The sequence below is a fragment of the Pandoraea cepalis genome (assembly GCF_902459625.1).
GTDB classification, from domain to species: Bacteria; Pseudomonadota; Gammaproteobacteria; order Burkholderiales; family Burkholderiaceae; genus Pandoraea; species Pandoraea cepalis.
Genome location: NZ_CABPRY010000007.1, coordinates 114,393 through 226,279, shown reverse-complemented (window position 1 = coordinate 226,279; position 111,887 = coordinate 114,393). Strand labels below are relative to the sequence as shown.

Genomic DNA, 111,887 nt, shown 5'->3' with positions numbered 1-111,887 from the left:
CGACTGTACCGCGAGGAGTCGTTTGGTCCGGTGGTGACGATCCAGCGTGTAAGCGGCGATGACGAGGCGGTGAGAGTGGCCAACGATAGCGAATTTGGCTTGTCGGCCGCGATCTTCAGCCGGGATGTATCGCGTGCGCTGCAATTGGCCAAGCGCATCGAGTCGGGAATCTGCCACATCAACGGCCCGACCGTGCACGACGAAGCGCAGATGCCGTTCGGCGGCGTGAAGTCCAGCGGCTACGGCCGATTCGGCAGCAAGGCGTCGATCGGCGAATTCACGGAACTGCGCTGGATCACCGTGCAGACAACGCCGCGCCATTACCCGATCTGATCGTTCGCAGGATGAGGCTGTGCCCGCGCGCGGACGCTACCGAGAGAGCGCCGCGGCGGGACCGAAGCAGGAGACAGTGTTTTGAATCAACGCAACAACACCGCCGCCACGCAAGACGTGGCGGCTCATCGCTATCGCCAGGTCGCCATCGGCAACCCGGGGGTCGACGTGATTCGCGATGGCGAATGCTGGTATCTGCGCTCGCGTGAGCCGCTCGGCGATTTTCCGGAGCGTCTCACAGACCGGCTCATCGCCGGCGCGGCACGGCACCCGGAACGGTGGCTTGTGGCGCGTCGCGGCCCTGACGGTCAATGGATCGGCATCACGTATGCGCAGATGCTGCAGCGTGCGCGTGCGATCGGTCAGGCATTGCGCGATCGCGGAATGTCGCCGCAACGTCCCATCGCGATCCTCTCCGGCAACGATCTGGAACACTTTGAACTCGCGCTCGGCGCGATGTACGCCGGGGTGCCGTTTGCGCCGATCTCGCCGGCGTATTCGATCGTGTCGACGGACTTCGGGAAGCTGCGTCATACACTGGAATTGCTGCAGCCGGGGCTGGTGTACGCGACGGATGAGGGCGCCTATGGTCGCGCCATGGACGCCGTGCTTGACGACAATGTGGTCCGCGTCACCGCGCACGGCGACGGGGGCACGCTGGCCTTCGATGCGCTGCGCGATACCGTGCCGCGCGATGTCGACGCCATTCACGCGCGCGTCAACGGCGACACCATCGCCAAGATCCTCTTCACATCCGGCTCAACCCGTCTGCCGAAGGCCGTGCCGACCACCCAGCGCATGCTGTGCAGCAATCAACAGATGCTGCTGCAAACGTTCCCGACCTTCGGCGAGGCGCCGCCCGTGCTGGTCGACTGGTTGCCTTGGAATCATACGTATGGCGGCAGTCACAATGTCGGCATCGCGCTCTATAACGGCGGCACGCTCTACATCGACGACGGCAAGCCGGTCGCGGGCAAGTTCGAGGAAACGTTGCGCAATCTGCGCGAGATCTCGCCGACCGTGTATTTCAACGTGCCGAAGGGATGGGAGGATCTCGCCATCGCACTCGAAAACGACGCGGCCCTGCGCGAGCGCTTTTTCGCCCGTGTGAATCTCTACTTCTTCGGCGGGGCCGGGCTGTCTCAGGCGGCCTGGGACCGGCTTGAACGCGTGACCGAGGCGCATTGCGGCGAGCGTATCCGGATCATGTCGGGGTTGGGGATGACCGAGACGTCGCCGAGCTGCATGTTCACCACCGGGCCGATCATGCGTGCGGGCTATATCGGCTTGCCGGCGCCCGGCTGCGAAGTGAAGCTCGCACCGGTCGGCGGCAAGCTCGAAGTGCGCTTTCGCGGACCTAACGTCATGGCCGGCTATTGGCGTCACTCGTCAGGCGACCCGGTGTTCGACGACGAGGGCTACTACTGCACAGGGGACGCCGCCACATTTGTCGACGCGCAGCACCCGGAGGTCGGTCTGCAATTCGACGGACGCATCACCGAAGATTTCAAGCTCAGTTCGGGCACATTCGTGAGCGTGGGGCCGTTGCGGGCTCGCGTGATTTCGGAAGGGGCCCCCTATGTGCAGGACGCGGTCGTCACCGGCATCAATCGCGACGATATCGGATTGATGGTCTTCCCGCGCGTCGAGGATTGCCGGCGCTTGAGCGGCTTGCCGTCACAGGCGCCGCTGAGCGACGTGCTGGCGAGCGATCCCGTGCGTGAAGCGTTCTCGGCACTGCTCGCACGACTGAATGCGAGCGCCGGGGGAAGCGCCACGTATGTTGCGCGTCTCATGCTGCTCGACACCCCGCCCTCGCTAGATCGGGGCGAGGTTACGGACAAAGGGTCGATAAACCAGCGCGCGGTGCAGGACCAGCGTGCCGCGACCGTCGATGCGCTGCATGCCGCACGGGCGGGCGACTCGCGCGTCATCCTTGCCCCCGCAAGGCGCTGACATGGCGTACCCGCAATCGCTTGGCGCGGCCGAAGATATCGCGTTCGTGCTGAACACGCTCGGCGTAGGCGACGCGTTGACGCGCCTCGGCCCGTTTCGTGAATTCGACACGGCCACGTTCGTGCAAGTCGTCGACGAAGCCGCCCGCTTCTCGCGCGAAGTGCTTGCACCGCTCAACGCCGTGGGGGACCGTGAAGGTTGCACCTGGCGCGACGGCGAGGTGCGCACGCCCACCGGCTTCGCCGATGCCTATCGCCAGTATTGCAACGCCGGTTGGCCGTCGCTGCCGTGCGATCCGTCACTGGGCGGACAGGGGTTGCCTGTGGTGGTGCAGGTGGCCGTGCAGGAACTCACGGCTGGCGCGAATCTCGCCTGGACGATGTACCCGGGCATTCTTCACGGCGCGTATGAATGCGTGCATCGATTCGGCAGCGCCGCACTGCGCGACGCGTGGCTGAGGCCGCTGGTCAGCGGTGAATGGCTCGCCACGATGGCGTTGACGGAACCGGGCGCCGGCAGCGACCTCGGGCAGATTCGCACGCGTGCCGAATGGATCGACGGGACGCGCGAGACGGTGCGAGTGACGGGCGAGAAGATTTTCATCTCGGGCGGCGAACAGGATCTCACCCCGAACATCGTTCATCTCGTGCTTGCGCGCACGCCGGATGCCCCACCGGGCAGCGGCGGGTTGTCACTCTTTCTTGTCCCCAAGGTGCTTGCGAATGGCGAGCGCAATGCCGTGCGTTGTACGGGTATTGAGCACAAGATGGGGATTCGCGGGAGCGCGACGTGCTCGATGGCGTTCGAGGGCGCGACCGGTTACCTCATCGGTGCACCGCATCGCGGACTCGAGGCGATGTTCGCAATGATGAACTCGGCGCGGCTGCATGTGGGGGCGTCCGGCGTTGGACTGGCGCAGAGCGCCTACGACATGGCTTTGCGGCATGCCGGTGAGCGTGTGCAATCGCGCGTGCCTGGGGCCGAAGCCGGCGTGCCCATCGCCGGGCATCCGGCGGTGTGGCGCTTGCTCGAGGGTCAGCGCGTCGCGGTCGAGGGCGCGCGACTGTTGTTGTATCGCGCGGCACTCGCCATCGATGAGGCTCACCATGCCGACACGCCGCAGGCACGCGTGCAGGCCGATGCGCTGGTGGCGCTGCTCACTCCGGTGGTCAAGGCGATGCTCACCGAGCAGGCGTTCCTGGGCGCGAGCGATGCGTTGCAGGTTTTCGGGGGCTACGGTTATGTCGAAGAGACCGGCATCTCGCAGTTTCTGCGCGACGCGCGTATCCCGATGATCTATGAAGGGACCAATGAAATTCAGGCCATCGACCTGATGCTGCGCAAGGTCGTCAAGGACGACGGCGCCACGTTGTCGCAATGGCTGACGTGGGCGCGAGCGCAGGTGAGCGAGGCGCGCATCGTCGACACGCGCGATGGCTTCGACGCCGCGCTGGTGGCGCTCGACGACTGGACGATGCTCATGCCGTCGGTCATCGCGTTGGCGCGAACATCGCCCCGCGCGGCGTTGTGTGTCGCGGGCGAGGTGATGCGCGTGGTGCACGGCCTGTCGATGGCAGGCCTCTGGGCGCAGGCGGCGGTGGCGGCGCACCGCGTCCCAGGACCCATCGCCGATGGGAAACGCAGCGCGGCGCGCTATTGGTTGAAGTTCACCCTGCCGGAGACGCGTCGTGCGATGGCGATCGTCGCTGCGCAAATCCGTGATCCGGAGACCGCCGAATGAATCTCGACAAGCTCATCGCGATCGACACGCACGTGCATGCTGAAGTGTCGTGCTGCCAGCCGCCGGACCTGTTCGGCAAGGCGTTCGACGACGCGGCCGACAAATATTTCGGCACGGTGCTCAAGCAGAATCGCCGCCCCACGATTCCCGAGACCATCGAGCATTACCGCGAGCGCAATATCGGCTTCGTGATGTTTACCGTCGATTGCGAGGCGAACATCGGTCGCCGCCGTATTCCGAACGAGGAGATCGCGGGCTTCGCGCAGGAGAACGCGGACATCATGATCGCGTTTGCGAGCATCGATCCGCACAAGGGACGCATGGGCGTGCGCGAGGCGCGGCGGCTCGTCGAGGAATTCGGTGTGCGCGGCTTCAAGTTCCACCCCACCATGCAGGGATTCTTCGCCAACGACCGCATGGCCTATCCGATGTACGAGCTGATTGCCGAATACCGGCTCACCGCGGTCTTTCACAGCGGCCATTCCGGTATCGGCGCCGACATGCCCGGCGGCGGCGGGTTGCGGCTCAAGTTCTCGGAGCCGATCCACCTTGATGACGTGGCCACCGACTTCCCTGAGATGAACCTCGTGATCGCACACCCGTCGTGGCCTTGGCAATCGCAAGCCTTGTCCATCGCGCTGCACAAGCCGAACGTCTACATCGATCTGTCGGGGTGGTCGCCCAAGTATTTTTCGCCGGAGCTGATGCAATACGCGAATTCGCTGCTGCGCGAGAAGATGCTGTTCGGCTCGGATTTTCCGCTCATCGCGCCGGACCGGTGGTTGCGCGAGTTCGAGACGGTGGGGTTTCGCGACGAGGTCAAACCGCTTGTGCTCAAGGACAACGCAGCGCGCATGCTCGGGCTTGCGGACACGCAGCAGACCACGGCGTCGGCAACGTGAGCGGGGCGGGCGTGAAAGGTAACGCCATGCTGCCGTCAGCGTACGCCCGGTGTGCCGTAGCGCACGCGCGCCGCTTCGCGCATGGCGCTGATGAGCGTCTGTTCCGGCGGTGTCGGGACGGTGTCGCTGCGCCACAGAATGCCGATGGACTCCTCGGTGCCCTTCGTCGCGAACGGCAGAGCACACAGCACGCCATCGGCAAGGTCGTCCTGCACGGTGATTTCGGAGGCGATCCAGACGACATCGTCGCGCAAGGTCATCGCGCGCGCGAGCGACATCGAGAGCAGCTCGGCGTAGTCGTCGAGCATGCCCACGCCATGCGCGCGCAAGAAGCCGTCGGCGGTATGCCGCAGGATCGTGCCGTTCGGCGGCAGCACCACGTGATAGCGCGCAATGTCGGCCATCGACACGCTGCGCTGCTGAACGAGCGGATGCGACGCACGCACCACCACGCTCAGCGGGGTGGCGCACAGGTGCTCGAAGGTGAGGCCCGCCATGCCCTCGGGGTCCGACATCCGGCCGAGCGCCAGCGTGACCTGTCCAGACTTCAACTGCGTGAGCAACTGTTGATTGGCGCCCGTGTGGACTTGCACGACGATGCCCGGCCATTCGCGCCGGAACGTTTCGAGCACACTGGGCATCATGGCGGCCGCCAGGGTGGGCAATACGGCGATCTCGATCACGCCGCCCGTTTGACCGTTGGCGCGAGAGAGCACGTCGATGCCCTGACGCAGTGCGCTCACGCTCGCGCCCGCATGCCGCAGAAACAGTTCGGCCTGTGCGGTGGGGCGCGCGCCATTGCGCCCGCGCTCGAACAGACGCACGCCCAACAGGCCCTCGAGTTCGGCAATCGTCTTGCTCACGGCCGGTTGGGTAATGGACAGCGCTTCCGCGGCGCGTTGCAGGCTGCCGTGCTGGGCAACCGCCAGCAGGCATTGCAGATGGCGCAGCTTGATGCGCCCGTCGAGTCGATGTCTTTCCATTCCGGAAAGTTATGAAAAACCTAAGAAAATGTCAATAAATATATCCAATGATTATGGATATAGTGTCGAAAACCAGCTGGCGGCAAGCCAGATTCGTCAACACAAAATGGAGTGAGACCATGTCGAATTCGACGACCGTCCTGCGCCCCCGCGACTGGGATTCGCATCCCAAGCTGATCGACAGCGGGTATAAGTCCACGGCGCTGCGCGGCCCCAAGCAACTGCTCGTCCCCGTCAAGCAGAATCTCGCGAACCTGCGCTCGCCGGTCTACGGTCACGGTATCGTCGGGGCGCTCGATAGCGACCTGACGCGTAATGCGGTGCGCAACGGCGAGCCGCTTGGCGAGCGCATGATCGTGACGGGCCGCGTGCTCGACGAAGGCGGTCGTCCGGTGCCGAACACGCTTGTCGAGCTGTGGCAGGCCAATGCGTGCGGCCGCTACGTGCACAAAGTCGACCAGCACGACGCCCCGCTGGACCCGAACTTCCTCGGTGCCGGCCGCGCCCTGACCGACGCGCAGGGCCGTTACAAATTCCTGACCATCAAGCCCGGCGCCTACCCGTGGAAGAACCACCACAACGCGTGGCGTCCGCAGCATCTGCATTTCTCGGTGTTCGGTGAATATTTCGCGACCCGGCTGGTGACGCAGATGTACTTCCCGGGCGATCCGCTGCTCGGTTACGATCCGATTTTCCAGGCCACCCCGGCGCATGCCCGCGACCGTCTGATTGCGCGCTTCTCGATGGATATCACCGAGCCCGAGTACGCGCTGGGTTACGAATTCGACATCGTCCTGCGCGGTGCCGACCAAACGCCGATGGAGTCCTGAGCCATGTCCGATTACCAGCAAACGCCGTCGCAGACCGTCGGCCCGTACTTCGCTTATGGCCTTTCGCCGGAGCAGTACCGTTACGACTTCAAGAGCGCTTTCACACCCGTGGTGGCGCTCGATCGTGCTGAAGGCGAGGCGATCCGCCTGGTCGGGCAGGTGCTCGACGGCGCCGGCCAGCCGATCAACGACGCGTTGATCGAGGTCGTGCAGGCCGACGCCGCCGGCCGCTACGTACAGAGCGCCGACGATATCGAGCGCACCGGCTTTGCCGGCACGGGCCGTTGCGGCACCGGCACCCATGCCGAGCACTGTTTCGTCTTCGACACGATCAAGCCGGGCGTGGCCGCGCCCGGCGAGGCACCGCGCATCGATGTGATTCTGACGATGCGGGGCTTGCTCAATCATCTTTTTACGCGTATCTATTTCGACGACGAGGCTGCGGCCAACGCGCTCGACCCGGTGCTGCAACAAGTGCCAGCGGAGCGTCGCCACACGCTGATCGCGCGCCGCGAGGTGAACGGCGGGCGTGTGTCGTACCGGTTCGACATCCGCATGCAGGGAGACGAGGAGACGGTTTTCCTCGACCTTTGACGTCAGTCATGCAAGGCTGACACTGGCGCGGCTCCGGGCTGTCGGCATGCAAATGCCGCCGGTCCGCGGCCGTCTTCGCATTTTGCAACGTACCCGGGCGACCCGGTCCTACCCAACTCTAACCACCATCGACGCTCCGATGACGGAACTGCTTGACTCTTTGCTGCGCGGCGCTGCCGTGACGGCGCGCTTCTCGCGCGACGCCACGCTACAGGGCATGCTCGACTTCGAAGTGGCGCTGGCCGCCGCCGAGGCCGAGGCCGGTCTGATCCCGGCCGCCGCTGTCGCCCCGATTACCGCCGCCGCTCGTGCCGGCGATCTCGACTGGCTCGCGCTACGCGACGCCGCGGCGGGCGCGGGCAACCTCGCCATTCCCCTGGTCAAGCAACTGACGGCGCGCGTGAAAGCGCTCGACGCCGACGCCGCTCGCTTCGTGCATTGGGGCGCCACCAGTCAGGATGTCATCGACACCGGTCTCATCCTGCAAGTGCGTGGCGCGCTCGACGACCTCGGCGCCGACCTCGACGGCCTTATCGTCGAACTCGCGGCGCAAGTCCGGCAGCATCGTGCGACGGTCATGGTCGGCCGCACGTGGCTGCAGCACGCCTTGCCGATCACGTTCGGTCTCAAGCTCGCGGGCACGCTCGACAGTTTGTTGCGCGCGCGCGCCGATCTCGCGAACGTGCGTCAACAGGTGTTGTGCGCGCAATTCGGCGGGGCCGCCGGCACGCTGGCGTCGCTCGGCACGCAGGGCCCCGCGGTTGCCGCAGCGCTCGCGCGTCGCCTGGGTCTGTTCGAGGCGGCTACCCCGTGGCACGGCCAGCGCGATCGCGTCGTGCGCGTGGGAAGCTGGGCGGCGTCGCTGACCGGCTCGCTCGGCAAATTCGCGCGCGATACGGCGATGCTCACGCAAACCGAAGTCGGCGAAATCGCCGAGGCCTCCGGTCCGGGGCGCGGCGGATCGTCGACCATGCCGCACAAGCGCAATCCGGTTGGGTGCGCGGCAATACTTGCGGCGGCTACCCGCACGCCGCAACTGGCCGCCACGCTGTTCGTCGCGATGCAGCAGGATCACGAACGCGGTCTGGGCACGTGGCACGCCGAGTGGGAAACGCTGCCCGAGTTGCTCATGCTGTGCGGCGGAGCGCTGGCGACAGCGCGCACCCTCGTGCAAGACTGGACGGTCGACACGGCGCGCATGCGGGCGAACCTCGACATCACGCACGGCCTCATCATGGCCGAGGCCGTGACGATGGCGTTGGGCGAAACGATGGGGCGTCTCGAAGCCCATCGGCGTGTCGAAGCACATTGCCGCAGTGCGCTCGCGCAGCACCGTCCTTTGCTCGATATCCTGCGCGAAGACGATGACATCACCCGCAGCCTCGGCATTGCAACGCTCGAGCGACTGACGGACCCGCAACATTATCTGGGTGCTGCCGAGACGTTTGTGGGCCGAGTTCTCGCGCTTGCCGACGCCGCCGTGGCACCATCCCAACCCGGCAGAAAATCAACATGAACGATCAGGAACGCTACGACAACGGCATGCAGGTGCGCCGCGCCGTCCTCGGTGACGCACACGTGGACCGCACCCTCACACGCCGCAACGAATTCAACGACGACTTCCAGAACTTCATCACACGCTTCGCCTGGGGCGATGTCTGGACGCGTCCGGGTCTCACGCGCCATATGCGCAGCATGGTGACACTCTCGCTGCTCATCGCCCTGAACCGTGGCGACGAGTTCCGCATGCACGTGCGCGCCGCGTTCAACAACGGTGTGACGCGCGAGGAAATGAAGGAGCTGTTCATGCACGCTGCACTGTATTGCGGCCTGCCTGCCGCCAATCAGGCGATTCACGACGCCGAGACGGTCTTCGCGGAGATGGAAGCCGCCGAGCCCGGTTCGACGACCCGTGCGCGCGACGCCGCACAACGCTGAGGAGCCGAAACGAATGACGACGGAACGTCTTATCGAGGTGGGCGACGCTACGCTGCGCGTGGCGATCGACGGCGACGACCGCGCACCGGCGCTGGTGCTGTCCAATTCGCTGGGCACGACGCTCGAGATGTGGGCGCCGCAGGTGCCGGCACTCGCCCGCGAATTCCGGGTGATCCGTTACGACGCGCGTGGACATGGCGGCTCGTCCGTCACGCCGGGACCTTACGTCATCGACCAATTGGGACGTGACGTGATCGGACTGCTCGACGCGCTGCATATCGAGCGTGCGAGTGTGGCGGGGGTGTCGATGGGCGGCATGACGGGCATGTGGCTGGGGATTCATGCACCACAGCGTCTCGAGCGTCTCGCTATCGTTTGCTCGTCGGCGCACATCGGCGGCGAAGACGGCTGGAATGCGCGCATTCGCACGGTGCTCGCCGATGGCATGGCTGCCGTCGCCGACGCCGTGGTGTCGCGCTGGTTTACGCCCGCGTTCGCGGCGAAGGAACCGGCGTTGGTCGAGCGCATGAAGGCGATGTTCCGCTCGCTGTCGCCGCAGGGGTACGCGGCCGCGTGTGCCGCCGTGCGCGACATGAATCAGCTCGACGAGATTGCGTTGATCACCGCCCCGACACTGATCGTGACCGGCGCGGGGGACCTTGCGACGCCACCCGCGATGTCGAGCGCGATGCTCGAACGGATTCCCGGTGCACAGCAGATCATCGTGCCGGGCGCGCATATCTCCAATATCGAGTGTGCCCCGGCCGTGACTGAGGCGCTCCTGAGCTTCCTGCGCGTGCCGATGCCGGCCAATGCGTAAGCACTGAGCGCCGACGCATCGACGCATCGACGCATCGATGTATCGATGTATCGGGGAATCTGAGAATCGGTGCGTCGCCGGGGGGCGGGTCTTCAACGGGGACGGCCCGCCCCCCCCCCGGCGCGAGGTTATGAGGCGTCGCCCAAGTGGGCATGTTGCGCGTTGCGGCGGAACGCCGACGGTGTGACGCCGACATGCCGTTTGAAGACGCGGCAGAAATACGCCGGGTCCTGGAAGCCGAGTTCGTAAGCCACGTGCGAGACCGGCGCGGGAATATAGATCAGCTTGCGGCGCGCTTCGAGCATCAATCGGTCCTGCACCAGATCGAAGGCCGATTTTCCCGCGATGCGACGGCATAGCCGATTGAGCTTGCTCTCGGTGACATGCAGTCGTTCGGCGTAGGCCGGTACGGCCCACGCCTCGGTGTAATGCGCCTCGACAAGGGCGCGAAAGCGCGCGAACAAATCCAGCTCCGTGCGTCCGGCCCGTGTCGCCGAATCGTGATGCGCGTGCAGGCGCGCGAGCAGCAGCAGCACGCTGCGCGTGAGCCATCCCACCATTTCCGCATGCCCGAGTTGCGGGCGCGAAAACTCGTCCATGATGAGGCCGAGCAACGTATAGAGACGGTCGCGCGTTTGCGGTGCGTCCCCCAGCGGGAATAGCCACGGCTTGCGCAGCAGCGACGCCATGTCGGCATCGGCGCCGAGCGCTGCATCGAACGGCACGCTCTGCGCCATCGTCAACACGAAGCCGTGCGCGCCGCGCGAGAAGCGGAAGTTATGGACGGCCGACGGATGCACGGTGATGACGGCCGGGCCTTGCACCTCCCACGTGGCGTCGTCGACGTTCGCCTCCACCGCCCCTTCGAAGATCGCCAGCACCTGGAACAGTCCCAGATGTCGGTGCGTGTCGATATGCCAGTCGTAGAGGCGGCTGCGCGTTTCAATCCACTCGATATGGACGAAATCGGCGCTGTCGGTGCCCGTCAATTCACCATACAGCGAGAATTCCGGAATCGCCTCGCGCGCCGCGCGCAGCCGGGGTGACGCGCCTGACATTCTGGTTTTCCCTTGGTCGAAGTTGTCAAAAAAGTACAAGAAAGGCGTCGATTCATCCATTCAACCCGACGCGTGCGGTCCATAAGATATGACGCATTCGCCCCTCGTGACAAGGCGTGTCCATCGGTTTAGGGATGCTCGTTTACGCGTAGTCCCAATTCGGTGCAGCAGGCGCAAGGCAGTAGAGAAATGCAAGCCGCATGCATGCCGTAGACCCGTCGCGAGATGCCCCGGCACGGGTGTGCCAGGCGCGGGCAATGCCACTACAGGAGACAACGCATGCGAACCCATTACCCCGTCGTCATCGTCGGTGCCGGTCCGGCCGGACTGCTGCTTTCCCATCTGCTGCATCTGCAAGGCATCGACTCGATCGTGCTCGAATCGCGCGCGCGCGCTGCCGTAGAGTCGACCATTCGTGCCGGTGTGTTGGAGCAGGGCACGATGGACATTCTCAACGAAACCGGCGTGGGCGAGCGCATGCGTCGTGAAGGCGCGCTGCATCATGGTATCGAGCTGGCGTTCGGAGGGCAGCGTCATCGCATTGCGCTCACTGAACTGACCGGACGCGCGATTACCGTCTACGCGCAGCACGAGGTGATCAAGGATCTGATCGCGGCGCGCGAAGCGGCGCAGGGTGACATTCTGTTCGACGTGTCGGACGTCTCGGTGCATGACATCGATAGCACGACACCGAGCGTGCAATTCACGGTGGATGGCCAGGTACGACGGCTGACGTGCGACTTTATCGCGGGCTGTGACGGCTTCCACGGAGTGTGCCGCCCGGCCATGCCCGCCTCGGTACGCAAGGAATATCAGCGCGTGTATCCGTTCGGCTGGTTCGGCGTGCTGGTGGAGGCGCCGCCATCGTCCGACGAACTGATCTACGCGGCACACGAGCGCGGCTTCGCGTTGATCAGCACGCGCTCCCCGACGGTGCAGCGCATGTACTTCCAATGCGATCCGAGCGAGCGCGCCGAGACGTGGAGCGACGAACGTATCTGGCAAGAGCTGCACATGCGCACGGAAAGCGACGACGGCTGGCGCCTCAAGGAGGGGCCGATCTTCCAGAAGAACGTGATCGCGATGCGAAGCTTCGTCGCCACGCCGATGCAGTATGGCCGTATGTTCCTGGCGGGCGACTCGGCGCATATCGTGCCGCCGACGGGCGCCAAGGGCATGAACCTGGCCGTGGCCGACGTGTGGCGTTTGGCGCGCGCGCTCGACGACTTCTTCCATCGCGACAACGAAGCCGGTTTGCACGGATATTCGGAGGCGGCGCTCAAGCGGATCTGGCGCGCGGAGCACTTCTCGTACTGGATGACGCGCATGATGCACCGCCTCGACGACGCCACGCCGTTCGAGCAACAGATGCAGCGCTCGGAACTGGAGTACGTTGTCAGTTCGCGCGCGGCATCGCTCATGCTCGCGGAGAACTATGTGGGGCTGCCGCTTGCCTGAGGCGCAGGGCGAGGCATCGGCACGCGGGCGCCGGTGCTCGCCTGCTCGCACGTATAACTGGCCGTTATGGATGATCTGACGAAAGATCATTTCGACGACCGGTTGAAAGACTTACAGTAGCGGCAGAAAATCGACGCCGCAAACCCGCCGAATCGGGTTAGCCGACAAGCGCGCCACCCCCGGCAAATGGACGCGCCTGCGCGGCGGCGAATGCCAAAATTACAAAGCGATGACAGCCGGGGCGGGCACGCCCCGAGGAGACAGTTTCATGAATCAGACGCGAACGGTGGATGTGCCCACCTATATCAACGCACACCGATTTTCCGGCTACCAGTGGCTGGTGTTGATCCTGTGTTTCTTCGTCGTCGCCATCGACGGCTTCGATACCGCAGCGATCGGTTACATCGCGCCTTCGCTGGTGCAGCAGTGGCACATCGACCGAGGCTCGCTCGGCCCGGTGCTTTCGGCGGCGCTTTTTGGTCTGGCGGGCGGGGCAATTTTTGCCGGTCCGCTCGCCGACAAGCTCGGGCGCAAGACGCTGTTGGTGCTCTCGGTCGTCTTCTTCGGCATCGCCAGTCTCGCGACGGCCGTCGCTCAGGATCTGCAAACGCTCACGGCACTGCGCTTTCTGACGGGGCTGGGGCTCGGTGCGGCCATGCCCAATGCCGTGACGTTGATTTCCGAGTACGCGCCGGAATCGCGTCGCGCGGTCATCGTCAACACCATGTTCTGCGGCTTCCCGCTGGGGGCGTCGGTAGGCGGATTCGTTGCTTCGTGGGTCATTCCGCACTTTGGCTGGCATGCCGTGCTCGTGCTCGGCGGCGTATTGCCGCTGGTGCTCTCGGTGCTGTTGATCCTGTGCTTGCCGGAGTCGGTGAAGTTCCTCGTCGTGCGTCACAAGCCGGTCGAGCGCGTGCGTCGTATTCTGTCGCGGATCTCGGGCGAGCCGCTCGACGACGTCGGCACGTTCACGGTCAATGAAGCCGCGCCGAAACGGGCCGGTTCCGCCATCGGCGTGGTGCTCTCGAAGCAGTACGGCTTCGGCTCGTTGATGCTGTGGGTCACCTACTTCATGGGCCTCGTGATCTTCTATCTGCTCACGAGCTGGATGCCGCTGCTGTTCAAGGATGCGGGGTTCACGATCGAACGGGCTGCGCTGATCACGGCCCTCTTCCCGCTGGGCGGCGGCATCGGCACGATTCTGTCGGGCTGGTGCATGGACAAGTTCAACGCGCAGAAAGTGGTGGCTGTGGGCTACGCGCTGACGGCCGTGCTGGTGTATGCGGTGGGGCAGGCGATGGGCAACATCGGCGCGCTGGTCGTGCTGATTTTCCTGGCAGGCACGGCGATGAACGGTGCACAGTCGTCGATGCCGTCGTTGGCAGCGATGTTCTATCCGACGCACGGCCGCGCCACGGGCGTGGCATGGATGCTCGGTGTCGGGCGCTTCGGCGGGATTGCCGGTGCGTTGCTGGGTGCGGAGCTGATGCGCCGTCACCTGGGGTTTGCGTCGACGTTCTCGCTGCTGGCGATTCCGGCCGTGCTCGCCACGCTCGCCTTGCTCGCGAAGAATGCCTGGGAACGGGCCAGCGGCAATCCGCCGGCTGCCTCGCACGACGCGCGCAACTCGGCGCCGATGCACTGACCACCGACGTTCGTCTCGTTGCGTCCCGACGCGCCGTCAACCAGGGTTGACGGCGCGTCGTCGTATCTGGGATCAGCTACGTCGGCGTCCGAGATGAAGCATGCGCTCGCGCACTTCTTCTTCCGAGCGCCAGTGCTCAGCCGGTTTGACCAGATCGCTGCGGCTGATGATGCCGACGAGCTTGCGTGAAGCGGCATCACTCACGACCGGCAGTCGTTCCAGGTGATGCGCGGCGAAGCGTGCCGACACGATACGCCCCGTCTCCGACGCCAGCGCGACGAGCGGCGGATTCGCGCCATACAGTTGGCCCAGCGTTTGCAGCCCTTGTGCCTGCGCGCGCGTGAGTGCTTGCCGGTCGACCATGCCGAGCACGCTGTGCTCAGCGTCGACCACGGGGTAGGCGCGATGGCGCTGGCCCGCGCCGAAGGCTTGCTGTGCCGCTTCGTCGATGAGCATGCCGGCGGCCAGCGACACCGGCTCTCGGGTCATCAATTCGCCAACGTGCAGGCGCTCCAGCGGATCGACGCCGTATTCGCGATGGATGTGACGGCCACGTCGCGCGATCTTCTCCGTCATGATCGAGCGCGGCATGATCCAGATCGTGATGCCGTACGAGATGCCGCAAGTGAGCAGTAGCGGCAGCAACGCATTTACGTTGTGCGTGAGACCAAGGGCGAAGACGATGGCCGTCAACGGCGCGCCGAGCACGCCGGCGAGCGTTGCCGCCATGCACACCAGTGCCCACAGCGAGACGTCGCCACCCGGCAGCACCGGTGCGAGGAGCGTGCCGAGCCCGGCACCGATCATGAGCAGCGGCGCGAGCACCCCGCCCGAGGTGCACGATCCCAGGGCAATCGCCCAGATGATCGCCTTGACCACCAGCAGCGCCAGCGCGGCATGCAGCGTGAAGTGTCCGGCGAGCAGGTCTGCGATGACGTCATAGCCCACGCCGAGCGCACGCGGCTGGAGATAGCCGCCAATGCCGATGGCGACACCGCCGATGGCTGGCCACCACATCCAATGCACGGGAAGCTTGTGAAAGCCGTCTTCGATGGCGTAGAGGGCGCGCGACATGCTGGCGGACAGGATGCCCGCGCATACCCCGGCGATCACGCACGACAGCAGGGCGATGGGTGCGACGACGGATTCCGCCATCGGAAAGAGCGGACCTGCGTCGAGCATCAGCGGCCGTGCGAAACCGGCGACCGCGCATGCGGCGATCACCGGCAGCAGGCTGCGCGGACGCCATTCGAAGAGCAGCAGTTCCACGGCGAGCAGCACGGCGGCGACCGGCGTGCCGAATACGGCCGTCATGCCGGCGGTGGCGCCGGCCACGAGCAGTGTCTTGCGCTCGGCGGCGCTCAGATGAAAGTATTGGGCGATGAGCGAGCCGACGGCGCCGCCCGTCATGATGATTGGGCCTTCCGCGCCGAATGGTCCGCCGCTGCCGATCACAATGCCCGAGGACAACGGTTTGAGGATGGCGACGCGCGGCGACATCTTGCTCTTGCCGAACAGAATCGCCTCGATGGCTTCCGGAATGCCGTGACCGCGAATCTTGTCGCTGCCGAAGCGGGCCATCGCGCCGACGATCAGCCCGCCGATGACCGGTAGGGCGATGACCGCCGCGCCGAGCGTGTTATTGGCGGGCGAGCGTGGCGCGAACGAGAGCGTTTGATAGAAGAAGAGGTTGGTGAAGCCCTGGATGAGGTGCAGCAGCAACCACGCGGCAGGTACACCGCAAAAGCCGATGACGGCGGCCAGCGCAATGAGTCGAGGCAGGCCCGGCGCACGCGAAAAGTCCCGTGCGTTGGCGGGCGCGGCCATGGTGGAGTGAGGCGAAGGCGTATGGGGAACGGAAGCCATGACAATGCCGTGATTACAAATGAACGCCACGAATGTGGAAGATGTCCGCAAAGGTGCTCAACTCGTTGCGGTGCTGGGCGGCGAGATTCATGAGGCATGCGTCGCCTGCCGCTGAGAGGTGCACTTCCACCACTCGCCGGTCGCTTTCGTTTTGGCGGCGCGTGACGAGCCCGGCTTTCTCGCAGCGGGCGACAAGCGCCACCACGCTGTGATGCACCGCTTGCAGGCGCTCGGCCAATTCACTGATGGACGCCCAGTCGCGCCCCGGTATACCTTTGACGTGCAGCAGCAACAGGTATTGCTGCGGCGTGATGCCTTCGTCGCGTGCGGCGGACTCGCTGAAATTGAGAAAGCGGCGCAGCCGATAGCGGAATTCCGATAGGGCTTCGAAATCGCTCTTGGTCAGCGCATCGGTGGTGACCGTTGGATTGGGCGAGGGAGGCGCAGGCATGAGTCGAGCGGGCGAGAGGCGCCGCATAGTCCAAAAACGAAAAAATATATCATATCGCGATACATTCGGTGGGCTTAGGGATAGCCGGGATGACAAACCGGGCCCAGTGCGTGCAGAATCGCGAAAAAACGAGACTCAGTAGTGACGGGAACTCGATCCCCGCCGAGATGACGGAAGGCTGGTTGCCGATAGTCGGTGACAAGCGCCGTTCGAGCGGGCCGACCTCTGACAGGGAGGAGACATGGCTTCCACGGTCCGACGCCGCTGGCGTACGGGAACGTTGTTGTTGCTATCGGTGGCGCTGGGCTCCACAGTGGCCGCCTATCACTACGCCTCCGGTTTTGAACTGGGTGGCGGCGTTTTTCAGCAGATCGGATTCGGACGTCAGGGCACGTCGTCCGGGCCGGGAGCGCACGTGCGCAAAGCGGCATCGTCCTGTTCCGGGAGCGATTGTCGCGGCGACCCGGCGACTCAGTCCCATTGACTCGTCTGCACGGCATGGCTGCCGCGCCCTATGGCAGGGCGCGGTGTTCCCCTTTAGAAGACGTGACGCAGGCCGAGGGTCACGGCGCTCTGGGTCGCGTCGCGTCCCGGTGCGCCACCCGTGATGCCCGGGTTGTACATATGCGACGCGCGCAGGTTCGCGAAGTTTGAATAGAGGTCGGTGCGCTTGGACAGGAAGTAGTCCAGGCCGACATTGAATTGGAGCAGACGACCCGTGGCCGAGGCGCCGACGAAGGAATACCGCGAGTGCAGGACTGCCGCGGCAAGCTTCAAATTCGGTAGCACCCAGTAGTTCACACCGACGTCGAACACGTTGGTCGCGTCGTTGTTCGAACCTGCGGCCGCGAAGGCGCCGCTGCCGGCGGCACTAGTGAAGGCCGTTGCCAGCGGGGCCGTCGTGCCTCCGAAGCGTGCTAGCGGTTGCAGCGTGCGCGACCAAGACGCGTAGACGCGTGCCTTGTCCCACCGGTAGCTCGTGCCGACCATCCACGTGCGAATGCAGACATCGCTTGCATGTCCGTAGGCCGGATCGCAACCTCCACCAGGGGTCGCGCCGGCATCGCTCGATGCGTTCGTCGTCCCGGTTCCGGTGCCCAGTCGTGATTGCCAATACCCGAAGCCGACGCCGAAGCCGCCGTACCTGTAGTTCGCACCGAAGCCCAGCGATTGCCCCGTGGCCATCGATCCGGGGGTGCCGCCGAAGCCATAAGTAACATTGGCGCTCAGACCACGAAAGTCCGGCGAATCGTAGCGGATCGAGTTGTTGGCGCGATTGCCACCGACGCGGTCGAGATTGTTGTCGTGAACGCCGTTGATGAAGACGCCGAAGTCGTGGACGCTCGAATACCAGGTGGCGATTTCGTCGATGTAGTCCTTGCGACGGCCAATCTGCACAGTGCCGTAAGGACTCGACAGGCCGACGACGGTCGTGCGTCCTAGCGCCAGGCCACCTTGCCCAGCGGTGCCGTTGGCGACTGAGAACCCGCCTTCGAGGATGAACAGCGCCTTCATGCCGCCGCCCAGATCCTCTGTCCCCTTCATGCCCCAACGCGATTGTTGAAGATCACCGCTATCGATGCTCAACCGGTTGCCGGTCGTCGTGCCGCTCGGCCCTGCAACTTTGCTCACGTACGTGAGGCCGCTGTCGAGAAGGCCGTAGAGCCTGACGTTCGATTGTGCGTCGGCCGACGGGCTGACGGCCGCAAATCCTGCGACCCCGGTGGCCATGATGGCGACGCGTGCGATTAACCCTGCCTTCTGCTTCATATCTCCCCCCTCTGGGTGTGTGGAATGACGTCGTGTTTCAATGTTTTAATAATTAAAACAATGTTTTGAAAATTATTGAATTGAGGGGATGGCAACGTCAATCGGTGGAAAAATTTTCCGAACCCGCGCAATCAAGATACTGACAAATTTGATATTTCATTCATTGAAACGCGGAAAAAATAGTGAATTTTGGCAAATTATGCGGGTAGCTACCAAAATAGGCGCGTGCCGCTGACAGATTCCTCACTTGACCGCCTAAATTTTTTCAGGCTTAATTTTTAATACGTTGTTTTAACAAACAAAACAACGATGATTTGACGATGAAAGATTTCGCTATTCCGGCCCGTCAGGCGGTCGCAAGCATGTGGGAAAAATTTTGATGGTGACGCAAGAAAACAACACGACTGCCTTGGACGCCGATGTATCCGCCGACGTGCGCGTGTCGCGCAATGACGCATGTGTCGTCGTGCGTCCGGTCGAGTCGTCACTGCCGATCGTGTTCGACTCACCGCACAGCGGCGCCACATTGCCGGCCGACTTCGACACGGTGGTGCCGCGCGAGGCGCTGCTCTCGGGATGGGACGCATTCGTCGACGAACTCTGGGCCTGCGTGCCGCGTCATGGCGGCACGCTGATCGCCGCGAATTTCCCCCGCATGTACATCGACGCGAATCGCGCCGTGACGGATATCGACACGGACATGCTCGATGGGCCCTGGCCCGACCCCATCGCGCCGGAAAAATATTCGGCACGCGGCATGGGGCTGCTGCGCCGCTACGCGTTGCCGGGCATGCCGATGTATGACCGCAAGTTATCGGTGGCCGAAGTCCGCCGTCGCATCGACGGCTACTACCTGCCGTATCGCCACGCGCTGACGGAAGTGGCCGATGCAGCCTACGCGATGCATGGCGCGTTGTGGCACGTCGATTGCCATTCGATGAAGTCGCGCGGCAACGCCATGAATGTGGACGACGGGGTCGCGCGCCCGGACATGGTGGTGAGCGACCGCCTCGGTACCACGGCCGATCCGGCGTTTACCGAGTGGGTGGCGGGCACGCTGCGCGAGCTGGGATATCGCGTTCAGGTCAATACGCCGTACCAGGGCGGCGACCTGCTCACCGCCGTGAGCGATCCCGCGCGCCGGCGTTCGAGTCTGCAGATCGAGATCAATCGCGCGTTGTACATGGATGAGGCGCGCTTTGTGAAGCACACCGGATTTGATACGCTCGGGCGCAATCTGGAAACGTTCACGGCCACGCTCGCCCGTTGGGTGCGGGCGCAGGCAAGCTCTAAGGAAATCCCATGAACTACATCGTCGATTCGGTCGACAGCGCCCTGAAACTGCTCTCGCTGGTCGCAGAGCATCCCGGACTCGGCGTGACGGAGCTGTCCAATCGTCTGGGCATCAACAAGTCGCGCACGTATCGCATGCTGTGCACGCTGGAACACAACCGGTTCGTATTGCAGGACGAGCGCACCACAACCTATTCGCTGGGGCCGCAGGCGTTTGTGATCGGCGTGGCCGCCTCGCAGCAGAACATTCTCGTGCGCGCGGCGCAAAAGTCGATGCTCGTGCTCAATCAGGCGATCAACGAGACCATCGTGCTGCGTGTGCGCGAAGGGCTGGAGACGGTGTGCGTGGCGCGCAGCGAATCCACGCATCAGGTGCGCTCGGTGGGATCTGTCGGCAATCGTCGGCCGATCAGTTCGGGAGCGTCGGGCAAGGTGTTGCTCGCGTTTTCCCCGGACGCCATTCGCAACGAATTTTTTACGCGCATGAAGCACCTGCCGGGCGCAGCCGAGACGATGGCGTTGGCCGAAGAACTGGCCGCCGTGACGCGCAAGGGTTATGCGATCAGTGCGGGAGAAGTCACGAGCGGGGCCATCGCCATTGCGGTGCCGGTGCGCGACGTGTCCGGCGAAGTCGTGGCGGCGCTCTCGATTTCGGGACCGGAGGCGCGTATCAGCCGCATCGAAATTCCCGACTATCTGGAGCGTCTGCAGGCGTGCAGCCGCCAGATTTCGGCGGAACTGGGGTATGCGGGCGCTGCGCTCGCGCAGACCCCGAACGAGGCGCAAGCCGACAACGTGGCGTAGCGCGGCGCCAGACCCGCACCGGTTCGCCAGGGATTGGCGGCCGGTGGCGGCAAGGCGCCAGGCGACGTCATATCAACAACACGAAAGAGACAACAGGCAGGATTGACATGACAGCGCTAGCGCCGACGCCCGTCGACGGGCATTCCCATTCCGATCTCGCGAGCGCGCCAGCCGGGCATGCGCACGGCGAGCCCGACAAGGTCGAAAAACCGCACGGCAAAATGCTGCACCCCGTTGTCATGATGCTTTGGGTGCTGATCGCGGCCGTGGCGATCACGTGGTGGGTCGACGCCGGGCGCTTCTCGCGCGAGGGCAAGCTCGTGGTGCCGGGCACCTATCAAGTCGTGCCGAAGACGCACGACATTGCGACGCTCGTGGCGCCCAAGGCCGCGCACAGCACACCGGCGCAGGCGCAGCCCGCCAACGTGGTGTCGGCATTTCTCGCGGTGCCGCAGGGGCTCGTCAAGAATGCGCCGCTCATCTTCATGGTGATGTTCGTGGGCGGCATGTTCGGCGTGATGCGCAAGACGGGGGCCATCGACGCGGGCATCGACCGGTTGCTGCAACTCACTGCGGGCAACATGTACGTCCTCGCGCCGTTGCTGATGGTGCTGATCGCGCTGGGCAGCACGCTGCTCGGCTTCATTTCCGAATACCTGGTCGTGATTCCGATGGTGATGGTGCTCACGCGCCGTCTGGGCCTGTCGAACCTGTTCGCGGTGGCGTTGGTGGCGATTGCGGCGAAGATCGGGTACATCGCGTCCGTCACGAATCCGCTGGCGCTCGCCGTCGCCCAACCCCTCGTCGGCTTGCCGCTGTTCTCCGGCGTCGGGCTTCGCGTGGCGGTGTTCGTGGGGTTCCTGGCGCTGGGCATCGCCTACTTTCTCTGGCATGTGCACCGCAGCGAGTACCGCCTGGCCGAGGCGCGGGCGCAAATGGCGTCGGTGGCGCATCTACATGCGCGGCTCTCGCGACGGCACAAGGCCACGCTGCTCGTGCTGGCGCTTGCCGCGGCCATGCTGGTCTACGGCACGCGCGAACTGAAGTGGGGCAACCTCGAGCTGTCGGCGTTCTATGTGCTGACAAGCCTGGTGACGGCCGTCGTCGGGCGCCTTGATTCCCGCACAGCCGCCGACGCGTTCGTCGAAGGCCTCAAGGGCATGATGCTTGCGGGCCTTCTGATCGGACTGGCAGCATCGGTCGAGATCATCCTGCATGGGAGCTATGTGCTCGATACGCTCATCAACGACTTCACGCGTGCGGTGCGCGGTCAATCGGCGGTGGCGGTCGCCAATGGTCTGATGGGCGTGCAGATGGCACTGGATGTCTTCATTCCGTCAATCTCCGGCAAGGCCGCAGTGAGCATGCCGATCATCGGGCCGATTGCGCAGCTCTCGGGCGTGAGTCCTCAGACGTCCGTGCTGGCGTTTTTGCTGGGCGGCGGGCTGACGAACATGATTACGCCGACGTCCGGCATGTTGCTCGCCTATCTCGCGACCGCGCGGGTCGGCTTCGGACAGTGGCTGAAGTTCATCCTGCCGCTGTTCTTCGTGTTGCTGGTGCTCTCGGGAGGTGTGCTCGCGTTCGCGGTGTTGAGCGGGTATTGAGTCTCACGAGCGCGCCTCGTCTGTAACGCTTCTGCGATGCCGACATCGCGCCGTCGGCATCGCCTTGTGCGCGAGGTAATATCGCGCGATGGACTCCCTCATTGCTGCTTCCGCCCGAGCGCTCGCTGCCGGCGATTCGCTGGGTGCCTTGCGCCGGATCGCGTTGCGCGACGACGCGCCCGCGCTCGCGCTGCGCGGCATCGCGATGGCACAGCTGGGCGAGTTCGCCCGCGCGCGAGAGCTGTTCAAGCGGGCGGCGCGAAGCTTCGGCCCGCATGAGGCTCTGGCACGCGCTCGATGTGTTGTCGCCGACGCCGAAGTCGCGCTCGCCATGCGCGACCTTGGCGGGTCGACGCGATCGCTCCACGCCGCCGCCGCCGTGTTGCTTGCGCATGCGGACATCCCCAATGCCATGCTCGCGCATCTGGTCCTTGCCCGCCGCCTCGTGCTGCTCGGCAAGCTCGACGCCGCTGCGCAAGCCCTGCAGGACACCCCGTCAGATGCCGTCCCGGCGCGCCTCGTCGCCGGGCATGCGCTGATCTGCGCCGAGCTGGCGCTGCGCACACTGCGCATTCCGCAAGCGCATGCCATGCTCGCGCATGCGCAAACGGCCGCGTCGGCGGCCAACATTCCCGCGCTGATCGCCGAAGTCGAGAGCGTGCATGCAGCCTTGGCGCGACCGGCGGCTCGCCTCGCGCAGTCCGACGGCGAGCGCGCATTGAACCTCGACGAAGTGGCACGACTGCTGCATTCGGATGTGCTCGTTGTCGATGCCTGTCGGCGCGGCATCAGCACCGGCAGCAACTGGCGACCGCTGGCGCGGCGTCCGGCGCTCTTCACCCTGGCGCTGCAACTCGCGCGCGCCTGGCCCGGCGACGTCGACCGCGATACGCTCATCGCGGAAGTGTTTCGACTGCGGCGCCCCGACGACACCCACCGCGCTCGCCTGCGTGTGGAGATCGGCCGTCTGCGCGCGTTGCTCAAGGGACTCGCCGACATCGACGCGACGCCGCGCGGGTTCGTGCTGCGCACGCAAGGTGAGCGCGCAGTGTCGGTGCTGCTGCCGCCCATCGACGGCAATCGCGCGTCGCTTGTCGCTCTGCTGTCGGACGGTGCGGCGTGGTCGACTTCCGCCCTGGCCCTTGCACTCGGTGCGAGTCAACGCACCGTGCAGCGCGCCTTGTCCGCGCTGGAGCACGAGGGGCGCGTGTGCGCGTTCGGCCGCGCAAGAGCACGTCGATGGACATCGCCGCCCCTCACCGAATTCACGACGACATTGTTACTCCCTGTTGGATGGTCGTTTGGCTAGAGTGGACTTGCACGCCGACGACGGCGTCACAACCGGAGCCTGACATGACAAGCAAACTGCAACGAGTGGAACGTCCGCTTCCCCAAGCCGCCGTGATGGCGGCCGATATCGCCTGTGAGTACGGTCCGTTCGCGGGCAACGAGCGAATCCATGGCGTCACGTTCGACGGCCGACAGGTATGGGCCGCAACGGGCGATACCCTGATCGCCTTCGATCCCGCCACGGGCGAAGTTCGTCGCACGATCGCCGCCCCGAGCGACGCCGGCACGGCCTTCGACGGCACGCACCTCTATCAGATCGCCGAATCGCGTATCGACAAGATCGATCCGTCGACCGGCAAGGTCATCTCATCGATTCCCGCGCCCGACAGCGGCAGCAACTCGGGACTGACGTGGGCGGAGGGCAGCCTGTGGGTCGGGCAATATCGCGATCGCCGCATTCTCCAGATCGATCCTGCCACCGGGCAGGTGTTGCGCAGCATCGCGTCCGATCGGTTCGTGACCGGCGTGACCTGGGTGAACGATGAACTCTGGCACGGCACGTGGGAGAACGACGAGAGCGAGCTGCGTCAGGTGGACCCCGCCAGCGGTGAAGTGCTCATGCGCGTGGAGATGCCGCAGGGCATTGGCGTGAGCGGCCTGGAGCATAACGGTGCCGATCTGTTCTTCTGCGGCGGCGGTGGAAGCGGCAAGGTTCGCGCGGTGCGTTATCCGCAGCGCTGAGCCACCGCGCGTCGGACAATGGCCGGTCTGACGCGGCAAAGCCGGCATGGTGGGCCATGTCGGAAGCACTCGGGAAGGCTATCGGCGCCGATAGCCTGAACCAATGACATAGATTTTAATAATCAATTTAAGTAAATTGATAGCATTCGGCATACTGTCAACACTTTCCACCCCGTCAGAGAGACAACGACATGCCGATCATCAACAGCCAGATCAAGCCGTTCAAAGCCAACGCCTACCAAAATGGCGATTTCATCACCGTGACCGACGAGACCCTGAAGGGCAAGTGGTCGGTGGTCGTGTTCTACCCGGCCGACTTCACCTTCGTATGCCCGACCGAGCTCGGCGATCTGGCCGATCACTACGACGAGTTCAAGAAGTTGGGCGTCGAGATCTATAGCGTATCGACGGATACCCACTTCACCCACAAGGCCTGGCACGACACGTCGGACACGATCCAGAAAATCCAGTACCCGATGCTTGCCGACCCGACGTTGGCGATCTCGCGCAACTTCGACGTGCTGATCGAAGAAGAAGGCTTGGCACTGCGCGGCACATTCGTGATCAACCCGGAAGGCGAGATCAAGCTGTGTGAAATCCACGACAACGGCATTGGCCGCGACGCCAAGGAACTGCTGCGCAAGGTGCAGGCGGCGCAGTACATCGCCGCACACCCGGGCGAGGTCTGCCCCGCCAAGTGGACGCCGGGCGCGCAAACGCTGAGCCCGTCGCTCGACCTGATCGGCAAGATCTAAGCGAGATCCAGGCGAGATCCAGGCGAGATCCAGGCGAGATCCAGGCGTTACGGGGCGCTACCGGGCCCACCCCTGCGCTACGCACGATCGCCGCCGCACGCGCCTCGCCGGCGCGCCAGCCTCCTGAGTCTGGCGCGCCGGCCCCCGACCCCGAACCCCGACCCCGAACCCCGATGCCGACCTGCGCCCGCCTGCGGCCCGCGCGGTGGGCCTTGCTGACCCCATCACGCTCTATCGAGACGGAGAAACACCATGTTGGACGCGAACCTCAAAGCCCAGTTGCAAACGTACCTTCAGAAAGTCACGCGCCCGATCGAGATCGCCGTGTGGCTCGACGACAGCCCGAAGTCAGCCGAGATGAAGGCGCTGGTCGACGAGATCGCCCCGCTCTCGCCGCAGATCGCCGTCGTGGTGCACGCCGACGGCGGCGACAGCGCGGGCGAGCGTCGTCCGTCCTTCGCCATCGGCACGCCGGGGGAAGCACCGCGCATCCGCTTCGCCGGGCTGCCCATGGGGCACGAGTTCACGTCGCTGGTGCTCGCCTTGCTGCAAGTGGGCGGTCACCCGGTCAAGCTCGACGACGACACCGTCGCGCAGATTCGTGCGCTCGACGGCGATTTCCGCTTCGAGACCTACATCTCGCTGTCGTGCCAGAACTGTCCGGAAGTCGTGCAGGCGTTGAACGTCATGGCGCTGATCAATCCGCGCATCCAGCAAGTCACCATCGACGGCGCGTTGTTCCAGGGCGAAGTCGAGGCGCGTCGGGTGATGGCGGTCCCCACCGTGTTCCTCAACGGCGAATCGTTCACGCAGGGCCGCACCAGTGTGAAGGAATTGCTCGCGAAACTCGACACCGGTGCAAGCGTGCGCGCCGCGAAGGCGCTCGAGAACAAGCCGGTCTACGACATGCTGATCGTGGGCGGCGGCCCCGCAGGCGCTGCCGCCGCGATCTACGCCGCCCGCAAGGGAATTGTGACGGGCGTGGTCGCCGAGCGCTTCGGCGGCCAGGTGCTCGACACGATGGCCATCGAGAATTTCGTCTCGGTGACGCACACCGAAGGACCGAAGTTCGCCACAGCACTCGAACAGCACGTGAAGACGCATGACGTCGACGTGATCGACACGCAGCGCGCGCAAGCCTTGATTCCCGGCAAGATTCACGAAGTGCATCTGGCCAGCGGCGCGGTGCTCAAGGCGCGGTCAGTGGTGCTGGCCACCGGTGCGCGCTGGCGTGAAATTGGCGTTCCGGGCGAACGTGAGTACCGTAACCGGGGCGTAGCCTATTGCCCACACTGCGACGGCCCACTCTTCAAGGGCAAGCGTGTGGCGGTCGTCGGGGGTGGCAACTCGGGCGTGGAAGCCGCCATCGATCTGGCCGGCATCGTCAAGGAAGTCACGCTGATCGAATACGGCACGCAACTGCGCGCGGACGACGTCCTTCAGCGCAAGCTGCGCAGCCTGCCGAATGTGCGTGTGCTGATGAACGCACAGACGACCGAGATCCGTGGCGACGCGCAGAAGGTGGACGGTCTTGTGTATCGCGACCGTGCCTCGGGAGAGGTTTCCACGATCGCGCTCGAAGGCGTGTTCGTGCAGATCGGTCTCGTGCCGAACACCGAATGGCTCAAGGGGAGCGTGTCGCTCACGCGTCACGGCGAAATCGAAGTCGATGCCAAGGGCGCGACGTCGGTGCCCGGCGTGTTCGCCGCGGGCGACGTCACGACCGTGCCGTTCAAGCAGATCGTGATCGCCGTCGGGGAAGGCGCGAAGGCCTCGCTGGGCGCCTTCGAGCATCTGATGCTCAGCTCGGTGGAGTACGAGGCGGTAACGCCCGAGAAAATCGCCGCCTGACGCGAACCGACGCGGCCCCGCGCCGCCGCCGAAAGATAGCAAAGCCCTCACGAGTGACGCGCGTGAGGGCTTTGCTACGTATGGGCCGCGCATAGGGCTGATCGCCGATGCGCGCTTGTACATGATGCGGTGGTGCGCCCCTCATCGATCCCCGTGTTAATGGGAAAACGCACCAAAAATTAGCTTTGAATGCGGCCGATGCCCAAAGGCTACGCAGATTTTCGATAGTTGACGGAATCGTTGTCACCATGTGCTCCTTCAATTTGGCACACGACGCAGGCGGTCTTTGCGTCACCCCTTAGCCGAGTGACGGTGGTGGGATTGCGATCCGGCTACCCGTGATTCGGTCAAGTGAATCGACATATGGGAATCGACAACATTTTTCGTGCGCTGGGCAGCGCTGGCACGCAATCGCGAGCGCGATGGCTGAAGTGGCGCGCGCAGCCATCGGGCTTTGCCGGACACCTGCGCGGTGCGTTACCGATCGTGGTCGCCGCCGGTGCCATTACTGCGGCCACACTCGCCTGGTATTCGCGCGACACCGGTTACGCGCCGCTCTTCGGGCAGCATCAGCGCATTCCGATCGCGCAGGCCACCGGCGTGCTCGAAGCGGAGCAGATCCCGTTCCGCATGCATCCGGATACCGGCGCGATTCTCGTGCCGCATGACCGGGTCGGACGCGCGCGTCTTGCGTTGGCCGCCAAAGGCGTCACGCCGGAGCTGCCGCCAGGGCTCGAACTGGTCGACCGCGACGAACGCCTGGGGGTGCGCCAGTTCGTGCAGGACGTGCGTTTTCGTCGGGGGCTGGAGGGCGAGCTTGCGCGCACCATCATGTCGATCGACGCGGTGGATGTCGCTCGCGTACACATTGCGCTGGCACCGAAAACGTCGTTCGTCACCCATACCAAGGCGTCGGCCAGCGCATCGGTGCTGATTTCCGTACGCGCCGGACAGACGCTTGCGCCGCAGCAGGTCAGTGCCATCGTCAAGCTCGTCTCGGGCAGTGTGAACGGTCTGGCGGCGGAGCATGTTGCGGTTGTCGATCAGCACGGCACCCCGCTCACGGCGAATCTCGATCTGGACGATGCAACGCACGGTAACGCCGAAGTCCGCACCCGCTCTCGCGACGATGCACTTCGCAATGTGCGCGGCCTGCTCGACGGCATCCTCGGCCCCGCTCGCTATCGCGCAAGCGTGAGCGTCGATCTGGACGAGGACCTGGTGTCCAACACCACCGAGGCGCTCGGTGCCGATCCGCGCGTGATGCAGGAAGCCGTGCGCGAAGCGCGCGACGACGACGCCGTTGTCGGCGGCGTGCCCGGGGCGATGACCAACCGCCCGGTGGACGCCGCCCCGTTGCTCGCAGGCGATGCGGGGGCAATGCGCACCACCTCGGCCACACGTCAGTTCGCTTACGACCGCTCGATCACGCAGACGAAGCGTCACCGTCCACGCGTGCGTCAAATGCACGTGGCCGTGATGGTCGACTCGCAGGCAGCACCGGGCGGCAACGGGTGGACCGCCGAGTCCCTCGCCGAGCTCGAGCGTGCCTTGCGCGCCGGCACGGGCATTCAGACCGCGCGTGGCGACACGCTGGTGGTGAGCGCCATGCCGTTCGCGGCGTCCGATCGCGCAGCGCTCGTCGACACGGCTGAGCCGACCGCCCAGCCCCCGTTGCTGAGCGACGCACAAATGAAATATGCCGCCATCGCGGCCGCCGCGACGCTCGTTCTGGCGTTGGGCCTGTGGGCCGCACTGGCCCGGCGTGCGCGCCGCCGCAAGGCGGCCGCACTTGCCGCCGACGAGCAGGCTCGCGAGCGTCGTCGGCAGGAAGCCGAGAGCGACGCGCAGCAAGCCGCGTTGCCGGCCTTCGCCTCGGACCTGCCGCCGGCCTCGGAGGCGTCGTTCGATACGAAGCTGGCGCGCCTGACAACCCTGGCCGACGGCGAACCCGAGCGGGTCGCCCAGATCATCAAACAATGGATGGGTACGAATGCCGCTTCCCGCTGACACTTCCGCGCTGAGTGAGATCAATGGCGTCGACCGCGCCGCCGTGCTGCTGCTTTGCATGGGCGAGCGGGCTGCCGCCGCCGTGATGGCGCAACTCGCGCCCGCCGAGCTATTGCGCGTGGCACACGCCATGTCGCGTGCCGGTAGCGTGAAGAAGCACGACGTGCACGCCATCGTCGACCAATTCCTCGACGCCTGTACACAGCATGGCGGTGCGAACGCCGCACCGCGTGCGTACCTGGAACGCTCGCTCGCCGCAGCGCTTGGCGAGGGGATCGCCAGCAACGTGCTCGACGGCATTTATGGCGATCGGGTTCGACCCAAGCTGGCGCGCCTGCAATGGGTGAGCGTGACAAGGCTCGCCGACGTGCTCTCGCGCGAGCATCACCGCATGCAGGCGTTGCTGCTCGCCTATCTGCCCGCCGACCTCGCGGGACAACTGCTTCGTGCGCTGCCCGAGTCGCAGCAGGAAGCGCTGTTGCTGGCGACGGCACAGCTCACGCGCGTCGATCGCGAACTGCTGGCGGATCTGGAACTGATCGCGGACCGTTGTCTCGCCGGACTGTCGGCCGACAATGCCGATGTCCCGGGCACACGACTCGCGGCGCAAATCATCGGCCATGTGCCCGACGATCAAAAGCGGCTCATGGAAGCCCTGCGCGCGCATGACGCCACGCTGGCGGAGTCCGTGGAAGCGAACCTGTATAGCTTTGACATCCTGGCCTACCAAGCCCCGGAAGTGATCGATCTGGCCGTGGGCGAGGTGTCGACCGAAACGTGGGCGACAGCACTCAAGGGGACGGACGCCCGCATGCGGCAAGTCGTGCGCGAGCGCATGTCCCGCCTTCAGGAAGACGCGCTCGCACAGGCCATGCAGCGTCTCGGGGCGGTGTCGGCGGCGCGCGTGGACGCCGCGCGCAGCGAGATCATGGCGGCACTGCGCACGCGAGCGCGCGATGCGAATCTCTTCCTGCGTCTGGCAGACGGCGAGGTGCTCGAATGAAGCCGCACCGGTTTGGCACGAAGTCGGATGCCGCCGCGCAGCGGGGGTGGGTGCCCGTACAGCCGGATCTGGAGACTCTGCGTGCGCAGGCGTACTCGCTAGGCGTGGCGCATGGCGCTGCGCAGTCGCGTCGTGCCGTGTGGCAGGAAGCGTTCGACGCCGGACGCGCCGATGGCGAGCAAGCTGCCGAGGCGCGCTTGCAGGCGTTTTACGCCGCGCGGCTGCGCGACGAACTCGAGGTCATCGCACTGCCGCTCGCGGCGCTGCAGGCGGCGCGCGAGCAAGTCCACGCGCGACTTGCGGCGGGGGCGCTCGACGTAGTGAGCGAGGTGGCGACACGCGCGGTGCAAGCGATCGTGCAGCGTGAGTTGGACACGGCACCGGCCGACATCGCCGGCATCGTGCAGCGACTGCTCGCACAGTTGGGCGCGAGCGACCACCGGGTCACCGTCTACGTCAGCCCCGACGACGCCAATGTACTCGCGACGCGTATCGGGGGCGACATCGCTGACGCACCCTCGCATACGGATGGCGACCGTCCGGGTTGGCGTATCGTCGCCGATCCTTCACTCGGTCGCGGTGCTTGCCGAGTCGACGCCGACGGCCTTTGGTACGACGCCGGATGCGACGGTCGCCAGGCCGCGACGCATGACGTCGTGCGGCGTCGATTGGCTGACTGGGTCGACGCGTGCATGCCGGCCCCGATGCTGGACGAGACGCCAGAGGCTCAACGATGAACGACGCGATCGCACTCGCCACACCGATGGCGTTCGTCACGCGGGCCAATGGCGCGGTGCTCGACGCGCGCGGCCAACGGTTTCCGCTTGGACAGCCGTGTCGTGTTGAAACGTCCGCCGGCCGATGGACCGACGCCGAGGTCGTCGGGTTTGCCGATGGCACGCTGCAACTCGTGACGTTGGCGTGTGTGGCCGACGTCGTGCCCGGTGCACGTGTGCTGCCCGGCCACTCGACGCCGGCGCTGCGCATCGGGCCGGCGTGGCTCGGCCGCGTGGTCGACGCGCTCGGGCAGCCTCTGGACGGCAAGGGGCCGTTGCACGGCGATACCTGGCTCGATACGCGGAGTTCGCCGCCGGCGCCGCTGGATCGGCGCGCCATTGCCGAGCCGCTCGCCGTGGGCGTGCGTGCGATCGATGGGCTGCTGAGTCTTGGCAAGGGGCAGCGTGTGGGGCTGTTCGCGGGTAGCGGGGTGGGCAAGAGCGTGTTGCTCGGCATGATGACGCGGCATACCGAAGCCCAGATCGTCGTGGTCGGGCTGATCGGCGAGCGAGGGCGCGAAGTCGGCGAGTTCGTCACGGAGACGCTCGGGCGCGCCGGGCTGGCCAAGGCTATCGTCGTTGCTGCGCCGGCCGACGCACCGCCCGCGCAGCGCATGAAAGCCACCGAGTTGTGCCATGCCATCGCGACACATTTTCGCGACGCGGGCTGCGACGTGCTCCTGCTCGTCGATTCGCTCACGCGTTACGCCATGGCGTGCCGCGAGGTCGCGCTCTCGCTTGGCGAGGCGCCCGCGGCGCGCGGCTATCCGGTATCGGTGTTCGCCCGCTTGCCGCGTCTGGTCGAATGCGCGGGCAATGGCGCGGGCTCGGGCAGTCTGAGCGCGATCTACACGGTGCTGGCCGAGGGCGACGATATGCAGGACCCCGTGGTCGACACCGCCCGAGCGGTGCTCGATGGTCACATCGTGCTTTCGCGGGAACTGGCGGACGCGGGGCACTACCCGGCAATCGATATCGGGGCATCGGTGAGCCGGTGCATGTCGCAGGCGGTGGGCGCGCGCCAGGCGAGCGCGGCGCGCGCGTTCAAGGCGCAGTGGCACGCGTATCGACAAATTCGCGAGTTGATTCCGCTCGGCGCCTATGTGCCCGGCGCGCACGCCGAGACCGACCGTGCCGTGGCGCGACATCCCGCCATGCTCGACTTTCTGTGCCAGCACGAGGGGGAACACCGGGCGCCGCACGATCTGTGCGAGCGACTGGAGGCGTTATGTCGATGACCGGGAACACGCCGCGTGCCCTGCGCGCGTTGCTGTCGATGCGCGAGCGCGAACTCGATGCGGCACAGCGTGATGGCCGTCAGCTCGCGCAACGTCAACAACGGCTGGCGCGCAACGTTGCCCAGCTCACGCAGCTCTATCGCGCCGTGGCGATCAACGGCACGCGCGCGAGTGCGCACAGCTTTCAGAATCGCGCCGATTACAAGCGCACGCTCGTGGAGATGATCGAGACGCAGCAGGTGCCGATGGCGCAGTTGGCGCGCTGGCAGTCGGTGGCGGCGCAGGCTGTGCGTGACGCTCAGCGTCGGCGTGAAGGCGTGGCAACGCTCGTCGCGCGCCATGAGATGAGCGCGAGACAGGCGGCGTGGCAGCGCGAGGCGCGCGAGCAGGCCGCCCAGGCGCTGGCGATTTGGCAGCGAAGGGCGAGCGCGCGGACGCGAAATGAGGAAATCCCCTCGAACCCTGGCGTTGACAAAGTGCGCACGGAGGTCGCTTTGGTGGGGAAAACCACGCGTTTCGCGTCTCGTGCCCACCCTGAAACAGGAGTTCCGCCATGCTGCAAGTGAAAGACCGTATCGAGAAGCTGGCCCAAGATGTCGCTTCCAACCGCATGCGAGCGGAGTTCGGCCGTCTTGGGAAAGACAAGGCCAGCACCGAATCCCGCCAAAGCGGTGTCGCAACGCTCAAAGAGGTGCTGGGCACCTTCGAGAAACAATTGCGACGCCTTGGCGACAGTGCGGACTTGCGCCAGCACAAGGCCACGCAATCGAACGACCAGGCGTTCTCCGTCAAGTTGGAGAAGGGCGTGCAGCAGCTCGATTTCGACGTGCACGTCAAACAGCTCGCCACCGTGCATCAGGTGCAAATCCAGAACGTCGAGGCGCTCGTCGACGGCAAGGTGGCCGTGGCGGGACGCGATGAGGCGGTCGCGCTGGATACGTCTGGACTGGACCTGACGACGCCCGAGGGTGTCCGGGCGCTTGCCCGACGCATCAACGCCGACCCCGACTTGAGCGGCCACGTCCGCGCCGATCTTCGGTACGTCGCGAGCGACGGCGTGCCACGGCTTCTGTTGACGGCCAAGACCTCTGGATTGGACGCGCGCTTCAGCGTCAAGGATGGCGCCGACGTCGATGCCGGAACGGTGCTTGCGAAAGGCGATAACGCGATTGTGCGCCTCGGCGATCAAGCGGGGCAGGACGAAGCGTATCCGACCAACGAGATCGCTCTGTTTGCAGGGATCACGCTGTCGTTGAAAAAAGCGGATACCGGGACCGAGACGACGCGTGTTTCGGTCGTGCCGGACCGAGAGGGGACGGCGGCGAACATGCGTGCCCTCGTTCAAGCCTACGACGCGCTACGCAAGCAGGTGCGCGAACTGATGGACCCCGGCACCCCGGGCGCGACGGTCTCGCTCGATGGCGACGAGAAGCGCGAAGACATCAAGGCGGCGGGCCCGTTCTACGCCGATGCCGGTGTGCGGGCATTGCTGCGCGACCTGGAGCGCAATTTCGAACGGCCCGTGACGATCGACGGCAAGACATTCGATCCTGCCCAGTTCGGCGTGAAGCGCAATGCCGACGGGTCGGTCACCTTCGACGCGGCGCGCTTCGAAGCCGCCTACGCCGAGGACAAGGAACGACTGGCCAAGTGGTTCGGCGAGAGCGCCGACGTCATGAAGCGCGACGCCAACGCCGACCTGGACAAGCAGCCGGCGGGCATGCGGCTCGCGGTGCGCATCCGTGAGTGGACCGACGAGATTGCCGGCGTGCTCAAGCACCGCAGCGACAACGACGAAATCGCATCGCGCCGGCTATCCGAGCAACAGGACCGGCTGGAGACGCGCTTTCGCGCGCTCGTCGCCCGTTACACCGGTGAATTCGCGCGCGCGGAGCAGGTTCGCCAGCAAATGAACGAGACACGCAGCTTTGTCGATGCGCTCTTCCGCGGATCGCGCAAATCCGACGAATGATGCGCGTCGTTATCCTCTAGGGAGTCAAACCGAACATGGCTTATCAGGAATACCACGTCTCAGACCTCGACGCCCGCATCGCGGGCGCCACCCCGTTGCAGCTCATGCTGATCCTGCTCGACGGGCTGCTCGACGAACTGGCGCGCGTGCGCGCGCACATCGAGCATTCGCGCAACGACGCGCGTCTGCGCAGCGTGACCAAATGCCTGAATCTGCTCAATGGGCTGGCGTCGCACATCGATGCGGCCGACGGCCCCGGCGTCACGCAACCGTTGGCGACCGTGTACGACTTCTGCATGCGCGGAGTCGCGCAGGCAAGCGTGGAGGGCGATGTCGCCAAGCTCGACGAGGTCACGGCCGTGGTCACCCAGCTCGCGCAGGGCTGGCGTTCCCTGGAGACGCGGTGTGGTTGATGCGGCGACCTTTCAGACGCTGGCGCGAGATCTGCGAGGGCATTCCGCGGCGCGCGAGTGGGGCTTGCTGCAGGCGACCGACGCGCTGTTCCGTCGGGCTTGGCGGCACGCCCCCGCGCCCGACGCGCGGGATGCGCGGCTCGCGCAGGCCATGGCCGATGCGCGCGTCGCTCACGACCAGGCTTACCTGCTGTCCCAGCGCGCCGCATCGGAAGCCCGCAGACAATTGGCCGGACTCGGCCATTGGCGCGACGGTGCGCTTGGCTACCTGAGGATGCACGATGATCGTTGAACCCGTGCGTCTCACGACCTTCACCCATGCGGACCCACTGAGCAAGGTGGCGCACGGCGTGCCGTCCGCCGACTCGGCGCAAGCGGTGTCGGCTCCCCAGGACGCGATGGCGTCGCACGACTTTGCCGCGTCGCTGGTTCGCTTGTCGACGCAGGGCCTTGACCTGGACGCCGCGGCCGGTGAGTCCGAGACAGGGTGGGCTGTGTCGGTCGACGCGCCGGACACCGCTTTGCGCCAGGGTATGGAGGTGCGCGTCGGCGCTGCGGCCGCATCCGCGATGCCCCTGGCGGGGCCTGACCCGCAGAACGCCGTCGACACGAATGGCAAGCCCGACCCGGAACCGGACGAGGCAGGCATGGTTCGCGAGGTCGCCGTCCTCGCGCCAACCATGCCTGTCAACCCGGTGATGCCTGTCGTGTCGGTCACGACAGCGGCCGTCACGCTCGATGCTGGTGAGCCCGCGTTGATGCCGCTCGACACGCATTCGAGTCACGGCGAATCGCCGGACGACGCGGCAGCGTCTCACCTCGCAACGATGCTCGCGGCGCGTGAGCATCGGATGCAGGGGGCCGTGGGCAGTGCGCAACCGACCGAGCGCGGCAACGGCGCTGTCGACACATCGACCTCCAGGTCTGCGACGGCATCTGCTGTACGCGTCGTGGCGCCAATGTCGCCGCCGCCCGTGGGGTCGCTGCCCGCGACCATGACGAACGATGACGGAGTGGCGCATGCGCCTCGCGTTGCGTTCTCCCCGACGCTGTCCGGGAGCGCAGTGGCGACGGAATTGACCGCCGCAACGGGATTGTCTGGACTGACGAGTCTCGCGACCGTGTCGGGCGGAACGCTGGGGGGCGCCCTGGCGGCGAGCAATGGCGCGGCTGTTTCCCGAACGCTGTCCGAACGCGTGCAGTCGATGATGGAGAACGGTGCTCAGGAAGCACGCATGCGGTTGATGCCGGCAGAACTCGGCGAGATCGGCATTGTCGTGCGCAAGTCGCCCATGCAACTTAGTGTGAGCTTGCACGTGGCGCGCCCCGAGGTGATGAGCCTCGTTCAGGGCACGGTCGGGTTGCTGCGGGACATGCTCTCGCAACGGCACGCCGGGGATGTCCATGTGAGCATCGCAAGCCTGCCGCAACACGGCGGCGACGGCGCGTCGGGCAATGCGCGAGATCGGCATGCGCGCGACCACCGGGCCGGCGACGCGAGCCCGGGCATCGCATTGGGGGCAGCGGGTCGAAATGACGAGGCATTCCGGCTATGAACACACTGATGTATGGCCCCGTCACGCGTTCATGTGACGACAGGTGCGACGACAGACGCCGCGACGCCCACACGGCGAGCGCAGCCAACGGCGTGGGCGCGCCGCCGTCGTTGCGTGTCGAGCGGGTGCAGGCTGCGCCGCCGGAACCGTCGCCGTTGGCATGGCAGGCGGTCCCGGCCGCCGATGAGCAAACGCAAGTCTTGCGCCTGATGCCATTGATCGCGCGCATCGTGCGCTCGCTGGCGCCCCAGACCAGTGTCGCGATGGCGCAGGAAGACATGACGCAGATCGCCCTGATCGCCGCACTCGATGCCATACGACGGTACGGTCCCCCGGACGAACGTTTTACCGCTTACGCCGCGACCCGTATTCGCGGTGCGGTGCTCGACGAACTCCGTCGGCTCGATTGGCGCCCGCGCACGTTGCGGCAGGCGTCGCATCGGCGGCGCGATGCCGAACGCGAATTGACACGCACGCTCGGGCGCGCGCCAACCCGTGAAGAACTGCGTGTCCATGTGGGGATGGACGCCGCGGCGCTGGAAGAAGCCGAGATGGCGGGCTATGCGGAGAGCATCGCGAGCTTTGACGAACTGCTCGCCGAGGGTGGCATGGCGGCCAACGAAGTGCTCGTCGAACGGCGCAGTCCGGAAGATCTGGTCGCCATGCGCCAGAGTCTGACGCGCTCGCTCGACGCGCTGGACCCGCGTGAGCAGCGCGTCGTGCAGCTGTACTACGAGTTCGATATGAATCTCGAGGAGATCGGCGAGGTGCTGGGGTTGACCCGGGCGCGGATCTGCCAGATTCATCAGGTGGCGCTTGGAAAAATGAAGATCGCTTTGCACGACGCAGGGCGAAGTGGCGCGCGAAACGCGCGCGTCCCACAACGCAATGATCAGACGAGTTTGACGAGATAGACGAGGCAAAGACAATGAAACTACTGCTGCTTGGGGCTGCCGTGATCGCGGGTAGCGTGTTCGGCATGTTCTGGCTCAACGGCGGCCAGTTCGAAACCGTATTCCATCTGAATGAGTTGGTGCTGGTCGTCGGCACGGCGCTGGGCGCGTTTCTCGTGGGCAACACATCGCGCGTGCTGGGCGATCTGCGCGCGGTCGTCGCGGCCGCCATGCGGCGGCGACGTCATGGCGAGGCGTTCGAGCGGGAACTGCTCACGCTCACCTACACGCTACTGCAAACTTCGTCGCGCGACGGCGATCGTGCGCTCGACGCCCACCTCGACGACCCGGCGCGCAGCGCCATCTTCCAGCGCAGTGTTCACGTGCTCGCCAATAAGAAGCTGATCGACTTTACGGTCGATGCCTTGCGCGTCGCGGCACTGAGCAAAGGCTCGCGGGGCGAGTTGGATAGCCTGCTCGCGATGGAAATCGAGAGTCGGGAGCGTCGCATGATGCATCCCGTGCAGGCGCTGCACAAGCTTGCCGAGTCGATGCCGGGCTTCGGCATCATCGCCGCCGTGCTCGGCCTGGTGCTCGCCATGTACGACATCGGGGCCGGTGCGGCAACGGCCATGATCACCCGTCAGGTCGCGGTGGCGATGGTCGGCACGTTCTTCGGCGTGTTCGCCTGCTACGCCGTGTTGAGCCCGATTGCGAACCGGCTGTCGCAATCTGTCGCCGTGGAGATGACCGGCTACGAATGCGTGCGCGCGGCGATCATCGCGTTCCTGAGCGGGAAAACGCCGCTGCTCTCGGCCGACGCCGGACGCCGCATGCTGCAATACGGCGCGTTGCCGAGCTTCAATGCGCTCGAAGGTTGGGTGCGTAGCGCCGAGGACGGACGATGAGTACGCGTCGAGCTCGCGCCACGGTTGAAGAGGGCAGTCATGCCTGGAAGGTGGCATTTGCCGATCTCTGCCTGGTGCTCATGTGTCTGTTCGTGGTGATGTGGGTGTTGGAGCGGCGCGTGTTCGAGTCGCAGCCGTCGTCCGAGGCGCCGGGCACCAGTACGCAGGCCTCAGCCGCGTTGCCGCCCGCGCTGCCAACGGATCCCAGCCGGATCGAGGCGACCCCCAAGGGGCAGTTCGAATCGCCCGCCGACATGGCGCGCCTGGCATCTGCCGTGCAACAGCTCAGCCAGATCGCGAATCTGTCGGATCATGTGAGCACGTCCATCACGCCGGACGGGCTACGGGTGCGGCTGGCCGATTCCGACGAGCAAGGCATGTTCGAGCGCGGCAGCGCCACACCGTCGCCCCGCGCCCGCGCACTGCTCTCGCGCATCGGCGGGCTGCTGGGCGGCGTCGATAACGCGTTGATGATCGTGGGCCACACCGATGCCGTGCGATACCGAACGTCCGCAGCCGACGGGTACACCAACTGGCACCTGTCGTCGGAACGCGCGCTGGCGGCACGCACCGCACTGGTCGCCGGCGGGCTGCCACTCGGTCGCGTGCTCATGGCCGTCGGGATGGCCGACCACGCGCCCTTGCTGACCGACCATCCCACGGCAGCGGCCAATCGGCGCATCGAATTCGTCGTCCTCACCAAAGCCCGGGCGACGCAACTGGCGCAGATGTTTGGCGCCTCGCACGATGCGGCGCTGGTGCTCTCCGGAAGCGACGCGCAGGCCGACGCGGCCGAGATCGCCAAACTGCCTGCACGCTTAACAAACGACGGCGATCGGTCGCCTGATGTGAGTGAACCGTAATTTCCCAGGACTCTTCTCATGCCCAAGATCGACTCGATGGTCAATGTCATGCCTATCGACCCTGCACGTCGGCGCCTGACGTCGGCTGCAGCCAAGGCGCCTGTGGCGCACGCCGCTCCCGCGGGCGCGCCTCGCGCCGTGCGGGCCGATGCGAGCGATTGGCTCGCCAGCGCGCAAGCGGCCGTCGAGTCCGTTGCGCGTATCGACGCCGACAAGGTCGCGCGGATCAAGGCGCAACTCGCGCGCGGCGAGCTGACGTTCGACAGCGAGCGAGTCGCGAGCCGGATGCTCAGTCATCACGGGATGCTGCGGTGAACACCGCCGCGCAGCGCTTGCGCCGCGAATGCGTGGGGCGCATCGTGGCCGATGTCGACGCCGATCTGGTCGACTACCACCGGCTGATCGAGACGCTCGACGCGCTGCATCGCGCGCTCGTCGCGGACAAGCTCGACACACTCACGCGCGCTCACGATCGCGCGGCGCAATTGGTCAGCCGTTTGCGCGTTCGGGCACGCCGTCGCGTGCAATGTCTCGAACAGGCGTTCGGCGAAGCCGCCGCCGACACCCTGGCGCCCGTTTTCCAATGGCTGGATACCCCCGCGCGCGACGCCCTGTCCGCCCGCTGGCAGGCGCTGCAAGCGAGCGCGGCCCGCTGCAAGGCGATCAACACGCGCAACCTGCGCGAGATCGGCACGCGCCTCCATGCCCTCGACGTTGTGTTATCCCCCGCCTCACAGTCCGCGACCTACACGCCACCGCGATAAGCCCCTGGCGTCGGCTCGCCGCGTCGTAGCCTTGTCGCCTTGTAGCGCAAGCGTCGCAGCGTCGCAGGTTACGGGGAAATCAATCGACAAACCACCACGCAAATAGCGTCTTTGTCCCAAAGCCGATCCATGGGTTTGGGAAACGCGTCAATTTCACGGCCGTTTGGGCCGCTTTTCGATAGTTTTGTCGACAATGGGCGACGTCGTTATCGGTCAACCACGGAGGCGAAGTTTTGCAGACATTTTTTTCGCAGGCGCTAGGTGTTCACGCTGCGGCATTGCGCGCGCGAGAGGATCGCACGCGTGTGCTTGCGGCCAACCTCGCGAACGAAGCCACGCCGGGTTATCAGGCGCGTGACCTCGATTTCGGTGAGCGCGTGCAGCAGCATCTGGATGCGGCAACGGCGGCGGTGCACGACGCTGGTTCGCCCATGGCGAGCGTGGCGTCCGATGCCTTGCGCTACCGCGTGCCAATGCAACCGCGCGCCGATGGCAACACCGTGGAACTGGGTATCGAGCAGGCCCTCTTCGCACAGAACCTGTCCGACTGGCAGGCCAGCCTTTCCTTTCTGAATCGGCGACTCGCCGGACTGCAGAAAGTCATCGACGGAGGCCGTTGACGATGAGCTTCAGGGAGATTGCGGGAATCGCCGGCTCGGCGATGGCCGCCCAAACCATTCGACTGAACACCGTGGCGAGCAATCTGGCGAACGCCGGTGCCGTCGCAGGCGACGCCGAGACGGCGTATCGCGCACGCAAGCCGGTGTTTGCCACGGCGCTTGGCGATGCCCAGGGGGCTCAGCACGTGCAGGTCGTTGATATCTACGAGAGCGAGGATCTGCCGCGTGTTGCGCACGAACCCGGGAACCCGCTCGCCGACGCCGATGGCAACGTCTTCTACGCAAACGTGAACGCGATCGAGGAAATGACGGACATGCTCGATGCGTCGCGTGCATTTCAAACCAATCTGGAAGTGCTGGCCCGCGTGCGCGCGGCGCAGCAGGACTTGTTACGACTCGGAGAGCGCGGATGACGCTAGCAATTGGACCCGACGACGTCGCTCGCGCCGCAGCGCAAAGCGGTGCCGCGACATCAGTGTCTGCGAACGGCGCAGGCGAAGAGATGCGAGCGATGTTCACGAAGCTGCTGGTCGCGCAGATTCGTCATCAGGACCCGCTCAACCCGACCGATCCGGCGCAGTTCGTCGGGCAGCTCACGCAACTGAGCCAGGCGGAATCGATGCAGCAGATGAGCCAGCGGGTGCTCGCGCAGACCAAGGTGCTCTCGGGCATGCAGGGCTATGCGCTGGGCAGCCACGTCGGTCGCGACGTGAGTATCGAGACGACGCGCGTCGAGCGCGTGAGCGGGCAGCCGATTCGAGGCACGGTCGATCTGCCTGCGCAGGGCGAGGGGGCCGAGGTCGTTTTGCGCGGCAGCGACGGTAGAACGATCCGCAAACCGTTGCCGGCGTCCTCGGGACGAACCGAGTTCGCCCTCGACGATGCATGGTTCGCCGAGCACCGTCTGGGCGCGGGCCGCTTCGACATCCACGTTCAGACCGGTAGCACGACGTTGCCGGTCCGTCTGTCGGGCCGCGTCGAGCGCGTGCATCTGGGCGACGCCGGTACGCGCGTCGATGTGCTGGGCGTAGGGACGAACCTCGACGCCGCAGCGATCAAGGAATTGTCGAGCAGCGCCTCTTCTGGCGCGGCCTGAGTACACGAGGACACCATGAGTTTCGATATCGCCCTGTCGGGCATCAACGCTATCAATCAGTCGCTGGAGACGATCTCGCAGAACATCTCCAACGTGTCGACGAAAGGATACAAGTCGGCCACCACCCGCTTTGCTTCGGCCATGGCCGAGGCGCAACCGGCCGGCGTCAAGGTCAGCGGCACCGAATATTCGGTCGGCGCCAGCGGCAGTCTGCAGAATTCCGGGAACCGCCTGCACCAGGCGATTCAAGGTGACGGCTTCTTCGTGCTTAGGGGGACGAATGGCCAGCGCGTCTATTCGCGTGTTGGCGATTTCACCGTCGACAAGGACAGCAGGCTCGTCGACGGGAGCGGGCGACTCGTACAGGGCTTCGCGCAGGGACAGTCGAACGTGTCCGACGTGACGATCGACAAGCGCCCGGTGGCGGCGCTGGCCAGCACCGGGGTCGACATCAAAGGCCGCTTGCCGGACCCGTTGCCGACGACGGCCGGCCAGATCGGAGAGACGTCGGTCACGTTTCGCGACACCAACGGCGAAATGGCGGTGAGAGGGCTGCGATTCGCCATGCAGGACGGCCCGTTGCGCCTGGAAGTCTCCGAAGTCGACGGCGGCAATGTGACCGTGTTGGGAACCCTCGATCCCGCAACGATGACGTTGGACCGGATGGCCGGTACCGGCACGCTGCCGACACTGGATTTCACCGGCATGGCCTCCCAGCGTGGCGCGTTCACCGCGAGCGCGACCGAAGTCGGTGGCCGCGAGGCGGGCGAGTTCGTTCGTGCCCGCATCGACAAGGACGGATCGGTCGTGGCGGAGTACAGCAACGGCGCGAGCGAAACGCGATATCAACTCGCTCTCGGTGACTTCGCCAATGCGGGCGGCCTCGCCCCCGCCGACGGCACCGTCTGGCGCGAGACCGGCGAGTCGGGCGTGGCGCAACTGCGTCGCCCGGGCGAGGGCGCCACGGGCGTGCTCGTGAGTAACGCGCTGGAAGGGTCGAACGTCAATGTGACGGACGAACTGGTCAACCTGATGTCCGCGCAGCGTAACTATCAAGCGAACACCAAGGTTATTTCGACGCAGAACGAGATGATGCGCAACCTGATGCAATCGATCTGACGCGATGGATGCCCTGATCTATACCGCGATGTCCGGCGCGCAACGTGCGCAGGACACCCAACAAGTCGTGGCGCAAAATCTCGCCAACACGGCGACCACCGGCTTTCGCGCGTCGTTGGCCGTTGCGCAGGCCAACGCCTTGCCGGGCGCCGGTCTTGCCTCGCGCCACTACGCCGTGCAGGCGCCGGCCGGTCTCGACACCACGCCGGGCGTGCTGGAGCCCACGGGACGTGCGCTCGACGTCGCCATCGACGGGGACGGTTATCTCGCGCTCGCGGCGCGTCCCGAAGACGGCGCGGATGTCGTGTACTCACGCGGCGGTTCCCTCACGCTCGATGGCGACGGCACCTTGCGACTGCATGGCCGTGTGGTGCTCGGCGACGGCGGGCCGGTCGTGGTGCCGCCGCATCGCGAACTCGACATCGGCGCGGACGGCACGGTAGCGGTGGTGCTCGCGGGCGCGTCGGAACCTGTGCCGATAGGCCGGCTGCAACGGGTGCTGGCCATGCCCGGCGACATGCGCAACGCGGGCAGCGGCGTGCTCATGAGCGATGCCGGTGTGTTGCCCGGCGACGACGTCACGCTGCGCGGCGGCCATCGTGAAGCGAGCAACGTGTCGGCTGTCGGAGCGATGGTCCAGAGCATGAGCGCGAGCCGCGACTTCGAGATGCAGATGCGCGTGCTCAAGATCGCCGACGACATGGCCGATGGCGGCAACCGACTCATGCGCGGATAACGCGCGTCAACTCCAACTCCTCCCTTCGAGATGTCATGAATCCCGCACTTCTCATCGCCCGCACGGCGGTTCACGCGCAAGACGCGCAGTTGCAGACCATTGCCAACAATCTGGCCAATGTGAGCACAACGGGCTTCAAGCGCGACCGGCTTGCGTTCGAAGACACCTTCTATCGTGCCGTTCGCCCCGCGGGCGCCCGTACGCAAGGCGACGCGACGTTGCCCGGCGGCATGTACTTCGGTACCGGGGTGCGGCTTGCCGGCACGCAGAAGCAGTTCATCAACGGCACCGAACAGGACACGCAGAACGCGTTGGATGTCGCCATCACCGGCCGTGGCTTCCTGCAAGTCGAGATGCCCGATGGCGAGACGGCCTATACCCGTGCGGGCAATCTTCGGCTCGACGCCGATGGACGCATGGTCACGCAGGCCGGTCACCCGCTCGTGGGCGATATCGTCGTGCCGCCGGGTGCGCGCGAGCTCACGATCAGCGCCGACGGCGACGTGAGCGCAACGCAGACGGGCGACACCGAGCCGACGTCGCTCGGCCGCCTGCAACTCGCCGACTTCGTGAATCCTTCCGGCCTGCGCCCGATGGGCAGCAACCTGTTCGCCGAGACGGCCGCAAGCGGGCCGGCCATCGAAGGCAATCCCGGCGAAGAGAACCTCGGCCTGCTGCGGCAAAAAGCGCTCGAAGGCTCGAACGTCGTGGCCATCGAAGAGATGGTGAACATGATTACCGCGCAGCGCGCGTATGAAATGAGCACCAAGGTGCTGTCCGCCGCGGACAACATGATGCAGAACCTCGCGCAGGTTGCGCGCTAACGGACGCGGACGGAGACGACGATGACGCACGCAACGCCCCGTGGGCCGCGTAATGCCCGAATGCGCTGTCGTAGCGCGGGTGCCGGGGTCACGGTGGTGCTCGCCGTGGCGCTCACGGGCTGCGCGGGCTTTCTGCCTCCGCAGCTCGAAGAGAGCGACGACCTGCCGGGCGTGGCCGAGATGTCGTCGCAAGGGCAGGCGGGCGGGCTCTTTTCAGCCGGGCACGCCTTGTCGCTCACCTCGGACCAGCGGGCATTTCGCGCGGGCGACGTGTTGACCATCGTGCTGCAGGAGCAAACGCAGGCCAGCAAGCGCGCGGGCACTCGACTGGACAAACGCAGCGACATGTCGATCGACGACGCCACGCTGATGGGAAAGCCGCTCATCGGCGATACCGCGCTCGGTGCGCGACGGGGCTTTCGCGGGGATAGCTCGAGCACGGCGCAGAACACACTGCGCGGCGCGATCACGGTGATCGTGCATCGGGTGTTGCCTAGTGGGCTGCTGCACGTGCGCGGCGAGAAGCGGTTGTTTCTGAACCAGGGTGAGGAAACCGTGCGCGTGGCTGGCTATGTGCGCGCGGGCGATATCGATACGACCAACCGTGTCTCGTCGCTGCGCGTGGCCAATGCGCGCATTCAGTATTTCGGCACGGGCGCGCTGGCCGACAGCAACAATCCCGGCTGGCTCACACGATTTTTCAACAGCCAGTTCGCACCGCTCTGAGGGAGCCCGTATGTTCAGAATGCCTGACGCGCTCGCGCGCGTGCCTCGCTGGTTCAACGCGTTGACCTTGTCGGCGACGATCGTCATGGTGTCGATGACGACGATCTCCCCGGCCAGTCATGCGCAAACCGTGCGCCATTACGTCAACGTGGAAGGCGTACGCGACAACCAGCTTGTCGGCTACGGTCTCGTCGTGGGGCTGGCCGGCACCGGTGACGGCCCGCGCTCGCGCCATTCCAGCCAGTCGCTCGCCAACTTGCTCAAGCAATTCGGCGTCAGCATGCCCGAGAACGTGCAATTGCGCTCGCGCAATGTCGCCGCCGTAATGGTCAGCGCGACCTATCCGTCGGGCTTTCTCCGCGGACAGACCATCGATGTCACCGTGTCGTCGATGGGCGATGCGCGCAGCCTGCGCGGCGGTACGCTGCTGCTGACCCAACTTCGTGCCGTCGACGGCCAGACCTATGCGCTTGCCCAGGGCAACCTCGTCGTGAGCGGGATGCAGGCCGAGGGGCGCAGCGGGTCGCGCGTGCAGAAGAACACGCCGACCGCCGGGCGCGTGCCCAACGGGGCGACCATCGAGCAGGAGATTCCCGTGCCGGCCGGCGAGGGCGGCGCGATGCGCCTGAGCCTGAAGCGTCCGGATTTCCAGCTCGCGGCGAATATCGCCGACGCCATCAACGCCCGCTTTGGCGAACGCACCGCGCTGGCAAAGAACGGCAGCACCGTCGAGGTGACATCGCCAGACGACGCCGATGCGCGCGTGCGCTTTCTCGCCGAGGTCCATGCATTGCCCGTGCCGGGGGTGAGCCGGGTGCCGCGCGCGGTCATCAACGCGCGATCGGGCACGGTAGTGATCTCGCAGGGCGTAACGGTGCGGCCGGTCGCCGTGTCGCATGGCTCGTTGCGCGTGACGGTGACCGAGTCGCCCGTCATCGCCCAGCCGGCCCCGTTTTCGCGCGGCCGAACGGCGGGCGCGGCACGCTCGCGCGTCGACGTCGCGGAAGACGAAATGGATATCCACGTCTGGCCGGCCGGCGTCGATTTACAGACCATCGTCGACAGTCTGCGCCGCTCCGGCGCCACGCCCGACGATGTGATTTCGATTCTTCAGGCGCTGGACGAAGCCGGCGCGCTGAACGGCGAGCTGCATGTGATTTGAGACCGATGACCCCACCGATGACGCCGAACCCCTTGCTTATTTCCACCGCCCGGTCGCCTTTGTCTGAGGCAGGCGCAACGCCGGTTGCGCCGAGTGCGACGCTTGAAGCCGCCGCCGAACAGTTCGAAGCGATCTTCGTCGCCCAGTTGCTCGGCGAAATGCGACGGGCGACCGAGGCGCTGCGCGACGATCGCGATGACGCCGGCGCGCTGGGCAAACGCGACCGCACGACGCACGGCCTGCACGAATGGGCGGACACACAGGTCGCACAGGCGCTTGCGGCACGCCGTGCATTCGGCATCGCCGACATCATCATCCGGCAAATGGCGGGGCGCTGAGCGCGCGCTGCGCCGATACCGACAGGACAGGCACTGAACCATGAACATGCTGAATATCGCCACGCAAGGCGTGAAAACTGCGCAGTCGCTGCTCGACAACGAGGCCCTCAACATCTCGCAGATGAGCAATTCGGCGTATACGCGCCGCAACGTGCGCGTCACGTCACGCGCCGACGGCACGGTGCAGGCGCAAGACGTCGTTCGCGTGGCCGGGCTGGAGCAGCGGCGTCAGTTGTGGCGCGCCGTGTCCGGCGCCAGCGAACTGGACGTGCAGAAGCCGCACCTCGCCGCGCTGCTCACGCAGTTGGGCGGGACCGACGTGGCCAGCGATCCGCTCGGCCTGCGCGAGTTCGTCGGCGCACTCGATCACGAAGCCCAGACGCTCGGCAGCGATGTCCATGCTGACGGCGTCTTCGCTGCGCTGGGACGTGTCGCCGAGCGCACCAACGCGATGTTCTCCGCGTTGGAGCGCCTGCGAGATACCGTCAACGCGGTGCGGGGCGGGGAAGCGGAAAAGGTGAATCGCCTCACGACGGCCCTGGCGGATCTGAATCGTCTGCACCGTCTGGCGCCGGACGAAGCGGGCCGACTGGCCGTCGAAGATCAACGCGATCAGACGCTGGGCGAATTGGCGGCGTTTCTCGATGTGGATGTGCGGGACGACGCCAGCGGGGCGTATCACGTGCTTACCCGGAGCGGACAACCGCTCGTACTGGGCAATCGCGCAGCGCAACTGGAAGCGCGTCCGGATGGCGGCTATTCGGTCGTGGCGGGGTCGTCGCGTGTGGATGTGCCGGCCGACACGCTCGGCGGACGGTTGGGCGGCCTCGACAGATTCCTCACGGGAGCCCTCGACTCGCGCATCGCGGATTTGACTGACGTTGCGAGCACGCTGGTCGATCAACTGAATCGGGCGCATGCCGATGTGGCTTCGGGCGATTTCAGCGATACGCCGCTGCTGAAGCTGAGCACTGGACCGGATGGCTTGCCGATGATGCAGCGCACGGTCCAGACAGCGCTAGACCTTGCTCTGGACACGGACAGCGCCAACGGAAATGGCAAGACGTTGCATCGTTTGAAGGGTGCGATCGGCGGCCCGGTGGCGCTTTCGGGGCGCGCGGGGACGACGCTTGTCGAAGCCATGAGTGCGCTGGCTGCCGAGACGGGCCGTCGCGTAAGCGAGGCCGAAGCGAGCGCCGCATCGGCGGGGGCCGTGCTGGTCTCCGCGCGCGCCCAGTTCCAGAAGCAGGCGGGCGTCGACGAGACGGAGTCGGGCGGTGCGCTCATGGCCTACATGAAGCTCTACCGCGCGAACGCCCGGGTGGCCTCGGTGGCCAACGAGCTGTTCGACGCCACGCTGGCCATGGTCTGAGCGAAGCTCGGCAAAGGACATCCTCATGCAAATCCATCATCACTTCAGCCGGTTCGAACGCGAGCAGGTGCTGCGCGACATGAACGAGCGACTTGAACGACTGACCGACCACGCGCGGGAGGAGAAGCGCGTGCTTCGCGCGTCGGACGATCCGGTCGACTTCGAGCGCATCGCGCGTATCGACCGTGCGCAGCAGACCCTCGCGCAGCGCACCAAGGTCATTGCCAGCCTCGAGGCCGATCTCAAGCAAGTGAGCGTGAGTCTCAAGAACGCTCACGACCGGTTGAGCGCCTTCAAGAGCGATGTCGTGACGAAGGCGGGCGGGCTGCAAGGTGGCGCGACTCAGGACGATGTCGGCAAGATTCGTGCGCTGATGCGCGGTCTCACGGACGCGTTCAATATTCGTCGTGCCGACGGCAGCCACGTCTTCGCGCGCATTGGCGCGCCCATCACCAACACGGCGGGGCCAGACGCCGCCACGACGAATTTCACGCTGGCGACGAACGGGCACGCGCCGGCTTCCATCGAGATTGGCGACGGGCTGCACCATACCCATCCGCCGCATATGTGGCACGGGTTGCCTGATCTGCTCAATCGCCTCGGGGCCGCCGCGGCGACATTGACGAATGACCTCGACGCCGATGCGGCCGCGGTACTGCGTGAGTTGACCGAGCCGATCGACGATCAGGTGACCCGGATTGCCGACGTGCAATTCGCGAATGACCACAGCGCAAAACGTCTCGAGGCGGTGCGCAAGGAGCATGGGGTGCATAGCGAGGTGCTCGTCAAGGCGCGCCTCGCGATCGAGGGCAAGCCGGCCACCGAAGCATTCCCGGAACTGATGGCCTTGTATCGCGCCATGTCGGCTGCGCGTACGGCACATGCCGAGGTGGGCAAGTTGTCGTTCTTCGATGTCCTCTGATGGCACTCGATGCCGTCATGTGGCCGCATCGTCTGAACAATCAGGACGTGACTCATGGTTGACGTGATTCGAGAGATTCCCGGGAGCCCGGGGCTCGACGACGCGCGCACTACGGCCCGCGCGAACCTGCGCCGGGGCGACACCGCGCAAGCCGGTTCATCGACGCGCGCGATGACAGGCGCGCGTTCGGCGACCGCGACACCGGGGGTGACCGGCGCCATGCGCGCGGGCGCGTCGGCACGGCTGGCGTCGCCGGGTGCGGCGCAAGTCGATCGGCAGCGTGTCGCCCAAGTCGCCGACCTGATTTCGACGCATGCCACGGCCAGCCGTGCCAGTGCGGGCGCACAATGGTTATCGACGCTTCATGCGTCGGCCAGCGCGGCGTTGACGTCGCTAGCGCGTTGGCGAGACGGCGATCCAGCATCACACGCACAGGCACACCGGGCCTTGGAGGCGTTGGCGGTCCAATGGGACGCCCGCGAGCGCGCAAGTCTGGGGACGGTCGATGACCGGCTGCAATTCGATGAAACGGGCAGCGTGCCGAAACGGTTCACGGTCGAGGGCGTTGCCCCCGCGCAGTGGCGCGCGTCGAAAGCCGAGCACATCACGCTTTATCCCGCCGGGCCCTACCAGGCGGGTGTCAAGATCGACGTGGCAAGCGCAGTGTCGCAGGCGGGATTGCGCCGCCGCGCAACGCGTGAGCTCGCCGCCTATGGTGTGACGCTGGAGCCGCCTGCGCCGGAGCGCGGGTGGGTGATGAGCACGTCCGGCGCCGCGTGGCCGTCGCTGGCGTCGCGCTTCGCCATCGCGCAAGCGGCGTCGCCCACCCAGCCGCAGGCTACCTCTGGCGGCGCCGACGGCCTCCCGCGACGCGCAACGCTTCGCCAGGCGCCCGACGCCATCGCGCCGCGGACATGGCGCGCCGATGGGCCGGAAGGGGTTATGCAAACGCGACGCGCGCTCGCGTCGATGGTGCGCACCATTCGTGCGGCTCACGCATCGGTGAAGCACACGGCGCGGACGTCGGCGCAGCTCGTCAGTCGTACGGCGGGGGATGACCGGGCCGTCGCGACCGATCAGGGCGCCTACGACATGGCGATCGCCTTGGCAAACGCGTGGACGACGCGGCTGCACAAGCAGCCGCCGTTCGTGGCGCTGAGGCTCGCGATGCCGGGGGGTATGCCTGTCACGCGTGCCAATGTTCGGGCGTTGTTGGCGGATCGGTAAGGGGAATGCGCGTGTCGTGCGCGAACGCCGACAAGGGGCTCGTCAGATGGGAAAAATCATCGCCGAAAGGCATTAACAATTTATGCGAAGGGACGCCTTATCACGGTGAGGCAGACAATCCAGTCTGCCAAATTGCTCACCAGCACAAGGAGCCCTAGCAATGTTGACTCTGCATACCAACGTGGCGCAAATGTCGTCGCTGAATTCGCAACGCAGCACCGGCGGCAAGCTGAACGCCATCATGCGCGACCTGTCCACCGGCACCAAGAACGACCTGTACAAGAACGATCCGGCGGCGGCCCGCATTTCGGCCATGCTCAACATGCACGCCAGCGGCACCAAGGCGGCCATCAGCAACATGAAGTACGCACAGTCGAGCACTCGCGTTGCCCAGGGCGCTCTGGACAAGGCCAACGAACTGCTGGTGACCATGAAGGATCTGGCCACGCAGGCCAAGGATGGCCTGAAGGGCGACGCCGAGAAGACCGCGCTGCAACAGCAATACACCAACAACGCACAAGCGCTTCAGGCGATCTTCGAGAACACCACCTTCGCCGGCAAGAACCTGCTGAAGATGGAGTTCGGCAGCGCTGCGTCGGGTATTCTCGCCGCCGGCAAGATCGACCTGCAAGTCGGCGCGGGCGCGGCCGAAACGAAGGTCATGGACATCAGCAGCGATCTGCAAAGCCTGTTTGCCAGCGTTGGTAGTGCCACGGCCAATTTCGGCGCACAGACGACCTCGTCGTACCCGGCCGGGACCTCGTTGACGGCCGCATTGGGCGCCGGTACTGACGGTGATGCCGCGGCACAACTGATCCAGGACCTTTCGGCGAAGCCCGGCGTCGGCGCTATCCTGAGCAAGGTGCAGAACGCCACGGGCAACGTGACCTGGGAGGCCGGTCTGACGACGATGATCGAAGGTCTGGCGGCAGGTACTCGCGCCGATTTCGCTGCGTTGCGCACGGCCCTCACCACGCCGCTCAACGCGCTCGCGGCCACGGCGGGCAACTCGCTCGATCTGGGTGAGCAAGCCAAGCTCTTCAACGCCTTCGACGAAGTGCTGAACGCGCGCTTCAATGCGCCGTCGACGCAACTGCTCGACGCGCCCTCGGCGTCAAACGCCATCACCAACCTCGAAACCGCCATCGGCCAACTGGCTACCGTGCAAGCCAGCATCGGTGCCGCCATGATGGATCTGGACGGCCGCGAGGAAGTGCAATCGACGCTGCTGCAAAACACGCGTGAAGCCAACTCGCGTTTGAACGAAGTCGACTTCGCCGAATCGGTGTCGGAGCTGACCAAGCTGCAAACGCAGATGAACGTGAACCTGCAAATGCTGCAAAAAGCCGGCGAAATGCCGAGCATGATTCAGATGCTGCTGCGTTAATCGCGTTGCACCGGCCGGGATGTGCTTCCGGCCCGTCCGTCTGAACCGAAGAGCCAACGGCTTCATGCCGTTGGCTCTTCCGCTTTAGGGGAAGCGAGCGTTCAACGAAGGAAGTGCTCGAGAATGTCGTCACCTGCATCGTCTCGCTCGCCCGTCGGCGTCCAGCCCAGCTTGCGATAGAAACCATATGAACGCGAGGCAGGATCGGCCGAGCACGCGAGAAACAACCGGTGGAAGCCTCGTTCCAGAAGCGCATCGACCACGCGCTGCAAGAGAGCGCGACCCACACCCAGACCTTCATGCTCGGGCAACACTGCGAGCACCAGGATTTCTCCGGTCTGGGCATCCGCAAAGCAATAGCCGATCACTTGATCGTCTACGCAGCATACATTTCCCAGGACTGCACCGCTTTCGATGATGTCGCACCAGGTCTGCACCGAAATTCCTAACGCCAACAACGCTTCGGCGGAGAACGCATTCTCACGTGTGCGGCCGCGAATTTCGATACAGATGGCCGCATCTTCAGGACATGCAGCCCGATAGGTTCTTTGTGTCATCGTTGTGCCAAAAAATGTGAAGAATGCAAGCGTGTCTGGGCAAACGCGGACGGCGCCTGACACGCTGCAAAATGCGCCAACGACGGTCATGCCGATGGCGCTCTATCGTGGCGTTCTCAAAGACCGGCTTGCGCGCCACTTTACCCCAGCGTTCCCGCCACCTCGATCTCCTTCGTCTGCGGCACCTCGTTATACGAGAGCACATGCAGGCCGCTCGCGAACATCCGTGCATAGCGCGCCAGCAGTGGTCGGAGTTGCGGCATCACGAGCAACACCGGCGTGCGCCCTGTTTGCTTCATGTTCTCGCGCGCCTGCGGCATATAAGACTGCAACTGCTCCAGCAATTGCGGATCGAGCGGGAACGCATCGGCGGTGGTCTTGCCCGACTGCTGCGCGGCCGTATAGGCACCCAATAGCAGGTTTTCCAGATCCGTCGTGAGTTGGTAGACGTGCAGCGTCGGCTCGTCTCCAATCAGTCCGTGTATCAGTCGGCGCCCCAGCGCACTGCGCGCCTCGGCGGCCAGCACCAGCGGATCCTTGCTCGTCGCGGCTGCATTGACCAGCGCCGTCGCCAGCACATCGATATCCTGCAACGGCACCGCTTCGGCCAGCAATTGACGAATGACCGCCAACTGCTGTTGATGCGTGAGCGCCTTGTCCAGTGCGTCGGCCAGCGACGGCGATAACTCACGTAGCCTTTCGCCAAGCGAGGTCACGTCCTGATAGGTGAACAGATCGGCCAGATGCGCTTTCATCGATTGCTGGACGTGCGTGGCGATCACCCCGGACGGATCGACGATCTGATAGCCCAGCCCTAGCGCATGGGCCCGTTGCTCGGGCTCGATCCACACCACCGACATGCCGAACGACGGATCGATGGCCGGCATGCCATCGAGCTCGCCATAGCAATCGGGCGCCGCAATCGCCATCAACCGATCGTGCGGCAGCGACGCGCTGGCGACGCGTACACCGCCAACGTCAATTGCATATTCATTCGCCCCTAGGCCGAGTCCGGTATCCAGCCGGACCGCCGGCACGAGGAAGCCCATGGTCTGCGAGAGCGTTTGCCGCATGCCGTAGAGACGTTGCACCAGCGGCGCACCGTCTCGCTTGTCCGCAAGGCTCACGATCTGATAGCCGAGGCTGACGGTCACCGGCGAGACGAACGGTAGTTGCTGCCATGTGAGTGTGGGCGGCTCGTGAGCGCTGAGCGCCGTTTCGAGCGCGTCGGTGTCGTCGGTGACGTCGGGCGCGCGGCGTTGGCCGACGCGCCACGCCACGAATCCCACGACGGCCGCGAACGCCAGGAACGGCGCGGTCGGCATGCCCGGAATCAGCGCCAGCACGAACATCAGCACGGCGACGCTCGCCAGCACCGACGGCGAGGCGAGCAACTGGTCGCCGACTTGCTTTTCGAAGTCGCCGGCGTCGGACACCCGCGTGACGATGATCGCCGCCGCCGCCGAGAGCAGCAGTGCCGGGATCTGCGCGACCAGACCGTCGCCGATGGTCAGCAGCGAGTATTGGCGGAAGGCGTCGCCCGCACTCATGCCGTGCATCGTCACGCCGATGGCGACACCGCCGATCAGATTGATGAGCAGGATAAGAATGCCCGCCACCGCGTCTCCGCGCACGAATTTCGACGCCCCGTCCATCGCGCCGTAGAAGTCGGCTTCGGCACTCACCTCTCGACGGCGAGTCTGTGCGGCTTCCTGATTGATGAGCCCGGCGTTCAGGTCGGCGTCGATGGCCATCTGCTTGCCGGGCAGCGCGTCGAGCGTGAAGCGTGCCGAGACTTCGGAGATGCGCTCCGCGCCCTTGGTGACGACCACGAAGTTGATGATCATCAGGATCACGAACACCACGAGGCCCACGACGAAGTTGCCGCCGATGACGACATTGCCGAACGATTCGACGACGCTACCGGCCGCATGGGTGCCTTCGTTGCCCTTGAGCAGCACCACGCGCGTGGACGCGACGTTCAACGTCAGACGCATGAGCGTCGTGGCGAGAATGACCGTCGGGAAGACCGAGAAGTCGAGCGGACGCCGCACCGACAGGCTCACCAGAATCACGACCATCGAAAGCACGATGTTGAACGTGAAGAGCGTGTCGAGCAGCAGCGGCGGCAGAGGCAGGATGACCATCGCGAGGATGGCGAAGACGAGAAGCGGCGTCAGAAATTTTTGACGCCGAAGGTGGGTCAGTAGTCGGCTCATGAGTTCAGGGACGGGGGCGTTTGTCGGTTGGGGCGGTTGGATCAGTAGGATCGGAGAGTGCGGCGGGCACGGCGGGCGTGTCCGGACGGTCGGGGTGTGTGGCGCGTTCGCCGGTTCGCCATGCGCGCAGTTGCAGCACGTAGGCAAGAATCACCGCGACCGCTTCGTATAGCGCGGCGGGAATCTGCTGGTTGACCTGGCTCGTGTGGTAAAGCGCTCGCGCCAGCGGCGGGGCACTCACGACATCGATCTGGTGGTCGCGGGCGATCTGGCGCAGCACACCCGCCATTTCGTCAAGGCCGCGCGCCACGACATAGGGCGCTTGCGCACGCTCGGTGTCGTACTTGAGTGCGATGGCGTAGTGCGTTGGGTTGACGATCACCACGTCGGCCAATGGCACCGCGCGGCGCAAGCTGCGCTCGGCCATACGACGCTGGATCTGTCGAATACGCTGTTTGACTTCGGGACGTCCCTCGGACTGCTTGTGCTCGTTCTTGACTTCCTGCTTGGTCATGCGTTGCTCACGCAGGAAGAAGTAGCGCTGCATCGGCAGGTCGAGCAACGCGAATGCCACGAACGCGCCGCCGAGCACGAGCACAGCGTCGCGCAACAGCCTGAGTCCCACGGCAATCGCCTCGCGCGGGGCATTCGCCTGCAGGGCGAGCAACGCGTCCCAGTGCGCGCGCACGACAAAGACCAACACGGCCGCCACCAGCACAACCTTCGCTACGGCGATGCCCACCTGCGCGTAGTGCTTCATCGAGACGAGTCGGCCCAGGTTGGCTTTGGGCGAGAGCCGCTGCCACTTGGGCTTGAGCAGCGTCGTGCTGAAGACGTAGCCCCCGGGCAGCATGGCCGCCACGCTGATGCACAGCGGAATCGCGGCCAGCGGCGCGAGGAGCTTGACGAGCAGCCACATCGCCGCCGGCAGCAAGGCCGTCCACGCGTCGTCGAAGCCGATGCCCGCGAGATCCGCGAACGCCGCGGCGTAGAGCGAGCGGAATGCGTCGAGCTGCGCGGGCGCGGTGACAGCGAGCACGGCCACACTGCTCATGATGCCGACCGCCGTGGCCGTATCGCGCGAGCGCGCTACCTGTCCCTGCTCGCGTGCGCGGCGCAGCTTCTGGGACGAGGGGGCTTCGGACTTGTCGCCGGTGTCTTGGGTCGTCATGGGCTCAAATCGGTCGGGCGACGGGGCCGAGCGCGTCGAGCACGCGTTCGGTCAGCGCCAGATAGTGGGCAGGCAGGGCCGGGATGACCGCCGAGAGCACAACGAGCCCGACGGCCGTCGTCACGGCGAAGCCCAGCGAGAACAGGTTCAGCGCCGGCGCGGCGCGATTGAGCAGACCGAGCCCGAACTGAACGACGAAGGTCGTCAGCACCACGGGCAGCGCCAGCGTTACGGCAGCCGCCAGCGTCCAACCCAGCGCGCGCAACAAACCGGCGAGGTCGCTAAGCGGCAGTCCCCCGCCGATGGGCCACACCTCGAAGCTGCGGCCAACGATGGCCACCGCGATGAGATGCGCGTCGGCGATGAAGAACAGCAGGGTGCCGAGGCAGACCATCAGCAGCGAGACCGGCTCGCTAGCTTCGCCGTTCATCGGATCGTTCATGGCCGCCATGGCCAGTCCCATCTGCGACGCGCACAGGTAGCCCACAAGGGTGAGCAGGCTGCGCACGATGAAGAAGGCCAGCCCCAGACACGCGCCGATGATCGCTTGCTCCGCGGCCAGCGCCATGCCGGCCAGCGAGAACGGGTCGATCGGGGGCACGCCGCCTTTGGCGAGCACCGGCCATAGCGACAGGCTGAGTACGAGCGCGACCAGTACGCGCCAGCGCATCGGCACCACGCCCTCGCCGACGAGCGGCAGCATGCTCAGCGCGGCAACGAAGCGACAGAACGGCCACCACAGCATCACGAGCTGCGCGGGCCATTGGGCGAGCCAGCCTTCGAGGCCAGGCCAGGCGGCCAAGGGAAGAGGAAACGGCATGATCGGGGGTCCGGCTGCGGGCGTTGGCGGCGCGCCGCGCTACCCAGCGAGCGTCGCCGCGCGGGCGAAGATGTCGGCGGCGAAATCGGTGAGCGTGCCGGCGAGCCATGGCGCCGCGAGCCCGAGCGTCAGCAGTGTGACGATCAGGCGCGGCAGGAACGACAGCGTCTGCTCGTTGATCTGTGTCGCGGCTTGAAAGAGCGCTACGACGAGACCGGTCACAAGGCTCGGCACGATGAGCACGAGCACGATGACGATCACGAGCCGCAGGGCGTCCAGCCCCATGTCGATGGCGATGTCGCTGGTGAGCATGGCGTTCTCCTCAGACCGCCTGCACGCTGGTGACGAGCGTGCTGACCGTGAGCGTCCAGCCGTCGATGAGCACGAACAGCAGGAGCTTGAGCGGCAACGAGACGACCAGCGGCGAGAGCATCATCATGCCCATGGCCATGAGTACCGAGGCCACCACCAGATCGATGACGAGAAACGGCACGAAGAGCATCGCGCCGACTTGAAACGCCGTCTTGAGTTCGCTCAGCAGGAACGCCGATGCCTTGACCAGAAAGCTATGCGCCTGCGGCTCGGCAACGTGCGTCTCGCCGGTCAGCCGGGCCATCAGTTCGAGCGACGTCTGACGCGTTTGTGCAAGCATGAAGCGAGAGAGCGGCGCTTCGCCGACGCGAATCGCTTCGGTCAGCGTGATGCGATTTTCGTCATAGGGCACGACCGCCTGCGTCCAGATCGCTTCGCCGACCGGGCGCATGACGAGCAGGCTGAGCAGCAATGCCATGCCGGTTAGCACGCGCGAGGGCAGCCCCTGCTGCAAGCCCAATGCCTGGCGCAGCAACGCGAGGATGATGGCAAAACGCACGAACGTGGTCATCACCATCAGCAGCATCGGCAGCAGTCCCAGGAGCGTCATCAGAATGAGCAACTGGGTCTTGACGGAGAAGTCGGTGGTGCCGCCTTGCGTGCGCAGGCGCATCAGTTCGCCCGTCTCGTCGGCGTGCGCTCCGGTGGCGAACAGCGCGAAGCCGATCGCGAGGATCGCGAGCACGAGTGTCTCCGAGGCGCACAGCGGAAAGTTGCGCGGCGCGTGAGGGCGCGAGCGCCGCAGGCGCAGGCGGTGTAGCGCGGCTTTCATGGCGCCAGCCGGTCCAGCTCGAGCGCATCGAGCGTGAGGATCTTCAGCCCGTATTGCGCACCCGAGACGACGACTTCCGCCAGTCCCACCGGCACACCGTTGACCAGCACGGCAAGCGGCGCACCGGCCGCGCGATCGAGACTCAGCACGTCGTCGGCACGCAGGGCCGCCAGCTCGCCCAACGTGAGACGCGTTGCGCCGACTTCGAGCGTGAGCTTCACCGGCACACGGCGCAGCGTCTCGCGCATGGCGAGCGGCACCGGCGCTGTGCCGGCCGCGTCAGCGGAACGGGAGGCGGGCGCGGCGTTGTCGCTGCCCGTCTCACCGAGCCAGTCACCGGCCAAATCGTCAGGCAGATCGGCGAGGTCGGCGAGGTGGGTCAGCGCGCCGAGGGCAGGCAGATCATCGGTCGGTGCGTCCATCCGCCGATCGGCAGCGGTGGACGTCGTGACGTCGGCGGGCGCACCGGCGTGAGGCGCTTGACCGGACGGGGCGTGAGGAAAGTGGGTAGACATGACGAATACAGAGTCCTTACTCAAGAGTTTGGAAGTGCGTGAGGCACAAGTGCGCATCGCGCTCGACAATATCGGCGCTCATCAACGGGTCGTTGTCCACGCAAACGAGGGCGCGTTGCATGAACCGCACCGGCAGGACATCCCCCGGTTGCGCGTCGAGCAGCGCGCCGAGCGACAAGTCGACGTCGAGCCAGTGCGCGCTCAGGCGCACCGGAATCGTGGCGACGTCGCAGGCGGGCGGCGTGTGCTCGGCGACACGTTCCCCCGCGTCGGGGCCGAGCATGGTCAGCCAGCGGCGTGCGTCCTCCGCCGCGAGCCGGAAGGTGACCGTGCCCAGAGGCGCATCGGCCGCACGATCCGCGATGCGCGCGCCGATCCAGAGCGACGGCGGCGTCGACCCCGGGGCGCTCTGCAGGGTCTCGACATACGCCGTGGTCGGCGACATCTCGGCGGAGACGGCCTGGCGCAGTGCGTCGAGCATCTGCCTCGCGAAGCGCGTCACGAAACGCTCGTAGGTCGCCGCAGGTGGCGCGGCGTGCAGGGCGGGCGGCCCGACGAAGTCGTCCGCGTCGTAGCGCAGCCGGAACGCGTCGCGCAGCAGTCCCGCGTCGATGGCAACGTCGATGCCGTGACCGTCCACCTGAAAGCGCTGCACGATGACATCGGTGACGCTCGGCGCGCTGGCGCTCACCGACATGGCGGCGACGCGCCATGCCATAGCATGACGATGGCGAACGTGCTGCGGCAATTGGACATCGAGGCGCGAGCGCAGCCGCTCGGTCAGGGGGTCGAGGAGCTGCGTCGGCTGTCCCAGCCGGCACGGATCGAGTGCCCGGATCGCGCCGGGCGGCGTAGGCGCGTGCATTGTGTTCATGTGTTTGGATGTCGGTTCGCAGCGCTCGGTGGCGCAGGGAAGTTCGCATCCTAAAGGCGTCTTCCCCCTGTGTTGATGGGGAATGACTCAACTGCGTGGGCTTTGGGGGATTCCCCATTCTGGGTGGGGGAGAGTGTGCGTAAAGTGCGGAGTCTTGTCGGTGCTGCCTGCCTTACGCGCGAGGCACACCTCGAAACTCACTCAGGAGATCCGAATGCCCGTCTCGATGGAACAGTCATTGATGGCTGAGATGCGCCGCATGCATGCGACGCAGCGCGAACTGGATAGCGTGGCGGGTGTGCGCGACGCAGACCCTGCTCTGGCCGGTGCTTCAGTCGGTCCCGACTTCGGTGCGATGCTGCGCGGCGTGGACGCGGCCCAGCGCGACGCCGGCGAGCGCATGCGTGCATTCGATCTGGGCCAGAGCGACGACCTGACCGGTGCGATGCTGGCGAGCGCTCAGGCCGACTTGTCGTTTTCGTTGCTGATGCGAACGCGTGACAAGGTCGTGGGCGCAGTGGAGGAGTTGGTACGCATGCCGTTCTGAGCGGGACGCGGCAAGCGGGGTGCGTCGCTGGGGCTCCCGTGCCGACGCGCGGACGAACCGCGGGCGGTTACCGCAACGTTGCCGGTTCGTCAGTGACCGTGGCGAAGCACTGGGCGAGAAATCGCTCGGTCGGGCGCGACAGGGCGTCGGCATGCGGCACGAGCGCCGTCAGTAGACGCTTGAGGCCGTGCGGGGGATCGATGCGAATCGAAGCGAGTGCCGCGTCTTCGTGACGCATCGACATCGCCGACACGAAGCCCACGCCCATGCCCGCCCGCACGGCTTCCTTGATACTTTCCACCCCGGCCAGTTCCAGTGCCACGCGAGGCGCGAGTCCGGCTACCGAGAATGCGCGCGCGACCAGCGCTCGCACCCCCGAACCCGGTTCGCGCAGGATCAACGGGAACTCGGCGATGGCCTGCAGCGATGCGCCTTGCGGATGTCGCGCGAGGGGATGGTCGGCCCGGGCAATGGCAACGACTTCGTCGTCGCGCCAGGGACGCACCGCGATCTCCGGCGACAGTCCCGGCGGCACGGCGCCTTCGATGAATGCCACGTCGAGCCGATCGAGTTGCGCCACGATTTCACTGGTATTGCCGTCGATGATATGCAGTGCGACGGCAGGGTAGCGTTGATGGAATTCCGCAATCGCGTAAGGCAGCAGGTAGCTTGCCGGCGTCGTACTCGCCCCGATGCGCAGCGCCCCGGTTTCCATGCCGCGCAGGCTATCGCGCAGTGCCATGGCATGGCGATAGTCCTGCCGCAGCTTGTTGGCGTATACGGCGACCTGCTCGCCCACGGCCGTCAACCGGATGCCGCGTCCATCGCGTCGATACAACGGCTCGCCGAACGACTCCTGCAACAGCCGCAACTGGCCGGAGACGGCCGGTTGCGATAGGTGCAGCGCTTGCGCCGCATGACTGATGTTGCCGAGTTCGGCCACGGTCGCGAAGGTGAGCAATTGGTCCGGCGTCATGTCGAATCCATCGGATAGGGTGATGATTGGTCATCATCATAGCCATTATTCGGATGATTGCGTGCCGACGCGACACTGCCGTGTCAGTAAGTCCCGCGTAAGCCGTGCATGAGAGGGTGGTCCTATAAAGTCGGAAGCGCGGGGCGGCGACCAGCGAAACAATCCTCAAGTCGACCGTTTTTTCTCCCGTTATCTCTTTCGACACACCAGCGTGTGGCGCGAGCGTCTGCCCCGATGTTTTCCGTCCGGTACGGCGACTGTCGCGCCCTCGTCATAACAAGTGGATCAGAGACGCGAGGAGACTGACAATGGGGCTATTCACGCGCACCCGGGGAGCGGCGCAAACCGTCAACATCATGAACGAGGTAGCGGCCAATGCCGGCACCCTCGGCGTTGAACTATGCGATATCGCCGGTAACGTCGACGAGATCGCCGTTCGCATCAAGCGTCAGGCCGACGTGTTTCAGGCGCTTCACCAAACCGCCACCGAGACCAGCGAAGGCAACCAACGTATCGCCAGCGCCGCGCGCGAGGCCCGGGATGTGGCCGATCGCGCGAGCGCCGAAATTGCGGCGTCGCGCCACACGGCCGACGCGTCATTGGCATCGATCCATGGTCTCGTGGAGGGTGTCTCCGGCATGGCCGGCGAAATCGCCGGGCTGCGCGACGCGCTCGATCACGTCGGCAAGGTGGCGGAAGGTATTTCGGTCATCGCCCGCCAGACCAATCTGCTGGCGCTCAACGCCGCCATCGAAGCCGCGCGCGCCGGGGCGGCCGGGCGCAGCTTCGCGGTCGTGGCCACCGAGGTCAAACTGCTCGCGAGCAAGACGGCCGAAGCGACGCAGCAGATCGAGCACACGCTCGCCACGCTGGGCGAGCGCACCGAGCGCCTGATGCGCGAGAGCAACGCGAATGTTGCGCGCGCCAACGACGCCCGCGAAGGCACCCGCGCCATCGCCAGCGTGATCGAGACGGCCGGGACTGCGCTCGACACGTTCGACCGTCAGGCCGGACAGATCGCGCAGGCCAGCGAAGCCATCGAAAGCGAATGCGCCACGCTCGTCGCCCACGTCGATGAAATGGCCGACGGCGTTTCGCATTCGGCGGAACACGTTGAGCGTGCGCGCGAGCGCATCAACGGTTTGCTGGGCGTCTCGGAGCATCTGATCGGCCTGATCGCCGGCAGCGACGTCGAGACGGAGGACACGCCGTTCATTCGCGCGGTACGCCGCGCGGCCAAGCAGGTCGGGGAGAGCTTCGAGGCGGCGCTTGCCAAGGGCAAGATCACCGAGCAGGCATTGTTTGACCGCCGCTACGAGCCGATCCCCGGTTCGAACCCGCAGCAGTTGATGGCGAGCTTCACGCGCTTTACCGACGAGACGCTGCCGGCCATCCAGGAGCCGTTGCTCGCGCTCAACGAGCGCATCGCCTTTTGCGCCGCCGTCGACGAGAACGGCTATCTGCCGACGCATAACCACAAGTTCTCTCAGGCACCGACCAACGATCCGGTCTGGAATGCCGCGCATTGCCGCAACCGGCGTCTGTTCAACGACCGCACGGGCGCGGCCGCCGGACGCAACACCCAACCGCTGCTGCTGCAGACTTACCGGCGCGATATGGGCGGTGGGGAGTTCATGGTGATGAAAGACGCCTCGGCTCCGATTTATGTGAATGGGCGTCATTGGGGCGGTTTTCGTATCGCCTATCGCGTCGGTCGCTAGACCCGTTGCGCCGGTCGGCGCTGCCAACGACAACGCGCCACGACTTCGCAGTCGGTGGCGCGTTCATTTTTCGGGGAGCGGTGCGTTAGCCGGTGAGTCAGCCCGCGTGACGCCGGCCGTTGCTCAATCGCGATGCCAGCGGTCTCGGCGCCAGTGGCCGTGCCCGTAACCGTAGTACGGACGACCGTAGTAGCCCCGCGGAGGACCGTAATAGATCGGCGCGGGCGCGACATAGACGGGCGGCGGGGCATAGTAGACGGGCGGCGGGGGCGCGACGTACACGGGGGCCGGCGCATAGACCGGTGCCGGGACGACTAGCGGCAAGCCAATGCCGATACCGACCGAGACGTGAGCCTGCGCTGTCCCGACGGCACCCGCAGCGAGCGCGATCCCCGCGATGGCAAGGGCGGCAAACTTGGTTTTCATGATATTTCTCCTGCGGACTTGGCAGCGTACTGATGACCGCGCCCGGACGGCACCATGCCGTGCGACGCGCCGGGTGCCCTTGAGCACCGTTGTTCGTCAGATTCCTTGGCTTAACTTTACTGAAGTTCCGAAACACGGGCGTGGCGCAATTGTTGCAAAGTATGCGCATTGACACGGCACAGGGAACGTCCGGGCGTAGAAAAGCAGCCGCCAAACGTGTGAATCAAGTCCTCATTCTATTCAGAATCAACGATTTGCGCTCGTTTCGGTGAGCGTCTCGCGTTGCCGGGCTCGCGTCGGGTAGCGTCAGGTCGGGCCGCGCTTGTTACATTCATTTACATGCACGCTCGCCGCCTGTGGCACAAAAACAGCAGGCGAATGCCGCTTTTGCCGCATCCGCCCGCCATCGACGTCGTGGGACTGCACGCAACGCCGCCGTCTCCTCCCTGCCTAACCGGTTCGCCCGGTGCGTCCGGATCCGCTGCTTTTTGGGACGGATCCGTGGCCGCGATCCGCATGGTTTGGGAGATCCCTGCGCTTACTGGTGGAAGCGCGCCTTGGCGTCCGCCTCGCAGGTGTCCTTGGGATTGCCGGCCAGCGCGTCGCAGCGTTCGAGCGCGGCCTTGTACTGCGCCTTGTCCGCCTCGGCATTGGCGTCCTGCCGCGCGGCCATCGTGTCCTTTGACGATTCCCGGCTCGTGCGCATGACCTTGGCATCGCCGTAGGCCTTGGTTTTGGCGGCTTCGGCGTCCTTGACGCAAACGTCCTCGTCGTTGCCCTTCTTGTCGTCGCAGCGCAACTTGGCAACGCGGTAATCGGCGTCGGCCTTCGCGATGGCGGCCTCGTAGCGCGCCTTGGGTGTTTGCTCATAGTCGGCCTGCGCATTGGCCTTGGCAATGGCTTCGTTGCCCTTTGCACGCTCGACGCAGACACGCTTCGCGTTGTCCTTGAGCGCTTTGCAACGCGCGACCGACGCCTTGTAGTCGGCCTCGGCCGATTTCTGCGTCGCCTCGTAGCGATCCTTGGCCGCCGCGTCGGCCGCGTGGGCCGCCGCGGTGCTCAGCATTCCCGCGGTGCCCACGGTCAGGCTGGCGCAGGTCAGGATGTTCATGACAGTTCGATGTGACATGTCGGGGTCCTCCTTCAGGCTGGCAATGGAATGCGCATGAGGCGCACTGCCGATGCATCAAGTTTCGGGGGGCGGGGGGACATGCGGTGAACGTGGATTCGGCGATATGCCGGGTTACTTGGCGCGATCGGCGGCGCCCTGTATGGCTTCGCCCCCTCGTTCGACATCCTTGCCCGCGCCGTGGATGGTGTTGCAACCGGCGAGGCCCAGGGCGAAGCCGGAGAGCAATGCGATGGCGATCAGTCGTTTCATTGGAATGTCTCCCTTGACAAAGGATGTTGTGCGACGCGCGGTACGCGCGCGAAGCGAGCGGGGCGCGTCGGGGCGCCCGCCCTTGGGCGGGCTCGGCGGCAAGCGCTTACCAGAGCTTGTGCTGGTCGTTCCAGGCGTCGATTTCGCGTTCGGCTTCGGCCTTCGCCTTGCCGTATCGTTCCTGGATCGTCCCCACGAACTTGTCGCGGTTGCCTTCGATCTTGAGCAGATCGTCATCCGTCAGGTTGCCCCACTGCTTCTTCGCTTCGCCCTTGAGTTGGTTCCACTTGCCCTTGATCAGATCCGAGTTCATAGCAACTCCTTCATGTTGGGTTGGGATAGGTTCGGTTCGGAGAATTTCCATCGCTTCGGCACGCAAAGCGGCGCGCCCCGTTGCCGCGCTTTCGATGCGGCACGAGATTCCATGGTAGGGAGTGCGAAGCGTTCGCGATGTCAGCCGCGATAGCGTCGCGGCGTAGGTGGCGTCGGGTTGCGCTGTCGGCGCATTCCGACGTGCTCGGTATCGAGGGAGGACGCAGTACCGAGGGCGCCGTATTGAGGATGAGAGGATTAAGGCGTTTGCGGCGAGGCGCTCACACCGTCGTCGGGTTTCCCGGGGGCAGGTGTATGTGTGGCGGTGCTTTCGGTGACTTCTGTCGCGATGTTGGGCGCGTCCGCCGGATTGCACAGCGGCAGCACGACCTGGATCTCGGTGCCGATTCGCAGCGGCAGCGAGTGAATGTCGATGCGTCCGCCCTTGGCGGAGACCCGTTGGCGCATGCCGAACAGGCCATGTGTCTTGGGCTTGTTGAACTGATCCGGCGTGAGACCGATACCGTTGTCGATGACTTCGAGACGCACACGCTGATCGTCGCATGCCAGCGCCACGCGCACCGTGGTGGCACGCGCGTACTTGCCCGCGTTCGTGAGCGCTTCCTGGGCAACGCGGAACAGCACGATGGCCGTCGACTCCGGCAGGGCGAAGTCCTCTTCCGGCAGGTCGAGATCGAGCTGCCAGTGCTGTTGATCGGCGGTTTCCTCGGCGAGCGAGCGCAACGCCGTCACGAGACCGAAGTTGATCAGAACCGTCGGACGAAGGTTCTCGATGATGCGGCGCTTCGTCTGAATGCCGGCGTCGAGATTGCGTTGCGCGCGGGCGAGCTTCTCGGCAATCACCGGATCGACGTTGCGCAGCTTGTGATGCGCCCAGGTCACATCCATCTTGCAGGCGGTGAGAATCGCGCCGAGTTCGTCGTGCAGCTCGCGCGACAGACGGGTCTTCTCGTCCTCGCTGACGTTCTGCAAGTGGGTGGCCAACTCGTCCAGTTGTTCGGTGCGCTCGCGCACTACCCGATCCAGATGTGCTTGCTGCTCGCTCAACCGGTCGCGCGCGAGTCGCTCCTGCCGCATCTGCCGGCCGAGGGAACGAAACAGCAGCACGAACAGCAGGATGGTGAGCACCGAGAGCGCGCCGGCGCTTATCGCGGAGATCGCCTGATCGAAGCGTCCGTCGTCCTGTGCGGTGCGCGCGCGCGCCAGCTCGCGGTTATACAGGTTGGTGATGCCGTCTTGCACCGGCTCCATCGTGCCGATGCCGAGACTGGCGGGCGAGAGCGCCTCTTCGAAATTCATCGCCCCTTGCTTGACCGCCGCGCGCGCCGTTTCCATGGCGGTGATGCGCTGCGAGAACAGCGTCATCACATTGGCAAAGTCCTTCGTGGCCTGCGTGTCGCCCGTTGCTTCGTAATGCCGCACGATCAGGGCGGCGAGATCACGAATGCGACGCACGGCCGACAGGTAGGGATCGAGATAGATCGGGTCGTTCGTGAGCAGGTAGCCGCGTTGGCTCGACACAACGGTCGACGTGCGCGCCATGATCTCGTTGAGTTCGTTGGCCGCGGTCATGGCCTGCAAGGCCGCCTCGTAGGTGGACGCCAGCCGGCGGTGCGCAGACTCCAGCCCGATCAGGCTGCCAACGGTGATGGCGATCGCCGCGATCATGGCGATGATCCAGCTTCGGCGACGCAACCAGGACGTGAGCAATCGGGACATGAGGGCCTGTGGCGTGGTGTTGACGAGGGGCGTTCAGGGAATACCGATGATCGGACGTGTTTCGATCATAAGTCGAAAATCGCGTTGTTTCGCGAATTGTCAGTCAATTCCTACGCAAAAACCAGCGAGGTCCGGGCAGTCTCCTGCGCGCCGTTTTTCTACCATTCACTCAGCGTCCGAGGGTTCGCGCCGCGTTGCGCAAACCGGTGTCGCGCCGTCGGAGGCGAACGAAGTCTCCGGGAAACGATGCATTGACCGAGGAGAGCGCTATGTTGAAGTGGGCGTTGATGTTCGCACTGATCTCGATCGTGGCGGGCCTGTTGGGCTTCACCGGGATCGCCGCGGGTGCCGCCGGGATCGCGAAGATTCTGTTCGTGCTGTTCCTGGTGCTGTTTGTGATCTTCCTGCTGCTTGGACTGACTGTCGCCAAGAAGATCGTCGATTAGACGGAGCGCTGCCGCACGGGGCTTGTCCGTGCGCTGAAGCGATACTGTGACGCGTCATGCAGACGCGCGCGGACCGTTCCCCTACAAGGAGGTTGCGATGCTTCACTATGCTGTCGTTTTTTTCGTGATCGCGTTGATCGCTGCAGTGTTCGGCTTTACGGGAATCGCCGTCGGTGCCGCAGAGATCGCAAAGATCCTGTTCTTCATCTTTCTGGTGATCTTCCTGGTCACGCTTCTCTTTGGGGTGTTCCGACGATAGACGACGTCTGGGGCCGCCCGGGCGGCTCGCCTGGCGGCCCGGCGTGCTGGCTGTGGAGGCCAGGATCTCGTGCGGCACCATTGAGAGTTACCGGCAGATGATTCATTATTCGAGCGACCGAGCGTCACTGGAGCTTAGATGTCACCGACAACAATAAAAATCCTGATTGCCGACGACCACGCGATTGTCCGTACCGGCTTCAAGCAATTCATTGCCGACGAGTCGGACATGGAAGTGCTGGGCGAAGCGGCGAGCGGCGACGAAGTGATCCGTGCGGTTCGCGATACGGCCTTCGACGTCGTGTTGCTGGATATCGCCATGCCTGACAAGAACGGTATCGATACGTTGCGCGTGATCAAACAGCTGCGCCCGGCTCAGGGCGTACTGTTCCTGTCGACGTATCCTGAAGCGCAGTATGCGGTCAACCTCCTGCGCGCCGGCGCGAACGGATATCTGATGAAGGATGCGGCGCCCGAGGAAATCATTCGGGCTATCCGCACGGTGGCGCGCGGCCACCGTTATGTCAGCGAAGGTACCGCCGACCTGCTCGCGCAGAAGCTGGACCAGCCGGGTGACGAGCCGATCCACGAGCAACTCTCGGAGCGCGAGTTCCAGGTGTTCTGCAAGCTCGCGCAGGGCCGCACGCCCACCGAAATTGCGGACGAGTTGCATCTGTCGGTAAAGACCGTCAGCACGTATCGCGCGCGCGTGCTGGAAAAGATGCATTTGAAAACCAATGCCGACCTGACGCTCTACGCGCTCAAGAACGGCTTGATCAGTTGATAGCGAGGTTGTCATGCCAACCGGGAACGCGGCAACGCATACGGGGTCCGGTTTGCCCCTCAAGGTGCTCTTGATCGAAGACTCGGCGGTCATCCGCGAAAGCCTGTCCGAAGCGCTCGGTTCGACCGGGATGCTACGGGTGACAGGCGTGGCGGAGACGGCCGACGACGCGGTGCGCACACTCCAGGAGGATTCGTTCGACGCGGTGATCGTCGATATTCAACTGCGACGCGGCTCCGGCATGGACGTGCTCTCTTACCTGCACGGCGCGGGACTGCTGCCCCAACTCATGGCCATCGTGCTCACGAACTATGCATTGGCCACGTACCGCAAGCGATGCCAGCAACTGGGCGTGCAGTACTTCTTCGACAAATCGCTCGAATTTGACCGCGTGATCGAAGTGCTCGACGACTTCGCCTCACGCAGACAAGCGTGATCGCCGTCAGGTTCAGTTGAAATCCGATATAAGGAGATCAGGTTTTATTATTTTCATCTATTTAGATGCATGGGCTAGAATGTTGTCTTTGCACTGAATATCGAGTCAAAGCGGCGGCACTGCGGGCGGTTTCAGCAGTGGGGCTGCTATTTTTTTGCATGATCGAACTCCAGAACATTACCCAGCGTTTCGCTGGGCCCAAGGGGCCGATCGACGCGCTTTCCAATATCAGCCTGTCGATCGAGCGCGGCGAAGTCTTCGGCATCATTGGCCGAAGCGGCGCCGGCAAGAGCACGCTCGTGCGTGTCATCAACCTGCTCAATCGTCCGAGCGACGGCAGCGTGCGCGTCGACGGGCAGGACCTCACGTCACTGTCGTCCGACGCGCTGCGTCAGGCGCGCCGCCGCATCGGCATGATCTTCCAGCACTTCAACCTGCTCAACTCGCGCACCGTCTACGAGAATGTGGCGTTGCCGCTGGAGCTGGCGGGTCTGTCTGCGGCGGAGATTCGAGCGAAGATCCTGCCGCTGCTCGAGCTCGTCGGTCTGACGGCACAAAAGGATCGTTATCCGTCGCAGATTTCCGGTGGCCAGAAGCAACGCGTGGGCATTGCCCGCGCGCTGGCGAGCGAGCCGCAGGTGCTGCTTTCGGATGAGGCGACGTCGGCGCTCGATCCCGAGACGACGCGCTCGATTCTCGAGTTGCTCAAGCGTATCAATCGCGAGCTGGGCCTGACCATTGTGCTGATTACGCACCAGATGGAAGTCATCAAGCAGGTGTGCGACCGTGTCGCCGTGCTCGATGCCGGCCGTGTGGTCGAGCAGGGCCGTGTCATCGAGGTGTTCCTGCGTCCGCGTCACGACGTTACGCGGGCGCTTATCGGCGACGTGATTTCGCAGGAGCTGCCCGCGGGCGTTCGTGAGCGTGTCGCGTCGCGCATCGGCAACGGTCACGATCACCTGTATCGTCTGGCGTTCTCGGGCGCGGGCGTGGATCAGCCGCTGCTCTCCGAGGCAATTCGTCGCTACGAACTCGATTTCAACATCCTGCACGGCCAGATCGACGAGATCCAGGGGCAGGCGTTCGGATCGCTCGCCGTGCTGGCGGGCGGCACCCCGGCCCGGGTGGCCGAAGCCATGGCGTTCCTCGCCAGTCAAGGCGTTGTCGTTGAGGAGCTGAGCCATGTGGAGTGAAATGTTCGATCTCTTCGTCTCCTCCTTCTGGGAGACGCTCATCATGGTCGGGATTTCCGGCCTGATTGGTGCCGTGGTCGGCGTGCCGCTTGGCGTGCTGCTTTATCTCACGGATCGCAACGGCGTGTTGCAAAACCTGCCGACCAATCGTGTCGTCGGCATCCTCGTCAACGCGGTGCGCTCGACACCGTTCATCATCCTGCTCGTCGCGGTGATCCCGTTCACGCGTCTGATTGTCGGCTCGTCCATCGGCACGATGGCGGCCGTGGTGCCGCTCACCATCGCCGCCGCGCCGTTCGTCGCGCGCCTGGTGGAGACGGCCCTGCGCGAGGTCGACCGTGGCCTGATCGAGGCGGCGCAGTCGATGGGCGCGACCACCGGTCAGATCGTCACCAAGGTGTTGTTGCCCGAGGCGTTGCCCGGCATCGTGGCCGGTCTGACGATCACGTTCGTCAGTCTGGTCGGCTATTCGGCAATGGCCGGCGCCATCGGCGGCGGCGGTCTGGGCGACCTGGGCATCCGTTACGGCTATCAGCGCTTCCTGCCCGAAGTGATGATTACCGTCGTGCTGATCCTGATCGTCTTCGTGCAACTGGTCCAGACATTCGGCGACTGGCTGGTGCGCCGCCTGAGCCATAAGTAACGTCTCATATAACAACGTCGCCGGCGCACCGGCACATCACACACACGAGGTTTTTCTATGCAACGTCGCACGCTTTTCAAACTGCTGGCCGGTGTCGGTGCCGCTACGGTTTTCGCCACGCAATTCGCTGCGCCGGCGGCTGCCGCCGATGCCGTCAATCTGAAGATCGGTGTCACGGGCGGCCCGCACGCGCAGATCTTCGACGAAGTGAAGAAGGTCGCGGCCAAAGACGGCCTGAACATCAAGGTCATCGAGTTCAGCGATTATGTGCAACCGAACGCCGCGCTGTCGTCGGGCGACCTGGACGCGAACAGCTACCAGCACCAGCCGTACCTCGACGCCCAAGTGAAGGACCGTGGCTACAAGCTCGAGTCGATCGCCAAGACCGTGATCTTCCCGATGGGCATCTATTCGAAGAAAATCAAGTCGCTGGCCGATCTGAAGGCGGGCGACAAGGTGTCGCTGCCGAACGATCCGACCAACGGCGGACGGGCCCTGCTGCTGCTGCAAAAGCAGGGTCTGATCAAGCTGCGTGCCGACGCCGGTCTGAAGGCGACGCCGCTCGACGTGGTCGACAACCCGAAGAAGCTGAAGTTCGTGGAGCTGGACGCCGCACAACTGCCGCGCTCGCTCGACGATGTGGCGGTGGCCGTCATCAACACCAACTTCGCGATGGAAGCCGGTCTGAACCCGAAGCGTGATTCGATCGCCATCGAAGATGCCAACGGCCCTTACGCCAACGTGTTGGTCATTCGCACGGCCGACAAGAACAAGCCCTGGGTGGCCAAGCTGATCAAGGCTTACCATTCGCCGGAAGTGAAGGCCTTCATCGAGAAGAAGTTCGGCGGCTCGGTGGTCACTGCCTGGTAAGTTCGGGAGGGCGCGCCGGTCGGCGGCACCCTCGCGAAGCAACGGCAACGCTTTGCGGCGTTGCCGTTTTTTTTCGTCTCCATGCCGGAGGAATGCCGGGCGCACGCGACGGATATCCAGGGTATTCGACGGTGATGATTCCGCCGTCTCGGCGTGTGTGGCAAATCCGACACTGTCACGGATTTGTCAAATAACGGCGATAGCCTGAGGGCAAGTAAAAGAGGGTGCCTGCGGGCACCGTCAACAGACGCGGATACGGGCCATAGAGCAGCTACCGCAAGCGAAGCACGGGGAACGGGTGAAACGCTTCAGCGGAGCGCAGCGCGCCTTCGATGGGCATGGACGCGCCCGGCACATGCCCGCACAACGCAATGCGATTTGCATGATGGCGGCGCACCGCACCGACCTACGGAGTTCCCGTTGAACCTTCTCCCGCCTGTCGCGATACGCCCGCCGGAGCGCTTTGCCGCGCCTGGAACATCGCTCGATGCGATATCGACGTCGGTCGCGGCGTCAGTGCCCGATGCGGAACCCGACGAGGCCGCATGGCTCGCCGAGCTGTGCGAGGGTATCGGTCTGACCTGCGTGTTCCAGCCGATTCTCGACTTTCGCACGTCGGGCGTTGCCGGCTACGAGGGGCTGGTGCGGGGGCCCGCCGGCACGGCGATCCATTCGCCGCTGGCACTGTTCGCCGCAGCCCGACGTCACGGTCTGCTCGCGCCGCTCGAACTGGCGTGCCGTCGCACGGTGCTGCGTGGCTTCGTCGAGCAGGATCTGCCGGAACGCCTCTTCCTGAACATCGGCCCGGTCACCCGTGCCCACCCCGTCGGCGGCGTGAGCGAATCGCTCGGTCTCGACGAAACATTTGCCATGCTCCAGTCGCTGCGCCTCGCCCCCGAGCGTGTAGTGCTCGAACTCACGGAGCATGCACCCGCGCTGGATCTGGCAAGCACGCGCGCTTCGCTCACGGCGTATCGCGCGCTGGGTTTCGAAGTGGCGCTCGACGATATGGGCGAGGGCTACGCCAGCCTGCGGCTGTGGTCCGAGCTGCGGCCCGACTACGTCAAGATCGACCGGCATTTCGTCGACGGCATCGACACCGACACTGTCAAACTCCAGTTCGTGCGGTCGATGCGCCAGATCGCGGAGACGAGCGGCACGCGGGTCATCGCGGAGGGCATCGAGCACGCCGAGGAACTGCAGGTCGTGCGCGATCTCGGCATCTTCCTCGGTCAGGGGTATTTCATCGCGCGTCCGGAAGCCAAGCCGCAACGGGCGATCACTGCGCACGTGCGGGCGGTTGTCAACGAGCGCCGCGCCTATGTGCATCAACAACCGAGTCAACTTGGTGCGGGCAATGTGACGCTGGAGCGAATCGCGTCGTATGTGCCGCCTGTCTCGCCGGAGACCCGCAGCGAAGATGTCGTGGCGCGTTTCGAGAGCGACGCGACGCTCGATGTGCTGCCGGTGGTCGAGCATGACCGAGCCGTGGGATTGATCGGCCGCGCGTCGCTGATCGGCCGGTTCGCTCGGCCTTTTACGCGTGAACTCTATGGACGCAAGCCTTGCTCGGCCGTGATGGAGCCGCGCCCGCTCACGTTCGACAAGAGCGCGCGCATGGAGGATCTGAGCCGCATGATCGCCGAGGGCGCCAGCCGGCAAATCGCGGGCGGTTTGATCGTCACCGATCAAGGGCGATATCTGGGGGTGGCGCAGGGCCATGCCCTGATGCGTCACATCACCGATATGCAGCTCGACGCGGCGCGGTACGCCAACCCGCTCACGCTGCTGCCGGGCAACGTGCCGATCGACGACTACATGGATCGCATGATCGGTGAGCGGCAGTCGTTCTACGCCTGCTATGTCGATCTCGATAACTTCAAGCCGTTCAACGACGTGTTCGGCTACCGGCGCGGCGACGACCTGATCCAACTGGTCGCGCGCGTGCTCATGGCGGTGCGCAACCCTGAGCGCGACTTCCTTGGTCACATCGGTGGCGACGACTTTCTGGTGGTGTTCCGCAGCCCCGACTGGGAGGCGCGCTGCCGCGATGCGCTCACGCGCTTCGGCGAGGCCGTGACGGAATACTTCCATCCGGATCAGATTGCGGCGGGCGGGTTCGAAGCGGAAGATCGTCGGGGCATGATCATCTTTCACCCGATCACGAGCTTGTCGATCGGCGTGGTGGCGGTCACGCCGGAGAGCTTTCCTTCGCACGTGGAAGTCTCGGCCGCGGCGGCGGATGCCAAGAAGATGGCCAAGCGCGCGCTGGGCAACAGCCTGTTCGTCGAGCATCGGCGCGCCCATCGGTGAGCGTGCCCGGCATGCCGCGCATGACGTAAAAAAAGCCCGCCGCAAATGCATTGCAGGCGGGCTTTTCCGTCGGCGCTGCCGACGTTCGGAGCGCTTAGTGCGAGAGCGCGGGCATGCCTTCCATGCTGGCGACGTCTTCTTCGCGCTCACCCGCCAGGTAAGGCGTACGCCAGCCGGCTTTCACGCCCCAGTGGTAGAACGCAAGCGACATGGCGGCCACAATCACCATATCCCAGCCATACGGCAGCAGGCCAAGACCGCCGAATTCCTTGCTGCCGATATATGAGCACAACGCCATCGCCGGCAAGTAGCCGATCAGCCACCACGATGCCTTGAGGTCACGGCCGAAACCCTGCCACCGATCCTTCGCCTGATAGTAGAAGTAGACGGGCAACGCCACGATCACCAGTACGATGATCTGACCCGTGAGCGGCCAGCGAGCCCAGTAAAGAATCAGCGACGCGCACACGAAGGCGAACGGTGCGATCAGTGACAGGCCTCGCAGGCGCAGCGGACGGTGCAGCTCGGGGGCCGAGCGACGCAGCGCCATCACGCTGATCGGGCCCGTCAGGTACGAGATCACGGTCGCGACCGAGATCACGGCGGCCAGCGAGTCCCAGCCGCGGAAGAAGAACATGAAGATGAACGAGATCGCCAGGTTGAACCACATCGCCGGGCGCGGCACGCCATACAGCGGATGCACGTGACCGAGGATCGCGGGCAATGTGCGGTTGCGCTCCATCGCGTAGATCATGCGGCTCGTGGTGGCCATGTAGGTGGTGCCGGTGCCGCTCGGGCTCAGGAACGCATCGAAGTACAGCACGATGGCCAGCCAGTTCAGGCCGAGTGCGATCGCCAATTCCGCGAACGGCGAGCTAAAGCTCACCATGTGCCAGCCGCCGGCCAGTTGCTCGGGCGAGAGTGCGCCGATGTAGGCCACTTGCAGCAGCAGGTAGATAACAGTGGCGAGCAGGATCGAGCCGACCACCGCGAACGGGATGCTGCGCCCCGGGTCGCGCGCTTCGCCGGCGAGGTTCACTGGGCTCTGAAAGCCGTTGAACGCAAACACGATGCCCGACGTGGCGACGGCGGTGAACACGGCCGACATGCCGTTCGGCGCGAAACCGCCGTGCTCCGCCATGTTGAAGTTGCCCGGATGGAAGCCCGCGATCATCAGGCCGGCAATGGTCAGTGCCGGAATGGCGAACTTGAACAGCGTGATGGCCGTGTTGGCGCGCGCGAACAGTTTCACGCCCCAGTAGTTGAGCATGAAGTAACCGATCACGAGCAGCGCGGAGAGCATGAGGCCGCTTGTGCTGAGCGTGCCGTCGACAAACAGCGCGTGCGTCCAGTCGTACGGCCACGTACTCATATACTGAATCGAGGCTTCAGCCTCGATCGGAATGACCGAGACGATGGCAATCCAGTTGGCCCACGCGGCGATGAAGCCGACGAGGCTGCCGTGCGAATAACGCGAGTAGCGGACCATGCCGCCTGACTCGGGGAACATCGCGCCGAGTTCGGCGTAAGTGAGCGCGATGGCCAGGATGACGACGGCGCCGATGAGCCACGCGAAAAGGGCGGCGGGGCCGGCGATCTTGGCGGCTTTCCAGGCACCGAACAACCAGCCGGAGCCGATGATCGAACCAAGACCGGTCAACATCAGGGCGAAGGGCCCGATGTTACGCATGAGGGGTTGATTGTTATCCATTTGATGTCTTCTCCACGCCCGGGGGGAGCAGGCACCGGTCCCGATGAGGGCGGGCGGTACGCTGCGCGAGGGCGGACAAACTGTCCGCAGGCCGGTCGTCGTCATCGGGAAAATGACGGCGGGGGGACGGCGCTGGCGGACGCAACTTCTGTTGATGGGCTTCGCGAGTTTCGACGTCTGTCCGACTGCGCAACACACGCGGACGCGTGCATCACCCGAATTGGGGTCGGAGTCGCCGATCGCAAAAAAATCGCGATTCTACCCGAGCCGGCACCGCCGTGTGGCACTTTCGCGAGGGGCTCCGGGGTGACGGCAGCGGGTCGGAGTGCGCGCAAGCCAGACAGGACGCGGCTCTCGGCCTCGGGAAAGCACCTATTACAAATTATTAAAGGGTCAGATGAAAAGTGCGCCCCAGCGAGACCAAGGGGGACTTCATTTCCGGGGGGGAATTGCTCGATGTCGACGTTGCCGGTTGCAACGCCTTCAGCAACGTGTCCGGCCCGACCGATGCCGCGTGTGAAAGGGCCCGCGCGAGAGCGACGTCGGTGGTGCCGAACCGGGGAACCGCTTGGGCCACGAGGATCGGCGGCGAAACTGCCGACCCTCAGGCCACCTAGTCCCAAAGAGGGGCCTACAGGCCGAGGTCGCGATATAGCGCGGCCATGCGCGCGTCGACGTCGGCGGTCATTTCGATGGGGCGTCCCCATTCGCGCGACGTTTCGCCGGGCCATTTGTTGGTCGCGTCGATCCCCATCTTCGAGCCTAGTCCTGCCGTGGGCGACGCGAAATCGAGATAGTCGATGGGGGTCTGGTCGACGAGCGTTGTGTCCCGGGTCGGATCGACGCGCGTGGTGATGGCCCAGATGACTTCCTTCCAATCCCGGATATCGACGTCCTCGTCGACCACGACGATGAACTTCGTATACATGAATTGCCGCAGGAAACTCCAGACACCGAACATCACGCGCTTGGCGTGCCCCGGATACGCCTTCTTCATCTGCACGATGGCCATTCGATAGCTACAGCCTTCCGGAGGCAGATAGAAATCCGTGATCTCGGGGAATTGCTTCTGCAGCAGCGGCACGAAGACTTCGTTGAGCGCGACGCCGAGCACGGCTGGCTCATCGGGCGGTTTGCCCGTATAGGTGGAGTGATAGACCGCGTTGCGGCGCAGGGTAATGCGCTCGATCGTGAACACCGGGAACCACTCTTGCTCGTTGTAGTAGCCGGTGTGGTCGCCGTAGGGGCCTTCGAGCGCATGGGCGTACCCCGCCGTCGCGCCGCGCGTCGGTGGCGGCGGGGCGCCATTGGGCACGCTCGGCGGTGTCTCGCAGGGATAAATGAAGCCCTCGAGCACGATCTCGGCGCGTGCGGGCACGCGCAACGATTCCAGCCCCGGCGTCAAACACTTGGCCAGCTCGGTGCGGCTACCGCGAAGCAGGCCGGCAAACTGATACTCGGACAGCGTATCGGGCACGGGGGTCACGGCGCCGAGCATGGTCGCCGGATCGGCGCCCAGTGCGACGGCCATCGGAAAAGGCTTGCCGGGATTCGCCTGTGCGAACTCACGGAAGTCGAGCGCACCGCCCCGGTGGGCGAGCCAGCGCATGATGACCTGATTGCGTCCGATGACCTGTTGGCGGTAAATGCCGAGATTCTGGCGTTTGCGATGCGGCCCTTTGGTAATCACCAGGCCCCACGTGATGAGCGGGGCGGCGTCGCCGGGCCAACAGGTCTGAATCGGCAGACGCGCGAGGTCGACATCGTCGCCCTCCCAGACGATCTCCTGACACACAGGGCTGCCGACTTCCTTGGGCGCCATGTCCCAAACGGCCTTGGCCATGCCCAGCAGCTTGCCCGCATCCTTGAGCCCGCGTGGCGGTTCGGGCTCCTTGAGCGTCGAGAGCAGGCGACCGATATCGCGCAACGAACCAAGCGCGTTCTCGCCCTTATCGACGCCCATGCCGAGCGCTACTCGTTCAGGGGTGCCAAACAAGTTGGCGAGCACGGGCATGTCGTAACCGGTCGGCCGCGCAAACCACAGTGCCGGGCCGGCCGCTTTGAGGACACGGTCGGCGAGCGCCGTCATCTCCAGCACCGGCGAGACCGGCACGTCTATGCGACGAAGCTGGCCGGATCGCTCCAGTTGCGCGGTGAAGTCACGAAGATCGACATATTTCATGAAACAAACCGTTACCAAAAATTTTTACGAAATTCATACGGCCGGTGAAAACGGCCGTTTGAATTCCAGGAAAGTCGGAGTGACACCCTTGTAAACGCGGGGCTTAGGCAGGGCATTTTACCGGTCAAGGTGTCCAGACGTCACGGCAAAACCGTTGTTACAAATTACTTTTGGTAATGTTTTGTCGTGATAATAGTATTGACTGTTTATATATGGCTGCTACAATCCGCCCGTTGAATCCAAAAAGGCGGCTTTGAAGACGGGTAGGCCGACCCGCTCAAGCTTAGCGATAACTACAACATTGACGTGGATTTTCAGTCGCTGGTTTTCTCACCGAGGTCGGGAAACCAGTGTTTTAGGAAGCAGCGCGGGCAATAGCTCGTCAGCGCCAGAGACCTGAACAGGTCGGCGTGCTGCGGCGGTAGTGGCATCGTCCAAGACACACACGATGCCCCGCCTTGTTCCCTATGCCGTAAATGAGCGTTACACGGGATGCCTGGCGGGCATAACGGCTCATTTCCATACGCCCCGGGGCCACCCCGTGGTGACGGCGTAACCGGAGTACGTAGTATGAAGAAGTCTGGTTTATCACCCTGGCTACTGGCCGCGATCCGTGCGCTCGGCGCGCGAGGCGCGGCAACGGTAGCCTTGGCTCGTCGCGATTGGCGTCGCCTCGCATGGCACGGCGGTCGTGTTGGACTCTATACGTCCAGCGCGGTCGGCCTGGTTGCCGTGGTCGGCACGCTGGCGCTGTGGGCGCAACCGACGTGGCGCGCCGACCTGGCGTCGAAAGTCGGTCCGCTGCTTGAGGCAGCCACGGGATCCGCCCATGCGGCCGATCCGGGCGGCAACGGCAGTGTGGTCGCTCAGCGGTCGACGTCCGATGCGGCGATGATGGCGCAAGCGGCGCAGCACGTGCCGTCGGCCGCAGTGCTCGCGGCCTATATTCCGAACCAACGTGTGGCCGCCGATGCGCGCGCCACCAAGCCGTTGGACTCGCGCGAGCAAATCGCCGTCGCCGACTATCTGGCACGTCGCTATCGCGTGGCTGGTGATGTCACGGGCAACCTCGTGCGGGCGGCGTACTCGACCGGCAAGGAAGTGGGCCTCGATCCGCTGCTGCTGCTGGCCGTGATGGCCATCGAATCGGGCTTCAACCCGTATGCCGAAAGTACCGTGGGTGCGCAGGGCCTCATGCAGGTAATGTCGAAGGTGCATCGCGACAAGCTTGAGTATTTCGGCGGTCCCGAGGCGGCACTGCACCCCATTGCCAACATCAAGGTGGGGGCGCTGATCCTGAAGGAATGCATCGCCAGCGGCGGCTCGCTCGCCGGCGGTCTGCGCCGCTACGTGGGGTCGACCAGCGCGGGCGACGGTGGATACGGTGCCAAGGTACTCGCCGAGCGCGATCGACTGCGTAGCGTTGCCATGGGACACAAGGTCTCGCCCAACGCGCCGCAAGCGCCGGTGATCGTCAGCTCGGCCAAGCCGGTGGCGAAGCCGGTCTCGGCCGGTAAGTCGGGCGAGTCCGCGGACTCGGTGGCTACGCCGGCGGCCTCGGTGGGCAAGGCTGCCGCCAAGTCGCTCGAAGCGGACGACAGCACCGCCGCCTGATCGGCTATCGGCGGCACGGTGCGCCTCGGCCGGCGCATCGTATCGCGTCGGGTCGTCGGTACGCGGTGGCGCTCTATATATATAGAGGCGCCTCGCCGCCCAAGAAAAAACCCCTCGAAGCGATTCGAGGGGTTTTTTCATTTTCCTGTCCCGAACACTGGGCAGGGCGGCGACTCAGCCCGCCGCGAACACCCGTCCGATCCGGTCCATCGCCTCGTGCAACTGCTCGAGCGACGTGGCATACGACAAGCGGATGTAACGACGCGGCTCGGCAAAACCGAAGTCGAGTCCCGGCACGAGTACGACGTCGGCTTGCTGCAGGAGGGACTGCGTGAGGCGGTCGCTGTCGGCGGCGTCCGGATGCGATACGCCGGTGCAGTCGGCATAGACGTAAAACGCACCGTCAGGCATCACGGGAACCTGGAAGCCAAGGCGTTCGAGCGCCGGCACGACATAGTCGCGTCGTTCGCGGAAGGCGTTCTTGCGCGCCTCGAAGATCGCCATCGTTTCCGGTTGGAAGCAGGCCGTCGCCGCATGTTGTGCCACGGCAGACGGGCAGATGAACAGATTCTGCGCGAGCTTTTCGAACGTCGACACCATCGACGGCGGCACGACCAGCCAGCCGAGGCGCCAGCCCGTCATATTGAAGTATTTCGAGAAGCTGCTCACGACCAGGACATCGTCGCCGAAGGACAGCGCCGTGGTGGGCTGGCTGTCGTAGGACAGGCCCTGGTAGATCTCGTCGACAAGCGTGAAGCCGCCGCGCGCGCGCACGGCCTTGACGATGCGGGCCAATTCCGCCGTCTCGATGGACGTGCCGGTTGGATTCGACGGCGAGGCGAGGAGCACCCCTTTCGTCGCCGCGCCCCAATGGGATTCGATGCGCTCGGCAGTGAGCTGGAAGCGCTCCGCGGGGCCCGAGGGGATCAACACTGGTTTGCCGTCGAACGTGGAGACGAAATGACGGTTGCACGGATAGCAGGGATCCGGCATGAGCACTTCGTCGCCCACGCCGACCAGCGCGGCACACGCTAATACGAGGGCGGCCGACGCGCCCGCCGTCACGACGATGCGCGACGGTTCGACCTCCACGCCGTAAAAGCTACGGTAGTAGCCGGCGATGGCCTCGCGCAGGGCGGGGATGCCCATCGCCCCCGTGTATTGGGTCCGCCCGTCGCGCATGGCTTTGACCGCCGCCTCGATCACCGCCTCGGGGGCGGTGAAATCCGGCTCGCCGATCCCCATGTGGATCACGTGATGCCCGGCCTTTTCGCGCAGTGCAGCCTGTTTGGCCAGTTCCATGACGTGAAAGGGGGCGATGTCGTCGACACGTTGCGCCAGCTTCAGTGTGGCTTGGGCGTGGCCGAGGTCGGGCGTGCGGTCCATGATGTCGGGGGGAGACAGTGAGGAGAGGGTGAGGGACTTGCGGGGCGTGCGCTATGGGGCGATTGCCCCGTTGGCCGAGCAGGCGAGGCGGGGGGAATCGTCAGGCCTGCCGGCCTGCGATACCTTGCGCAGCCCTCGCGTAGGGTTATGCGCTTTTGCCGCGGCCGCCATTGCGATTCGCGGCGACTTCGTCTGGCCGCACTTCCGCGGCAAACTTGTCGAGAACGCCATTCACGTAGCGAAAGCCTTCGACACCGCCAAAGGTCTTGGCGAGTTCGACCGCCTCGTTGATGACCACGCGGTACGGAATGTCCAGGTGGTGAATCAGTTCGTAGGCACCGATGACCAGCACCCCATGCTCGACCGGCGACAGTTCGGCGGCCGGGCGGTCCAGGTAGGGCTGGAGTTGCTGCGACAAGGCGTCCGCCTCACGGATGCTGCCGTGCAACAGGGCATCCAGGTGAGTGCGGTCGGCCTTGTCGTAGCCGGGGGTGGTGCGCAGGTGCGCATCGATCTCACCCGCGTGGTCGCGCGAGAGCAGCCATTGATACAACCCTTGCAACGCAAATTCGCGCGCGCGGCGGCGAGCACTCTTCATTACCGATCTTCCTCTTCTTCGTCTTCGTCTTCGTCCAATCCGTCGTCGCCACCGAGCATGTCGATCGCTTCGAGCAGATTGGCCATTTCCACCGCCACGCGGGCGGCATCGCGGCCCTTTTCGGCGGCGCGCGCTTCGGCCTGTTCGTCGTTCTCGGTCGTGAGCACGGCATTGGCGATGGGAATGCCGAAATCGAGACCGATACGCGAAATGCCGGCACCGCTCTCGTTCGAGACCAGTTCGAAGTGATATGTCTCGCCGCGAATGACTGCGCCGAGCGCGATCAGCGCGTCGAACTGGCCGCATTCGGCCATCTTCTGCAATGCCAGCGGAATTTCCAATGCGCCGGGCACCGTGACGAGCAGCACGTCGTCGCCATCGACGCCGAGGCGGTCGAGTTCGGCCACGGCAGCGGCGCGAAGTGCCGTGCAAACGGCGTCGTTGAATCGTGCTTGCACAATGCCTATGCGCAGGCCTTCACCGTCGAGTTCGGGCTGATATTGTCCGATGTCCATAATGGGCTTCCTCTAAAAACGTACCGTCCAGGCGGTGCGGCCAACGTTGTGCCGGCATGCCCGAGACAGGCATGGCTCGGCAAGATGATGCCCCGCTGCCACTGGCGGGCGGGCCATCGATACAAGACTATTCAGGCGCCCGGTGCGCCGGGCATCGGCTGGAAGCCGGTGACCTCCAGACCATAACCTGCCATGTTGGGGATTTTGCGCGGGCTCGAGAGCACCCGCATTTTACCGACGCCCAGCTCGCGCAAGATTTGCGCGCCAACGCCGTGCGTGCGGAAGTCCACAGGGCGGCGCTTGGCGCGCGCCGCCTGCTCGGTTTCGTCGAGCGCTTCGAACTGATTGAACAGATGCTCGGGCGTCTCCACGCAGTTCAGCAGCACGACAACCCCTTTGTCCGCTTCGGCAATCGCTTGCATCGCGCCCGCGAGGGTCCAGGAGTGGGTCGACACGCCGGTCTCGAGCAGGTCGAGCACCGAGAGCGGTTCGTGCACGCGCACGAGCGTTTCGTCGGCCGGGTTCGGAACCCCGCGCACCAGCGCGAGGTGCGGATTGCCGCTCGGCTTGTCGCGGTAAAGGGTCGCCTGGAACGGGCCCCACGCGGTTTGCATTTCGCGCGTGGCGACCGTCTCGATCATCGATTCGGTGCGGCTGCGGTAGTGGATCAGATCGACGATCGTGCCGATCTTGATGTTGTGCTGCTCGGCGAACTCCAGCAACTGCGGCAGGCGTGCCATCGTGCCGTCGTCGTTCATGATCTCGCAGATGACGGCGGCGGGCGTGAGACCGGCCATCGCCGTCAGGTCACAACCGGCTTCGGTGTGACCGGCGCGCACCAACACGCCGCCGGGCTGCGCCATGATCGGGAACACGTGGCCCGGCTGGACGATATCCTCCGGACGCGCGTCGCGGCCAATGGCCGTCTGAACCGTGTGGGCACGATCCGCCGCCGAGATACCCGTGGTGACGCCTTCGGCCGCCTCGATCGACAGCGTGAACGCGGTGCCGTACTGGGTCCCGTTGCGGTAGGTCATCAGCGGCAGGTTGAGCTGCTTGCAGCGCGCCTGCGTGAGCGTGAGGCAAATCAGGCCGCGGCCGTATTTGGCCATGAAGTTGATGGCTTCAGGCGTCGCGAACTCGGCCGCCATGACCAGGTCGCCTTCGTTTTCGCGGTCTTCCTCGTCGACGAGGACAACCATGCGGCCGGCCTTCAGCTCGGCAATGATTTCTTCTGTAGTGGCCAACGGCATAGCGGACAACGCAGGGCGGAATTTGGAAAGGCTCTATTCTACGCCATGCCGGTGTCCGTCTGCGCCCGAATCTCGCACGGAGCGCCCCGCGGAATCGGCCGGGATGGACAATTCCGGCGGCGTTCGATTCGAATCGCGGAAGAATCGGCTTGGCGCGGGCGAGGTCTGTCCGTCCGAGTGTCGCAATTCCCTGATAGTTAGGTATTGACCTAAGTAATTGCGGTGACTATAGTCAGGCAAATGACTAAGCATTCCATTCCGCTGGATCGGATCTTTCTGGCGTTGTCCGATCCCACGCGACGCGCGGTCGTCGAGCGCCTGACGTTGGGCTCTGCGTCTGTCAGCGAATTGGCGCGTCCGTTCTCGATGGCATTACCGTCCTTCTCCCAGCACTTACGTGTGCTGGAGGACAGCGGTCTGGTTGTCTCGCACAAAACCGGGCGCGTTCGCACCTACGCGCTGGCCACCGAGGCCTTGGCCGGCGCGCAGGACTGGTTAGGCTTTCAACGCGACAGGTGGGCGCGCCGTCTCGATCAACTCGATGACTATCTTTTGCAGATGAAGGAGACGTGAACATGAGTCAAGCCAGTCTTTTCTCCGTCGATCCGACGCTGGATCTGGTGCTGGAGCGTTATGTCGATGTACCGTGCGAGCGCATCTGGGCCGCGTGGACGCAACCGGAACATCTCAAACGATGGTTCACGCCTGTGCCTTGGCAGACTGTTGCGTGCGAGATCGACCTACGTCCAGGGGGATTGTTTCGTACGGTCATGCGTTCGCCGGAGGGGCAGCAGTTTCCGAACGTGGGGTGTTACCTCGAAGTGGTGGAGAACGCGCGGCTCGTATGGACGAATGCTGTGCTGCCGGGGTTTCGTCCGGCCCCTGCGCCGGTCGCGGAACATGGTGGCTTCCTCTTCACCGCCGCCGTGCTCATGGAGGCGCACGGCAAAGGCACGCGATATACGGCCATTGCCATGCATGCTGACGAAGCGACCCGTGCGCAACATGAGGCCATGGGATTCCACGACGGTTGGGGCAAGGCGCTCGATCAACTGGTCGAACTGATGACGTGACGCGCCGACCTTCACAAGGTCGCGGGTCGCACACTCGCATCGCCGAATGAAAAATGGGAACGCCCTGAAGGGGACGTTCCCATTTTCAATTTTGCCTTTGACGTCGATCCCGCGTGCGCCGGGCCGTGACGCAATGTCAGGCGCCGAGATACGCGCGCTTGATGTCGTCGTTCGCAAGCAGGTTTGCGGCCGAGTCGGCGAGTACGACACGACCGGTCTCGAGCACATAGCCGCGATCGGCCACGTGCAGCGCCTTGTTCGCGTTTTGCTCCACCAGAAACACGGTGACACCTTCTTCGCGAATCGCACGAATGATATCGAAGATCTGCGCGATCACGAGCGGTGCCAGGCCGAGCGTCGGTTCGTCGAGCAACAGTAGGCGCGGACGGCTCATCAGTGCACGCCCGATCGCCAGCATCTGCTGTTCGCCGCCCGACATCGTGCCGGCGCGCTGCTTGCCGCGCTGCGCGAGCCGCGGGAACAGTTTGAAGACGTGGTCCATCCCGGCATCGATTTGATCCTTGGAGGCGAAGAAGCCGCCCATCTTCAGGTTCTCGATGACCGTCAGACTCGGAAATACCCGGCGGCCTTCCGGTGAAATCGCCAGCCCCATGCGCATGATGTCGTGCGTGGCGCATCCCGTGATGTCGCGACCTTCGAACATGACACGTCCGCTCGATGCGCGCGGCGCGCCGCACACGGTCATCATCAACGTCGTCTTGCCCGCGCCGTTACTGCCGATGAGCGTGACGATCTCGCCCTTGTTCACTTCGATCGACACGCCCGAGAGCGCCTCGACGGCCCCGTAATGGGTATGGATCTGTTCCAGCTTGAGCATTATTCCTCCCCGAGGTAGGCCTTGATGACGCGCGGGTCGCGCCGCACCTCGTCGGGCTTGCCGGTCATGATCGGCTTGCCGTGTTCCATCACGAGAATCCGGTCGGACACGCCCATGACGAGGCTCATGTCGTGCTCGATCAGCAGCACTGAGATGCCGAACTCGTGACGCAGGTTGTCGACGAGTTGCTGCAACTCGACCTTCTCTTGCGGATTGAGGCCGGCGGCCGGTTCGTCGAGCATGAGCAGACGCGGCTCCGTGATCATGCAGCGTGCGATTTCCAGACGTCGCTGGTGTCCGTACGACAGCGTGCCGGCCTCGCGGTTGGCGACGGCCGTCAGGCCCAACCGGTCGAGCCACGCCTTGGCGCGCTCGAGCGCCGTGCGTTCGGCGCGACGGAACGCGCTCGTCGAGAAGAGCCCTTGCACAAAGCCGCTATGCACGCGCATGTGCTGTGCAACGAGCAGGTTTTCCACCACCGTCAACTGGCGGAACAGGCGGATATTCTGGAACGTGCGTACGAGGCCACGTCGCGCCACGCTATGGCTCGGCAGGCCGGTGATGTTGTCGCCGTCGAGCGTGATCGAGCCGCCCGTGGGGCGATAGAAGCCGCCAACGCAATTGAAGACGGTCGTCTTGCCGGCGCCGTTCGGGCCGATGATGGCGAAGACTTCGTGCGATCGGACGTCGAAATCGACGCCATCGACGGCCAGCAGACCGCCGAAGCGCATCTGCAGGCCGGAGAGTTTCAATAGGGGTGCACTCATTGCGGCAGCTCCACGTGCGGGCGGGTGGCGGGCAACAGGCCCTGCGGACGCCACATCATCATCAGCACCATCACCAGGCCGAAAATCAGCATGCGGTATTCGGCAAAGTCGCGCGCGACCTCCGGCAGGACGGTCAGCAAAATGGCCGCGAGAATCACGCCGATCTGCGAGCCCATGCCACCGAGCACGACCACGGCGAGGATCAGCGCCGATTCGATGAACGTGAACGATTCGGGCGTGACCAGCCCCTGACGTGCGGCAAAGAATGCGCCGGCGAGCCCGGCGAACGATGCCCCCAGTGTGAACGCGGAGAGCTTGATGCGCGTGGGGTTCAGGCCGAGCGAGCGGCACGCGATTTCATCTTCGCGCAACGCTTCCCAGGCGCGGCCAATCGGCATGCGGATCAGGCGGCTGGTGACAAACAGCGTGAAGCCCACCAACGCAAACGCCAGCAGGTAGAGATAGATCACCATGTGCGAGCCGTCATACGGCAAGCCGATCAGTTCGTGGAATGTCTTCACGCCATCGACACTTGATGATCGCGCCATCTCGATGCCGAAGACGCTGGGCTTCGGAATGCCCGACACGCCGTCCGGTCCACCGGTAAGGCTCGTCAGGTTGTTCAGCAGCAGGCGGATGATTTCCCCGAAGCCGAGCGTCACGATGGCCAGATAATCACCCCTCAGACGCAGCACGGGGAAGCCGAGCAGGAAGCCGAAGGTGGCCGACATGAGTGCGGCGATCGGCAGGCATTCCCAGAAGGTCAGGCCGAAATACTGGTTGAGCAGGGCATAGGTATAGCCGCCTACCGCGTAGAAGCCGACGTAGCCCAGATCGAGCAGGCCGGCGAACCCCACGACGATGTTCAGGCCCAGGCCGAGCACGCAGTAGATGAGCGCGAGCGTCGCAACGTCCACCGCGCCGCGCGAGCCGACGAACGGCCACACGAGTCCGATAGCGAGCAGCACCCACATCGCGCTCAGTTGTTGACGGCGTCCCAGGGTGGGCATGGCGGGCAGCTTCACGGCACGCGTCGAGCGCAGCAGGAACGGCTTGAGCATCTGGAACACGAAGACGACCGCAGCGGCGATCCAGACCGGACGCCAGTGCTGCTCGATCACGACGCGGTAGCCGTCGAGCTTCAGTTGCAGGCCGAGGATGGGGGCGGTGAGCACGATCGTCACGAGTGCGGAGATGACCGCACCTTTGAGCGTGCCGCCGGCCGGTGCGCGTTGGGCGGCGCCGGACTTGAGCGTGAGTGGTTGTGTCATGGTCGACCTCAGACTTTCTCGACGTCGGGCTTGCCCAGCAGGCCGGTGGGGCGGAACAGCAGCACCAGCACCAGCAGGCAGAACGCCACGATGTCCTTGTACTCGGAAGGCATGTAGCCCGAGGCGAGCGTTTCCGCCAGCCCCAGCAGTACACCGCCCAGCATGGCGCCGGGAACGCTGCCGATGCCGCCCAGCACCGCCGCCGTGAAGGCCTTGATACCGGCGATGAAGCCGATGTACGGATTGAGCTTGCCGATGGTCAGGCCGATCAGCACGCCGCCGACGGCCGCGAGCATGGCGCCGAGCACGAACGTGAACGAGATCACGCGGTTCGTATCGATGCCGAGCAGGTTTGCCATGCGCATGTCCTCGGCGCAGGCACGGCAGGCGCGTCCCATGCGCGAGTTGGCGATGAACAGCGTGAGCAGGATCATCAGCGCGACGGTCACCCCTACGATCAGCATGCGAGCGTAGGGAATGGTCACCGTGAAGTCACCCATCGGGATATCGATGGCGCCGGAGATCAGCATCGGCACGGACACGTCGCGCGCTCCCTGGCCGATCTGCACGTAGTTCTGCAGGAAGATGGACATGCCGATGGCGGAGATCAGCGGTCCGAGACGCGGGCCGCCGCGCAGCGGGCGATACGCCACCCGCTCGATCGCAAAGCCATACAGGCCGGTGATCAGCACCGAGACCAGCAGCGCCGCGCCCAGCACGAGCGGCAACGGGTAACCCGCTGCGGTACCGATGGCCGTCAGTGTGACGAGACCGACGTAGGCGCCGATCATGTAGATCTCGCCGTGAGCAAAGTTGATCATGCCGATGATGCCGTAGACCATCGTATAGCCGATGGCAATCAACGCGTAGATCGCGCCCAGCGTCAGGCCGTTGACCAGTTGCTGGGCAAACTGCGGGAAAAATTCGTTCATGCGGGAAGCCTCGCGACGAGCGGGGGCCGAGCGCGAATGCACGCCGCCCGCCGGGATCGGCGGGCGGCTGGGGGGATTCGCTGGCCGGTAATGCGTCAGGAAATCAGTTGGCGGCGGTCTTGGTGGCGTCTTTGTGCCAGGTGTAGACCACGAACTTGAACGACTTCAGATCGCCTGCCGCGTCATACGCCACCTTGCCGATCGGCGTGTCGAACGTGTTCGCGTGCAGGTACTTGGCCACCTTCTCCGAGTCGGTGCTCTTCGCGCCGGTAATGCTCTTGGCGATCAGTTGCACCGCCGTGTAGGCCGGCATCTGGAACGGACCGTTCGGATCGCGCTTGGCGCTCGCGAAGGCTTTCACCAGCTTGGCGTTGGCCGGGTCGGCTGCGAAGTCGGCGGGCAGCGTCACGAGCATGCCTTCCGAGGCCGGGCCGGCAATGGCCGTCACGTCCTTGTTGCCCACGCCTTCCGGACCCATGAACGTGGCCTTCACACCTTGCTCGCGTGCCTGGCGCAACAGCAGACCCATTTCCGGGTGGTAGCCGCCGAAGTACACGAAGTCCACGCCCTGTGCCTTGAGCTTGGTGATGACGGCCGAGTAGTCGGAGTCGCCGGCGTTGATGCCTTCGAACAGCACAACCGGGATCCTGGCGGCGTCGAGGTCTTTCTTCACCGACGTGGCGATACCCTGGCCGTACGACTGCTTGTCGTGCAGCACGGCCACCTTCTTCGGCTTGACCTTGTTGATGATGTACTGCGCGGCCGCCGGACCTTGCTGGTCGTCACGGCCGATGGTGCGGAAGATGAAGTGACGCTTCTTGCCTTCGGTCAGCTGCGGTGCAGTCGCCGATGGCGTAATCATCACCACGCCTTCGTTCTCATAGATGTCCGATGCCGGAATCGTCGAGCCCGAGCACACGTGACCGATCACGTACTTGATCTTCTGGCTGACGATCTTGTTGGCGACGGCGACCGCTTGCTTCGGCTCGCACGCGTCGTCCATCATCACGGCTTCCAGCTTGTTGCCGTTCGCCCCGCCTGCCGCATTGATTTCGTCGATGGCGGTCAGCGCACCCGCCTTCACCATGTCGCCGTATTGGGCGACCGAACCGCTGAACGGGCCGGCGATGGCGATCTTGACGGTCTCGGCGTTGGCGCCCGTGCCGAGGACGGCAAGCGCAGCGGCGACGAACAGGGATTTGTGACGGAACTGCATCGTGGACATCTCCTTGATTTGTATTTTTTGAGCACCCGGTCGTGCGGTGCGCTTGATCGACGGCGGAACCCGGTCGGTATTGGCTCACTCCTGCCGCAGGCGGCAGAAACGATGCGCCATAGTAGCGTAATCCGCCGTTAAATTGGAATAGCTATCCAGTGATGCCGTGAAACCCGCATGAATAAAGCGTTTCAAGACAGTCGTAAGGAAAAAATAAGAGTCGTCACAGCAATAATGCGTAGTACTACGCAGATTGAAAATTAAAAAAATCGGAGATGAATCGAAAAATCGAGGGGGCGATTCGGCGCCAGGGGAGAAGACGGGATGGATTGTCGAGTAGGACATTTTGGATACAATCCGCCGATCATTGATATCCAATTTTGGCGGTTTGCATCCGATCTCGGGAGCGCCGGATCGATCGACGCGCTACATCGCCAAGGTGTGACGCCGATTGCGCGAGCGCCGGATGAGCGCGAGAAAGGCGTTGAGAATCGGGGAATCGTCGTCGCGCCGGTACATGCAGTTCAGTTCGATGGCGCGCAGATGCCGTGATTTCAACGGCCGGTACACCACGCCGGGCAGCCGCAGGTTCGCCGCCGACTCGGTTGTCACGCAAACGCCGAAGCGGCTCGCGACGAGCGCGATCGACGTCACTACATCCTCCACTTCCTGCTCCACGCGCAACGTCACCCCCTCGGCCCGAAACGCGGCGGCGACTTCCTCGGCGAGTCCTGCGACCGGTGCATTCGGGTAGAGGATCATTCGCTCGTTATCGAGATCGGCCAAGCTCAGCGACGCGCGCTCGCATAACGGATGACCTTCATACAGCGCGACGAGAAACGGCTCGCGATGAATCCAGTCGACGACGAGATCCGGCTCGTCCGGAATCAGCCGATTGAAGCCAACGGCGATGCGTCGCTCGCGCAGCGCCGCGATCTGGTCGGTCTTCGACAGGTTGTGCAGACCGATCTTCACTTCGGGGCGCTCGGTGTGAAAGCTCGCCAGCAGGCGCGGAATCGCGTTGAGAATGCCCGAGCTGAAGATGCCGACGTCGAGCCGCCCGATATAGCCTTCGCCGGCGAGGCGCGTCTGCTCCTCGGCGCGGCGTGCGAGCGCCAGGATGTTCGGCACTTCGGCGAGCAGCGTTTGCCCGGCAGCGGTCAACGTGGCGCCCTTGGGGGTACGCACGAATAGCGGCGTGCCCAACTGGGCTTCGAGCGTGTGAATGTGGCGGGTGAGCGGTGGCTGCGCCATGTTCAGCCGCTGTGCCGCCCGCCCGAAATGGCCCTCCTGCGCGACGGCAAGAAAGTAGCGCATTTGTTTGATGTCCATGGAAGGCTCCGTTCCGGCGAGATAATGTGATACCGAAATAGTATCGGAATCTTGGAAATCGGTATTGGACGGTATCTCTCGGCGCGCGCATGATGGCTTCCTCCGAAAGCTTTCTTTTCGGCATTTTCAGGGGACAGCCTCATGCCAATCGTACAAATCCATTTGGTGGAAGGTCGCGACGACGCCACCGTGAAGGCCTGCGTCAAGGCCGTGGCACGCACCGTCCACGAGACACTCGGCGCACCGCTCGAATCGATCCGCGTGTATGCGACGCAAGTACCGGCCGCGCACTGGGCGGTGGGCGAGCACACCAAGGATGAGCCGGCGGCGCCGGCCAGGGCGGACGCCCGATGAGCGCGACCTCACCCCGCGACGCCGCCACGCAGGCGCGCTTGCAGCAGGCGGCCGACGCGCTGCACGACGCGGGGCGCTCGCACCGCTTCATCGCTCCGTTGCGCGACACGTACGCGCCGCTCACCATCGACGACGCCTATGCGATTCAGCGCATCAACACCGAGCGGCGTCTGGCGGCCGGGCGTCGCACTGTCGGCTGCAAGATTGGCTTGACGTCGGTCGCCGTGCAGAAGCAACTCGGCGTGGATCAGCCCGATTTCGGCTTGCTGTTCGACGACATGGGCTATGGTGACGGCGAGCCGATTCCTGCCTCGATCCTCACGCAGCCGAAGATCGAAGCCGAGATCGCCTTCGTCATCGGCAGGGATCTGCGTGTGGACAACCCGGGCCAACTCGACGTCATCAACGCCATCGAGTACGCGTTGCCCGCACTGGAGATCGTCGGCAGCCGCGTGGCCGACTGGAACATCCGCATCACCGACACGATTGCCGATAACGCATCGTCGTCGGCCTACGTGATCGGCAACACGCCGAAGACGCTCGCCGAATTCGACGTGCGCCTGTGCGGCATGGTCATGGAGCGTCGCGGCGAGCCGGTGTCCGTCGGCGCGGGCGCGGCCTGCCTGGGCAGCCCGATCAACGCCGTGGTGTGGCTAGCCCGTACGATGGCGGCGGTGGGCACGCCGCTCAAGGCGGGTGACCTGGTGCTCTCGGGCGCGCTTGGCCCGATGGCCACTGTCTCGCCCGGCGATATTTTCGAGACCCGCATCAACGGCCTGGGCTCGGTCCGCGCCGTGTTCGAACCTGCCAGCGAGGCGGCACGATGAGCCACATTCAAGACTACGCAACGCTGCTCGACGACGCGGCGCATTTCGCGCACGAGGTCGAGCAGTTCGATACCGACAATCGTCTGTCGCTCGACGACGCCTACGCCATTCAGGCCGCATCGCTCGCCCGTCGTGCCGCACGCGGCGAAACGCGTGTCGGCGTGAAGATGGGCTTTACCAGCCGGGCGAAGATGATGCAGATGGGACTGTCCGACGTGATATGGGGGCGCCTCACGTCCGGCATGCAGGTCGAAGAGGGCACGGCCATCGACTTCACGCGGTACGTGCATCCACGCGTCGAGCCGGAAATCGCCTTCATCCTGAAGCGACCGCTCGAAGGCAATGTCACGGGCCCGCAGGCGCTCGCGGCGGTCGAAGCGATTGCGCCGGCCATCGAGATCATCGATTCGCGCTACAAGGACTTCAAGTTCACGTTGCCGGAAGTGATTGCCGACAACGCGTCGTCGAGCGGCTTCGTGATTGGGGCCTGGCACGATCCGCATGTCGATTTCTCGAATCTGGGATTGGCCATGACGATCAACGGTCGCACCGTGCAGGTGGGGTCGAGCGCGGCGCTGCTCGGCCATCCGCTGCGTTCGCTGGTCGCGGCGGCGCGTCTGTCAGCCGCCGCGGGCGAGCCGCTCCAAGCCGGCTGGATCGTGATGGCTGGCGGTGCAACGCCGGCTGAATACATCCAGCCGGGCCAGTATGTGTCGGTGGAAATGGAGGCGCTCGGTCGCGTGGGCTTCCACGTCTGAGCATGCAGGGGAGGGGCGTGTCATGGCAGGGTGAGCGCGTCCGGCCATGCAAAGTACGCGGGGCGCGCCCGACGGCACGCCCGGAGTTGTCCTGCCTGCATCCCTCTAGACAGCAGCACGCGGATTCAGTCGCGTTTGACGCGAGCCATCACCCGCAGATCGCCTTCGATCATGCGCACGTCCGTGAATTCGAGCGCGAGCTTGTCGTCGAGCGACGTGAGCGCAGGCAGGTGGAACATGCCTTGCGCGTCACCGACGATGCACGGCGCGAGGTAGGTGAGCAACTCGTCCACGCAGCGCTCGCGCAGCAGTGAGCCGTTGAGCTTGTAGCCCGCCTCTACATGGAGTTCGTTGAGCTGGCGCTCGCCGAGCGCGCGCAGCAGCGCCGAGAGGTCGACCTTGCCGGTCGTATTGGGCAGGTCGAGCACCTCCACGCCCAGGTCGCGCAGACGAGACGCACGCTCATGATCGCCGTTGGCGCAGATCACGAGCGCGTTGCCGTTCGCGAGCACCTTCGCGGTCGGGGAAATCTCAAGACGTGAATCGACGACAATGCGCAGTGGCTGGCGTGTCGTTTCCACCTCGCGCACGGTGAGCGACGGATCGTCCTCGCGCACCGTGCCGATGCCGGTGAGAATGGCGCACGCGCGCGCCCGCCACGCGTGGCCGTCGGCGCGCGCGGCCGGGCCGGTCAGCCATTGGCTCACGCCGTTGTGCAGGGCGGTCTTGCCGTCGAGGCTGGCCGCTACCTTCATGCGGACCCACGGCGTGCCGCGCGTCATGCGGGCGACGAATCCGACGTTCATTTCGCGCGCCTCATGCTCCAGCAGTCCGCAGCGCACTTCGATGCCCGCGTCGCGCAGCAGGCTCAGGCCGCGCCCGGCCACGAGCGGGTTCGGATCTTCCATCGCGGCGATCACGCGTTTCACGCCCGCGTCGATGAGTCCCTTCGCGCACGGTGGGGTGCGGCCGTAATGGCTGCACGGTTCGAGCGTGACATAGGCCGTGGCGCCACGCACGGACTCGCCGCGCGTGCGCGCGTCTTTCATGGCCTGCACTTCGGCGTGATCCTGGCCGGCCGGCTGCGTGAAGCCTTCGCCGATGATCCGTCCGTCCTGCACGATTACGCAGCCAACGCGAGGATTCGGCGTGGTGGTGAACATCGCGCGCTCGGCGAGCGCCAGCGCGCGACGCATATAAGAGAAATCCTGTTCGGAGAACATGAGGCGTCAGAGCATCAGCGGCCGGTCGGTCAACGCATTGTCCGGCGCCGCGCCGGCATGGGCCGGCAGGAATTCGCGCGCAATGCCGCGCAGGGTGTTCAGCGCGTCGAGCACGCTCTGGACATAACGTTCGTCACGAAACCCGGCGCTCATCTGCGCAACGACGGTGTCCCACGTGCGGGGGGATACCAGCGCATCGACGCCCTTGTCGGCGATCAGCTCGATATCGTGATCGGCGATGTTGATGTACAGGAGAATGCCCGTGCGCTCGCCCGTATGCGCCACGCCGAGCTGGCGGAACAAGTGAACGGCGCGTTGACGGCAGGTATGCCCGTGCCATACGGCAGCGAGCGGCATGGCCGCTTCGATCACGAGGCGGATCTCGCAGCGGTGCTCTTTCTCGGAATCGCGGATCGCGGCTTCGAGGGCATCGAGCGCCTTGTCGGGGAAGAGCCACCGGGCGTGCGCTCGCCAGGTGCCCAAATGCCGCAGCCAGCGCGAGATATCGTGCGTCTTGTGTTGCGTTGCGATTGCTTCGTTTGCCATCGCCATCACCAGTTCCCTGACGAACCGCCGCCGTCGAATCCACCCCCACCGCCGCCGCCGAAACCGCCCCCGCCGCCGCCATCGAATCCGCCGCCGTCGTTGCGTCCCCAGCCGCCCAAGCCGCCGCCCAAGCCGGCGCCGAGACCGGCGCCGAACCCCCCGGCACCGATACGCCCACGTTGGCCGGTGAGCACGCGAGAACGCGGGTCGGTGGGGCTCACGCCGGGCAGACCGGGTCCTTGGAACCGCCTGCGGCTTTCCATGAGGACGACCATCCCGATGATGAAGACGATGAAGAGCAGCGGCAGGAAGTCGGACAGATCCGAGTGCGGCGCGCGCGTCGACGGCAAATTCGGGGCGGGCAGCGCCTCGTTGTTCATCGCCGCCTCGACCGCCGCGACGCCGGCAGCCAGACCGCCGAAGAAGTCGCCGCTGCGGAAATGGGGGGCCATCACGTCGCGCAGGATTCGCCCGGAGATGGCATCGGTCAGCGAGCCTTGTACCCCGCGTCCGACTTCAATGCGCATTTTGCGCAGGTCGTTCGGATTGTTCTTGGCGATGAGCACGATTACGCCGTCGTCCACGCCCTTGCGGCCGGCCTTCCAGGCATCGGCCACGCGAATGCTGTACTGGTCGATCGTCTCGGGAGCCGTGCTCGGCACCATCAGAATGAAAATTTGGCTGCCGCGTTGTTGCTCGTATTGCGCGAGCTGTGTCTCGAGCGCGTTGCGCTGCTCGGGCGTGAGCGTGCTGGTCAGGTCGGTCACCCGCGCGGTGAGCGCGGGCACGGCCACGAGATCCTCTGCGCTGGCGGGCAACGCCAGCGACGCCAGACACGCCAACGCCAGCGCCAACATCGCCCAAAGCGTCGGTCCCCAATGCAACCAACGCGAGCGCGCGTCGTCCGTCACCGGACGGCGCGTCGGCATCCCGCGGCCCTCTGGCGACACCTTGTAGTCCGCGGAGACGGCAGCCATGATCCGATCCTCAGAACTTGACGGCCGGCGCGGTCGAAATGGCCTTTTCGTTCTCGACCGTGAAGTTCGGCTTCGGCCCGTAGCCGAACATCTTCGCCGTCAGATTGTTCGGGAACTGGCGCACATACACGTTGTAGTCCTGCACCGCCTGGATGTAGCGATTGCGCGCCACGGTGATGCGGTTTTCCGTGCCTTCGAGCTGCGATTGCAGATCACGGAACAGGCCATCGGCCTTCAGGTTCGGATAGTTCTCCGAGACAGCCATCAGGCGCGAGAGTGCGCCGGACAGTTCACCCTGCGCTTGCTGGAAGCGCTTGAACGCCTCGGGGTCGTTGAGCGTCTCCGGCGTGACCGTGATGCTCGTGGCCTTCGCGCGGGCGTTGATCACCTCGGTGAGCGTCGTTTGCTCGTGCGTGGCGTAGCCCTTGACCGTGTTCACCAGATTCGGTACCAGGTCGGCACGTCGCTGGTACTGGTTGACGACCTCGCTCCAGGCGGCCTTGACCGCTTCGTCCTTGACCTGAATCTGGTTGTATCCGCAGGCGGACAGCAACGAGGTGAGCAACCCCAGCGCCAGCCAGCGCACGAACGACTGGCGAAGCTTTGTCGGCAACGACACTTGCATGATGTTTCTCCCTGTGTGGGTCAGACGGGCCGACTCGCTACGTGTGCGAAACCCGGCCGAAGGCAGACACGTGACCGACAACGATCACGCGATGGCGCGAAACGCGTCGCGGGCAGCGTCGAGCGTGGCGTCGATGATCGCGTCGTCGTGCGTGGCAGAGACGAAGCCCGCTTCGAAGGCGCTCGGCGCGAGATACACGCCGCGATCGAGCATCGCATGGAAAAACTTGTTGAAACGGGCCACGTCGGACGTTGTCACTTCGGCGAAGCTCTGCGGCACGTTGGCGCGGAAGTACAGACCGAACATGCCGCCGACGCTGTCGCCCGAGAAAGGCACGCCAGCCGTCTGGGCGGCGTCGACGAGCCCCGTGACGAGCTTCGATGTGCGCTTGGCCAGATCCTCGTAGAAGCCCGGCGCCTGAATCAGCTTGAGCGTGGCGAGACCGGCGGCCACGGCCAGCGGATTCCCGGAGAGCGTGCCGGCCTGATAGACGCCGCCCAGCGGCGCCAGATGCGACATGATGTCGCGGCGCCCGCCGAACGCGGCGGCGGGCATGCCGCCGCCGATAACCTTGCCCAGGCAGGTGAGGTCGGCCGTAATGCCGTAGAGCGCTTGCGCGCCGCCCAACCCGACGCGGAACCCGCACATCACCTCGTCGAAGATGAGCACGGCGCCATGGGCGGTGCACAGCTCGCGCAGCGTCTGCAGGAAGTGACGCGAGCCGCGCACGAGGTTCATGTTGCCGGCCACCGGCTCGACGATCACGGCCGCGATCTCGCCGCCTTGGTCCGCGAACAGTTCGCGAAGCTGTTCGACGTTGTTGTACTCCAGCACGAGCGTGTCGCGCGTGACTTCGGGCGGCACGCCGGCCGACGACGGCGCGTTGCGCGTCGAATCGGCGAACGTGAGCAGGCCCGAGCCGGCCTTCACGAGCAAGCTGTCGGCATGGCCGTGATAACAGCCCTCGAACTTGACGATCTTGTTGCGGCCGGTGAAGCCGCGCGCGAGGCGCAGTGCGCTCATCGTCGCCTCGGTGCCGGAGGACACCAGGCGCACCTGCTCGATGGACGGCACGAGAGCGCTGAGGGTTTCGGCCATCACGACTTCGGCTTCAGTGGGCGCGCCGAAGCTGAAGCCTTGCGACATCGCGGCGTGCACGGCAGCGACGACGTCGGGATGCAGGTGGCCGACGATCATCGGGCCCCACGAGCCGATGTAGTCGATGTAGCGCGTGCCTTCGGCGTCCCACATATAAGGGCCTTGGGCGCGGGCGATGAAGCGCGGCGTGCCGCCGACCGAACGGAAGGCGCGCACCGGCGAGTTCACGCCGCCGGGGATGGTCTGCTGGGCACGCTCGAAGAGCGCGGCATTGGTAGTGTGTTCGGACATGACTTCGACTTTGTGTGCCTAATGCGTCGATTCTAGCGGATGGCGGTCAAGTCCGGGACTTCTCGCCGCGCGGGGCTTCTGTTAGATTGAAGGCCACTCCCTCAACATCAAGGAAAAACAGGCCCGCCGACATGTTCACCGTCCATTCGCAACGCCCCTCGATCACTGTCTCCACGCTCGACCTCGAACGCCTCGAAGCGCTCATGGCCCAGGCGCCCCGCGCGGCATTGCCGTATGTGGAGGCACTCGAAACAGAGCTTGCCCGGGCGAGCGTCGTCGAACCGGAGCAGATGCCGGCCGACATCGCCACGATGAACTCGGTGGTGCGCTATCGTGATCTCGCCGCGCAGCAGGAACATCGCGTCACGCTTGTGTATCCGCAACATCTGGCGAGCACGCCGAGCGGCATTTCGGTGCTCGCGCCGGTCGGTAGCGCGTTGCTCGGCTTGCGCGTTGGCCAGTCGATTCAGTGGCAGGTGCCGGGCGGCCACCAGATCGCGCTGACATTGCTCGGCATCGATTACCAGCCCGAAGCCGCCGGCGAATACCACCGCTGATCCCCCGTCTCCGACGCCGCACTGGGAGATTCGGGTCTCCCGATTCTCCCGATTCTCCCGATTCTCCCGATTCTCCCGATTCTCCCTATCGTTCCTGCCCGTTCGTCACCCCCCCTGACGCTTCCACCGCTTCCCTCAGGTCCGCAAATCCGCAGTTCCCGTCGTTTCCCAAGTCCGCCGGCTCAGCGACGCAGCCAGCCGCGCGCAATCGGCCACGCCATCAAGCGGCGATAGAGGGCTTCGAGGATAGCCGCGACGATACGACTCGTCTCGCGCGCACTCGCGGTGTGCATGATGAGCGCCACTACGATCGACACCACCAGCGCACCGACCATATCGAGCGGCCAGTGCACGCCGAGGTACACGCGCGCCCAGCACACGGGCACGGCGCATAGCAGCAGGAGCCGGCCGAGCAGGCGCGGCGAGCGCGCGAGTGCGCCCATCAGGACGAATGCCGACGTGAACAGGATCGACGCGTGATTGCTGGGGAAGGCACTCGTCGGCGCATGCGGGAGCAGGTTCGTGCCGAGACCGACGACGAACGGCCGCGGTTCGAACCAGGCCAGACCGATCGCACCGTTGATCAGTAGCACGAGCGCCACGCCCAGCAGACCGTGCACGGCCCCCTCGCGGTCGCGACCGCCAGCGAACCACAGGAGGGTCAGGCCCACCGGAAGCAGCAGGATCAGGTATTTGGCGAGGAGAACGGCGATGGCCAGTTCGCCTTCACTGACATTGGGCGAGGCATTGACGGCCAGGAACAGGGCGCGGTTGATTGAATCCATGAAGTCCGGGGGCAGGAAGCAGAAAGCAGGAAGCACGAACCGGCCAGGCCGGTCGCCCGGCACGCCACCGGGTTGCGTGCGGTGCCGGTGCCTCGACGGCCGCCGGCGGGCGGTTTGTGACGAAAACATGACAGATTCTGACTGAGCCGCTTCCCGCTGGAAAGTTGCATTCGTCATCATTTTGTAACACGGTGAATTGTCACTTTTCTTTCGACGCACTCGGGGGTAAAATCGCGCCGTCATAGCTCTAAGGAGGTCCTTCCGTGGACAGTAGTTCTAGTGGTAGTTGCCGGTCGGCGCAGGTCGACACCCTCACCGCGAGTTAGTCCCCGGGATCTTCCCTGCCGCTGACTCGCATAGCCGGGTTGGCGCGCACCTCTGATGTACGCATCGAATGTCCAATGCCCTTGGCCGCCGCGCCGAAGGGTTTTCTTGGGCCATACCGATAGCGTCCGTCTTTCGTAGCACGCTCCCTAATTTGCTTTACATCTGCCGTTCGGGCTGTCCCGTGGCGCGCAGGGGTTCGTTTTCAGGCCGTTTGCCGTGGGCGCCGGTGATGAAATGCGAGCCTCTCGTGCGCGCCGGGCCGATTGCCGCGCGGCCGGGAGAATCATCGTGTTCCGTTACTCCATGACCCTTCGCGGAGGCAATCCGCAAGCCCTGATGCTGCCCACCGAGTGCCTGCATCACTATCACGTCGCCCCACATGCCGAAGACGCCGCTGTCACGGCGCGCCCGGGCGCGAGTGCGCGACTCGGACAGTGGCTGCTGGCGCTCGTGCGTCGCAACGCACCGACCGGACGCGCGGGCTGAGCCTACGCGATAACGGTCCCCAGGCATCGGCGACTGGCCGGTGCCCAGCGATATCAACCGTATTTTCAGGATGTATCCGATGCAACAAGCTCTCACGTTCAGCGAGCGACTGATTGCGGTGCTTGGCGCGCGCCTTGGCCTGCGCTTCTTCCGCCGCCGCGACATGCTCGAAACCCTCGATGCGCCAGCGCATGGCCACGAGGCACCGCCAGGTCTGCTCGACGCCGCCCGCGACGCCGGCCCGGATCTGCTCGCCCGTCTGCACACGACGCGCGACGGTCTGTCGGATGACGAGGCCGCCACCGTGCGGGCCCACGCCGGCGTCAACGAAGTCGAGCACGAAAAACCGTTGCCCTGGTGGCGGCACTTGTTCAACTGCTACCGCAATCCGTTCAACCTGCTGCTCTCGGCACTGGCCGCTGTGTCGTACGCGACCGACGACACCGAGGGAACGATCATCATCGCGTCGATGGTGATCATTTCCACGGTGTTGCGATTTGTGCAGGAGGCGCGCTCGACCAAGGCCGCTGAAAAGCTCAAGGCCATGGTGAGCACGACGGCGACGGTGCTGCGTCGCGAAGCGTTCGGCCATGAGGGCGCGGAGGCCGACAACGTGCGGCGTTTGGGGCGCATGGGCCGTGAAATCGCGTTGGCCGAACTGGTGCCGGGCGACATTGTTCTGCTCGCGGCGGGCGATATGATTCCGGCGGACGTGCGCATTCTCGCGGCCAAGGATCTGTTCGTCTCGCAATCGGCGCTCACTGGCGAGGCACTGCCCGTCGAGAAATTCGCGCACGCTTGCGAGTCCGGCGGCAGCAATCCGCTCGCCTACGACAACCTCGCGTTCATGGGCACGAACGTCGTGAGCGGGTCGGCCACGGCTGTCGTCGTGGCGACGGGGGCGCGCACGTTCTTCGGCTCGCTCGCGCAGCGTGTCACGGCGCAGCAACCGACGGTGACGTCGTTCCAACAGGGCGTGAATCGTGTGTCGTGGGTGCTGATTCGCTTCATGCTGGTCATGACGCCCATCGTGCTCCTGATCAACGGCTTCACGAAGCACGACTGGCTCGAGGCGTCGCTGTTCGCGCTGTCGGTGGCGGTGGGACTCACGCCTGAAATGCTGCCGATGATCGTGACAGCCACGCTTGCCAAGGGCGCGGTCGTGCTCTCGCGCAAGAAGGTGATCGTCAAGCGGCTCGACGCGATCCAGAACTTCGGCGCGATGGATGTGCTGTGCACCGACAAGACCGGCACGCTCACGCAGGACAGGATCTGTCTCGAGCGTCATACCGATGTGTGGGGCCATGCGTCGGAAGACGTGCTCGAGTATGCCTATCTCAACAGCTTCTACCAGACCGGCCTGAAGAACCTGCTCGACGTGGCGGTGCTCGATCATGCGGAGCTGCACCAGCATCTCGACATCGTGAACCGGTATCGCAAGATCGACGAGATCCCGTTCGACTTCCAGCGCCGTCGCATGTCGGTGGTGGTCAGCGAGAACGGCGATCATCACGAACTGATCTGCAAGGGCGCGGTGGAGGAGGTGATGGCCGTGTGCAATCGCGTGCAGCATGGTGCGAACGTCGAGCCGCTCACGCCCGATGTGCTGGCCCGCCTGCGTCGCGTCACGGCCGACCTGAATGCCGAAGGTCTGCGCGTGGTGGCCGTGGCAACGCGCCACTTGCCGCCGGTGCGCGACAGCTATGGCATTGCGGACGAGAGCGAACTCGTGCTCGTCGGGTATATCGCGTTTCTCGATCCGCCCAAGGAGTCGACGGCGCCGGCGCTCAAGGCGCTCGCGGCGGCGGGTGTCCAGGTCAAGGTGCTCACGGGCGACAACGATCTCGTGACGGCGAAGGTCTGCCGCGAAGTGGGGCTGGCGGTGAACGGCTGTGTGCTGGGCGATGACATCGAGGCGATGAGCGACGCCGAACTGGCGCACACGGTCGAACGCGCCAACGTATTCGCGAAGCTCACGCCGTCACACAAGGAGCGCCTGGTGCGCCTGTTGCGCGCGAACGGTCATGTCGTCGGCTTCATGGGCGACGGCATCAACGATGCACCGGCCTTGCGCGCGGCCGACATCGGCATTTCGGTGGACACGGCGGTGGACATCGCCAAGGAAGCGGCCGACCTGATCCTGCTGGAAAAGAGCCTGATGGTGCTGGAGCAGGGCGTGATCGAGGGGCGTCGCACGTTCGCGAACATGCTCAAGTACATCAAGATGACGGCCAGTTCGAACTTCGGCAATGTCTTCTCGGTGCTGATCGCGAGTGCTTTCCTGCCGTTCCTGCCGATGCTGCCGTTGCAGTTGCTCACGCAGAACCTGCTCTACGATCTGTCGCAGACGACCATTCCGTTCGACAACGTCGACGACGAACAGCTCACGAAGCCCCAGCGCTGGAATCCGGCGGATCTGTCGCGCTTCATGGTGTTCTTCGGCCCGATCAGTTCGATTTTCGACGTACTGACGTTCGTGGCGATGTGGCATTGGTTCGGCGCCAACAGCGCCGAGCATCAAACGCTGTTCCAGTCCGCCTGGTTCGTCGAGGGGCTGCTGTCGCAGACGCTCATCGTGCACTTGATCCGCACGCGTCGCATTCCGTTCGTGCAGAGCCGCGCGGCATGGCCGTTGCTGATGATGACGGCCGCGGTGATGCTGATCGGCGTGATGCTGCCGATGTCGCCGTTCGCGGACACGTTCAAGATGCAGGCATTGCCGCTTGCGTACTTCCCGATGCTCGCGGCCATCCTGCTTGCCTATGCCGTGCTCACGCAAATGATGAAAGGTATGTTCGCGCGTCGGTTCGGGTGGCAGTGAGCGCTCGGGCCTCGGCGTGACACGCCACGCCAGCGGCGAGAGGATTGCCGCTGGCCTTCAAACGACGTTTGGATGAGCCCTCGTGATTCGGCACGCTCAACGTCACCGTTGAGCTAGCGAAGTTTCGCCACCCGCGACCTATACTTTCAGAATGATTTTGTTTGCCATCCGCAGAAGGTGAAATCGCGCCCTGCAGGCGTCGCGTGGCATCAGGCGCGGTCATTTACCCCACATCACGCTCTCGTGTGAGGAGACCATCATGACCCGCAAATTCATCGATTGCCGGGAATTCCCGAGCGCAATGAACTGTTCCGTGGCGCTATCCGCAGATTCCGAAAACGAACTGATGGAGGCGGCTGTGCAACACGCCATTACGGTTCACGGACATACCGATTCCGCCGAGCTGCGTTCGCAACTGCGTACGCTATTTCACGACGGGACACCGCCGGTTGATGCACCGCGTCACGCGTAATCACGCGTTGTTTGCCTGCCAGGAGGTGTCTCATGGTCAATTTGTCCAGCGATGCGATCGCGGATCTCAAGGCCGGCACGAGAGGGCAAGTGCTGCTGCCGGCCGATCCCGGTTTTGACGACGCACGCCGTCTGTGGAACGCCATGATCGACCGCCGCCCGGCGGTAATCGTGCGCTGCAAGGGCGTTGCCGATGTCTGCCGCGCGGTGGCCTTCGCGCGCGATCACCCACTTCGGCTCGCCGTGCGCGGCGGTGCGCATAACATCGCGGGCAGCGCCGTCTGCGACGACGGGCTGATGATCGACCTGTCGCCCATGACGTCTGTACGCGTCGATCCGGCGACGCGTCGCGCGTACGTCGAACCGGGCGCGACGCTTGGCGCTTTCGACCATGAAGCGCAGGCGTTCGGGCTGGCGACACCTCTCGGGATCAATTCAACCACCGGTGTTTCCGGGCTGACGCTTGGCGGCGGCTTCGGCTGGCTGAGTCGCAAATACGGAATGACGGTCGACAATCTGGTGTCCGTGGATATCGTCACGGCAGACGGCGAACTGGTTCATGCCGATGCGAATCATCATGAGGATCTGTTCTGGGCAATTCGCGGCGGTGGCGGCAACTTCGGGGTGGTCACCATGTTCGAGTTCCGATTGCACCCGGTGGGCCCGCAGGTCTACGGCGGGCTCGTCGTATTGCCGTTGGACCAGGCAAAGGCGGCGCTCGTGAAATATCGTGCGGCATTTGACACGATGCCCGATGACCTCTCGGTCTGGGCCGTGCTGCGCCTCGCGCCACCGCTGCCATTCCTGCCGGCAGACGTTCACGGCAAACCGATCGTGGCCTTTGCGATTTGCTATCACGGTGCACTCGCCGACGGTCCGGCAGCCGTCGAGGCGGTACGCACGTTCGGCACCCCCTATGGAGAGCATCTCGGGCCGATGCCGTATGCCATGTGGCAACAGGCGTTCGATCCGCTGCTCACCGCCGGTGCGCGCAATTACTGGAAATCCCACAATCTGGCCGAGATATCGGATGGTCTGCTCGACGTGCTGATCGACGCCGTCGGCCATCTTCCCTCGCCGCAATGCGAAATCTTCTTCGGGCAGATCGGGGGACAAACCGGTCGGGTTCCGGTCGAGGCCACGGCCTATTCAAGCCGCGATGCGCAATATGTCATGAATGTGCACGCCCGCTGGACCGAGGCGAGCGACGATGATCGATGCGTCGCCTGGGCGCGCGCGTTCTTCGAATCGGCTGCGCCTTTTGCACTGGGCAGCGTGTACGTCAACTTCCTGACGCAGGACGAGGCCGAGCGAATCGGCGCGGCCTATGGTCCGAACTACGATCGTCTTGTCGCGGTGAAGACCCGCTACGACCCGCAGAACCTGTTCCGTTGCAACCAGAACATCAAACCTTCCGGTGCATGACCGGCCTTGGGGGCGCCTCCGGCGTCAGGACGGCCTGACGCGTTGCCCCCTTCGTCCCGTGCCCCTTGCCCCGGCAGGGCGATGCGCCTGCCGGTCACGAGTGCTTCGGATACTCCGAGTCGTCGAACAGCACACACGCGCCATGCGGCGCGGTACCGACATTGCGCCGGAATAGACGGAACACGTTGCGCCACGGATCGAACGGCCGTTGCGGTACCGCGGCCGCGGCACGCGCGGCGAGCGTGGCGTCGTCGACTTCGCAGTGCAGCAGGTTCTTCTCGCAATCGATCGTGATGATGTCGCCATCCTGCACACGCGCGAGCATGCCGCCTTGCTCCGCTTCCGGCGACAGGTGAATGGCGGCGGGCACCTTGCCCGACGCTCCGGACATTCGCCCGTCAGTCACGAGCGCCACATGATGGCCTTCGTCCTGCAGGAGGCCGAGCATCGGCATGAGCTTGTGCAACTCCGGCATGCCGTTGGCCTGCGGGCCCTGGAAACGCACCACGACGACGACATCGCGCGTCAGTTCTCCCGCCTTGAACGCCGCTTGCGCACTCTCCTGATCGGCGAACACGCGCGCCGGAGCGCGTACCGTCTGATGTTCCGGCTTGACGACGGATGACTTGATGACCGCGCGTCCCAGGTTGCCCGCGAGCATGCGCAAGCCGCCTTCGCGCGCAAACGGCCGCGATGCCGGGCGCACGATGCCCTCGTCGAGACTGTCGTTGGGGGCGTCCTGCCAGGAGAGCACGTCGTCGTGCAGCACGGCTTCCTGCGTGTATGGGCGAAGACCGTGACCCATGACCGTGGTCACGTCATCGTGCAGAAAGCCGGCGTCGAGCAACTCGCGAATCAGGAAGTTCAGGCCACCCGCCGCGTGGAACTGGTTCACATCCGCCTTGCCGTTCGGGTAGACGTGAGCGAGCAGCGGCGTGACGTCCGACAGCTCGGCGAAGTCCTGCCAGTCCAGCAGAATGCCGCCCGCGTGTGCCATCGCCACCAGATGCAGCGTGTGGTTGGTCGAGCCGCCCGTGGCCAGCAGGCCGACGACGCCGTTGACGAACGCTCGCTCATCGAGGATATGCGACGTGTTGATACCGGTCTTCGCCAGCGCCACGGCGCGCGCCGTGGCCGCCTGCGTGAGCGCGTGACGCAGCGGCGTATGCGGATTGACGAACGACGCGCCGGGCAAGTGCAGCCCCATGAACTCCATGAGCATCTGATTGCTGTTGGCGGTGCCGTAGAACGTGCAGGTGCCTTCGGTGTGATACGCGGCGAGTTCGGAGTCGAGCAGCGCCGCGCGCGTGACGCGGCCCGCGGCATACTCCTGCCGGATGCGCGACTTCTCGTCGTTGGGCAGCCCGGAGGGCATCGGGCCCGCCGGGGTGAAAACGGCGGGCAGATGGCCAAACGCCTGAGCGGCGATGACCAGCCCCGGCACGATCTTGTCACACACGCCGAGGAACATGGCGGCGTCGAACATCTGGTGAGAGAGCGCCACGACCGAGGCCATCGCGATCACATCGCGCGAGAACAACGAGAGTTCCATGCCCGCATAACCCTGCGTTACGCCATCGCACATTGCGGGCACGCCACCGGCCACCTGTGCGCTGGCACCATGCGCCCGTGCTGCGGACTTGATGACGTCGGGGAACTCAACGAACGGGGCGTGTGCCGACAACATGTCGTTGTAGGCCGTGACGATGCCGATATTCGGCGTGCGCTCGGTGCGGATCTTGATGCGGTCGTCGGCGGGGGCGGCGGCCAGCGCGTGCGCGAGATTGGCGCAGCCGATCGACTCGCGACCGGGCTGCCCCTGCGTGGCGCGGGCCACGCCCTCCAGATAGGCCTGACGGCTTGAACGGCTGCGCTCGATCAGTCGCTGGGTCACGCGCTCAACCACCGGATGCAGCGGTACATTTTGCGAAGACTGGGTCATGGGGTGTCCGGAACGTTGTGGGTCGCCCGACGTGGGGGATGTAGTCAAAGAACGAAACTTTGTTGATTTAAAGTGTAGTTAAACTACAATGCAGTGTCAAAGTTGCGCTTCTTCGGTGACATTCGGACATTCGCCGTGTCCGGCGGCCCATTCGCCGCTTGCTGGCTCGCCAGTCGGCGCGCCGAGCGGTGCCCGGGAGAAGCGTTCGGCCGCACGGGAGTCCACGCTGTCTATGACCACGCCTTCACCCTATACCTTTGTCTTGTTCGGCGCCACCGGCGATTTGTCACTGCGCAAGGTGTTGCCCGCGCTGTTCCGGGCGTTTCGCACGGGGCAATTGGGCGCCGATGCCGACGCTGGCACCGGTGCGAGTACCGGCCGCATTTTGGCGATTGCCCGCAAGCCGATGGAGGCCGCCGCGTACCACAAGTGGTGCGAGGAACACGTGCGCGGGCACATCAAGTCCGATGTCTGGGACGAGGGCGCCTGGTCGCGGTTTCTCACCACCATCGACTACATGCCGCTCGATCTCGGGCGTGAAGCCGAGTTCGGCGTACTGGCCGAGCGCCTCGCCCAACGGCAGGGCGTGCGCATCTTCTACCTGGCCACCGGCCCGTCGCTGTTCATCCCCATCTGCGAAGGACTGCGCAGCGCCAGGCTCAACGAGAACAGCCGGATCGTGCTGGAAAAGCCGCTCGGGCACGATCTGGCTTCGTCGGAGGCGATCAACGATGCGGTGGGCGCGAGTTTTCGCGAAGACCAGATCTACCGCATCGACCACTACCTCGGGAAAGAGGCGGTACAAAACCTGCTGGCGCTGCGCTTCGGCAACGCAATCTTCGAGCCGTTGTGGCGACGCGAGTTGATCGACAGCATTCAGATCACCATTGCCGAGGAAATTGGCGTCGAAGGGCGCGGCGAGTTCTACGAACAGACGGGCGCGCTGCGCGACATGGTGCAGAACCATCTGCTGCAACTGCTCGCCATCGTCGCGATGGAGCCGCCGCTGTCGATGGACGCCGACGCCGTGCGCGACGAGAAGCTGCGCGTGTTGCGTTCGCTGCGTCAGCTCGACGACGACACGGTCGCGCGCAACGTGGTGCGGGGCCAATACGGTGGTGGCGCGATCGGCAAATCGGCGGTGCCAGCCTATGTCGACGAGCCGGGCGTACCGCCGTCCAGCCAGACGGAGACGTTCGTGGCCCTCAAGGCCGAGATCGACAACTGGCGCTGGGCCGGCGTGCCGTTCTACCTGCGCACGGGCAAGCGGCTGGGCGAGCGCGTGGCGGAGATCGTTGTCAACTACCGCGCAACGCCCTATCCGTTGCTCGGCGAAGCCACGGCGCAGGCCGGCGCCAATCGTCTCGTCATCCGTCTGCAGCCGAACGAATCGATTCGTCTTTACTGTCTGGCGAAGCAGCCGGGCGAAGGCATGACCCTGCAAACGGTGCACCTCGACCTGGCGTTCGACCAGTTCTTCAAGGGACATCGGATGGATGCGTATGAGCGCCTGCTGCTCGATGTCATCAACGGGCGTCTCGCGCTCTTTGTCCGTCGAGACGAGCAAGAGGCGGCCTGGCGCTGGGTCGCGCCGATCCAGGCGTACTGGTCGCGTCAGCACAAAGGGCCAAAGCGTTACGCCGCCGGCACGTGGGGGCCGCCCGCCGCAAGCGCGCTTCTGGCACAGTCCGGCACCAGCTGGGTCGAAGAAGACAACTGAGGCGGATCGCCGGGCGAGGCCCGGCACGTCGGTCTGACGTCAAGTCAACCGGAGGCAAACACCCATGATCCACTGGCGCACCTTCCCCACCCGGCAGGCACAGGCGCTGGCGCTCGCCAACGCCGTCGTTGCGCGGCTCGACGAAGCCTTGACGATTCGTCCGCGCGCGTTGCTGGCCGTATCGGGCGGCACGAGTCCGAAGGCATTTCTCTTGCAACTGGCCCGGCTTCCCGTGGCGTGGCGCGACGTCGACATCACGCTCGTCGACGACCGCTGGCTGCCGCCGACGCACGCGCAGAGCAATGCCCGGCTGGTGGCCGAGACACTGCTGCCCGGTGCGACCGGCGCGCACTGGTTGCCGCTGGTGGACACCGCGACGTCCGCCGCGCTGCAGGTGCGAACGCTTAACGACACGTGGAGGCATGGCGTGCCGCAAGTGGCCGTGCTCGGCATGGGCGAGGACGGCCATACGGCGTCGCTCTTCGCCGACGCGGCGCAATGGCACGACGCCATCGCCACGCACGACAAATTCGTGCTTGTGCAGCCGCAGCACGCGCCGCACCTGCGCGTGTCGTGGTCGCTCGCCGCGCTCGCGTCCTGCGAGCGCCTCTTGCTGCAAATTCAAGGCCCGGCTAAACGCGCCGTCTTCGAAGCGGCGCAGGCCGAGGTGCAGGACAACGCCATCTCCCGGCTGATCCACTGTGAAGGAGTGAACATCGATGTCTTCTGGAGTGAGGAATAATCCGCCGCACGTAAGCGGTCCCCGACTGCTGGCCGACATTGGCGGTACCAACGCCCGGTTCGCGCTGGAAGTCGCACCCGGCGATCTCGTCGAGATCCGCGACTATGCTTGCGACGATTTCCCCGGCGTTCCCGAAGTCATCCGTGCGTATCTTGACGAGGCCGATCACGCTGAACCGGTGCGGCATGCCGCGATCGCCATTGCGAATCCGATTGCCGGCGACGAGGTGCGCATGACGAATCGCGACTGGCACTTCTCGATTGAAGCGACACGTCGTGCGCTGCGTTTCGAGACGCTGCTGGTCGTCAACGATTTCACCGCACTGGCGATGGCACTGCCTTACCTGTCCGAGGCACAGAGGCGTCAGGTGGGCGGCGGCGAACCGCAGCCGGGCGGTGTGATCGGCTTGCTCGGTCCGGGCACCGGCGTTGGGGTGTCGGGCTTGATTCCGGCGGCAGACCGCTGGATCGCGCTCGGCAGCGAAGGCGGGCACACGACGTTCGCGCCGGCAGACGAGCGCGAAATCGAAGTGCTGCGCTATGCCTGGAAGCAGTTCGCCCACGTGTCATTCGAGCGTCTGGTGGCCGGGCCCGGCATGGCGCTCGTCTATCAAGCCTTGGCGGCCCGAGACGGCCGCCCGGCGCCATCGCTGGAGACGCCCGCCATCGTAAAGCTCGCTCAGGCGGGCGATGCGCTCGCGCGTGAGACCGTCGATTGCTTTTGCGCGATGCTGGGCACGCTCGCGGGCAATGTCGCGGTGTCGCTGGGCGCGGTGGGCGGTGTGTACTTGGGGGGCGGCGTGATTCCGAAGCTCGGCAAGTTGTTCGAGGACTCACCGTTTCGTCGGCGCTTCGAGGCGAAGGGGCGATTCGAGGCGTATCTGAAGGCGATCCCGACTTACGTCATTACGGCCGATCATCCGGCGTTTCTGGGCACGTCCGCCATCCTTGCCGAACAGCTCGGCACGCATGCGGCGGGCGCGGGTGCGCTGATCGATCGTCTGCATCGGTTGCGCGACCGGTTGAGCCCGGCCGAGCAGCGCGTGGCCGAACTCACGCTCAAGCAACCGCGTGCCCTGCTCGCGGAGCCGGTGTCGGAAATCGCGCGTCTGGCGCGGGTGAGCCAGCCCACGGTCATTCGCTTTTGCCGCAAGCTCGGCTGTCAGGGACTGTCGGACTTCAAACTCAAACTCGCGAGTGCGCTGACCGGCACGCTGCCGGTGCGTCATGGACAGGTGCACGTGGGCGACTCGGCGGCCGAATTCAGCGCCAAGGTGCTCGACAACACCGTGTCGTCGATTCTGCAGATGCGCGAGCATCTCGACGCGCGCACGCTCGAGGCGGCCGTCACCTTGCTCGACGGTGCCCGCCGCATCGAGTTCTACGGGCTGGGCAACTCCGGCGTGATTGCGCAGGACGCGCACTACAAGTTCTTCCGCTTCGGCATGCCGACCATCGCGTACGGCGACCCATACCTGTTGCAGGCGTCGGCAGCGCTGTTGGGAGACGGCGATGTGGTGGTCGCCATTTCCGCGTCGGGCCGCTCGGCGGATCTGAACCGCGCGGTCGACGTCGCCGTGGCGCGCGGTGCGAAAGTGATTGCGCTCACGGCGCGCAACTCGCCGCTGGCGCGCAAGGCGACGCTCGTGCTGCCCAACGATCACGTCGAGACCATGGGCGCTCACGTGACGATGATCGCGAGAATTCTGCACCTCGCGGCGATCGATGTGCTCGCCGTGGGCGTGGCGATACGGCGCGCCGGGCCAGGGGCGGAGACGGCCGGCGAGGGCGCGCTCGACTGGCTTGGCCACGGCAGCGGACGGGACGCGGAGACGCCCGCCGGTCGTGTCACAATGGGCGCATACTCCCCCTCATGATTAAGACAGAAGAGGTTTGCGCATGTCCGAACAAGAACCGGTCCATGCCACCCGATCGATCGCGGATCCGGTGGAAGCCGTCGCCTACCTGAAAACGATTTACGATGCCAACACGGCGTACCTTCGCGCCGCTTTCGACCGCTTCGCCGCGCAGAAGGAGGCGGCGCGGCGCGTGAGTGCGCACTATCCATTCATTCGCATCACCACCGAAGACATCACCCAACTGGACAAACGCCTGTCCTATGGCTTTGTGTCGGGGCCGGGCAGCTATCAGACGACGGTCACGCGACCGGATCTGTTCGAAAACTACTATGTCGAGCAGCTTCGCCGTCTGGCGCACAATCACGGCGTTGCCTTCGAAGTGGGCGTCTCCGACGAGCCGATTCCTGTGCACTTCGCCTATCAGGACGGCGTGTATCTCGAAGGCGATCTCGATCAGACACACCTGCGCGCCATGCGCACCGCGTTCGACGTGCCCGATCTGGCAACGATGGACGACAGCATCGTGAACGGCACGCGCGATCCCATGCCCGGCGAGATCTTGCCGCTTGCGCTGTTCACGGCGCCGCGCGTTGATTATTCGCTGCATCGCCTGCGCCATTACACGGCGACATCGCCTGAGAATTTTCAGAACTACGTGCTCTTCACGAACTACCAGTTCTATATCGACGAGTTCGTCGAACTGGGACGCGAGCTGATGAGCGCGACCGACGATCCGGCCTTGCGCGAGTACCGCAGTCAGTACACTGCGTTCGTCGAACCGGGCAACGTCACGCACTGGAATCAGAACATTGCCGAGCTCGACGCGCGGGGCACGCCGCCGCCGCGCCTGCCGCAGATGCCGGCATATCACCTCGTGCGCCCGGACAACACGGGCATCACGATGGTCAATATCGGCGTGGGGCCTTCCAACGCGAAGACCATCACCGATCACATCGCCGTGCTGCGTCCGCATGCCTGGGTCATGCTGGGTCACTGCGCGGGGCTGCGCAACTCGCAGCGCTTGGGCGACTACTGCCTGGCGCACGGGTATGTGCGTGAGGATCACGTGCTCGACGACGATCTGCCGCTATGGGTGCCGGTACCCCCGCTGGCCGAGGTGCAGGTCGCGCTCGAGCGTGCCGTGGCCGACGTCACGCAACTCGACGACTTCGAACTCAAGCGCGTGATGCGCACGGGCACGGTCGTCACGGTCGACAATCGCAACTGGGAATTGCGCGATCACCGCGAGCCGGTGCAGCGCATGAGTCAAAGCCGGGCGATTGCACTCGACATGGAGAGTGCGACGATTGCGGCGAACGGCTTCCGTTTCCGGGTGCCGTATGGCACCTTGCTCTGCGTGAGCGACAAGCCGCTGCACGGGGAGCTGAAGCTGCCCGGCATGGCGGACCGGTTTTATCGCGAGCGCGTCGACCAGCATCTGAAGATCGGCGTGAAGGCGATGGAGCTGCTGCGCAATAACGGTCTGGATCGTCTACACAGTCGCAAGCTGCGCAGTTTCAACGAAGTCGCGTTTCAGTAACGGACGCCGGCGACCGCTCAGGAAAACACGCGCCTGGCGTGAATGCCCAGACCCAGCGCCACGCTGGCGAGACGGTCGCCGAACACCGGTGTCGCTTTCGGAAAGGCAGCACACATGGCACCGGAAAGGCTGCGCAGCCCCGTGGAGCCGCCGGTGAAGTAGAGCGCGTCGACATCCTCGGCGCGCAGGCCGGCCAACGCCGCCGTATGCACGGCGCCTGCCGTGATGCTCGCGATTTCGTCGCTGACGGCTTCCACCAACCCCGCTTCCGAGAACGCGACCGCGAGGTCGCGTTCGATCACCGACAGGTCGATACGCGTCTCGCCGCCCGAGGCGACGTTGATTTTCGCGTCTTCCGCATGACCGACGAGCGCGTGTCCGAGGCGTTGCTCGACCGTGCGCATCAGGCGTCGGTGATGGGCCGGGTCGGCGTACAGGTGCGCTGTGAGCGCCAGTTCACCAACGCGCTTCGGCGTGTAGACGGTGTTGATCAGGTGCCACGTGGCGAGATCGAAATAGATCCGGTTGGGCACTTCCTTGCCGTCGGGACCGAGCGCCTTGTAACCGAGTTCGCGCAGAATCGTGGCCAACTCGATGCGGCGGTCGAAGTCCGTGCCGGCGATATGCACGCCGTGGTGGGCGAGCACGTCGCCCTTGCGATCCAGATGGCGTGCCCGTTCCGGCCCGACACGCACCAGCGAGAAGTCCGAAGTGCCGCCGCCAATATCGATGACGAGCACCTGCTGTTCATCGCTCAGACGCGATTCGTAATCGAACGCGGCCGCAATCGGCTCGAACTGGAAATGCACGTCATGGAAACCTACGTCGCGCGCGCTTTGTTCCAGTGAGCGTTGCGCGGCCGCGTCGGCACGCGGATCGTCGTCGACAAAAAATACGGGGCGACCCATGACCACGTGACGCAAATCGCCGCCACTGGCCTTGAGTGCGTGCGTGCGCAAATGGCGCAGGAACGTGGCGATGATGTCGATATAGCGCATCGCCGACCCGTTACCGAGGTCGGTGGTGCTTTCGATCAGGGAGGAGCCGAGCAGGCTTTTGAGCGAGCGCATGAGGCGCCCGTCGTAGCCATCGACGTAATCGGCGACGGCCTGACGGCCGAACGACACGCGGCCACCTTCATCGGCGTTGAAGAATACGGCGGTCGGCAGCGTGCCGTAGCCGGCTTCCAGCTCGACCAGACGCATGGCGGCGCCGTCTTGCACGGCGACGGCAGAATTCGAAGTGCCGAAATCGATGGCGCAGAAGCTCATGGCATTTGCGGCCCGCACAGGCGAGCCGTAAAAGGTCGGCAGTGTAGCACGGCCGGACGGTCGGCCGGACGGAGGCGCTCCGGCGCGCGCTGCACGACCCTCATCCGCGTGCCGAATTCGCGTCAGGCTGGGCGGCGGGCAACGTGCGCAGGCTGCTTACCACGGCCGCCACCGCAGCGAACGCGGCCGCGACATAGAGCGAGGCCCGCGTGCCGAAGCCTGACGGGGCGACGCTGAAGATGAGGGCCACGAGCGCCGCACCGGTCGTTTGCCCGGTCAGGCGCGCGGTGCCCAGCATGCCGCTCGCGCCGCCGCTGCGATGGGCGGGCGCGGCCATGAGCATCGCGTAGTTGTTGGGTGACTGGAACAAGCCGAAGCCGAAGCCGCACAGGGCCATGCGCCAGACGATGTCGGCCGATTGCGGGTGCGCGGGCAGCAGTCCGAGCGCGAGCAGGCCGAGGGCGAACGCCGCCAGACCAATCGCACCGAGCAGACCGGGCTTGTAATACTCCAGCAGCCGCCCGGCCAGCGGCGCGACGACAACGATGGTGAGCGGCCAGGCCGTCATCAGCAAGCCGGTCTGCACACGATCGAAGCC

The 111,887-nt window shown here is 65.0% G+C and carries 110 protein-coding genes (2 of these 110 cut by a window edge); 70 read left to right on the top strand and 40 right to left on the bottom strand.

The annotated features are described in order from the left end of the window. The 4 genes from PCE31107_RS16180 to PCE31107_RS16165 all read left to right on the top strand — a co-directional run. A protein-coding gene (locus PCE31107_RS16180) for an aldehyde dehydrogenase (protein ID WP_150609792.1) crosses the window boundary here: on the top strand, positions 1-333 show its 3' end. It extends 1,119 nt beyond the left edge of the window; 333 of the gene's 1,452 nt are visible here — the last part of the coding sequence; its start codon lies beyond the left edge, outside the window; the stop codon is at positions 331-333. Positions 334-414: 81 nt separating this feature from the next. After that, positions 415-2,289: a feruloyl-CoA synthase gene (locus tag PCE31107_RS16175; RefSeq protein WP_150609790.1), complete on the top strand. Its 1,875-nt coding sequence runs from the start codon at positions 415-417 to the stop codon at positions 2,287-2,289. A 1-nt stretch (position 2,290) separates the two neighbouring features. Next, complete coding sequence (locus tag PCE31107_RS16170) at positions 2,291-4,030, top strand: acyl-CoA dehydrogenase family protein (RefSeq protein WP_150609788.1); 1,740 nt, start codon at positions 2,291-2,293, stop codon at positions 4,028-4,030. Then, positions 4,027-4,932, top strand: coding sequence for an amidohydrolase family protein (locus PCE31107_RS16165; RefSeq protein ID WP_150609786.1), 906 nt, complete (start codon positions 4,027-4,029; stop codon positions 4,930-4,932). The genes PCE31107_RS16170 and PCE31107_RS16165 overlap by 4 nt, the downstream gene beginning before the upstream one ends. A gap of 35 nt (positions 4,933-4,967) precedes the next feature. Here the strand turns inward: PCE31107_RS16165 and pcaQ are convergent, their stop codons facing one another. After that, positions 4,968-5,915, bottom strand: a complete 948-nt coding sequence (pcaQ, locus tag PCE31107_RS16160) for a pca operon transcription factor PcaQ (protein WP_130025055.1) — start codon at positions 5,913-5,915, stop codon at positions 4,968-4,970. Between the two features lie 119 nt (positions 5,916-6,034). Here pcaQ and pcaH point away from each other — a divergent pair, with 119 nt between their 5' ends. The 5 genes from pcaH to pcaD all read left to right on the top strand — a co-directional run bounded on the left by pcaH (position 6,035) and on the right by pcaD (position 10,097). Next, complete coding sequence (pcaH, locus tag PCE31107_RS16155) at positions 6,035-6,745, top strand: protocatechuate 3,4-dioxygenase subunit beta (protein WP_017233227.1); 711 nt, start codon at positions 6,035-6,037, stop codon at positions 6,743-6,745. A gap of 3 nt (positions 6,746-6,748) precedes the next feature. Beyond that, positions 6,749-7,339, top strand: coding sequence for a protocatechuate 3,4-dioxygenase subunit alpha (gene pcaG / locus PCE31107_RS16150; RefSeq protein WP_150609784.1), 591 nt, complete (start codon positions 6,749-6,751; stop codon positions 7,337-7,339). Between the two features lie 139 nt (positions 7,340-7,478). Beyond that, positions 7,479-8,855 carry a 3-carboxy-cis,cis-muconate cycloisomerase gene (locus PCE31107_RS16145; protein WP_150609782.1) on the top strand — a complete coding sequence of 459 codons (1,377 nt, stop codon included), beginning with the start codon at positions 7,479-7,481 and terminating at the stop codon, positions 8,853-8,855. Continuing rightward, a complete protein-coding gene (pcaC, locus tag PCE31107_RS16140) occupies positions 8,852-9,277 on the top strand; it encodes a 4-carboxymuconolactone decarboxylase (protein ID WP_150552457.1) in 426 nt (141 codons plus the stop codon). The genes PCE31107_RS16145 and pcaC overlap by 4 nt, the downstream gene beginning before the upstream one ends. Before the next feature lie 13 nt (positions 9,278-9,290). Continuing rightward, the gene (gene pcaD / locus PCE31107_RS16135) at positions 9,291-10,097 is read left to right on the top strand and encodes a 3-oxoadipate enol-lactonase (RefSeq protein WP_150609780.1); all 807 of its coding nucleotides are present in this window, start codon (positions 9,291-9,293) and stop codon (positions 10,095-10,097) included. 128 nt (positions 10,098-10,225) lie between these two features. On the opposite strand, the gene PCE31107_RS16130 is transcribed toward pcaD, so the two are convergent. Then, on the bottom strand, positions 10,226-11,155 hold the full coding sequence (locus tag PCE31107_RS16130) for a helix-turn-helix domain-containing protein (protein WP_174966690.1): 930 nt from the start codon (positions 11,153-11,155) through the stop codon (positions 10,226-10,228). Between the two features lie 279 nt (positions 11,156-11,434). Here PCE31107_RS16130 and PCE31107_RS16125 point away from each other — a divergent pair, with 279 nt between their 5' ends. Both PCE31107_RS16125 and PCE31107_RS16120 read left to right on the top strand, forming a co-directional pair. Further along, positions 11,435-12,613 carry a 4-hydroxybenzoate 3-monooxygenase gene (locus PCE31107_RS16125; protein ID WP_150609776.1) on the top strand — a complete coding sequence of 393 codons (1,179 nt, stop codon included), beginning with the start codon at positions 11,435-11,437 and terminating at the stop codon, positions 12,611-12,613. Positions 12,614-12,881: 268 nt separating this feature from the next. After that, the gene (locus PCE31107_RS16120; RefSeq protein ID WP_130025063.1) at positions 12,882-14,258 is read left to right on the top strand and encodes an MFS transporter; all 1,377 of its coding nucleotides are present in this window, start codon (positions 12,882-12,884) and stop codon (positions 14,256-14,258) included. A gap of 72 nt (positions 14,259-14,330) precedes the next feature. Here the strand turns inward: PCE31107_RS16120 and PCE31107_RS16115 are convergent, their stop codons facing one another. From PCE31107_RS16115 to PCE31107_RS16105, 3 genes are all read right to left on the bottom strand, one after another. Then, positions 14,331-16,085, bottom strand: a complete 1,755-nt coding sequence (locus PCE31107_RS16115; RefSeq protein WP_130027725.1) for a chloride channel protein — start codon at positions 16,083-16,085, stop codon at positions 14,331-14,333. Positions 16,086-16,137: 52 nt separating this feature from the next. After that, positions 16,138-16,575: a MarR family winged helix-turn-helix transcriptional regulator gene (locus PCE31107_RS16110; RefSeq protein ID WP_130025064.1), complete on the bottom strand. Its 438-nt coding sequence runs from the start codon at positions 16,573-16,575 to the stop codon at positions 16,138-16,140. Between the two features lie 537 nt (positions 16,576-17,112). After that, positions 17,113-18,345 carry a porin gene (locus tag PCE31107_RS16105; RefSeq protein ID WP_246181854.1) on the bottom strand — a complete coding sequence of 411 codons (1,233 nt, stop codon included), beginning with the start codon at positions 18,343-18,345 and terminating at the stop codon, positions 17,113-17,115. A 379-nt stretch (positions 18,346-18,724) separates the two neighbouring features. Here PCE31107_RS16105 and PCE31107_RS16100 point away from each other — a divergent pair, with 379 nt between their 5' ends. The 34 genes from PCE31107_RS16100 to PCE31107_RS15935 all read left to right on the top strand — a co-directional run bounded on the left by PCE31107_RS16100 (position 18,725) and on the right by PCE31107_RS15935 (position 50,611). Beyond that, complete coding sequence (locus tag PCE31107_RS16100; RefSeq protein ID WP_150609774.1) at positions 18,725-19,651, top strand: N-formylglutamate amidohydrolase; 927 nt, start codon at positions 18,725-18,727, stop codon at positions 19,649-19,651. Continuing rightward, positions 19,648-20,442 (top strand): IclR family transcriptional regulator, encoded by a 795-nt coding sequence (locus PCE31107_RS16095; protein ID WP_130025067.1) that lies wholly within the window; start codon positions 19,648-19,650, stop codon positions 20,440-20,442. The genes PCE31107_RS16100 and PCE31107_RS16095 overlap by 4 nt, the downstream gene beginning before the upstream one ends. Before the next feature lie 107 nt (positions 20,443-20,549). Next, positions 20,550-22,049 (top strand): YfcC family protein, encoded by a 1,500-nt coding sequence (locus tag PCE31107_RS16090; protein ID WP_150609772.1) that lies wholly within the window; start codon positions 20,550-20,552, stop codon positions 22,047-22,049. Between the two features lie 88 nt (positions 22,050-22,137). Continuing rightward, on the top strand, positions 22,138-23,358 hold the full coding sequence (locus PCE31107_RS16085; RefSeq protein ID WP_150609770.1) for a helix-turn-helix domain-containing protein: 1,221 nt from the start codon (positions 22,138-22,140) through the stop codon (positions 23,356-23,358). A gap of 44 nt (positions 23,359-23,402) precedes the next feature. Further along, positions 23,403-24,080, top strand: coding sequence for a Vgb family protein (locus PCE31107_RS16080; RefSeq protein WP_130025070.1), 678 nt, complete (start codon positions 23,403-23,405; stop codon positions 24,078-24,080). A 191-nt stretch (positions 24,081-24,271) separates the two neighbouring features. After that, positions 24,272-24,835: an alkyl hydroperoxide reductase subunit C gene (gene ahpC, locus PCE31107_RS16075; RefSeq protein WP_017235263.1), complete on the top strand. Its 564-nt coding sequence runs from the start codon at positions 24,272-24,274 to the stop codon at positions 24,833-24,835. Between the two features lie 252 nt (positions 24,836-25,087). Beyond that, entirely contained in the window at positions 25,088-26,686 is a 1,599-nt protein-coding gene (gene ahpF / locus PCE31107_RS16070; protein ID WP_150609768.1) for an alkyl hydroperoxide reductase subunit F, read from the top strand. 363 nt (positions 26,687-27,049) lie between these two features. Next, a complete protein-coding gene (gene fliF, locus PCE31107_RS16065; protein ID WP_130025072.1) occupies positions 27,050-28,696 on the top strand; it encodes a flagellar basal-body MS-ring/collar protein FliF in 1,647 nt (548 codons plus the stop codon). Beyond that, on the top strand, positions 28,680-29,699 hold the full coding sequence (locus tag PCE31107_RS16060) for a FliG C-terminal domain-containing protein (protein ID WP_150563230.1): 1,020 nt from the start codon (positions 28,680-28,682) through the stop codon (positions 29,697-29,699). The genes fliF and PCE31107_RS16060 overlap by 17 nt, the downstream gene beginning before the upstream one ends. Next, a complete protein-coding gene (locus tag PCE31107_RS16055) occupies positions 29,696-30,436 on the top strand; it encodes a FliH/SctL family protein (RefSeq protein WP_150609766.1) in 741 nt (246 codons plus the stop codon). The genes PCE31107_RS16060 and PCE31107_RS16055 overlap by 4 nt, the downstream gene beginning before the upstream one ends. Next, the gene (locus tag PCE31107_RS16050; RefSeq protein WP_150609764.1) at positions 30,433-31,713 is read left to right on the top strand and encodes a FliI/YscN family ATPase; all 1,281 of its coding nucleotides are present in this window, start codon (positions 30,433-30,435) and stop codon (positions 31,711-31,713) included. The genes PCE31107_RS16055 and PCE31107_RS16050 overlap by 4 nt, the downstream gene beginning before the upstream one ends. Beyond that, on the top strand, positions 31,704-32,279 hold the full coding sequence (locus tag PCE31107_RS16045) for a hypothetical protein (RefSeq protein WP_150609762.1): 576 nt from the start codon (positions 31,704-31,706) through the stop codon (positions 32,277-32,279). Before PCE31107_RS16050 ends, PCE31107_RS16045 begins: the two co-directional genes overlap by 10 nt. Next, positions 32,267-33,685: a flagellar filament capping protein FliD gene (gene fliD / locus PCE31107_RS16040; RefSeq protein WP_150609760.1), complete on the top strand. Its 1,419-nt coding sequence runs from the start codon at positions 32,267-32,269 to the stop codon at positions 33,683-33,685. Before PCE31107_RS16045 ends, fliD begins: the two co-directional genes overlap by 13 nt. A 35-nt stretch (positions 33,686-33,720) precedes the next feature. Further along, a complete protein-coding gene (gene fliS / locus PCE31107_RS16035) occupies positions 33,721-34,098 on the top strand; it encodes a flagellar export chaperone FliS (RefSeq protein WP_150552441.1) in 378 nt (125 codons plus the stop codon). Further along, positions 34,091-34,390: a hypothetical protein gene (locus tag PCE31107_RS16030; RefSeq protein ID WP_130025079.1), complete on the top strand. Its 300-nt coding sequence runs from the start codon at positions 34,091-34,093 to the stop codon at positions 34,388-34,390. The genes fliS and PCE31107_RS16030 overlap by 8 nt, the downstream gene beginning before the upstream one ends. Next, positions 34,380-35,654 carry a flagellar hook-length control protein FliK gene (locus tag PCE31107_RS16025; RefSeq protein ID WP_150609758.1) on the top strand — a complete coding sequence of 425 codons (1,275 nt, stop codon included), beginning with the start codon at positions 34,380-34,382 and terminating at the stop codon, positions 35,652-35,654. The genes PCE31107_RS16030 and PCE31107_RS16025 overlap by 11 nt, the downstream gene beginning before the upstream one ends. Beyond that, positions 35,651-36,568, top strand: coding sequence for a FliA/WhiG family RNA polymerase sigma factor (locus PCE31107_RS16020; protein ID WP_246181853.1), 918 nt, complete (start codon positions 35,651-35,653; stop codon positions 36,566-36,568). Before PCE31107_RS16025 ends, PCE31107_RS16020 begins: the two co-directional genes overlap by 4 nt. Positions 36,569-36,582: 14 nt before the next feature. Then, the gene (locus PCE31107_RS16015; protein WP_150609756.1) at positions 36,583-37,455 is read left to right on the top strand and encodes a motility-associated protein; all 873 of its coding nucleotides are present in this window, start codon (positions 36,583-36,585) and stop codon (positions 37,453-37,455) included. Beyond that, entirely contained in the window at positions 37,452-38,318 is an 867-nt protein-coding gene (locus PCE31107_RS16010; protein ID WP_150609754.1) for an OmpA family protein, read from the top strand. Before PCE31107_RS16015 ends, PCE31107_RS16010 begins: the two co-directional genes overlap by 4 nt. 18 nt (positions 38,319-38,336) lie before the next feature. Beyond that, on the top strand, positions 38,337-38,633 hold the full coding sequence (flgM, locus tag PCE31107_RS16005; protein WP_150609752.1) for a flagellar biosynthesis anti-sigma factor FlgM: 297 nt from the start codon (positions 38,337-38,339) through the stop codon (positions 38,631-38,633). Then, on the top strand, positions 38,630-39,082 hold the full coding sequence (gene flgN / locus PCE31107_RS16000; protein WP_150609750.1) for a flagellar export chaperone FlgN: 453 nt from the start codon (positions 38,630-38,632) through the stop codon (positions 39,080-39,082). Before flgM ends, flgN begins: the two co-directional genes overlap by 4 nt. Positions 39,083-39,315: 233 nt before the next feature. Further along, positions 39,316-39,702, top strand: a complete 387-nt coding sequence (gene flgB, locus PCE31107_RS15995; RefSeq protein WP_130025085.1) for a flagellar basal body rod protein FlgB — start codon at positions 39,316-39,318, stop codon at positions 39,700-39,702. A 2-nt stretch (positions 39,703-39,704) separates the two neighbouring features. Beyond that, positions 39,705-40,115, top strand: coding sequence for a flagellar basal body rod protein FlgC (flgC, locus tag PCE31107_RS15990; protein ID WP_130025086.1), 411 nt, complete (start codon positions 39,705-39,707; stop codon positions 40,113-40,115). Continuing rightward, complete coding sequence (locus PCE31107_RS15985; RefSeq protein WP_130025087.1) at positions 40,112-40,798, top strand: flagellar hook assembly protein FlgD; 687 nt, start codon at positions 40,112-40,114, stop codon at positions 40,796-40,798. The genes flgC and PCE31107_RS15985 overlap by 4 nt, the downstream gene beginning before the upstream one ends. A gap of 15 nt (positions 40,799-40,813) precedes the next feature. Then, positions 40,814-41,917: a flagellar hook protein FlgE gene (locus PCE31107_RS15980; RefSeq protein WP_150609748.1), complete on the top strand. Its 1,104-nt coding sequence runs from the start codon at positions 40,814-40,816 to the stop codon at positions 41,915-41,917. A 4-nt stretch (positions 41,918-41,921) separates the two neighbouring features. Continuing rightward, positions 41,922-42,653: a flagellar basal body rod protein FlgF gene (locus PCE31107_RS15975; RefSeq protein WP_150609745.1), complete on the top strand. Its 732-nt coding sequence runs from the start codon at positions 41,922-41,924 to the stop codon at positions 42,651-42,653. Positions 42,654-42,688: 35 nt separating this feature from the next. After that, on the top strand, positions 42,689-43,477 hold the full coding sequence (flgG, locus tag PCE31107_RS15970; protein WP_150609743.1) for a flagellar basal-body rod protein FlgG: 789 nt from the start codon (positions 42,689-42,691) through the stop codon (positions 43,475-43,477). Positions 43,478-43,537: 60 nt separating this feature from the next. Next, on the top strand, positions 43,538-44,203 hold the full coding sequence (gene flgH / locus PCE31107_RS15965) for a flagellar basal body L-ring protein FlgH (RefSeq protein WP_130027729.1): 666 nt from the start codon (positions 43,538-43,540) through the stop codon (positions 44,201-44,203). 10 nt (positions 44,204-44,213) lie between these two features. Further along, entirely contained in the window at positions 44,214-45,365 is a 1,152-nt protein-coding gene (locus PCE31107_RS15960; protein WP_174966689.1) for a flagellar basal body P-ring protein FlgI, read from the top strand. Positions 45,366-45,382: 17 nt separating this feature from the next. Then, the gene (locus PCE31107_RS15955) at positions 45,383-45,703 is read left to right on the top strand and encodes a hypothetical protein (protein WP_150609741.1); all 321 of its coding nucleotides are present in this window, start codon (positions 45,383-45,385) and stop codon (positions 45,701-45,703) included. 40 nt (positions 45,704-45,743) lie between these two features. After that, a complete protein-coding gene (locus PCE31107_RS15950) occupies positions 45,744-47,075 on the top strand; it encodes a FlgK family flagellar hook-associated protein (protein ID WP_150609739.1) in 1,332 nt (443 codons plus the stop codon). 25 nt (positions 47,076-47,100) lie between these two features. Continuing rightward, positions 47,101-47,997: a CATRA conflict system CASPASE/TPR repeat-associated protein gene (locus PCE31107_RS15945; RefSeq protein WP_150609737.1), complete on the top strand. Its 897-nt coding sequence runs from the start codon at positions 47,101-47,103 to the stop codon at positions 47,995-47,997. A gap of 54 nt (positions 47,998-48,051) precedes the next feature. Continuing rightward, complete coding sequence (locus tag PCE31107_RS15940; protein WP_150609735.1) at positions 48,052-49,224, top strand: hypothetical protein; 1,173 nt, start codon at positions 48,052-48,054, stop codon at positions 49,222-49,224. Positions 49,225-49,384: 160 nt separating this feature from the next. Next, positions 49,385-50,611, top strand: coding sequence for a flagellin N-terminal helical domain-containing protein (locus PCE31107_RS15935; RefSeq protein ID WP_150609733.1), 1,227 nt, complete (start codon positions 49,385-49,387; stop codon positions 50,609-50,611). Positions 50,612-50,712: 101 nt separating this feature from the next. On the opposite strand, the gene PCE31107_RS15930 is transcribed toward PCE31107_RS15935, so the two are convergent. The 8 genes from PCE31107_RS15930 to PCE31107_RS15895 form a co-directional block, all read right to left on the bottom strand. Then, on the bottom strand, positions 50,713-51,168 hold the full coding sequence (locus tag PCE31107_RS15930; protein ID WP_150609840.1) for a GNAT family N-acetyltransferase: 456 nt from the start codon (positions 51,166-51,168) through the stop codon (positions 50,713-50,715). Positions 51,169-51,308: 140 nt separating this feature from the next. Further along, the gene (locus tag PCE31107_RS15925; RefSeq protein WP_150609731.1) at positions 51,309-53,387 is read right to left on the bottom strand and encodes a flagellar biosynthesis protein FlhA; all 2,079 of its coding nucleotides are present in this window, start codon (positions 53,385-53,387) and stop codon (positions 51,309-51,311) included. A gap of 4 nt (positions 53,388-53,391) precedes the next feature. Next, complete coding sequence (gene flhB, locus PCE31107_RS15920; RefSeq protein ID WP_150609729.1) at positions 53,392-54,558, bottom strand: flagellar type III secretion system protein FlhB; 1,167 nt, start codon at positions 54,556-54,558, stop codon at positions 53,392-53,394. Positions 54,559-54,562: 4 nt separating this feature from the next. Beyond that, positions 54,563-55,378 (bottom strand): flagellar biosynthetic protein FliR, encoded by an 816-nt coding sequence (locus PCE31107_RS15915; RefSeq protein WP_246181852.1) that lies wholly within the window; start codon positions 55,376-55,378, stop codon positions 54,563-54,565. 39 nt (positions 55,379-55,417) lie between these two features. After that, the gene (fliQ, locus tag PCE31107_RS15910; RefSeq protein WP_130025102.1) at positions 55,418-55,690 is read right to left on the bottom strand and encodes a flagellar biosynthesis protein FliQ; all 273 of its coding nucleotides are present in this window, start codon (positions 55,688-55,690) and stop codon (positions 55,418-55,420) included. A gap of 10 nt (positions 55,691-55,700) precedes the next feature. Next, positions 55,701-56,495: a flagellar type III secretion system pore protein FliP gene (locus PCE31107_RS15905; protein WP_425494731.1), complete on the bottom strand. Its 795-nt coding sequence runs from the start codon at positions 56,493-56,495 to the stop codon at positions 55,701-55,703. A 23-nt stretch (positions 56,496-56,518) separates the two neighbouring features. Next, positions 56,519-57,037, bottom strand: coding sequence for a FliM/FliN family flagellar motor switch protein (locus PCE31107_RS15900; RefSeq protein ID WP_174966688.1), 519 nt, complete (start codon positions 57,035-57,037; stop codon positions 56,519-56,521). Positions 57,038-57,053: 16 nt separating this feature from the next. Next, the gene (locus tag PCE31107_RS15895; protein WP_150609726.1) at positions 57,054-57,911 is read right to left on the bottom strand and encodes a FliM/FliN family flagellar motor switch protein; all 858 of its coding nucleotides are present in this window, start codon (positions 57,909-57,911) and stop codon (positions 57,054-57,056) included. Positions 57,912-58,125: 214 nt separating this feature from the next. On the opposite strand from PCE31107_RS15895, the gene fliE reads away from it, so the two are divergent. Beyond that, positions 58,126-58,458 (top strand): flagellar hook-basal body complex protein FliE, encoded by a 333-nt coding sequence (gene fliE, locus PCE31107_RS15890; protein WP_150609724.1) that lies wholly within the window; start codon positions 58,126-58,128, stop codon positions 58,456-58,458. 67 nt (positions 58,459-58,525) lie between these two features. Here fliE and PCE31107_RS15885 read toward each other — a convergent pair whose 3' ends face one another. Then, positions 58,526-59,434 (bottom strand): LysR family transcriptional regulator, encoded by a 909-nt coding sequence (locus tag PCE31107_RS15885; RefSeq protein ID WP_150609722.1) that lies wholly within the window; start codon positions 59,432-59,434, stop codon positions 58,526-58,528. A 308-nt stretch (positions 59,435-59,742) separates the two neighbouring features. Here PCE31107_RS15885 and PCE31107_RS15880 point away from each other — a divergent pair, with 308 nt between their 5' ends. Further along, a complete protein-coding gene (locus PCE31107_RS15880) occupies positions 59,743-61,155 on the top strand; it encodes a methyl-accepting chemotaxis protein (protein ID WP_150609720.1) in 1,413 nt (470 codons plus the stop codon). Between the two features lie 123 nt (positions 61,156-61,278). On the opposite strand, the gene PCE31107_RS15875 is transcribed toward PCE31107_RS15880, so the two are convergent. From PCE31107_RS15875 to PCE31107_RS15855, 5 genes are all read right to left on the bottom strand, one after another. After that, positions 61,279-61,581, bottom strand: coding sequence for a hypothetical protein (locus tag PCE31107_RS15875; protein ID WP_130025108.1), 303 nt, complete (start codon positions 61,579-61,581; stop codon positions 61,279-61,281). A 538-nt stretch (positions 61,582-62,119) separates the two neighbouring features. Continuing rightward, positions 62,120-62,710: a hypothetical protein gene (locus PCE31107_RS15870; RefSeq protein WP_246181850.1), complete on the bottom strand. Its 591-nt coding sequence runs from the start codon at positions 62,708-62,710 to the stop codon at positions 62,120-62,122. Between the two features lie 114 nt (positions 62,711-62,824). After that, positions 62,825-62,962: an entericidin A/B family lipoprotein gene (locus tag PCE31107_RS15865; protein WP_017235270.1), complete on the bottom strand. Its 138-nt coding sequence runs from the start codon at positions 62,960-62,962 to the stop codon at positions 62,825-62,827. 106 nt (positions 62,963-63,068) lie between these two features. Further along, positions 63,069-63,275 (bottom strand): CsbD family protein, encoded by a 207-nt coding sequence (locus PCE31107_RS15860; RefSeq protein ID WP_150609717.1) that lies wholly within the window; start codon positions 63,273-63,275, stop codon positions 63,069-63,071. A gap of 257 nt (positions 63,276-63,532) precedes the next feature. After that, the gene (locus PCE31107_RS15855) at positions 63,533-65,014 is read right to left on the bottom strand and encodes a sensor histidine kinase (RefSeq protein ID WP_150609716.1); all 1,482 of its coding nucleotides are present in this window, start codon (positions 65,012-65,014) and stop codon (positions 63,533-63,535) included. A gap of 269 nt (positions 65,015-65,283) precedes the next feature. Between PCE31107_RS15855 and PCE31107_RS15850 the strand changes: the two genes are divergently transcribed. The 8 genes from PCE31107_RS15850 (at position 65,284) to PCE31107_RS15815 (ending at position 71,957) form a co-directional block, all read left to right on the top strand. Next, on the top strand, positions 65,284-65,460 hold the full coding sequence (locus PCE31107_RS15850; protein ID WP_017235273.1) for a DUF1328 family protein: 177 nt from the start codon (positions 65,284-65,286) through the stop codon (positions 65,458-65,460). A gap of 97 nt (positions 65,461-65,557) precedes the next feature. Then, complete coding sequence (locus tag PCE31107_RS15845) at positions 65,558-65,719, top strand: DUF1328 domain-containing protein (RefSeq protein WP_017235274.1); 162 nt, start codon at positions 65,558-65,560, stop codon at positions 65,717-65,719. Between the two features lie 138 nt (positions 65,720-65,857). Then, positions 65,858-66,502 (top strand): response regulator, encoded by a 645-nt coding sequence (locus PCE31107_RS15840; protein ID WP_017235275.1) that lies wholly within the window; start codon positions 65,858-65,860, stop codon positions 66,500-66,502. A gap of 13 nt (positions 66,503-66,515) precedes the next feature. After that, positions 66,516-66,938 carry a response regulator gene (locus PCE31107_RS15835; protein WP_150609714.1) on the top strand — a complete coding sequence of 141 codons (423 nt, stop codon included), beginning with the start codon at positions 66,516-66,518 and terminating at the stop codon, positions 66,936-66,938. A gap of 158 nt (positions 66,939-67,096) precedes the next feature. Beyond that, complete coding sequence (locus tag PCE31107_RS15830) at positions 67,097-68,131, top strand: methionine ABC transporter ATP-binding protein (protein WP_026132220.1); 1,035 nt, start codon at positions 67,097-67,099, stop codon at positions 68,129-68,131. Beyond that, positions 68,121-68,774 carry a methionine ABC transporter permease gene (locus PCE31107_RS15825; protein ID WP_017235278.1) on the top strand — a complete coding sequence of 218 codons (654 nt, stop codon included), beginning with the start codon at positions 68,121-68,123 and terminating at the stop codon, positions 68,772-68,774. The genes PCE31107_RS15830 and PCE31107_RS15825 overlap by 11 nt, the downstream gene beginning before the upstream one ends. Positions 68,775-68,831: 57 nt before the next feature. Next, the gene (locus PCE31107_RS15820) at positions 68,832-69,644 is read left to right on the top strand and encodes a MetQ/NlpA family ABC transporter substrate-binding protein (RefSeq protein ID WP_150609712.1); all 813 of its coding nucleotides are present in this window, start codon (positions 68,832-68,834) and stop codon (positions 69,642-69,644) included. Between the two features lie 420 nt (positions 69,645-70,064). Then, entirely contained in the window at positions 70,065-71,957 is a 1,893-nt protein-coding gene (locus PCE31107_RS15815) for an EAL domain-containing protein (RefSeq protein ID WP_150609710.1), read from the top strand. A gap of 94 nt (positions 71,958-72,051) precedes the next feature. Here PCE31107_RS15815 and PCE31107_RS15810 read toward each other — a convergent pair whose 3' ends face one another. Further along, complete coding sequence (locus PCE31107_RS15810) at positions 72,052-73,668, bottom strand: APC family permease (protein WP_174966687.1); 1,617 nt, start codon at positions 73,666-73,668, stop codon at positions 72,052-72,054. A gap of 631 nt (positions 73,669-74,299) precedes the next feature. Continuing rightward, a complete protein-coding gene (locus PCE31107_RS15805) occupies positions 74,300-75,850 on the bottom strand; it encodes a UbiD family decarboxylase (RefSeq protein ID WP_150609708.1) in 1,551 nt (516 codons plus the stop codon). A gap of 570 nt (positions 75,851-76,420) precedes the next feature. Between PCE31107_RS15805 and PCE31107_RS15800 the strand changes: the two genes are divergently transcribed. Then, positions 76,421-77,464 (top strand): lytic transglycosylase domain-containing protein, encoded by a 1,044-nt coding sequence (locus PCE31107_RS15800; RefSeq protein WP_150609706.1) that lies wholly within the window; start codon positions 76,421-76,423, stop codon positions 77,462-77,464. Between the two features lie 174 nt (positions 77,465-77,638). On the opposite strand, the gene PCE31107_RS15795 is transcribed toward PCE31107_RS15800, so the two are convergent. From PCE31107_RS15795 to ribBA, 4 genes are all read right to left on the bottom strand, one after another. Next, complete coding sequence (locus PCE31107_RS15795; protein ID WP_150609704.1) at positions 77,639-78,850, bottom strand: pyridoxal phosphate-dependent aminotransferase; 1,212 nt, start codon at positions 78,848-78,850, stop codon at positions 77,639-77,641. Between the two features lie 145 nt (positions 78,851-78,995). Beyond that, positions 78,996-79,448: a transcription antitermination factor NusB gene (gene nusB / locus PCE31107_RS15790; protein ID WP_130025115.1), complete on the bottom strand. Its 453-nt coding sequence runs from the start codon at positions 79,446-79,448 to the stop codon at positions 78,996-78,998. Further along, positions 79,448-79,963 carry a 6,7-dimethyl-8-ribityllumazine synthase gene (gene ribH, locus PCE31107_RS15785; RefSeq protein ID WP_130025116.1) on the bottom strand — a complete coding sequence of 172 codons (516 nt, stop codon included), beginning with the start codon at positions 79,961-79,963 and terminating at the stop codon, positions 79,448-79,450. The genes nusB and ribH overlap by 1 nt, the downstream gene beginning before the upstream one ends. A 131-nt stretch (positions 79,964-80,094) precedes the next feature. Then, complete coding sequence (ribBA, locus tag PCE31107_RS15780) at positions 80,095-81,216, bottom strand: bifunctional 3,4-dihydroxy-2-butanone-4-phosphate synthase/GTP cyclohydrolase II (RefSeq protein WP_017235287.1); 1,122 nt, start codon at positions 81,214-81,216, stop codon at positions 80,095-80,097. A gap of 240 nt (positions 81,217-81,456) precedes the next feature. Between ribBA and PCE31107_RS15775 the strand changes: the two genes are divergently transcribed. Next, positions 81,457-81,789: an ArsR/SmtB family transcription factor gene (locus PCE31107_RS15775; RefSeq protein ID WP_130025117.1), complete on the top strand. Its 333-nt coding sequence runs from the start codon at positions 81,457-81,459 to the stop codon at positions 81,787-81,789. Positions 81,790-81,791: 2 nt separating this feature from the next. Continuing rightward, complete coding sequence (locus PCE31107_RS15770; RefSeq protein WP_150609702.1) at positions 81,792-82,289, top strand: SRPBCC family protein; 498 nt, start codon at positions 81,792-81,794, stop codon at positions 82,287-82,289. Positions 82,290-82,425: 136 nt separating this feature from the next. Here the strand turns inward: PCE31107_RS15770 and PCE31107_RS15765 are convergent, their stop codons facing one another. The 6 genes from PCE31107_RS15765 to PCE31107_RS15740 all read right to left on the bottom strand — a co-directional run bounded on the left by PCE31107_RS15765 (position 82,426) and on the right by PCE31107_RS15740 (position 88,645). After that, positions 82,426-83,127, bottom strand: a complete 702-nt coding sequence (locus tag PCE31107_RS15765; RefSeq protein ID WP_150609700.1) for an ABC transporter ATP-binding protein — start codon at positions 83,125-83,127, stop codon at positions 82,426-82,428. Further along, positions 83,127-83,894 carry a high-affinity branched-chain amino acid ABC transporter ATP-binding protein LivG gene (gene livG / locus PCE31107_RS15760; RefSeq protein WP_150609698.1) on the bottom strand — a complete coding sequence of 256 codons (768 nt, stop codon included), beginning with the start codon at positions 83,892-83,894 and terminating at the stop codon, positions 83,127-83,129. The genes PCE31107_RS15765 and livG overlap by 1 nt, the downstream gene beginning before the upstream one ends. Then, positions 83,891-85,165: a high-affinity branched-chain amino acid ABC transporter permease LivM gene (locus tag PCE31107_RS15755; protein ID WP_150609696.1), complete on the bottom strand. Its 1,275-nt coding sequence runs from the start codon at positions 85,163-85,165 to the stop codon at positions 83,891-83,893. Before PCE31107_RS15755 ends, livG begins: the two co-directional genes overlap by 4 nt. A gap of 8 nt (positions 85,166-85,173) precedes the next feature. Next, on the bottom strand, positions 85,174-86,097 hold the full coding sequence (livH, locus tag PCE31107_RS15750; protein ID WP_017235291.1) for a high-affinity branched-chain amino acid ABC transporter permease LivH: 924 nt from the start codon (positions 86,095-86,097) through the stop codon (positions 85,174-85,176). Positions 86,098-86,200: 103 nt separating this feature from the next. Then, positions 86,201-87,313, bottom strand: coding sequence for a branched-chain amino acid ABC transporter substrate-binding protein (locus PCE31107_RS15745; RefSeq protein ID WP_150609694.1), 1,113 nt, complete (start codon positions 87,311-87,313; stop codon positions 86,201-86,203). A 426-nt stretch (positions 87,314-87,739) separates the two neighbouring features. Beyond that, the gene (locus PCE31107_RS15740) at positions 87,740-88,645 is read right to left on the bottom strand and encodes a LysR family transcriptional regulator (RefSeq protein WP_150609692.1); all 906 of its coding nucleotides are present in this window, start codon (positions 88,643-88,645) and stop codon (positions 87,740-87,742) included. 141 nt (positions 88,646-88,786) lie between these two features. Between PCE31107_RS15740 and PCE31107_RS15735 the strand changes: the two genes are divergently transcribed. The 3 genes from PCE31107_RS15735 to PCE31107_RS15725 are packed head-to-tail and all read left to right on the top strand — an operon-like array spanning position 88,787 to position 90,584. Beyond that, on the top strand, positions 88,787-88,999 hold the full coding sequence (locus PCE31107_RS15735) for a tautomerase family protein (protein WP_017235294.1): 213 nt from the start codon (positions 88,787-88,789) through the stop codon (positions 88,997-88,999). Next, the gene (locus PCE31107_RS15730) at positions 88,996-89,826 is read left to right on the top strand and encodes a 2-keto-4-pentenoate hydratase (RefSeq protein ID WP_150609691.1); all 831 of its coding nucleotides are present in this window, start codon (positions 88,996-88,998) and stop codon (positions 89,824-89,826) included. Before PCE31107_RS15735 ends, PCE31107_RS15730 begins: the two co-directional genes overlap by 4 nt. Beyond that, positions 89,823-90,584, top strand: coding sequence for a 2-keto-4-pentenoate hydratase (locus PCE31107_RS15725; RefSeq protein WP_150609689.1), 762 nt, complete (start codon positions 89,823-89,825; stop codon positions 90,582-90,584). Before PCE31107_RS15730 ends, PCE31107_RS15725 begins: the two co-directional genes overlap by 4 nt. A 125-nt stretch (positions 90,585-90,709) precedes the next feature. On the opposite strand, the gene ribD is transcribed toward PCE31107_RS15725, so the two are convergent. The 5 genes from ribD to hemL all read right to left on the bottom strand — a co-directional run bounded on the left by ribD (position 90,710) and on the right by hemL (position 95,344). Next, positions 90,710-91,807, bottom strand: coding sequence for a bifunctional diaminohydroxyphosphoribosylaminopyrimidine deaminase/5-amino-6-(5-phosphoribosylamino)uracil reductase RibD (gene ribD / locus PCE31107_RS15720; protein ID WP_150609687.1), 1,098 nt, complete (start codon positions 91,805-91,807; stop codon positions 90,710-90,712). A 6-nt stretch (positions 91,808-91,813) separates the two neighbouring features. Next, the gene (locus PCE31107_RS15715) at positions 91,814-92,353 is read right to left on the bottom strand and encodes a TPM domain-containing protein (protein WP_165385238.1); all 540 of its coding nucleotides are present in this window, start codon (positions 92,351-92,353) and stop codon (positions 91,814-91,816) included. Positions 92,354-92,358: 5 nt separating this feature from the next. Continuing rightward, positions 92,359-93,210, bottom strand: coding sequence for a TPM domain-containing protein (locus PCE31107_RS15710; protein ID WP_150609831.1), 852 nt, complete (start codon positions 93,208-93,210; stop codon positions 92,359-92,361). Positions 93,211-93,340: 130 nt separating this feature from the next. Then, positions 93,341-93,955 (bottom strand): LemA family protein, encoded by a 615-nt coding sequence (locus PCE31107_RS15705; RefSeq protein ID WP_130025128.1) that lies wholly within the window; start codon positions 93,953-93,955, stop codon positions 93,341-93,343. A gap of 84 nt (positions 93,956-94,039) precedes the next feature. Continuing rightward, on the bottom strand, positions 94,040-95,344 hold the full coding sequence (hemL, locus tag PCE31107_RS15700) for a glutamate-1-semialdehyde 2,1-aminomutase (RefSeq protein WP_130025129.1): 1,305 nt from the start codon (positions 95,342-95,344) through the stop codon (positions 94,040-94,042). A gap of 131 nt (positions 95,345-95,475) precedes the next feature. Between hemL and rnk the strand changes: the two genes are divergently transcribed. Beyond that, the gene (gene rnk, locus PCE31107_RS15695) at positions 95,476-95,901 is read left to right on the top strand and encodes a nucleoside diphosphate kinase regulator (protein ID WP_017235301.1); all 426 of its coding nucleotides are present in this window, start codon (positions 95,476-95,478) and stop codon (positions 95,899-95,901) included. Positions 95,902-96,083: 182 nt separating this feature from the next. Here the strand turns inward: rnk and PCE31107_RS15690 are convergent, their stop codons facing one another. After that, on the bottom strand, positions 96,084-96,686 hold the full coding sequence (locus PCE31107_RS15690; RefSeq protein ID WP_174966686.1) for a phosphatase PAP2 family protein: 603 nt from the start codon (positions 96,684-96,686) through the stop codon (positions 96,084-96,086). Between the two features lie 615 nt (positions 96,687-97,301). Between PCE31107_RS15690 and PCE31107_RS15685 the strand changes: the two genes are divergently transcribed. The 4 genes from PCE31107_RS15685 to PCE31107_RS15670 all read left to right on the top strand — a co-directional run bounded on the left by PCE31107_RS15685 (position 97,302) and on the right by PCE31107_RS15670 (position 102,216). Continuing rightward, complete coding sequence (locus tag PCE31107_RS15685; RefSeq protein WP_130025132.1) at positions 97,302-97,499, top strand: hypothetical protein; 198 nt, start codon at positions 97,302-97,304, stop codon at positions 97,497-97,499. Between the two features lie 79 nt (positions 97,500-97,578). Then, positions 97,579-100,320: a magnesium-translocating P-type ATPase gene (mgtA, locus tag PCE31107_RS15680; RefSeq protein WP_150609683.1), complete on the top strand. Its 2,742-nt coding sequence runs from the start codon at positions 97,579-97,581 to the stop codon at positions 100,318-100,320. A 259-nt stretch (positions 100,321-100,579) separates the two neighbouring features. Further along, entirely contained in the window at positions 100,580-100,792 is a 213-nt protein-coding gene (locus tag PCE31107_RS15675) for a DUF1059 domain-containing protein (RefSeq protein WP_130025134.1), read from the top strand. Between the two features lie 32 nt (positions 100,793-100,824). Continuing rightward, complete coding sequence (locus PCE31107_RS15670; protein WP_150609681.1) at positions 100,825-102,216, top strand: FAD-binding oxidoreductase; 1,392 nt, start codon at positions 100,825-100,827, stop codon at positions 102,214-102,216. Positions 102,217-102,310: 94 nt separating this feature from the next. Here the strand turns inward: PCE31107_RS15670 and edd are convergent, their stop codons facing one another. Next, on the bottom strand, positions 102,311-104,158 hold the full coding sequence (gene edd / locus PCE31107_RS15665; protein WP_150609679.1) for a phosphogluconate dehydratase: 1,848 nt from the start codon (positions 104,156-104,158) through the stop codon (positions 102,311-102,313). 232 nt (positions 104,159-104,390) lie between these two features. On the opposite strand from edd, the gene zwf reads away from it, so the two are divergent. The 4 genes from zwf (at position 104,391) to PCE31107_RS15645 (ending at position 110,018) form a co-directional block, all read left to right on the top strand. Continuing rightward, the gene (gene zwf / locus PCE31107_RS15660; protein ID WP_130025137.1) at positions 104,391-105,878 is read left to right on the top strand and encodes a glucose-6-phosphate dehydrogenase; all 1,488 of its coding nucleotides are present in this window, start codon (positions 104,391-104,393) and stop codon (positions 105,876-105,878) included. Positions 105,879-105,942: 64 nt separating this feature from the next. Beyond that, positions 105,943-106,620 carry a 6-phosphogluconolactonase gene (pgl, locus tag PCE31107_RS15655; RefSeq protein WP_130025138.1) on the top strand — a complete coding sequence of 226 codons (678 nt, stop codon included), beginning with the start codon at positions 105,943-105,945 and terminating at the stop codon, positions 106,618-106,620. After that, entirely contained in the window at positions 106,598-108,496 is a 1,899-nt protein-coding gene (locus PCE31107_RS15650) for a bifunctional transcriptional regulator/glucokinase (RefSeq protein WP_174966685.1), read from the top strand. Before pgl ends, PCE31107_RS15650 begins: the two co-directional genes overlap by 23 nt. A 22-nt stretch (positions 108,497-108,518) precedes the next feature. Next, positions 108,519-110,018: an AMP nucleosidase gene (locus PCE31107_RS15645; RefSeq protein WP_150609677.1), complete on the top strand. Its 1,500-nt coding sequence runs from the start codon at positions 108,519-108,521 to the stop codon at positions 110,016-110,018. 17 nt (positions 110,019-110,035) lie between these two features. Here PCE31107_RS15645 and PCE31107_RS15640 read toward each other — a convergent pair whose 3' ends face one another. Both PCE31107_RS15640 and PCE31107_RS15635 read right to left on the bottom strand, forming a co-directional pair. Beyond that, on the bottom strand, positions 110,036-111,289 hold the full coding sequence (locus PCE31107_RS15640; protein WP_130025140.1) for an Hsp70 family protein: 1,254 nt from the start codon (positions 111,287-111,289) through the stop codon (positions 110,036-110,038). A gap of 100 nt (positions 111,290-111,389) precedes the next feature. Further along, positions 111,390-111,887, bottom strand: the 3' end of a protein-coding gene (locus tag PCE31107_RS15635; RefSeq protein WP_130025141.1) for an MFS transporter. 891 nt of this gene lie beyond the right edge of the window; the window shows 498 of its 1,389 coding nt (coding positions 892-1,389); the start codon falls outside the window, past its right edge — the gene reads right to left on this strand; it ends in the stop codon at positions 111,390-111,392.

What these genes read in the sequence shown, in the direction of transcription:
- PCE31107_RS15765 (WP_150609700.1), bottom strand. Translation starts at nt 83,127, where the DNA reads ATGCTCAAGCTGGAACAGATCCATACCCATTACGGGGCCGTCGAGGCG.
- PCE31107_RS16145 (WP_150609782.1), top strand. Translation starts at nt 7,479, where the DNA reads ATGACGGAACTGCTTGACTCTTTGCTGCGCGGCGCTGCCGTGACGGCG.
- PCE31107_RS15900 (WP_174966688.1), bottom strand. Translation starts at nt 57,037, where the DNA reads ATGTCTACCCACTTTCCTCACGCCCCGTCCGGTCAAGCGCCTCACGCC.
- PCE31107_RS16090 (WP_150609772.1), top strand. Translation starts at nt 20,550, where the DNA reads ATGACAGCGCTAGCGCCGACGCCCGTCGACGGGCATTCCCATTCCGAT.
- PCE31107_RS15825 (WP_017235278.1), top strand. Translation starts at nt 68,121, where the DNA reads ATGTGGAGTGAAATGTTCGATCTCTTCGTCTCCTCCTTCTGGGAGACG.
- nusB (WP_130025115.1), bottom strand. Translation starts at nt 79,448, where the DNA reads ATGAAGAGTGCTCGCCGCCGCGCGCGCGAATTTGCGTTGCAAGGGTTG.
- PCE31107_RS15975 (WP_150609745.1), top strand. Translation starts at nt 41,922, where the DNA reads ATGGATGCCCTGATCTATACCGCGATGTCCGGCGCGCAACGTGCGCAG.
- PCE31107_RS16050 (WP_150609764.1), top strand. Translation starts at nt 30,433, where the DNA reads ATGAACGACGCGATCGCACTCGCCACACCGATGGCGTTCGTCACGCGG.
- PCE31107_RS15880 (WP_150609720.1), top strand. Translation starts at nt 59,743, where the DNA reads ATGGGGCTATTCACGCGCACCCGGGGAGCGGCGCAAACCGTCAACATC.
- PCE31107_RS16015 (WP_150609756.1), top strand. Translation starts at nt 36,583, where the DNA reads ATGAAACTACTGCTGCTTGGGGCTGCCGTGATCGCGGGTAGCGTGTTC.
- PCE31107_RS15770 (WP_150609702.1), top strand. Translation starts at nt 81,792, where the DNA reads ATGAGTCAAGCCAGTCTTTTCTCCGTCGATCCGACGCTGGATCTGGTG.
- PCE31107_RS15775 (WP_130025117.1), top strand. Translation starts at nt 81,457, where the DNA reads ATGACTAAGCATTCCATTCCGCTGGATCGGATCTTTCTGGCGTTGTCC.
- rnk (WP_017235301.1), top strand. Translation starts at nt 95,476, where the DNA reads ATGTTCACCGTCCATTCGCAACGCCCCTCGATCACTGTCTCCACGCTC.
- fliE (WP_150609724.1), top strand. Translation starts at nt 58,126, where the DNA reads ATGCCCGTCTCGATGGAACAGTCATTGATGGCTGAGATGCGCCGCATG.
- PCE31107_RS16045 (WP_150609762.1), top strand. Translation starts at nt 31,704, where the DNA reads ATGTCGATGACCGGGAACACGCCGCGTGCCCTGCGCGCGTTGCTGTCG.
- PCE31107_RS15980 (WP_150609748.1), top strand. Translation starts at nt 40,814, where the DNA reads ATGAGTTTCGATATCGCCCTGTCGGGCATCAACGCTATCAATCAGTCG.
- PCE31107_RS15845 (WP_017235274.1), top strand. Translation starts at nt 65,558, where the DNA reads ATGCTTCACTATGCTGTCGTTTTTTTCGTGATCGCGTTGATCGCTGCA.
- PCE31107_RS16020 (WP_246181853.1), top strand. Translation starts at nt 35,651, where the DNA reads ATGAACACACTGATGTATGGCCCCGTCACGCGTTCATGTGACGACAGG.
- pcaD (WP_150609780.1), top strand. Translation starts at nt 9,291, where the DNA reads ATGACGACGGAACGTCTTATCGAGGTGGGCGACGCTACGCTGCGCGTG.
- PCE31107_RS15940 (WP_150609735.1), top strand. Translation starts at nt 48,052, where the DNA reads ATGGTTGACGTGATTCGAGAGATTCCCGGGAGCCCGGGGCTCGACGAC.
- PCE31107_RS15705 (WP_130025128.1), bottom strand. Translation starts at nt 93,955, where the DNA reads ATGCAAGTGTCGTTGCCGACAAAGCTTCGCCAGTCGTTCGTGCGCTGG.
- flgG (WP_150609743.1), top strand. Translation starts at nt 42,689, where the DNA reads ATGAATCCCGCACTTCTCATCGCCCGCACGGCGGTTCACGCGCAAGAC.
- PCE31107_RS16130 (WP_174966690.1), bottom strand. Translation starts at nt 11,155, where the DNA reads ATGTCAGGCGCGTCACCCCGGCTGCGCGCGGCGCGCGAGGCGATTCCG.
- PCE31107_RS15735 (WP_017235294.1), top strand. Translation starts at nt 88,787, where the DNA reads ATGCCAATCGTACAAATCCATTTGGTGGAAGGTCGCGACGACGCCACC.
- flgH (WP_130027729.1), top strand. Translation starts at nt 43,538, where the DNA reads ATGCGCTGTCGTAGCGCGGGTGCCGGGGTCACGGTGGTGCTCGCCGTG.
- PCE31107_RS15675 (WP_130025134.1), top strand. Translation starts at nt 100,580, where the DNA reads ATGACCCGCAAATTCATCGATTGCCGGGAATTCCCGAGCGCAATGAAC.
- PCE31107_RS15935 (WP_150609733.1), top strand. Translation starts at nt 49,385, where the DNA reads ATGTTGACTCTGCATACCAACGTGGCGCAAATGTCGTCGCTGAATTCG.
- PCE31107_RS16085 (WP_150609770.1), top strand. Translation starts at nt 22,138, where the DNA reads ATGGACTCCCTCATTGCTGCTTCCGCCCGAGCGCTCGCTGCCGGCGAT.
- PCE31107_RS15800 (WP_150609706.1), top strand. Translation starts at nt 76,421, where the DNA reads ATGAAGAAGTCTGGTTTATCACCCTGGCTACTGGCCGCGATCCGTGCG.
- PCE31107_RS15855 (WP_150609716.1), bottom strand. Translation starts at nt 65,014, where the DNA reads ATGTCCCGATTGCTCACGTCCTGGTTGCGTCGCCGAAGCTGGATCATC.
- PCE31107_RS15840 (WP_017235275.1), top strand. Translation starts at nt 65,858, where the DNA reads ATGTCACCGACAACAATAAAAATCCTGATTGCCGACGACCACGCGATT.
- ahpC (WP_017235263.1), top strand. Translation starts at nt 24,272, where the DNA reads ATGCCGATCATCAACAGCCAGATCAAGCCGTTCAAAGCCAACGCCTAC.
- PCE31107_RS16060 (WP_150563230.1), top strand. Translation starts at nt 28,680, where the DNA reads ATGCCGCTTCCCGCTGACACTTCCGCGCTGAGTGAGATCAATGGCGTC.
- PCE31107_RS16080 (WP_130025070.1), top strand. Translation starts at nt 23,403, where the DNA reads ATGACAAGCAAACTGCAACGAGTGGAACGTCCGCTTCCCCAAGCCGCC.
- PCE31107_RS15725 (WP_150609689.1), top strand. Translation starts at nt 89,823, where the DNA reads ATGAGCCACATTCAAGACTACGCAACGCTGCTCGACGACGCGGCGCAT.
- PCE31107_RS16120 (WP_130025063.1), top strand. Translation starts at nt 12,882, where the DNA reads ATGAATCAGACGCGAACGGTGGATGTGCCCACCTATATCAACGCACAC.
- pgl (WP_130025138.1), top strand. Translation starts at nt 105,943, where the DNA reads ATGATCCACTGGCGCACCTTCCCCACCCGGCAGGCACAGGCGCTGGCG.
- livG (WP_150609698.1), bottom strand. Translation starts at nt 83,894, where the DNA reads ATGAGTGCACCCCTATTGAAACTCTCCGGCCTGCAGATGCGCTTCGGC.
- PCE31107_RS15715 (WP_165385238.1), bottom strand. Translation starts at nt 92,353, where the DNA reads ATGGCAAACGAAGCAATCGCAACGCAACACAAGACGCACGATATCTCG.
- flgM (WP_150609752.1), top strand. Translation starts at nt 38,337, where the DNA reads ATGCCCAAGATCGACTCGATGGTCAATGTCATGCCTATCGACCCTGCA.
- PCE31107_RS16055 (WP_150609766.1), top strand. Translation starts at nt 29,696, where the DNA reads ATGAAGCCGCACCGGTTTGGCACGAAGTCGGATGCCGCCGCGCAGCGG.
- PCE31107_RS16115 (WP_130027725.1), bottom strand. Translation starts at nt 16,085, where the DNA reads ATGGCCGCGCCCGCCAACGCACGGGACTTTTCGCGTGCGCCGGGCCTG.
- PCE31107_RS15885 (WP_150609722.1), bottom strand. Translation starts at nt 59,434, where the DNA reads ATGACGCCGGACCAATTGCTCACCTTCGCGACCGTGGCCGAACTCGGC.
- fliD (WP_150609760.1), top strand. Translation starts at nt 32,267, where the DNA reads ATGCTGCAAGTGAAAGACCGTATCGAGAAGCTGGCCCAAGATGTCGCT.
- edd (WP_150609679.1), bottom strand. Translation starts at nt 104,158, where the DNA reads ATGACCCAGTCTTCGCAAAATGTACCGCTGCATCCGGTGGTTGAGCGC.
- PCE31107_RS15820 (WP_150609712.1), top strand. Translation starts at nt 68,832, where the DNA reads ATGCAACGTCGCACGCTTTTCAAACTGCTGGCCGGTGTCGGTGCCGCT.
- PCE31107_RS15850 (WP_017235273.1), top strand. Translation starts at nt 65,284, where the DNA reads ATGTTGAAGTGGGCGTTGATGTTCGCACTGATCTCGATCGTGGCGGGC.
- PCE31107_RS15755 (WP_150609696.1), bottom strand. Translation starts at nt 85,165, where the DNA reads ATGACACAACCACTCACGCTCAAGTCCGGCGCCGCCCAACGCGCACCG.
- ribD (WP_150609687.1), bottom strand. Translation starts at nt 91,807, where the DNA reads ATGTTCTCCGAACAGGATTTCTCTTATATGCGTCGCGCGCTGGCGCTC.
- PCE31107_RS16095 (WP_130025067.1), top strand. Translation starts at nt 19,648, where the DNA reads ATGAACTACATCGTCGATTCGGTCGACAGCGCCCTGAAACTGCTCTCG.
- PCE31107_RS15650 (WP_174966685.1), top strand. Translation starts at nt 106,598, where the DNA reads ATGTCTTCTGGAGTGAGGAATAATCCGCCGCACGTAAGCGGTCCCCGA.
- PCE31107_RS15730 (WP_150609691.1), top strand. Translation starts at nt 88,996, where the DNA reads ATGAGCGCGACCTCACCCCGCGACGCCGCCACGCAGGCGCGCTTGCAG.
- mgtA (WP_150609683.1), top strand. Translation starts at nt 97,579, where the DNA reads ATGCAACAAGCTCTCACGTTCAGCGAGCGACTGATTGCGGTGCTTGGC.
- PCE31107_RS15710 (WP_150609831.1), bottom strand. Translation starts at nt 93,210, where the DNA reads ATGTTGGCGCTGGCGTTGGCGTGTCTGGCGTCGCTGGCGTTGCCCGCC.
- flgC (WP_130025086.1), top strand. Translation starts at nt 39,705, where the DNA reads ATGAGCTTCAGGGAGATTGCGGGAATCGCCGGCTCGGCGATGGCCGCC.
- PCE31107_RS16025 (WP_150609758.1), top strand. Translation starts at nt 34,380, where the DNA reads ATGATCGTTGAACCCGTGCGTCTCACGACCTTCACCCATGCGGACCCA.
- PCE31107_RS15930 (WP_150609840.1), bottom strand. Translation starts at nt 51,168, where the DNA reads ATGACACAAAGAACCTATCGGGCTGCATGTCCTGAAGATGCGGCCATC.
- PCE31107_RS16170 (WP_150609788.1), top strand. Translation starts at nt 2,291, where the DNA reads ATGGCGTACCCGCAATCGCTTGGCGCGGCCGAAGATATCGCGTTCGTG.
- pcaC (WP_150552457.1), top strand. Translation starts at nt 8,852, where the DNA reads ATGAACGATCAGGAACGCTACGACAACGGCATGCAGGTGCGCCGCGCC.
- PCE31107_RS15865 (WP_017235270.1), bottom strand. Translation starts at nt 62,962, where the DNA reads ATGAAACGACTGATCGCCATCGCATTGCTCTCCGGCTTCGCCCTGGGC.
- PCE31107_RS16105 (WP_246181854.1), bottom strand. Translation starts at nt 18,345, where the DNA reads ATGAAGCAGAAGGCAGGGTTAATCGCACGCGTCGCCATCATGGCCACC.
- PCE31107_RS15915 (WP_246181852.1), bottom strand. Translation starts at nt 55,378, where the DNA reads ATGCCGTTTCCTCTTCCCTTGGCCGCCTGGCCTGGCCTCGAAGGCTGG.
- PCE31107_RS16165 (WP_150609786.1), top strand. Translation starts at nt 4,027, where the DNA reads ATGAATCTCGACAAGCTCATCGCGATCGACACGCACGTGCATGCTGAA.
- PCE31107_RS15860 (WP_150609717.1), bottom strand. Translation starts at nt 63,275, where the DNA reads ATGAACTCGGATCTGATCAAGGGCAAGTGGAACCAACTCAAGGGCGAA.
- PCE31107_RS15875 (WP_130025108.1), bottom strand. Translation starts at nt 61,581, where the DNA reads ATGAAAACCAAGTTTGCCGCCCTTGCCATCGCGGGGATCGCGCTCGCT.
- PCE31107_RS15745 (WP_150609694.1), bottom strand. Translation starts at nt 87,313, where the DNA reads ATGCAGTTCCGTCACAAATCCCTGTTCGTCGCCGCTGCGCTTGCCGTC.
- pcaG (WP_150609784.1), top strand. Translation starts at nt 6,749, where the DNA reads ATGTCCGATTACCAGCAAACGCCGTCGCAGACCGTCGGCCCGTACTTC.
- PCE31107_RS15740 (WP_150609692.1), bottom strand. Translation starts at nt 88,645, where the DNA reads ATGGACATCAAACAAATGCGCTACTTTCTTGCCGTCGCGCAGGAGGGC.
- PCE31107_RS16110 (WP_130025064.1), bottom strand. Translation starts at nt 16,575, where the DNA reads ATGCCTGCGCCTCCCTCGCCCAATCCAACGGTCACCACCGATGCGCTG.
- PCE31107_RS15870 (WP_246181850.1), bottom strand. Translation starts at nt 62,710, where the DNA reads ATGTCACATCGAACTGTCATGAACATCCTGACCTGCGCCAGCCTGACC.
- fliS (WP_150552441.1), top strand. Translation starts at nt 33,721, where the DNA reads ATGGCTTATCAGGAATACCACGTCTCAGACCTCGACGCCCGCATCGCG.
- PCE31107_RS16125 (WP_150609776.1), top strand. Translation starts at nt 11,435, where the DNA reads ATGCGAACCCATTACCCCGTCGTCATCGTCGGTGCCGGTCCGGCCGGA.
- pcaH (WP_017233227.1), top strand. Translation starts at nt 6,035, where the DNA reads ATGTCGAATTCGACGACCGTCCTGCGCCCCCGCGACTGGGATTCGCAT.
- ahpF (WP_150609768.1), top strand. Translation starts at nt 25,088, where the DNA reads ATGTTGGACGCGAACCTCAAAGCCCAGTTGCAAACGTACCTTCAGAAA.
- zwf (WP_130025137.1), top strand. Translation starts at nt 104,391, where the DNA reads ATGACCACGCCTTCACCCTATACCTTTGTCTTGTTCGGCGCCACCGGC.
- PCE31107_RS15795 (WP_150609704.1), bottom strand. Translation starts at nt 78,850, where the DNA reads ATGGACCGCACGCCCGACCTCGGCCACGCCCAAGCCACACTGAAGCTG.
- PCE31107_RS16010 (WP_150609754.1), top strand. Translation starts at nt 37,452, where the DNA reads ATGAGTACGCGTCGAGCTCGCGCCACGGTTGAAGAGGGCAGTCATGCC.
- PCE31107_RS15830 (WP_026132220.1), top strand. Translation starts at nt 67,097, where the DNA reads ATGATCGAACTCCAGAACATTACCCAGCGTTTCGCTGGGCCCAAGGGG.
- PCE31107_RS15670 (WP_150609681.1), top strand. Translation starts at nt 100,825, where the DNA reads ATGGTCAATTTGTCCAGCGATGCGATCGCGGATCTCAAGGCCGGCACG.
- PCE31107_RS15925 (WP_150609731.1), bottom strand. Translation starts at nt 53,387, where the DNA reads ATGAGCCGACTACTGACCCACCTTCGGCGTCAAAAATTTCTGACGCCG.
- hemL (WP_130025129.1), bottom strand. Translation starts at nt 95,344, where the DNA reads ATGTCCGAACACACTACCAATGCCGCGCTCTTCGAGCGTGCCCAGCAG.
- ribBA (WP_017235287.1), bottom strand. Translation starts at nt 81,216, where the DNA reads ATGCCGTTGGCCACTACAGAAGAAATCATTGCCGAGCTGAAGGCCGGC.
- PCE31107_RS15645 (WP_150609677.1), top strand. Translation starts at nt 108,519, where the DNA reads ATGTCCGAACAAGAACCGGTCCATGCCACCCGATCGATCGCGGATCCG.
- PCE31107_RS15690 (WP_174966686.1), bottom strand. Translation starts at nt 96,686, where the DNA reads ATGGATTCAATCAACCGCGCCCTGTTCCTGGCCGTCAATGCCTCGCCC.
- PCE31107_RS15835 (WP_150609714.1), top strand. Translation starts at nt 66,516, where the DNA reads ATGCCAACCGGGAACGCGGCAACGCATACGGGGTCCGGTTTGCCCCTC.
- fliF (WP_130025072.1), top strand. Translation starts at nt 27,050, where the DNA reads ATGGGAATCGACAACATTTTTCGTGCGCTGGGCAGCGCTGGCACGCAA.
- PCE31107_RS15985 (WP_130025087.1), top strand. Translation starts at nt 40,112, where the DNA reads ATGACGCTAGCAATTGGACCCGACGACGTCGCTCGCGCCGCAGCGCAA.
- PCE31107_RS15640 (WP_130025140.1), bottom strand. Translation starts at nt 111,289, where the DNA reads ATGAGCTTCTGCGCCATCGATTTCGGCACTTCGAATTCTGCCGTCGCC.
- PCE31107_RS15955 (WP_150609741.1), top strand. Translation starts at nt 45,383, where the DNA reads ATGACGCCGAACCCCTTGCTTATTTCCACCGCCCGGTCGCCTTTGTCT.
- PCE31107_RS16100 (WP_150609774.1), top strand. Translation starts at nt 18,725, where the DNA reads ATGGTGACGCAAGAAAACAACACGACTGCCTTGGACGCCGATGTATCC.
- livH (WP_017235291.1), bottom strand. Translation starts at nt 86,097, where the DNA reads ATGAACGAATTTTTCCCGCAGTTTGCCCAGCAACTGGTCAACGGCCTG.
- ribH (WP_130025116.1), bottom strand. Translation starts at nt 79,963, where the DNA reads ATGGACATCGGACAATATCAGCCCGAACTCGACGGTGAAGGCCTGCGC.
- PCE31107_RS15805 (WP_150609708.1), bottom strand. Translation starts at nt 75,850, where the DNA reads ATGAAATATGTCGATCTTCGTGACTTCACCGCGCAACTGGAGCGATCC.
- PCE31107_RS15810 (WP_174966687.1), bottom strand. Translation starts at nt 73,668, where the DNA reads ATGGATAACAATCAACCCCTCATGCGTAACATCGGGCCCTTCGCCCTG.
- flhB (WP_150609729.1), bottom strand. Translation starts at nt 54,558, where the DNA reads ATGACGACCCAAGACACCGGCGACAAGTCCGAAGCCCCCTCGTCCCAG.
- pcaQ (WP_130025055.1), bottom strand. Translation starts at nt 5,915, where the DNA reads ATGGAAAGACATCGACTCGACGGGCGCATCAAGCTGCGCCATCTGCAA.
- PCE31107_RS15960 (WP_174966689.1), top strand. Translation starts at nt 44,214, where the DNA reads ATGTTCAGAATGCCTGACGCGCTCGCGCGCGTGCCTCGCTGGTTCAAC.
- PCE31107_RS15950 (WP_150609739.1), top strand. Translation starts at nt 45,744, where the DNA reads ATGAACATGCTGAATATCGCCACGCAAGGCGTGAAAACTGCGCAGTCG.
- PCE31107_RS15895 (WP_150609726.1), bottom strand. Translation starts at nt 57,911, where the DNA reads ATGAACACAATGCACGCGCCTACGCCGCCCGGCGCGATCCGGGCACTC.
- PCE31107_RS15945 (WP_150609737.1), top strand. Translation starts at nt 47,101, where the DNA reads ATGCAAATCCATCATCACTTCAGCCGGTTCGAACGCGAGCAGGTGCTG.
- fliQ (WP_130025102.1), bottom strand. Translation starts at nt 55,690, where the DNA reads ATGCTCACCAGCGACATCGCCATCGACATGGGGCTGGACGCCCTGCGG.